General features: G+C 66.2%; 79 protein-coding genes, 2 tRNA genes and 3 pseudogenes. 53 read left to right on the top strand and 31 right to left on the bottom strand.

All coding sequences use genetic code 11. The features are described from left to right. Window positions 1-73 precede the first annotated feature (73 nt). Both ACYQ8K_RS14360 and ACYQ8K_RS14355 read right to left on the bottom strand, forming a co-directional pair. Window positions 74-412 (bottom strand): annotated as a pseudogene (locus ACYQ8K_RS14360) (FHA domain-containing protein); the annotation flags it as partial. Window positions 413-543: 131 nt separating this feature from the next. Beyond that, complete coding sequence (locus ACYQ8K_RS14355) at window positions 544-1,032, bottom strand: MarR family winged helix-turn-helix transcriptional regulator (RefSeq protein ID WP_459969965.1); 489 nt, start codon at window positions 1,030-1,032, stop codon at window positions 544-546. A gap of 109 nt (window positions 1,033-1,141) precedes the next feature. Between ACYQ8K_RS14355 and ACYQ8K_RS14350 the strand changes: the two genes are divergently transcribed. After that, window positions 1,142-3,184 carry an ABC transporter ATP-binding protein gene (locus ACYQ8K_RS14350; RefSeq protein ID WP_459969963.1) on the top strand — a complete coding sequence of 681 codons (2,043 nt, stop codon included), beginning with the start codon at window positions 1,142-1,144 and terminating at the stop codon, window positions 3,182-3,184. Further along, window positions 3,181-4,035 carry a CbiQ family ECF transporter T component gene (locus tag ACYQ8K_RS14345; RefSeq protein ID WP_459969961.1) on the top strand — a complete coding sequence of 285 codons (855 nt, stop codon included), beginning with the start codon at window positions 3,181-3,183 and terminating at the stop codon, window positions 4,033-4,035. Before ACYQ8K_RS14350 ends, ACYQ8K_RS14345 begins: the two co-directional genes overlap by 4 nt. 44 nt (window positions 4,036-4,079) lie before the next feature. On the opposite strand, the gene ACYQ8K_RS14340 is transcribed toward ACYQ8K_RS14345, so the two are convergent. Next, window positions 4,080-4,526 (bottom strand): Lrp/AsnC family transcriptional regulator, encoded by a 447-nt coding sequence (locus tag ACYQ8K_RS14340; RefSeq protein ID WP_459969959.1) that lies wholly within the window; start codon window positions 4,524-4,526, stop codon window positions 4,080-4,082. A gap of 121 nt (window positions 4,527-4,647) precedes the next feature. Between ACYQ8K_RS14340 and ddaH the strand changes: the two genes are divergently transcribed. From ddaH to ACYQ8K_RS14325, 3 genes are read left to right on the top strand one after another with little or no spacing between them, the layout of a single operon-like run. Continuing rightward, window positions 4,648-5,502, top strand: coding sequence for a dimethylargininase (ddaH, locus tag ACYQ8K_RS14335; RefSeq protein WP_459969957.1), 855 nt, complete (start codon window positions 4,648-4,650; stop codon window positions 5,500-5,502). After that, the gene (gene rocD / locus ACYQ8K_RS14330) at window positions 5,499-6,749 is read left to right on the top strand and encodes an ornithine--oxo-acid transaminase (protein WP_459969955.1); all 1,251 of its coding nucleotides are present in this window, start codon (window positions 5,499-5,501) and stop codon (window positions 6,747-6,749) included. Before ddaH ends, rocD begins: the two co-directional genes overlap by 4 nt. A 28-nt stretch (window positions 6,750-6,777) precedes the next feature. After that, window positions 6,778-8,232, top strand: coding sequence for an amino acid permease (locus ACYQ8K_RS14325; protein ID WP_459969953.1), 1,455 nt, complete (start codon window positions 6,778-6,780; stop codon window positions 8,230-8,232). Between the two features lie 7 nt (window positions 8,233-8,239). Here ACYQ8K_RS14325 and ACYQ8K_RS14320 read toward each other — a convergent pair whose 3' ends face one another. From ACYQ8K_RS14320 to ACYQ8K_RS14310, 3 genes are read right to left on the bottom strand one after another with little or no spacing between them, the layout of a single operon-like run. Next, on the bottom strand, window positions 8,240-9,580 hold the full coding sequence (locus ACYQ8K_RS14320) for an extracellular solute-binding protein (RefSeq protein ID WP_459969951.1): 1,341 nt from the start codon (window positions 9,578-9,580) through the stop codon (window positions 8,240-8,242). Continuing rightward, window positions 9,577-10,401 carry a carbohydrate ABC transporter permease gene (locus ACYQ8K_RS14315; RefSeq protein ID WP_459969949.1) on the bottom strand — a complete coding sequence of 275 codons (825 nt, stop codon included), beginning with the start codon at window positions 10,399-10,401 and terminating at the stop codon, window positions 9,577-9,579. The genes ACYQ8K_RS14320 and ACYQ8K_RS14315 overlap by 4 nt, the downstream gene beginning before the upstream one ends. Continuing rightward, window positions 10,388-11,257 carry a carbohydrate ABC transporter permease gene (locus tag ACYQ8K_RS14310; RefSeq protein WP_459969974.1) on the bottom strand — a complete coding sequence of 290 codons (870 nt, stop codon included), beginning with the start codon at window positions 11,255-11,257 and terminating at the stop codon, window positions 10,388-10,390. The genes ACYQ8K_RS14315 and ACYQ8K_RS14310 overlap by 14 nt, the downstream gene beginning before the upstream one ends. A gap of 73 nt (window positions 11,258-11,330) precedes the next feature. On the opposite strand from ACYQ8K_RS14310, the gene ACYQ8K_RS14305 reads away from it, so the two are divergent. The 6 genes from ACYQ8K_RS14305 to ACYQ8K_RS14280 all read left to right on the top strand — a co-directional run bounded on the left by ACYQ8K_RS14305 (window position 11,331) and on the right by ACYQ8K_RS14280 (window position 16,971). Then, window positions 11,331-12,848 (top strand): TldD/PmbA family protein, encoded by a 1,518-nt coding sequence (locus ACYQ8K_RS14305; RefSeq protein ID WP_459969947.1) that lies wholly within the window; start codon window positions 11,331-11,333, stop codon window positions 12,846-12,848. Between the two features lie 49 nt (window positions 12,849-12,897). Then, window positions 12,898-14,271: a metallopeptidase TldD-related protein gene (locus tag ACYQ8K_RS14300; RefSeq protein WP_459969945.1), complete on the top strand. Its 1,374-nt coding sequence runs from the start codon at window positions 12,898-12,900 to the stop codon at window positions 14,269-14,271. Window positions 14,272-14,311: 40 nt separating this feature from the next. After that, a complete protein-coding gene (locus ACYQ8K_RS14295) occupies window positions 14,312-15,169 on the top strand; it encodes a carboxymuconolactone decarboxylase family protein (RefSeq protein ID WP_459969943.1) in 858 nt (285 codons plus the stop codon). Between the two features lie 409 nt (window positions 15,170-15,578). Then, window positions 15,579-16,001: a hypothetical protein gene (locus ACYQ8K_RS14290; protein ID WP_459969941.1), complete on the top strand. Its 423-nt coding sequence runs from the start codon at window positions 15,579-15,581 to the stop codon at window positions 15,999-16,001. Between the two features lie 409 nt (window positions 16,002-16,410). Next, the gene (locus ACYQ8K_RS14285; RefSeq protein WP_459969972.1) at window positions 16,411-16,758 is read left to right on the top strand and encodes a hypothetical protein; all 348 of its coding nucleotides are present in this window, start codon (window positions 16,411-16,413) and stop codon (window positions 16,756-16,758) included. Between the two features lie 139 nt (window positions 16,759-16,897). After that, window positions 16,898-16,971 (top strand) — tRNA-Ile (locus tag ACYQ8K_RS14280). Window positions 16,972-17,014: 43 nt separating this feature from the next. Here ACYQ8K_RS14280 and ACYQ8K_RS14275 read toward each other — a convergent pair. Continuing rightward, entirely contained in the window at window positions 17,015-18,184 is a 1,170-nt protein-coding gene (locus ACYQ8K_RS14275) for a site-specific integrase (protein WP_459969939.1), read from the bottom strand. A gap of 2 nt (window positions 18,185-18,186) precedes the next feature. After that, a complete protein-coding gene (locus tag ACYQ8K_RS14270) occupies window positions 18,187-18,390 on the bottom strand; it encodes a helix-turn-helix transcriptional regulator (protein WP_459969937.1) in 204 nt (67 codons plus the stop codon). Window positions 18,391-18,605: 215 nt separating this feature from the next. On the opposite strand from ACYQ8K_RS14270, the gene ACYQ8K_RS14265 reads away from it, so the two are divergent. The 6 genes from ACYQ8K_RS14265 (at window position 18,606) to ACYQ8K_RS14240 (ending at window position 25,643) form a co-directional block, all read left to right on the top strand. Next, complete coding sequence (locus ACYQ8K_RS14265) at window positions 18,606-18,971, top strand: hypothetical protein (RefSeq protein WP_459969935.1); 366 nt, start codon at window positions 18,606-18,608, stop codon at window positions 18,969-18,971. 136 nt (window positions 18,972-19,107) lie between these two features. Beyond that, window positions 19,108-20,082, top strand: a complete 975-nt coding sequence (locus tag ACYQ8K_RS14260; protein WP_459969933.1) for an AAA family ATPase — start codon at window positions 19,108-19,110, stop codon at window positions 20,080-20,082. Window positions 20,083-20,396: 314 nt separating this feature from the next. After that, window positions 20,397-20,798, top strand: coding sequence for a DUF3846 domain-containing protein (locus ACYQ8K_RS14255; protein ID WP_459969931.1), 402 nt, complete (start codon window positions 20,397-20,399; stop codon window positions 20,796-20,798). A 2-nt stretch (window positions 20,799-20,800) separates the two neighbouring features. Further along, complete coding sequence (locus ACYQ8K_RS14250) at window positions 20,801-20,977, top strand: hypothetical protein (RefSeq protein ID WP_459969929.1); 177 nt, start codon at window positions 20,801-20,803, stop codon at window positions 20,975-20,977. A gap of 1,186 nt (window positions 20,978-22,163) precedes the next feature. Beyond that, window positions 22,164-22,832 (top strand): hypothetical protein, encoded by a 669-nt coding sequence (locus ACYQ8K_RS14245; protein WP_459969927.1) that lies wholly within the window; start codon window positions 22,164-22,166, stop codon window positions 22,830-22,832. Window positions 22,833-23,009: 177 nt separating this feature from the next. Next, a complete protein-coding gene (locus tag ACYQ8K_RS14240; RefSeq protein WP_459969970.1) occupies window positions 23,010-25,643 on the top strand; it encodes an ATP-binding protein in 2,634 nt (877 codons plus the stop codon). Between the two features lie 45 nt (window positions 25,644-25,688). Here the strand turns inward: ACYQ8K_RS14240 and ACYQ8K_RS14235 are convergent, their stop codons facing one another. Further along, window positions 25,689-26,294 carry a recombinase family protein gene (locus tag ACYQ8K_RS14235; RefSeq protein WP_459969925.1) on the bottom strand — a complete coding sequence of 202 codons (606 nt, stop codon included), beginning with the start codon at window positions 26,292-26,294 and terminating at the stop codon, window positions 25,689-25,691. 385 nt (window positions 26,295-26,679) lie between these two features. Between ACYQ8K_RS14235 and ACYQ8K_RS14230 the strand changes: the two genes are divergently transcribed. The 5 genes from ACYQ8K_RS14230 (at window position 26,680) to ACYQ8K_RS14210 (ending at window position 33,079) form a co-directional block, all read left to right on the top strand. After that, on the top strand, window positions 26,680-30,336 hold the full coding sequence (locus tag ACYQ8K_RS14230; protein WP_459969923.1) for a hypothetical protein: 3,657 nt from the start codon (window positions 26,680-26,682) through the stop codon (window positions 30,334-30,336). Window positions 30,337-30,447: 111 nt separating this feature from the next. Next, a complete protein-coding gene (locus tag ACYQ8K_RS14225; protein ID WP_459969921.1) occupies window positions 30,448-30,783 on the top strand; it encodes a hypothetical protein in 336 nt (111 codons plus the stop codon). A gap of 455 nt (window positions 30,784-31,238) precedes the next feature. Then, window positions 31,239-32,147, top strand: a complete 909-nt coding sequence (locus ACYQ8K_RS14220) for an RNA polymerase sigma-70 factor (protein WP_459969919.1) — start codon at window positions 31,239-31,241, stop codon at window positions 32,145-32,147. 3 nt (window positions 32,148-32,150) lie between these two features. Next, entirely contained in the window at window positions 32,151-32,957 is an 807-nt protein-coding gene (locus ACYQ8K_RS14215; protein WP_459969917.1) for an SDR family oxidoreductase, read from the top strand. Continuing rightward, window positions 32,954-33,079, top strand: a complete 126-nt coding sequence (locus ACYQ8K_RS14210) for a hypothetical protein (protein WP_459969915.1) — start codon at window positions 32,954-32,956, stop codon at window positions 33,077-33,079. The genes ACYQ8K_RS14215 and ACYQ8K_RS14210 overlap by 4 nt, the downstream gene beginning before the upstream one ends. A gap of 330 nt (window positions 33,080-33,409) precedes the next feature. On the opposite strand, the pseudogene ACYQ8K_RS14205 reads toward ACYQ8K_RS14210, so the two are convergent. After that, window positions 33,410-33,586, bottom strand: a pseudogene (locus ACYQ8K_RS14205) (alpha/beta fold hydrolase); the annotation flags it as partial. A 99-nt stretch (window positions 33,587-33,685) separates the two neighbouring features. Here ACYQ8K_RS14205 and ACYQ8K_RS14200 point away from each other — a divergent pair. Next, a complete protein-coding gene (locus ACYQ8K_RS14200) occupies window positions 33,686-36,220 on the top strand; it encodes an excinuclease ABC subunit UvrA (protein ID WP_459969913.1) in 2,535 nt (844 codons plus the stop codon). On the opposite strand, the gene ACYQ8K_RS14195 is transcribed toward ACYQ8K_RS14200, so the two are convergent. Further along, complete coding sequence (locus ACYQ8K_RS14195; RefSeq protein ID WP_459969911.1) at window positions 36,217-36,513, bottom strand: hypothetical protein; 297 nt, start codon at window positions 36,511-36,513, stop codon at window positions 36,217-36,219. The two genes, ACYQ8K_RS14200 and ACYQ8K_RS14195, sit on opposite strands and share 4 nt — an antisense overlap. A gap of 88 nt (window positions 36,514-36,601) precedes the next feature. On the opposite strand from ACYQ8K_RS14195, the gene ACYQ8K_RS14190 reads away from it, so the two are divergent. From ACYQ8K_RS14190 to ACYQ8K_RS14155, 8 genes are all read left to right on the top strand, one after another. Then, complete coding sequence (locus ACYQ8K_RS14190; RefSeq protein WP_459969909.1) at window positions 36,602-37,981, top strand: hypothetical protein; 1,380 nt, start codon at window positions 36,602-36,604, stop codon at window positions 37,979-37,981. Window positions 37,982-38,078: 97 nt separating this feature from the next. Next, window positions 38,079-39,080 (top strand): AAA family ATPase, encoded by a 1,002-nt coding sequence (locus ACYQ8K_RS14185; RefSeq protein WP_459969907.1) that lies wholly within the window; start codon window positions 38,079-38,081, stop codon window positions 39,078-39,080. Window positions 39,081-39,088: 8 nt separating this feature from the next. Next, window positions 39,089-39,955, top strand: coding sequence for a DUF58 domain-containing protein (locus tag ACYQ8K_RS14180; RefSeq protein WP_459969905.1), 867 nt, complete (start codon window positions 39,089-39,091; stop codon window positions 39,953-39,955). Then, window positions 39,945-40,418: a hypothetical protein gene (locus tag ACYQ8K_RS14175; protein ID WP_459969903.1), complete on the top strand. Its 474-nt coding sequence runs from the start codon at window positions 39,945-39,947 to the stop codon at window positions 40,416-40,418. The genes ACYQ8K_RS14180 and ACYQ8K_RS14175 overlap by 11 nt, the downstream gene beginning before the upstream one ends. After that, a complete protein-coding gene (locus ACYQ8K_RS14170) occupies window positions 40,409-41,383 on the top strand; it encodes a hypothetical protein (protein WP_459969901.1) in 975 nt (324 codons plus the stop codon). The genes ACYQ8K_RS14175 and ACYQ8K_RS14170 overlap by 10 nt, the downstream gene beginning before the upstream one ends. Next, the gene (locus ACYQ8K_RS14165) at window positions 41,380-42,285 is read left to right on the top strand and encodes a vWA domain-containing protein (RefSeq protein ID WP_459969899.1); all 906 of its coding nucleotides are present in this window, start codon (window positions 41,380-41,382) and stop codon (window positions 42,283-42,285) included. The genes ACYQ8K_RS14170 and ACYQ8K_RS14165 overlap by 4 nt, the downstream gene beginning before the upstream one ends. Further along, window positions 42,282-43,001, top strand: a complete 720-nt coding sequence (locus tag ACYQ8K_RS14160) for a hypothetical protein (protein ID WP_459969897.1) — start codon at window positions 42,282-42,284, stop codon at window positions 42,999-43,001. Before ACYQ8K_RS14165 ends, ACYQ8K_RS14160 begins: the two co-directional genes overlap by 4 nt. 20 nt (window positions 43,002-43,021) lie before the next feature. Further along, on the top strand, window positions 43,022-43,405 hold the full coding sequence (locus ACYQ8K_RS14155; protein WP_459969895.1) for a YchJ family protein: 384 nt from the start codon (window positions 43,022-43,024) through the stop codon (window positions 43,403-43,405). Between the two features lie 23 nt (window positions 43,406-43,428). On the opposite strand, the gene ACYQ8K_RS14150 is transcribed toward ACYQ8K_RS14155, so the two are convergent. Both ACYQ8K_RS14150 and ACYQ8K_RS14145 read right to left on the bottom strand, forming a co-directional pair. After that, window positions 43,429-43,502: transfer RNA gene (locus tag ACYQ8K_RS14150), tRNA-Cys, on the bottom strand. Between the two features lie 89 nt (window positions 43,503-43,591). Beyond that, window positions 43,592-44,998, bottom strand: a complete 1,407-nt coding sequence (locus ACYQ8K_RS14145; RefSeq protein WP_459969893.1) for an aldehyde dehydrogenase family protein — start codon at window positions 44,996-44,998, stop codon at window positions 43,592-43,594. A gap of 197 nt (window positions 44,999-45,195) precedes the next feature. Here ACYQ8K_RS14145 and ACYQ8K_RS14140 point away from each other — a divergent pair, with 197 nt between their 5' ends. Further along, window positions 45,196-46,116, top strand: coding sequence for a TPM domain-containing protein (locus ACYQ8K_RS14140; RefSeq protein WP_459969891.1), 921 nt, complete (start codon window positions 45,196-45,198; stop codon window positions 46,114-46,116). Between the two features lie 51 nt (window positions 46,117-46,167). Here ACYQ8K_RS14140 and ACYQ8K_RS14135 read toward each other — a convergent pair whose 3' ends face one another. The 3 genes from ACYQ8K_RS14135 to ACYQ8K_RS14125 are packed head-to-tail and all read right to left on the bottom strand — an operon-like array spanning window position 46,168 to window position 57,666. Beyond that, window positions 46,168-47,769, bottom strand: a complete 1,602-nt coding sequence (locus ACYQ8K_RS14135) for a bifunctional aminoglycoside phosphotransferase/ATP-binding protein (protein WP_459969889.1) — start codon at window positions 47,767-47,769, stop codon at window positions 46,168-46,170. A gap of 37 nt (window positions 47,770-47,806) precedes the next feature. Further along, the gene (locus tag ACYQ8K_RS14130) at window positions 47,807-48,520 is read right to left on the bottom strand and encodes a Type 1 glutamine amidotransferase-like domain-containing protein (RefSeq protein WP_459969887.1); all 714 of its coding nucleotides are present in this window, start codon (window positions 48,518-48,520) and stop codon (window positions 47,807-47,809) included. Continuing rightward, window positions 48,517-57,666, bottom strand: coding sequence for a BTAD domain-containing putative transcriptional regulator (locus ACYQ8K_RS14125; RefSeq protein WP_459969885.1), 9,150 nt, complete (start codon window positions 57,664-57,666; stop codon window positions 48,517-48,519). The genes ACYQ8K_RS14130 and ACYQ8K_RS14125 overlap by 4 nt, the downstream gene beginning before the upstream one ends. A gap of 221 nt (window positions 57,667-57,887) precedes the next feature. Here ACYQ8K_RS14125 and ACYQ8K_RS14120 point away from each other — a divergent pair, with 221 nt between their 5' ends. From ACYQ8K_RS14120 to ACYQ8K_RS14090, 7 genes are all read left to right on the top strand, one after another. Beyond that, complete coding sequence (locus ACYQ8K_RS14120) at window positions 57,888-60,461, top strand: SpoIIE family protein phosphatase (protein WP_459969883.1); 2,574 nt, start codon at window positions 57,888-57,890, stop codon at window positions 60,459-60,461. Next, window positions 60,461-60,781, top strand: coding sequence for an STAS domain-containing protein (locus ACYQ8K_RS14115; RefSeq protein WP_459969881.1), 321 nt, complete (start codon window positions 60,461-60,463; stop codon window positions 60,779-60,781). Before ACYQ8K_RS14120 ends, ACYQ8K_RS14115 begins: the two co-directional genes overlap by 1 nt. A gap of 170 nt (window positions 60,782-60,951) precedes the next feature. Next, window positions 60,952-61,443 carry a DUF3060 domain-containing protein gene (locus ACYQ8K_RS14110; RefSeq protein ID WP_459969880.1) on the top strand — a complete coding sequence of 164 codons (492 nt, stop codon included), beginning with the start codon at window positions 60,952-60,954 and terminating at the stop codon, window positions 61,441-61,443. A gap of 89 nt (window positions 61,444-61,532) precedes the next feature. Next, on the top strand, window positions 61,533-61,964 hold the full coding sequence (locus tag ACYQ8K_RS14105; protein WP_459969878.1) for a nitroreductase family deazaflavin-dependent oxidoreductase: 432 nt from the start codon (window positions 61,533-61,535) through the stop codon (window positions 61,962-61,964). Window positions 61,965-62,106: 142 nt separating this feature from the next. Next, a complete protein-coding gene (locus ACYQ8K_RS14100) occupies window positions 62,107-62,343 on the top strand; it encodes a hypothetical protein (protein WP_459969876.1) in 237 nt (78 codons plus the stop codon). Between the two features lie 135 nt (window positions 62,344-62,478). Continuing rightward, window positions 62,479-63,411, top strand: a complete 933-nt coding sequence (locus ACYQ8K_RS14095; RefSeq protein WP_459969874.1) for an SAM-dependent methyltransferase — start codon at window positions 62,479-62,481, stop codon at window positions 63,409-63,411. Continuing rightward, window positions 63,408-64,043 (top strand): class I SAM-dependent methyltransferase, encoded by a 636-nt coding sequence (locus ACYQ8K_RS14090; protein WP_459969872.1) that lies wholly within the window; start codon window positions 63,408-63,410, stop codon window positions 64,041-64,043. Before ACYQ8K_RS14095 ends, ACYQ8K_RS14090 begins: the two co-directional genes overlap by 4 nt. Before the next feature lie 97 nt (window positions 64,044-64,140). On the opposite strand, the gene ACYQ8K_RS14085 is transcribed toward ACYQ8K_RS14090, so the two are convergent. Continuing rightward, complete coding sequence (locus tag ACYQ8K_RS14085) at window positions 64,141-64,860, bottom strand: chitin-binding protein (RefSeq protein ID WP_459969870.1); 720 nt, start codon at window positions 64,858-64,860, stop codon at window positions 64,141-64,143. Between the two features lie 303 nt (window positions 64,861-65,163). Here ACYQ8K_RS14085 and ACYQ8K_RS14080 point away from each other — a divergent pair, with 303 nt between their 5' ends. The 3 genes from ACYQ8K_RS14080 to ACYQ8K_RS14070 all read left to right on the top strand — a co-directional run bounded on the left by ACYQ8K_RS14080 (window position 65,164) and on the right by ACYQ8K_RS14070 (window position 68,401). Beyond that, window positions 65,164-65,877, top strand: a complete 714-nt coding sequence (locus tag ACYQ8K_RS14080; RefSeq protein ID WP_459969869.1) for a VIT1/CCC1 transporter family protein — start codon at window positions 65,164-65,166, stop codon at window positions 65,875-65,877. 117 nt (window positions 65,878-65,994) lie between these two features. Then, window positions 65,995-66,837: a thioesterase family protein gene (locus tag ACYQ8K_RS14075; protein ID WP_459969968.1), complete on the top strand. Its 843-nt coding sequence runs from the start codon at window positions 65,995-65,997 to the stop codon at window positions 66,835-66,837. A gap of 19 nt (window positions 66,838-66,856) precedes the next feature. Beyond that, window positions 66,857-68,401: a class I adenylate-forming enzyme family protein gene (locus ACYQ8K_RS14070; protein ID WP_459969867.1), complete on the top strand. Its 1,545-nt coding sequence runs from the start codon at window positions 66,857-66,859 to the stop codon at window positions 68,399-68,401. Between the two features lie 60 nt (window positions 68,402-68,461). Here the strand turns inward: ACYQ8K_RS14070 and ACYQ8K_RS14065 are convergent, their stop codons facing one another. Beyond that, a complete protein-coding gene (locus tag ACYQ8K_RS14065; RefSeq protein ID WP_459969865.1) occupies window positions 68,462-69,082 on the bottom strand; it encodes a TIGR03085 family metal-binding protein in 621 nt (206 codons plus the stop codon). Window positions 69,083-69,186: 104 nt separating this feature from the next. Here ACYQ8K_RS14065 and htpG point away from each other — a divergent pair, with 104 nt between their 5' ends. From htpG to ACYQ8K_RS14050, 3 genes are all read left to right on the top strand, one after another. After that, window positions 69,187-71,124, top strand: a complete 1,938-nt coding sequence (gene htpG / locus ACYQ8K_RS14060) for a molecular chaperone HtpG (protein ID WP_459969863.1) — start codon at window positions 69,187-69,189, stop codon at window positions 71,122-71,124. 68 nt (window positions 71,125-71,192) lie between these two features. Continuing rightward, window positions 71,193-71,408: a hypothetical protein gene (locus ACYQ8K_RS14055; protein WP_459969861.1), complete on the top strand. Its 216-nt coding sequence runs from the start codon at window positions 71,193-71,195 to the stop codon at window positions 71,406-71,408. 71 nt (window positions 71,409-71,479) lie between these two features. Next, window positions 71,480-72,502: a TIGR03617 family F420-dependent LLM class oxidoreductase gene (locus tag ACYQ8K_RS14050; protein WP_459969859.1), complete on the top strand. Its 1,023-nt coding sequence runs from the start codon at window positions 71,480-71,482 to the stop codon at window positions 72,500-72,502. Here ACYQ8K_RS14050 and ACYQ8K_RS14045 read toward each other — a convergent pair. From ACYQ8K_RS14045 to ACYQ8K_RS14035, 3 genes are all read right to left on the bottom strand, one after another. Next, a complete protein-coding gene (locus tag ACYQ8K_RS14045; protein ID WP_459969857.1) occupies window positions 72,492-74,177 on the bottom strand; it encodes an NRAMP family divalent metal transporter in 1,686 nt (561 codons plus the stop codon). The two genes, ACYQ8K_RS14050 and ACYQ8K_RS14045, sit on opposite strands and share 11 nt — an antisense overlap. Beyond that, entirely contained in the window at window positions 74,174-75,508 is a 1,335-nt protein-coding gene (locus ACYQ8K_RS14040; protein ID WP_459969855.1) for a magnesium transporter MgtE N-terminal domain-containing protein, read from the bottom strand. Before ACYQ8K_RS14040 ends, ACYQ8K_RS14045 begins: the two co-directional genes overlap by 4 nt. A gap of 192 nt (window positions 75,509-75,700) precedes the next feature. Continuing rightward, window positions 75,701-76,450 carry a sensor domain-containing protein gene (locus tag ACYQ8K_RS14035; protein ID WP_459969853.1) on the bottom strand — a complete coding sequence of 250 codons (750 nt, stop codon included), beginning with the start codon at window positions 76,448-76,450 and terminating at the stop codon, window positions 75,701-75,703. Between the two features lie 48 nt (window positions 76,451-76,498). Here ACYQ8K_RS14035 and ACYQ8K_RS14030 point away from each other — a divergent pair, with 48 nt between their 5' ends. Beyond that, a complete protein-coding gene (locus tag ACYQ8K_RS14030) occupies window positions 76,499-76,867 on the top strand; it encodes a bleomycin resistance protein (RefSeq protein WP_459969851.1) in 369 nt (122 codons plus the stop codon). A gap of 2 nt (window positions 76,868-76,869) precedes the next feature. Here ACYQ8K_RS14030 and ACYQ8K_RS14025 read toward each other — a convergent pair whose 3' ends face one another. The 3 genes from ACYQ8K_RS14025 to ACYQ8K_RS14015 all read right to left on the bottom strand — a co-directional run bounded on the left by ACYQ8K_RS14025 (window position 76,870) and on the right by ACYQ8K_RS14015 (window position 79,410). After that, entirely contained in the window at window positions 76,870-77,766 is an 897-nt protein-coding gene (locus tag ACYQ8K_RS14025) for a DMT family transporter (RefSeq protein WP_459969849.1), read from the bottom strand. Between the two features lie 91 nt (window positions 77,767-77,857). Beyond that, entirely contained in the window at window positions 77,858-78,250 is a 393-nt protein-coding gene (locus tag ACYQ8K_RS14020) for a DoxX family protein (RefSeq protein WP_459969847.1), read from the bottom strand. Window positions 78,251-78,279: 29 nt separating this feature from the next. Beyond that, on the bottom strand, window positions 78,280-79,410 hold the full coding sequence (locus tag ACYQ8K_RS14015; protein ID WP_459969845.1) for an NDMA-dependent alcohol dehydrogenase: 1,131 nt from the start codon (window positions 79,408-79,410) through the stop codon (window positions 78,280-78,282). Window positions 79,411-79,558: 148 nt separating this feature from the next. Between ACYQ8K_RS14015 and ACYQ8K_RS14010 the strand changes: the two genes are divergently transcribed. Further along, window positions 79,559-80,734: a thiolase family protein gene (locus ACYQ8K_RS14010; protein ID WP_064886141.1), complete on the top strand. Its 1,176-nt coding sequence runs from the start codon at window positions 79,559-79,561 to the stop codon at window positions 80,732-80,734. Window positions 80,735-80,802: 68 nt separating this feature from the next. Here the strand turns inward: ACYQ8K_RS14010 and ACYQ8K_RS14005 are convergent, their stop codons facing one another. Next, window positions 80,803-81,369 (bottom strand): hypothetical protein, encoded by a 567-nt coding sequence (locus tag ACYQ8K_RS14005; protein ID WP_459969966.1) that lies wholly within the window; start codon window positions 81,367-81,369, stop codon window positions 80,803-80,805. Window positions 81,370-81,542: 173 nt separating this feature from the next. Here ACYQ8K_RS14005 and ACYQ8K_RS14000 point away from each other — a divergent pair, with 173 nt between their 5' ends. Further along, the gene (locus ACYQ8K_RS14000) at window positions 81,543-82,271 is read left to right on the top strand and encodes a 3'(2'),5'-bisphosphate nucleotidase CysQ (protein WP_459969843.1); all 729 of its coding nucleotides are present in this window, start codon (window positions 81,543-81,545) and stop codon (window positions 82,269-82,271) included. A 2-nt stretch (window positions 82,272-82,273) separates the two neighbouring features. Here the strand turns inward: ACYQ8K_RS14000 and dmpG are convergent, their stop codons facing one another. Genes dmpG through ACYQ8K_RS13985 form a run of 3 tightly spaced genes read right to left on the bottom strand, consistent with a single transcriptional unit; the run spans window position 82,274 to window position 84,887 of the window. Next, window positions 82,274-83,311 carry a 4-hydroxy-2-oxovalerate aldolase gene (dmpG, locus tag ACYQ8K_RS13995; RefSeq protein WP_459969841.1) on the bottom strand — a complete coding sequence of 346 codons (1,038 nt, stop codon included), beginning with the start codon at window positions 83,309-83,311 and terminating at the stop codon, window positions 82,274-82,276. Continuing rightward, on the bottom strand, window positions 83,308-84,240 hold the full coding sequence (locus tag ACYQ8K_RS13990; protein WP_459969839.1) for an acetaldehyde dehydrogenase (acetylating): 933 nt from the start codon (window positions 84,238-84,240) through the stop codon (window positions 83,308-83,310). The genes dmpG and ACYQ8K_RS13990 overlap by 4 nt, the downstream gene beginning before the upstream one ends. Before the next feature lie 20 nt (window positions 84,241-84,260). Then, complete coding sequence (locus ACYQ8K_RS13985; RefSeq protein WP_459969837.1) at window positions 84,261-84,887, bottom strand: TetR/AcrR family transcriptional regulator; 627 nt, start codon at window positions 84,885-84,887, stop codon at window positions 84,261-84,263. Window positions 84,888-84,983: 96 nt separating this feature from the next. On the opposite strand from ACYQ8K_RS13985, the gene ACYQ8K_RS13980 reads away from it, so the two are divergent. From ACYQ8K_RS13980 to ACYQ8K_RS13965, 4 genes are read left to right on the top strand one after another with little or no spacing between them, the layout of a single operon-like run. Continuing rightward, window positions 84,984-86,564, top strand: a complete 1,581-nt coding sequence (locus ACYQ8K_RS13980) for a bifunctional 3-(3-hydroxy-phenyl)propionate/3-hydroxycinnamic acid hydroxylase (RefSeq protein WP_459969834.1) — start codon at window positions 84,984-84,986, stop codon at window positions 86,562-86,564. After that, window positions 86,561-87,442, top strand: coding sequence for an alpha/beta fold hydrolase (locus ACYQ8K_RS13975; RefSeq protein ID WP_459969832.1), 882 nt, complete (start codon window positions 86,561-86,563; stop codon window positions 87,440-87,442). Before ACYQ8K_RS13980 ends, ACYQ8K_RS13975 begins: the two co-directional genes overlap by 4 nt. After that, window positions 87,439-88,443, top strand: coding sequence for a VOC family protein (locus ACYQ8K_RS13970; protein WP_459969830.1), 1,005 nt, complete (start codon window positions 87,439-87,441; stop codon window positions 88,441-88,443). The genes ACYQ8K_RS13975 and ACYQ8K_RS13970 overlap by 4 nt, the downstream gene beginning before the upstream one ends. Window positions 88,444-88,471: 28 nt before the next feature. Beyond that, window positions 88,472-89,503 (top strand): amidohydrolase family protein, encoded by a 1,032-nt coding sequence (locus ACYQ8K_RS13965; protein ID WP_459969828.1) that lies wholly within the window; start codon window positions 88,472-88,474, stop codon window positions 89,501-89,503. Between the two features lie 7 nt (window positions 89,504-89,510). Here the strand turns inward: ACYQ8K_RS13965 and ACYQ8K_RS13960 are convergent, their stop codons facing one another. Further along, on the bottom strand, window positions 89,511-90,416 hold the full coding sequence (locus ACYQ8K_RS13960) for a haloalkane dehalogenase (RefSeq protein ID WP_459969826.1): 906 nt from the start codon (window positions 90,414-90,416) through the stop codon (window positions 89,511-89,513). A gap of 111 nt (window positions 90,417-90,527) precedes the next feature. On the opposite strand from ACYQ8K_RS13960, the gene ACYQ8K_RS13955 reads away from it, so the two are divergent. Then, a complete protein-coding gene (locus ACYQ8K_RS13955) occupies window positions 90,528-91,256 on the top strand; it encodes a DUF2652 domain-containing protein (RefSeq protein ID WP_459969824.1) in 729 nt (242 codons plus the stop codon). A 30-nt stretch (window positions 91,257-91,286) separates the two neighbouring features. On the opposite strand, the gene ACYQ8K_RS13950 is transcribed toward ACYQ8K_RS13955, so the two are convergent. Continuing rightward, the gene (locus ACYQ8K_RS13950; RefSeq protein WP_459969822.1) at window positions 91,287-92,492 is read right to left on the bottom strand and encodes a MalY/PatB family protein; all 1,206 of its coding nucleotides are present in this window, start codon (window positions 92,490-92,492) and stop codon (window positions 91,287-91,289) included. Between the two features lie 23 nt (window positions 92,493-92,515). Beyond that, window positions 92,516-92,702 (bottom strand): annotated as a pseudogene (locus tag ACYQ8K_RS13945) (dihydrodipicolinate reductase); the annotation flags it as partial.

The following is a 92,702-nucleotide window of genomic DNA, read 5'->3' as shown; positions in this document are numbered from 1 at the left end:
GACACCAGGATCCGCAAGCTCTCGCCCGAGGTGCGCCGGTGCGCCGCCCTGGCGGTCGAGCTCGTCAGCCGGCCGAGGGCGCGGTTTGAAAGACCAGGCGCGGACCGTGCTGGGGATCCCCGATGCTGATCCCCAGGCCGTCGCGGATCTCGACCGTCGGCATCCGCGGTCCCCCGGCGAAGATGCCGCGGCGGCTGAGATCGATGGCCACCCAGTGAGTCCCCGTGAACCGCAGGATCACATCCACCCGGGGGGCCGGCGGCGGTTGCGGGGGATTGCCCAGGTGCGCCAGCGGAATGTCACAACCCGGGCCGTAGCCCACGAGCACGTCGCGGCCCGGCGTGAAGACATACCGCGTCGGTCCGGCCCACACGGTCAGCGAGGCCGGAACGGCCGAAGCCTCGGTCGGCATGCCCGCCACCTTTCGTCACCGGTCAGCTCGATTTGTCTCGCCTTCAGGACTGGCCCGCCCGCAGGCGTCGGTCGCCGCGCTCGTTTAAGTGTCTACCCCTGCCCGAGCTTCAACCGCCAGCGTCGCGCCGCTCACAGTGGGTTGCGGCGGCCCGCAAGGGAGGTGGCAGGCGAGGCGCTGTCGAGCAGCCCGCGCAGCACGTCGACGGCTTGCATCAGCACCTGCCGGTCCGCGTCGTCGAGCAGCGCCAATTGCGGTTCGATCGCGGCGGCGCGGTCGGCCCGGACCGCGTTGAGCGTGCGCCGGCCCTCGGCCGTGATGCGGATTCGGACCGCACGCGCGTCCCCCGGGTCGACCATCCGGGTGACCAGGCCCGCCTCCTCGAGGCGGCGCACCTGCGTCGTCATCGTCGGTTGCGAACAGTGGTCGACGGCGGCCAGGTCACCGATGCGGGCTTCGCCGTGAGCTTCGATGGTGGCCAGCAGCCTGGCCTGCGCGGCCGGCAAGGGCATCTGGATGCGCTGGGTGGCCATGCGGTTGAGCCGAGCGACCACGGCGAGCAAGTCGGCTCCCAGTCCCTGCGCTCCCTCGAGCTTTGCGGCATCGACGACGTTGTCCATGTCTCCATGGTTGCATAGCTTTGCTAAGCGAGGCCAAAAATGGCGACGCGTGCCGCGCAAAACCCATCTTCAGCGCGCGCCCCCGCTAACGGCTGGCAGAATCGCCCAAGTGACCTTGCTGCGTTTCCGGCGATCGAAGGAAGGGGCGCTGCGGCCGAATGAGTTGGCACAGGCCGCGGTCATGGGGGCCCTCTGCGCGGCGATCGAGATCCTGGCCGCGGTAATCCCATTCGCGCAGGGGCTCGGCGTGCTGGGCACCGTGCCGATGGGACTGCTGGCGTACCGCTACCGCCCGCGAGCGCTGATGGCCGCGACGGTGGCCGGTGGGGTGATCGCCTTTTTGATCGCCGGGCTGGGCAGCCTGTTCATGCTGATCGACTGCGCGTGGGTCGGCGGATTGTGCGGCATCGTCAAACGCAAAGGTCGCGGCTTGCCGACCGTCGCGCTGTTGTCGCTGGCCGCCGGCGTCCTCTGGGGCGCCGGCTGGGTCGCGGTCCTGGCGGTCCTGACCCGGCTGCGGCACTTGTTCTTCGACGTCATCACCGCCAACGCCAACGGCGTCGCGGCGTTTCTGAATTGGGTCCACCTGCAGGGCGTGGGCGTGGGGCTGAAGCGCTACGTCGCCGACGGGATACAGCACTGGCCGTTGCTGATCTTCCCCTACATGGTCCTGTTGGTCGTCATCGTTGCGTTCATCAGCTGGTCGGCGCTGTCCCGCCTGCTGGAGCGGATGCGCAAAATCCCGGACGTCCACAAGCTGGACACCGCCGATGATGAGCAGGCGCAAGGGATTCCGGTGGGGCCGGTGCCGGTGCGGTTGGACAAGGTGCGGTTCCGGTACCCCGGCGCCGAGCGGGACGCGCTGCGCGAGGTCAGTCTCGATGTGCAGGCCGGCGAACACATCGCGATCACCGGCGCTAACGGTTCGGGTAAGACGACCTTGATGCTGATCCTGGCCGGCCGGGCACCGACGGCGGGCAGCGTCGAACGCCCGGGAACGGTGGGGCTCGGCGAGATGGGCGGCACGGCAATCGTGTTGCAGCACCCCAAAAGCCAGGTCCTGGGCACCCGGGTCGCCGACGACGTGGTGTGGGGATTGCCCCCGGACGCCGAGATCGACGTCAATCAACTGCTGCACGAGGTCGGCCTCGAAGGGCTGGCCGAACGCGACACCGGAAGCTTGTCCGGCGGGGAACTGCAGCGCCTCGCGCTCGCGGCCGCGCTGGCGCGGGACCCGGCGCTGCTCATCGCCGACGAGGTCACCACCATGGTCGACCAGCAGGGGCGAGATGCCTTGCTGGGCGTGCTCTCCGGCCTCGCGAAGCGACACCAGACGGCGTTGGTGCACATCACCCATTACGACAACGAGGCCGCGTCCGCCGATCGCATCATCAAACTCAGCGATTCGCCGGACAACACGGTGACGAGCGACGCCGCGACCGCGCCGGCCCAGACCACCGCCGCCGGTCACAGCTCGCGGACGCCGGTGCTGGAACTCATCGAGGTCAGCCACGAATACGCCAGCGGCACACCGTGGTCCAAGGTCGCCCTGCGCGACATCAGCTTTGCGGTGGAGCAAGGCGACGGAGTGTTGATCCACGGCGGCAACGGCTCGGGCAAGTCGACGTTGGCGTGGATCATGGCCGGCCTGACGACCCCGACCGCCGGCACCTGCCTGATCGACGGCGAGCCCACCCACGAGCGCGTGGGCGACGTCGCGCTGTCGTTCCAGTCCGCCCGGCTGCAGTTGATGCGCGATCACGTCGACGCCGAAGTCGCATCGGCAGCGGGCTTTTCGCACCTCGACACCGATCGCGTGGCCGAGGCGCTGATGTCGGTCGGGCTGGATCCGGCGATGGGCAAGCGCCGCATCGATCAACTCAGCGGCGGCCAGATGCGCCGCGTGGTGCTGGCCGGGCTGCTGGCGCGCTCCCCGCGAGCGTTGGTTCTCGACGAGCCGCTGGCCGGATTGGACATCGGCAGCCAGCGCGGCCTGCTGCGGCTGCTGGAGAACCTGCGCAAGGAACGAGGCCTGACGGTCGTGGTGATCTCCCACGACATCGTCGGGCTCGAGGAGCTCTGTCCGCGAGCGCTGTTCCTGCGCGACGGCGTGCTGGAAACGGCGTCGACCGCGGCGGGGGGTATGTCGTGAGCGCACCCGCGGATACCAAGCCGGCACCGAGCCGCACCCGGCGCACGCATCGTCCGGTGGTGCTGTTGGTGCCGGTGCCCGGCACGTCGAAGATCCACGAGTTGTGGGCCGGCACCAAACTGCTGGTGGTGCTGGGCGTTTCGATACTGCTGACGTTCTACCCGGGCTGGGCGACCGTCGGGCTGATGTTGGCCTTGCTGATCAGCGCGGCCCGGCTCGCCCATATACCCCGCGGCGCGTTGCCCTCGCCGCGGCGCTGGATATGGATCGCCCTGGCGGTGGGCGCCATAACCGCGGCGCTCGGTGCCGGCAGTCCGGTGATCGAGATAGCCGGAGTGCATATCGGGCTGGGCGGAACGCTGCACTTCGTGCGGGTCACCGCGCTGTCGATCGTGTTGATCGGGCTCGGTGCGATGCTGTCGTGGACCACCAATGTCGCCGAAATGGGGCCGGCGCTGGCGGCTTTGGGCCGACCCCTGCGGTGGCTGCGGATCCCGAGCGACGAATGGGCCGTCGCCCTGGCGCTCGCGCTGCGCGCCTTCCCGATGTTGATCGAAGAGTTCCAGGTGCTCTACGCCGCCCGGCGGCTGCGCCCCAACCAGGAACCGCGGAACCGCAGGGCGCGGCGGCGCCAGCAGGCCCGCGACATGATCGATTTACTCACGGCGGCAATCGTTGTGACGCTGCGACGGGCCGACGAGATGGGTGACGCGATCACCGCCCGGGGCGGCATCGGCCAGTTGGCGGCCGCGCCGGCGCGACCGAAATTGGCGGACTGGGTGGCACTCGGCATCACCACCGCGGCCGGCGCCATCGGAGTCGTGATCGACTCGCTAGTGCAGTTCCATTAGGCAACCCGCCGTCCGGCTGCTCCGCCGGCGCTGACCGCCGAGCCTTACGGCCGCATCCGATCGATCAGGTTGGACAACACAACGATGCTCTCGCTGCGCTCGATGTCGGCACTGGACCGGATTCGTTCGAGGGCCGCCTCCAGATGCTGCATGTCGCGGGCCAGTACGTGCAGGATCGCATCGGGGGTACCGGTCACCGTCGCGGCGCTGAACACCTCGGGGATATCCACCCACGCCGCTCGCAGCTCGTCGGGCGCGATCCGGCCGTGGCAGAACACCTGCACGTAAGCCTCGGTGTTCCAGCCCAGTGCGTTGCGGTCGATGACCGTGGTGAAGCTCTTGATGACCCCGCTGTTCAGCATCCGGTCCACGCGCCGTTTCACCGCCGGCGCAGACAGATTCACCTTCTCGCCGATTTCGGCAAAGGTGGCGCGCGCATGCTCGGTCAGCTCGGCGAGGATGCGCTCGTCGGTCTCGTCCAAGCGGTCCATGGCCCGCTCCCGAGTGATAAACAACAAATCGGCAATTTCGTGACTATAGCGCAATAAATCAACCGTAGACACGCAATATGCGTGGTTTGATTAACAGCGGTGGCCTAAATATCGTTGATTCATGACGGAACAACACGTGCTAGCGCCCCGAACAGCCGGGCCGGGCACGTTCGGTCGCACCCCGAGCGCCCGTCGGTACGCGATGACGCCGCCGGCCTTTTTCGCGGTCGAGTACGCGATCAACCCCTGGATGGACATCGCCACACCAGTCGATGCCGGCCGCGCGCACGCGCAGTGGGAACGCTTGCATGACACCTATATACGGCTCGGGCACCGCGTAGACGTGATCGAGCCCGTGCCGGGGCTTCCGGACATGGTCTACGCCGCCAACGGCGGGTTCGTCGCGCACGATGTCGCGATCGTTGCCAGGTTCCGGTTCGCCGAGCGGGCCGGCGAATCGCGCGCCTACGCCAGGTGGATGTCGTCGCTGGGCTATCGGCCGATGCGCACCCGACACGTCAACGAAGGGCAAGGCGACCTGCTGAAGGTCGGCGACATCGTGTTGGCCGGCTGGGGATTTCGCACCGACCGGCGTGCGCATGCGGAAATCTCCGCGGCCCTGCGCGCGCCGGTGGTCTCGCTGGAGCTGGTGGACCCCCGCTTCTACCACCTCGACACCGCCCTGGCGGTTCTCGACGATAACACCATCGCGTACTACCCACCGGCGTTCAGCTCCGACGCCCAGGAGCGGCTGGGCGCGCTGTTCCCGGATGCCATCATCGCCGACACGGCCGACGCCTACGTGCTGGGCCTCAACGTCGTCTCGGATGGTCTGCACGTGGTACTGCCCAGCGCAGCAACGGGTTTCGCGGCACAGCTGCGCCGGGCCGGTTTCGAGCCGATTGGCGTCGATTTGTCCGAGCTGCTCAAGGGCGGCGGTTCCGTCAAGTGCTGCACCCTGGAAGTATTCCCGTGACGATCCTCGATGCGCAGACGTCGCAGAAGGTCACCGCCAACCGAATCGACTCCGCGATTCGTCTCGTGGAAAGGCGCGCGGCACACAATTATTCGCCGCTCCCGGTGGTCGCCGCAAGCGCCGAGGGCGCGTGGATCACCGACATCGACGGCCGGCGCTACCTCGATTGCCTGTCCGCCTATTCCGCGGTGAACTTCGGTCACCGCAACCCGGAGATCACCGCGACCGCACATGCCCAACTCGACACCGTGACGCTGGTCAGCCGAGCATTTCATTCCGACAAGCTCGGACCCTTCTGCGCCGCTCTTGCCTACCTGTGCGACAAGGACATGGTGCTGCCGATGAACTCGGGCGCCGAGGCCGTCGAAAGCGGCCTCAAGATCGCCCGCAAGTGGGGCGCCGACGTCAAGGGTGTGCCCGCGGATCAGGCCAACATCATCGTCGCCGACAACAACTTTCACGGCCGCACGATCAGCATCGTCAGCTTCTCCTCGGATCCCGCCGCGCGAAACGGGTTCGGGCCCTTCACGCCTGGATTCCGTTCCGTGCCGTTCGGTGACGCCGCCGCGTTGGCGCAGGCGATCGACGACAACACCGTCGCGGTGCTGCTGGAGCCCATCCAGGGCGAGGCCGGGATCATCGTCCCGCCCGACGACTACCTGCCGGCGGTCCGCGCGCTGTGCAGCGAGCACAACGTGCTGATGATCGCCGACGAGATCCAGTCGGGCCTGGCGCGCACCGGTTACACGTTCGCCTGCGACCGGTGGCGGGTGGTCCCCGACGTCTACCTGCTGGGCAAGGCGCTGGGCGGCGGAGTGGTCCCGCTGTCGGCGGTGGTGGCCGACCGCGACATCCTGGGCGTGTTGCATCCCGGCGAGCACGGCTCCACCTTCGGCGGCAACCCGCTGGCGGCCGCCATCGGCACCACGGTGGTGTCCATGCTGGCGCGCGGCGAGTTTCAGGCCCGGGCGACCGCGCTGGGCGCGCACCTGCATCGGCGGCTGCGACAGCTGATCGGCCACGGTGTCCAGGAGATACGGGGCCTGGGTTTGTGGGCGGGTGTCGACATCGACCCGGCGCTGGGCACCGGCAAGGAGATCAGCCTACGGCTGGCCGACCACGGCGTCCTGGTGAAAGAAACCCACGGTTCGACGCTGCGCTTCGCTCCGCCTTTGGTGGTCACCGCCCAGGAGATCGAGTGGGCGGTCGGCCGGCTTGCTGCGGTATTGCGGGAGGCTGCTTCATAATCAGCTGATCCGGCCACAGGAGGGGCGCTTGCCAGCCACGTCGATCAGCCTGAAAGAGCAGATGCTCCGGCGGCGCCCGGTGGTGGGCGCGCACGTCGCACCCGGGACCGCCGATCACCTCAAGCGCGGCATCGGCACGTTCCAGCTGACCATGTTCGGGGTCGGCTCCACGGTCGGCACCGGCATCTTCTTCGTCATGGCTGAGGCGGTGCCCGAGGCTGGGCCGGGAGTGATCGTCTCCTTCCTCCTCGCGGGCCTCGCCGCCGGGCTGGCGGCCGTCTGCTACGCCGAATTGGCCTCGGCGGTACCGGTTTCGGGGTCGTCGTATTCGTACGCCTACACGACGCTCGGCGAGGTGGTGGCCGTGGGCGTCGCGGCGTGTCTGCTTCTGGAATACGGGGTGGCCACCGCGGCGGTCGCGGTCAACTGGAGTGGCTACCTGAACAAGCTGCTGAGCAGCGTCCTGGGATTCCAGCTGCCGCAAGCCTTGTCGGCCGCGCCGTGGGATACCCAACCGGGGTACGTGAACGTGCCGGCGGTCCTGCTGATCGTGATGTGTGCGTTGCTGCTCATCCGCGGCGCCAGCGAGTCGGCCAGGGTCAACGCCATCATGGTGATGATCAAACTCGGCGTGTTGGTCGTCTTCGCCATCGTCGCATTCACGGCGTTCGACGCGAGCCATCTCCGTGACTTCGCGCCCTTCGGTGTTTCCGGCATCGGTTCGGCCGCCGGCACCATCTTCTTCTCCTACATCGGGCTGGATGCCGTGTCCACCGCGGGGGACGAGGTGAAGGATCCGCAGAAAACCATGCCGCGCGCCCTGATCGGCGCGCTGCTGACCGTCACCGGCGTCTACGTCCTCGTCGCGGTGGCCGCGCTGGGCACCCAGCCGTGGCAGAACTTCGCCGGCCAACAGGAAGCGGGGCTGGCCGTCATTCTCGACAACGTCACGCACGGCGGCTGGGCGGGCACGATTCTGGCTGCCGGAGCGGTGCTTTCGATCTTCAGCGTCACGCTCGTCACGATGTACGGCCTGACCCGCATTTTGTTCGCCATGGGCCGCGACGGGCTGTTGCCCGCGCGGTTCGCGACGGTGAACGCACGCACCATGACGCCGGTGAACAACACGGTGATTGTCGCGATCGTCGCCTCGGTTCTGGCCGCGTTCATCCCGCTGCAAAAGCTCGCCGACATGGTGTCGATCGGCACGCTCACCGCGTTCGTCGTGGTTTCGGTCGGGGTGATCGTGCTGCGGGTGCGCGAGCCCGACCTGCCACGGGGATTCAAGGTGCCGGGTTATCCCGTCACGCCGATCCTTTCGGTGGCGGCCTGCGGCTACATCCTGGCCAGCCTGCACTGGTACACCTGGATCGCGTTCAGCGGCTGGGTATCGATGGCGTTGGTCTTCTATTTTGTCTGGGGGCGCCACCACAGCGCGCTCAACGAGGAGGCGGCCGAGCGGTCAGCGGACGACGCCCGGTGACGGGTCCCTACTGGCGTGCCGCGGCGGTGTTGGCCGCCGTCTGAGCCCGCTGCAGGGTCGCCGCGACATCGCCACGGCCCAAGAACATTTCGTCGAAATACGGCTGCAGGGCATCATTGCCGGCGGCAAAGCCCGCGCCGCCGGGCGCCGCGATGCGCGGACCGTTCAGGACGGCGAAAAAGGGTGTGACGTCGACACCCCGCGCCGCCCAGTACCGGAAGTAGACCGGTTGGGCCGAGGTCACCGCGGGGATGGCCGCGCCGTAACGCCCCAGGTACTCGTTGCCCTGCTTGCTGCCCATCCAGGCCAGCACCTGGCGTACCGCGTCGGGGTGCTTCGTCGCCGCATTGCCCGCCGCGGCAATGCCGTTGGTGACGCTGACCCGGCCCGCCGGTCCGGTGGGCATCATCGCCACACCCCAGTGGAAGCGGGCATCGCGGGCCACCGGCGCCAGGTTGTAGGTGCCGGACTGAAAGAGCGCCATCCTGCCGGCCAGGAACTGGTTGCGGGAGAAGTCGCCGTTGTCGTTGGTGTCGGCGGCGGGCGGCGCGACGTGGTCGCGGTTGATCAGGTCGACCAGATACCGAAAGGCCGTCACGGCACCGGGGTTGTCGAACGCAAACGTGTCGCCCCGCTGGAAAACGCCTCCTGCCGATCCGATGTAGTTCAGGTAGATGCCCTGAGGGTCGTTGGCCGCGTTGTACGCCCACTGGCGTACCCGCCTCGCATCGAAAAGCGATGTGTCGCCGTGGTTTCCGTCGGCGTCGACGGTCAGCCGGCCCAGCAGGGGGCGCAATGTGTCGCCGGCGCCGGGGCTCCACCGCAAGGTGTTCAGCTGGGCGGGATCGACGCCGGCGGCGGCGAGGAGATCCGCGTTGTAGTACATCGCGATTCCCGCGTCGGTCAATTGCGGCACGCCCCACAGGGTTCCGTTGCGGGTGAACTGCTCGACGACCGGCCTCTCCCAGTCCGAGGCCGCCTTGGGCCCGAGCGCATCGCCGATGTCCAGCAGCCGGCCGCTGTCGGCATACGCCGCGAGGTAGGCGTTGGACAACCAGAAGATGTCGTCGGCGCTGCCGCCGGCCACGTCGGTGCGCAGCGTGTTGAAGTAGGTCGAGTACGCCACCAGGTTCAGGTGCACCTCGATGTCGGGATGGGCGCGGCTGAAGGCCTCGAAGGATTGCCGATAGGCCGCGCCGATTTGATCGCCCCAGATGCGCACGGTGACCACGGTCTTGCCGCCATGGGGCTGGCCGGAGTAATCCAGCAGCACCGCCGTCGCGGCCAGTAGCACCGCCACCAGCGCAACCGATCCCGCGACCAACGTGGAAAACCGGGGCCGGGTCACTTGAGTCCCGAGACGACGATCGACGCGACGATGTGGCGCTGGAAGGCCACGAACAGTGCGATCAGCGGGGCGATCGCGACGGTGGTCGCCGCCATCACCAGCGTCCACTGGGAATTGAACCGCGACTGCAGGTCGGCGGTCGCGACGGTGAGCACCCGCCACTTGTGCCCGCTGGTGATCACCAACGGCCACATGAAGTTGTTCCACTGCGAGACCACCGTGATCAGCGCCAGCGCGGCCAGGACCGGGCGACTCGACGGGATCACCACGTGCACGATCACGTCGAGGGTGTTCGCCCCGTCCAGGCGGGCGGCGCTGATGAGGTCGTTCGGGATGATCCGGAAGTGCTCGCGCAGCAAGAAGATCGCGTACGGCGAGCCGAACATGAACGGCAGCACCAACGCCCAGAACGTGTTGCGCAGGCCGAGCTGGGCCATCATCAGATACATCGGCACCACCGTGACCGTGCCCGGCACCATCAGCGTCGCGATGTACACCCAGAACAGCGCGTCACGCCCGGGGAAGTGCAGGCGCGCGAAGGCGTATCCGGCCAGCACCGAGAAGGTCAACTGCCCCACCAGGATCACCGCCGTCACCAAGGCTGTCACCGCCGCCGCGCGGCCGAACCCGGCCCCGGCCAGATCGGCGAAATTGCGCAGCGTGGGTGGGCGCGGGAGCTGCAACGGGGTGCCCGTAACGAATTGGTGCGACGAGGTGAATGCCGTCATCAATCCAAGTGCGAACGGCGCCAACGTGATCAACGCGCCCAGCGACAGCCCGGCGTAAATCAACACATTCGTGATGCGGCTAGGTGAGGTCATAGCTGATCCGTCGCCGGAAGTACAGATGCTGAACCAGGGTGACGCCGATCAAGATGACGAACAGCACCACCGCCATCACCGACGCCCGGCCGATGGATGCCGAGCCGAACGCCTCGGCATAGATGCGATGGGCCACCAGGTCGGTGCTGCCCGCCGGGCCGCCGCCGGTCAGCGCGTAGACCATGTCGAAAATTTGTGCCGTGCTGACGATCCCGGTCACCAGCACGAAGAAGGTCGTCGGCCGCAGCATCGGCATGGTGATGCGCCAGAACCGCTGCCACGCGGTGGCGCCGTCGGTGCGTGCGGCGGCGTGGATGTCGTCGGGAATGGCCAGCAGGCCCGCCAGAAACGACAACGAGACGTAGCCGACGTTGGTCCACACCACCACGGCCGACACGAGCGGCAGCGCGAAGCTGGGATCCGACAGCCACTCGATGCTGTGTCCGAGCACGGTGCTCACGGCGCCGTCTGTGGGAGCCAGGATCCAGCGCCACAGCACCGCGATGGCCAGCGGTGCGCAAATCCACGGCAGCACAAACAGGGTGCGAAACAGGTTGGTGCCGCGGAGTTGGCGCGCCAGCATGGTCGCGGCCAGCAGCCCCAACGCGGTCTGCGCCGGCACCACGATCGCCACAAAGATGACCGTGACGATCAGCGAGTTGCCGAACCCGGCATCGGTCAGCACCGACCGCCAGTTCGACAGGCCCACAAAGTGCAAAGGGCCGAGCAGATCCCATCGGCACAGGCTCAGCCAGAGCACCACCAGGATCGGCAGCAGCAGAAAGGCGAGCACGCCGAACAGACTGGGCGCCAGCAGCGCGTAGCCCAGCGCGGTGGATCGAGGTTGTTTCCTCAGCACCGCGCTGGCCATGGGGTAATTAAAGCGGGCGCCACCCGGGTTTGGGGGGACCGGCCGTTACGGTGGAACCGTGACACCGAACCGGGGGATCGATGCCGACTTCCTGGACCTGCCGCGCCACGACCTGGCCGAAGCCGCGCTCTCGGCGGCCAAGGCGGCCGGGGCGACGCACGCCGACCTGCGGGTTCATCGCATCATTACCGAGATCATCCAGCTGCGCGACGGCGAGCTGGAGACCGCGGTTATCAATCGTGAGGTCGGACTGGCGGTCCGAGTGATCGTCGACGGCACCTGGGGATTCGCCTCGCATGCGGAGCTGGTGCCCTCGGTGGCGGCCGAGACGGCGCGGCGCGCGGTCCACGTGGCCACCACGTTGGCGACGCTGAGCAGCGAGCGCGTCGAGCTGGCGCCCGAACCGGTCTATACGGACGCGACCTGGGTGTCGGACTATCGGATCGACCCGTTCGACATCTCGACCACCGACAAGATCGCCGTGCTGGAGGATTACTCCGGGCGGCTGCTGAGCGCCGACGGCATCAACCACGTGTCGGCGCTCCTCACCGCCGTCAAGGAGCAGACGTTCTACGCCGACACTTTCGGATCCTCGATCACCCAGCAGCGGGTGCGGGTGCTGCCCTCGCTGGAAGCGGTGACGGTCGATCCGGCGGCGGGCAGCTTCGATTCGATGCGCACGCTGGCGCCACCGATGGGGCGGGGCTGGGAGGTGTTGGCCGGCGACGAGGTGTGGAACTGGACCGACGAGCTGGCGCAGCTGCCGTCATTGCTGGCCGAGAAGATCAAGGCGCCCACCGTCGTTGCGGGTCGCCAAGACCTGGTGATAGATCCGACCAACCTGTGGCTGACAATCCATGAATCAATCGGGCACGCAACAGAATACGACCGTGCGATCGGCTATGAGGCGGCCTATGCCGGCACGTCGTTCGCGACGCCGGACAAGCTGGGCACCATGCGGTACGGGTCCCCGGTGATGACGGTGACCGCCGACCGCACCGTTGAATTCGGCTTGGCCACCATCGGTTACGACGACGAGGGCGTGGCTGCGCAAAGCTGGGATCTGGTGCGCGACGGCATCTTCACCGGCTACCAGCTCGACCGGGTATTCGCGCGACGCCTGGGGCAGCCTCGCTCCAACGGATGCTCGTATGCCGACTCGCCGCACCATGTGCCGATCCAGCGGATGGCCAATGTGTCGCTGCAGCCGGCGCCCGACGACATCAGCACCGACGACCTGATCGGCCGGGTCGAGGACGGCATCTACATCGTCGGCGACAAGTCATGGTCAATCGACATGCAGCGGTACAACTTCCAATTCACCGGCCAGCGATTCTTCCGGATCCGCGACGGCCGGCTGGACGGTCAGCTGCGTGACGTCGCCTATCAGGCCACCACGACCGAGTTCTGGAATTCGATGGAGGCCGTGGGGGGAGCGTCGACTTGGCGCCTGGGCGGCGCGTTCAACTGCGGCAAGGCCCAGCCCGGTCAGATCGCCGCGGTCAGCCACGGCAGCCCGTCGGCGTTGTTCCGTGGCGTCAACGTGCTCAACACCCGCACCGAGGGCGGCCGATGATCCGCAACAGCGACGATGCAGCGCGCAGCGATGAGGAGGAGCGGCGCTGATGATCACTGCGCAGCATGTCGTCAACATCGTGCTCGATGAGGCGGCCAAGCTCGGCCGCGCCGACGAGACCATGGTGCTGGTCACCGACAAGGTCGAGGCCACGCTGCGGTGGGCGGGCAATTCGATGACCACCAACGGGGTTTCGGTGAGCCGCAGCGTGACGGTGATCTCGGTGGTGCGCCGCGGGTCCGGCGCGCGCATCGGCACAGTGGTGTCCGCCGAGGCCGATCCGCGGGTGCTGCCCGGGCTGGTGGCCACATCGCAGGAGGCGGCCGGCGCGGCGCCGGAGGCCGGCGATGCCGCGCCGCTGCTGAGCGATGCCGGGGTGCCCGTCGATTGGGACGCGCCAGTGCCCGGCACTGGGCCGCTGATCTTCTCCGACGTCGCCGACTCGCTGACCCGCGGCTTCCGCGGCGAAGACCGGCTGTATGGCTTTGCCCACCATAGTGTTTCGACGACCTTCTTGGCATCGTCGACCGGATTGCGGCGACGTTTCACCCAGCCCGCCGGGGCGGTAGAGATCAACGCCAAACGCGGCGACGCCAGCGCCTGGGCCGGCGTCGGGACACCCGACTTCGTCGATGTGCCAACCGATTCGTTGCTAGAGCAGCTGTCGACGCGGCTGGGCTGGGCACAACGCAGCGTGGAATTACCGGCGGGACGCTACGAGACGATCATGCCGCCGTCGACGGTGGCCGACATGATGATCTACATGGCGTGGTCGATGGCCGGCCGCGGCGCACAGGAGGGCCGGACCGCATTCTCGGCCCCCGGTGGGGGAACCCGGGTGGGGGAGCGGCTCACCGAGCTGCCGCTGACGCTCTATTCCGATCCGATGGCACCCGGCCTGGCCTGCACGCCGTTCGTCGCGGTCAGCAGTTCCTCGGAAACGGTGTCGGTGTTCGACAACGGTGCGGAGATCAATCAGGTGGAGTGGATCCGCGACGGGGTGATCAACGCGCTGGCCTACCCGCGAGCCACGGCCGCCAAATACGACGTCGACGTCGCGGTGGCCGCCGACAACCTGGTGATGACCGGCGGGACGGCCAGTCAGGACGACATGATCGCGGCCACCGAGCGCGGCCTGCTGCTGACCACGCTGTGGTACATCCGCGTCGTCGACCCGACCACCTTGTTGTTCACCGGGCTGACCCGCGACGGTGTCTATCTCATCGAGGACGGCCAGGTGACCGCGGCAGTCAACAACTTCCGGTTCAACGAAAGTCCGCTGGACCTGCTACGGCGGGCTACCGAAGCCGGCGTCAGTGAAAAGACCCTGCCCCGCGAATGGGGTGACTGGGCCACCCGCGCCGCGATGCCGTCGCTGCGCATACCCGACTTCCACATGTCCTCGGTGAGCCAGGCCCAGTAACTCATTGCCGCCGGGCAGCGCGCGTTCTAGCGTGTGACGAATGGCGGCTCCGGTTTCTGTTCGAGAAGACCAGCTCACCCGGTTGGTGTCGTTGACTCCGGGCGACGGCCGGCTGGCGGCGCTGGTTCGCAAGGTATGCGCGCAGACGATGTCGCTGCCGCCGTTGCCCGCGAGCGTCGAGGTCGGCGAGCCTGAATCGGAAGCCGAGGCCGCGGTCGCCGAATTCGCCGAACAGTTCAGCGCCGACGTCTCGTCGGTCACCGCCGAGCAGCGGTCGCGGTTGTGGAAGCAGCTAGGGGACCGCAGCTTTGGCGTCGTCGTGCAGATGTTCATCGCCGACTTCGTCCCGCGGGTGCGGGCCGGACTGGAAGCGCTCGGCGTCGGCGCGCAATACCTCGGCTGGGTCGGTCAACCGATTGCCTGGGATCACACCACCGATCCGTCGGCTCCGGTGTTCAACGACTTTTTAATCGCGGTGGCGCGAATGCGTGCGCTCGACCCCGTGACCTCCGAACTGGTTCGGCTGCGCGGGGCGGCCCAGCACAACTGCCGGTTGTGCAACTCGCTCCGCGAGGGCAACGCGCTCGATGCCGGCGGTTCGGAAACGCTGTACGAGGAGATCGCGCACTTCGAATCGTCGAGTTTGCTCGACGACCGCGCCAAAGCAGCGCTGCGCTATGCCGATGCGTTAATTTGGACCCCTGCGCACCTCGTCGCCGACGATGTCGCCGAGGTGCGCTCCCGGTTCTCCGAGGCGGAGGCCGTGGAGCTCACCTTCGACATCATGCGAAATGCCAGCAATAAAGTCGCGGTGTCTTTGGACGCCGACGCGCCGCGCGTCGAGTCCGGCACCGAGCGGTACCTGCTCGACGCCGACGGTCAGACGGTATTCAGCTGACGTTTGCCCACGCGCGTTCGCTAGCGCTGGGCCGGACCGGTCTTAGCTGACGGCGCGCGAGGGGTAAGTCGTGGCTGGCCACAGGTGTTGTGGCGCCGCGTGGTTGAGGGCTCGGCCGCCGGCTCGTCCGGCGGCGAGGGCACGAAATGTTAACCATTCGTACACTGCTGCGCAAGCGTCCGTTTCCGCTGTGTGTGGGGGTCATTCGCTACTTTTAGCGCGGTCACTGAGACTTATGTGAACAAATATGTGACGGTAACGAGATGGCAGCGTGGCCCGAGCCGGATGGCCATGGATCGTGCGTCAATCGCCCGCGGTCCGGATGGCTTTCCCGGTCAGTTTGTTTGCAGGATTTCTAGCTTGGGTTGCGCCGGACGCGGCAGCGTTCCCGCGCAGAGGGAGGTTCGAAATGACAAGCACCCGTACACGCTCACGCGTGCGAGTGTCATCGGCGTGGGCCGCCGGTGTTGCGCTGGGCGCCTCGATGCTCGGCGGCGCCGTGCTGTCGGCTCCGCTCGCCTCGGCCACGTGCAGTTTGAGTCCGGCCGACGACCAGTACATCAACCTGCTCGCGCAGAACAAGATGGTGCACAACGCCGACTACAGCGATTGCCACGAGGCCGCCGAGGGCCGTTGGTTCGCCGACCAGGTTCGTTCCAACCCCAACCCGTTCGGCGAGGGCCAAGAGTTGGTCAACATGATCACGAACACCACGCCGTTGACTCAGGCGCAGGCCGAGTGGGAGGTCGAGTCGGCGATTTTCGTCTACGCGCCCGACATGATTCCCAAGATCAAAGACCAGGCCGCGAAGGCAGACTGGCCAGCGGCGTAGCGAGAACCATTGGGGTGCAGCGGGTTTAGCGCGCTCCGAACGTAACCGGCCGTGAGGGCGTTGCCATCCGGCCGTTTTCGTGTTGGTAGGGCAGCTAACTCGAATCTACGGCAACCACGCCCTTGATGGCGACGTCAGAGAGGCGACGCCGCATTGCCCGTATGGGAACCGCCGCTGTTACCGCTTTGTACCCGAATAGTTTCTCGCACAGTAATTTCAGGTAAGTGCTGTTCACGCGTTGTTTGTCGGAATCGTCGTTTGCCGCGCTTAGCGCCGGTGGTACCCGAACTCTGCTGCGAAAGGGAAGGTAGCAAATCTCTCGAAAAGGGGGTTCGGAGAAGTGGGAACGACACGATCGCGCACGCAGGTCCTGACGGCGGGAGTCGCCGGCCTTGCGCTGGGCGCCGCGATGGTCGGTGGCGCTGTGGTGTCGGCGCCGCAGGCGTCGGCGGCGTGCAATATGAGCCCAGCCGACGACCAGTACATCAATCTGCTGGCGCAAAACAAGATGGTGCACAACGCCGATTTCAACGATTGCAGCGAGGCCGCCGAGGGGCGGTGGTTCGCCGATCAGGTTCGGTCCAACCCCAATCCGTACGGAGAGGGCCAGGAGCTGATCAACATGATCACTCGCACCACGTCCATGACCCAAGCCCAGGCCGAGTGGGAGGTCGAGTCGGCGATTTTCGTCTACGCGCCAGAGATGATCCCCAAGATCAAGGGTCAAGCCGGGCAGCCGGGGCCGGCGCCTGCGTGATCTCAAGGGCATAGAGGCGGTGGGCGCTCCCGGTCTGGGGCGCCCATCGTGCATGTCGGCTCGGGTCGAGGCGGCGGCCCCCGCCCGACGTACCCTGACTGTCGTCTTCGGCTACGGTTTCCTACGGACAACCCTGTCGGGGGCGGTAGCTCAGTTGGTTAGAGCCGCGGACTCATAATCCGTTGGTCGCGGGTTCGAGCCCCGCCCGCCCCACTTCAGAGGCTATTTTTGGATCAGTCGCGCCGAGATCCATCGTTTATTCATCGTTTATGGTGCGGTTGAGCAGCTCTGCGACCTCTGTGTGGATGCTGCCACGGCTCATATACCGGTCCTGCGTCATCGAAACCTTGGCGTGGCCGAGCTGGTCGGCCCCGATCCGAGGCGAGAGTCCTTCGTCGTCGATCAAGGTCGCTACCGCCTTGCGGAAGCTGTAGGGCTTGGCATCGGGCACGCCGAGATCGCCCCGCACCTGACGCCACTGCTTACGGAAGTTATTCGGGTCGCGCCAAGTCCCGGCGGTTGATGGGAAGATCATCGCCTGCTCGCCCAGGTACGGTCGCGAGTGGCGGACGGTCAGCGTGTCGATGGCAAACGTGGGTAGCTTGATAGTCCGCGCACCCGCGGTCGTTTTGGGCGCGTCTTTCCACTGCATTCCCTCGCCCGGCACTCGGATCACAGCGCCGGCGACCGTGACCGTCCCGGCCTCCGCGTCGAAGTCAGTCCACCGCAGGCCGAACAACTCGCTCGGTCGTAAGCCCGTGGCAATGAACACCGTGATCGGGTCGACGAGGTCACGCTCCCGGCAATGCTCGGAGGCTCGTAGCTCGCCCAGCAGCTCACGTAGTTGGTCGCCGGTGAGGGCGGTAGCTCCTTTCGGCTGCGCCTTGGACCGAATTGCCTGGACATCACGGATCGGGTTTGCGTTAAGCACGCTGGCCATCACCGCGAGGTGCAGAGCGCCCTTGAGAATGGTTTTGGCTTGCCGTGCCATCGTCGGGCCGTGCGCAGTCCGCATCGACCGGATAGCAGCGTCAACGCGTGCAGGCGTCGCCTCGCTCACGCGCACGCCTCCGATGAACTTGTTGAGTTTCCCGGCCGCGAACTTGTAAGTGGATATGGTGACGGGGGAGCGACCATCCTCGGCCAACCGGTCCAGGTGTCGCTCGACAAGCGCGCTGACCGGTGTGTCGAGTGTGATCTCATCGGCAACGGTGGGCGGTCGCCGGTTCTTCAAAGATTCGATGAGGATGTCTTCGGCCAGTTTGCCGCGTTGGTCAAACTCGTCTGCGGGGCCGCGTCTCTCTACGATCCGTGTGACGCCATCTGTGTCGCGGTATCGGCATCGTGCCAGCCAAATGCCATTGCTGAGCTTCGTGCGACTTACCTTGCCGTGCTGCCCGATCCGTAGCGGAGGTCTACCTGCCACGGCTACCCTTCCCCTTGCGCGGTGGCGAATTGCTGGTTCTCCCATGCGATGACATCGCTGAGCCGATAGCGGGCGTGGCGACCGAACCGCGCATACTTTGGTCCTGTGCCCTTTGTGGCCCATTCGGCTGGCGTCTTGTACGGCACGCCAAGACGCTCAGCAAGATCCTTCCGGCTGAGCCATACCACCTCTGATGTGTTCGTCATGCGTCCTAGTCAATACCAATGACTTCGCCGTCGAACGGAAAAGTTTCGTTCCGTTCGACGCCCTAACGATCGACCTAGTCTTTCGGCGATGGTCACAAACGACAGCCACTGCAGATTTGACTGAAACGCGACAACCCGTAAGCCGTTCTTCAAGAAGGGTTCTCGCGCACTCACGTCGATTTGGGCTGATCGCGGCAAGATAGGAGGAGGGATCGATGATCCACCTGGCTCGAAACGCATACGGCGACGACGGCGAAGATTCTGGTTCGAGGAGCGAACTCGCACACATTCCAGCACCACCAGGAGCGGCTTGGATCGGTGAATGGCACTTGTTCGAGGGAAGCTGCGGCCACCAGTATTGGCTCCGGCATTTCGGATGCCAAAGGTGGACAGTTGGAACAAGCTCAATTGATCCCGTCGAGGTCGAGCTTTCCGGTTGTCAGTTCGAGGGCGGGGCAGTGGAGATGTGGGTCTGCCTCGAAAGTGCTCTCAACCTGCACGCGGATGAGGCGCTTATGCTGGCGACAACACTGTCTCGTGCCGCAGATGAACTGCAACGCATCCAAGGCGGCAGCCGATGAGCGGGCGGTGTTGCACCGGGAAGCAGATCAAGTGGCGTCGGTGGTACACGGGTCAAAGCACGGGGTCTAAGCATTGGGAATGGATGGCGGGCTGCCGCTCTCATGAGTCCGCAACGATGAGAGCTGTAGGACTGGCATGAGCGTGGTGGTTGGCGGGATCACCGCAGCAGAACTCGATGGCATCGACATTCCGGCGCTGTCCTGGACGGTGCCGGGTCTGCTTCCTGAAGGGTTCGGAATCCTCGCGGCGGCACCAAAGATCGGCAAATCCTGGCTGGTATTGAGTCTCGGCCTGGCGGTCGCCGCAGGTACGTCGTTCCTTGGCGTACCGGTGGAGCAGCGGCCTGTGCTGTACCTTGCGCTGGAGGACAGCCATCGACGGCTACGGGAGCGCCAGCGCCGCATCCTTGATGAGGAGCCTGCGCCTCAGGCGTTGGTTTTGCGGACCGATCCATTGGACGCTTCGGAGGCGGCAAAGCAGTTCGCGACGGACCACGCGGGGACGAATCCGGTAATCATGATCGACACCCTTGGCTGTATCAGACCGGCGCGTAAGCGTGGGGCCGAGCTCTACCGCGAAGACTACGAGTTCGGTCGCTCCTTGAAGTTGATCGCCGATTTAGGTGCTACTGTCCTGGGCGTTCACCACACCCGCAAGGGTGAAAGCGAAGACTTCCTAGAGTTGGCATCGGGTACCAACGGGTTGATGGGTGCCGCTGACTTTGTGATGGTGCTGACGCGTGAGCGCACTGAGAGCAACGCTGTGTTGAGGGTGACTGGTCGTGATGTGGTTGAAGCGGGCTACAACCTCCGCTTCGATGATGGCGTCTGGACTTCAAACGGCACAGATCTCAGCGACGCTGCGGAGCAGGCGCAAGGGCCACGGTTAGGCGAGAAGATGACAAGCCTTCTGGCGCTGGTCAACTCACGACAGACCACTACCCCGGCAGACGTTTCGCGGCAACTCGGCATCGACAGCGATACCGCTGGCAAGTATCTTCGTCGGTTGGCTGATGACTACGGACTGATCACACGGATCGACCGAGGGCGTTACTCGCCAAAATTGCTGTCCGACTGTCCGATTCCCGTATCAGCACAGGTCCCGGGCTAGAAGTTAACAGACATTGATGACGTAAGTGACTGTCCGGATGTCCGATTCGTAGACCTACGGACAAACGGACAAGCCCCGGACCTTCGGGCGGACAACGGAATGCGGGATTGACCTGCCAGGATGGTCGAAACGGACAAAAGGACACCTAGCTTGCTGGGACCAGCATACGCAGTTGTCGCATGAGGGCTTCGGATATCTTACGTAAACCTATAACACCAGCGAAATCTACTGCTAGACAACATTATTCGTGCATGCAATACTTATCTGGCCGGTAGGGCACCGGTCGTCGACCGACGCGTTGCAAGGGGCGAACCATGAGCCAGGTAGTAGTTTCCTCTCAAACAATGACTGCGCGTCCAACAATCAGGGCACTCATCATCCAGCCTGACAACACCTACGAGATCCGTGAGATCGACCAGAACCTGAGCGGCTTCCAAGAGCTGGTCGGCGGAGAGTACGTTGAGCCATACGTCACGGACCACTGCATCCTCTGGGTTGATGAAGAGAGCAAGCCCAAAGGTCTCCCGATGAACGAGCTGGCCACCTACCTCTGGTGGAACCTCGACCCAGACATGGAAAGCCGCGACGTGCTGCAGGGGCCGATATTCGTCACTGGCGTCTCCAACGAGGCCATGGAATCAGACCCAGTCTCCGACGCCGTTATCGACCTCTTCGAACGCATGGAGCGCATCTACCGCGAGACTCAGGAGGCATGATCATGAGTGACTGGCCGAGCTTACGCGAAGTCGAGATCGGCGACCTGCTGGCCGAGAGGGGCGACGTGACGGGGCAGCTCGTCAGCTTGACCCAGCAGTACATTAACGCCACCAGGCCACTGCACGGCCGCTTGGCCGTCATCGAGGGCAAGCTGGACAAGACCTGCGACGCTCTTTGAGCGGCGCTGTGCCAGTTGTGCCACCCTTTTCCTTGGCATGCCTGGCACAACTCGCCGAAGACCGCGCGGAGCGGCACAGCTCATACTCCTCGGCGAAGGGCTTGCGCCGAGTGTGGTGCGGCGCAGGAGAGGCCCGGACGGTGATCACCTGGCCGCCCGGGCCTTCTTCGCATCCCTGATACCGGCGGATCGAGGCGTCCAGGGGCTTCCCGGCCTGCCAATACCGGTAGTGGGGCCGTGCTTACACATGTTCGTCTAACGTTTCTCACATGGTTTCCTGCCCGAGTGGCCCACACACTCATAGCGTCAGCGAGGTGTGCGAAATGATCGGCTGCGACAGCGAAGACTGGCTCATTGACCGAGTCCGTGACGGCACATTCCCAGCCCGAAAAATCGTGCGGCAGTTGCGCTTCACCGACGCCGACATCGACGCGATACTCACGGCTTGCGCCTATGCGACGAGGCACGGCACAGAGCCAAGCATCCCGCAGTTGACGCCACGTAGCGCCGCAATCCATAGGAACAAGCAGCGGGAGAACACAGACGATCCCCATGGGCTTGCCGCCTATGGGCTGACTCCTCGCAGCAAACGCCGCTCGTGCCAATGAACCTTGTCACGTCCAGCACGTCGGCGAATTGGAATTGTAAGCGCCGTAAAGATTTTGCTGCCAGAGAGATGGCTGTATTCGCACGGGTGTACGGCCGTGGTCGCGCAAGGGGGTACCCCCCAGGCAAACTAGGCGTCGAGAAAGATGGGAGACCACGGGGTACAGGGATGCTGGCTGTTAGAGGTCAGCGCCATCGCGCGGCGGATGCACGATCCTGACTGCGACTACGCCGCCACACCGCTGCCCCATGTGCTACTTCTCATGTATGGCACAACTGGCACAACGCGAAGCGCGATAAGCCGACGTAAGGCAACGCCCCACAGTCGGTGGGTCGGTCGTCAACGCAACTGAGGGCCAGGAGCCCTGCCTGGGTGTTATCGCCCTTGGGAAAGCCGTCGTGAGTTTGAGAGAAAGTAGGGAGCCCCGGCCACGGCACCGGGGCCGCGCACCTCGAAGTCGGCGACCTCTTGGGCGACCTCTCACGCAGACCAGGAAAGGAAGGAGAAAAAACAATCTGCGGAAAGCCCTACTGTATATGTTACAGTAGTGTGATCTAGATCACAACAAGATTGGAAGATATGGTGGACAGCGCAGCAGAAAGTGAGCACCTGCGCGAACGCCTTACTGGCAAACACGGTGCGGATGTTGACCTGATCGCATTGGCGGCGATCGGAATCACCGCACTTGCATGGCGTAACGACTGGAACCTCTACGTCGAGCAAGCACACACTGTCGTTGCTTCACGTAATCGGACGAGGATTACTGACGGCGAGATGTTCGCCGCGAACGTGGCGAACACACGGCTTGCGTTGAAGCATCTTTGGTCCTATCCCAACGTGGATTGGGAGGCGCTAGCCGACGCATTCACCGACCCCAAACGCGTCGCCGGCCGACGCACACTCGTCGACTTACTGGGCAAGACGCGACACCGCAAGTGGATGAGATGGGCCTGGAGTGCCATCGCAGTCATCGAGGTGATGATCAAAAAGTACGGGCCCGAATACGTATTACTGAACTTGGCGAGTCTTCCTACGCTGCATGCCGACTGGTGGGCTGGTCCACAGTGGCCGGATCTGGTCGATGCATTCATCAACCAGCTGCGTGAGCGTCCACCAGGAATGACCATCGCTGAACTGCGAGATGGTCTGTTGAACGCACCCGACATGATGAACCCCGAGGTCTTGGACTGGTGTGTGACAGATCAATTGATTGGCTACACCCGCGTCAAACGTGACAATTGCGCCTAACTGTTCGCGCTTCTGGCTGAGTTGGGCCTCCGTCGGAACTGAGGTCGCCTCAAGCAGTTATGGCTTCGGCAGTCCGTCGAGCACCACCATGATGGCCGATGCTAGCTGGGAGCGCGTCGGTTGTGAGATTCTGCTGGGGTGTCCGCTGATCCGGCGGCCGCTGCTCCTTCGGGGGTAGTGACGTTCTTGTTCACCGACGTGGAGGGTTCAACCCGTCGGTGGGAAGCCGACGCCGATGAGATGCGAGGGGCGCTGGCGGCCCATGACCAGGTCCTGCGAGCGGCGATTGAGGCGCACGGGGGTTGGTTGTTCAAGCACACCGGTGACGGGGTGTGCGCCGCGTTCGCCTCGCCCAGGTCAGCGGTGGATGCGGCGGTGGCCGCACAGCAGGCGCTGGAGTTGCCAGTGCGGATGGGCATCGCAACCGGCGAAGCAGAACTCCGCGAGGGCGACTACTTCGGTGCGGTGCTGAACCGGGCGGCGCGGGTGATGGCCGCCGGGCACGGCGGTCAGATCCTGTTGGCCGAGTCGACCGCAGGTCTGCTCAGCGGGGCGGACCTGGTGGATCTAGGGCCGCGACGGTTGCGGGATCTGCCGACCCCGGTCGGGGTATTCCAGGTCACCGCGCCGGGCCTGCAGACGGACTTTCCTGCATTGCGGGCAGTGGATGTGAGTCCAGGCAACCTGCGACCGGCGACCACGAGCTTCATCGGGCGTGAGTCCGAGGTCGCCGAACTGCAAGCCGCGATGAAGGCGCATCGGTTGGTGACGTTGACCGGGGTGGGTGGGGTCGGCAAGACTCGCCTGGCAGTCGAGGTCGCGTCGCGGCTGGCCGATGAATACCCCGATGGCGTTTGGTTTTTCGAGCTGGCTGCGGTCGCCGATCCTGCGGCGGTGCCCGATGCGGTCGCGTCCGTGCTGGGCATCACGCAGCAGCCGGGTAAGACCGTGAGCGAGTCGGTGGCTGCTGCCTTGGAGGGCAGAATCCGGCTTTTGGTGATCGACAACTGCGAGCATGTGCTCAACGCCGCAGCCGATCTCATCGAGGCTATCCTCGCGCAGTCGGAGACGGTGAAGATTCTGGTCACCAGCCGCGAAGGATTGGGAGTAGCCGACGAGCAACTGTGGCCGGTGCCGTCGTTGGATGTCGGTGCGGGCGTCGACTCTGCCGCAGTCAATCTGTTCGTCGAACGCGCACGCAGCGTGGCCCCCCGCTTCTCGATGGCCCCAACTGATGAGGCGGAAGCAGTGGTGCAGATCTGCGCTCGCCTTGACGGGATTCCGTTGGCCATCGAACTGGCGGCTTCACGGATGGCCTCGATGACGGCGAGCGAGGTGCGGGATCGTCTCGATCAGCGGTTCCGGCTGCTGGTCGGGTCGCGGCGTGGCCTGGAGCGCCATCACACGCTGCGTCACGCGGTGGCGTGGTCCTACGACCTGCTCGACGACACGGAACAGGCGCTGCTGCACCGGTGTTCGGTGTTCGCCGGGGGATTCGATCTGCAAAGCGCCTGCGCAGTCATGGGTTCCGATGATGACTTCGCCATCCTCGATCTGCTCGATGCCCTGGTGCGCAAGTCGCTGCTGATCGCCGACCGCTCCGCAGGGCGGACTCGATTCTCAATGTTGGAGACGATCCGCCAGTTCGCCGAGGAACAACTCGTCGCCTCTGGTGCCGCAACGAAGGTACGGACCGCCCACTCGCGGTACTTCGCCGGACGCGAAGCCGACATCATGGCCCTGTGGGACAGCCCCCGCCAGCGCGACGCCTACGAATGGTTCAGGACCGAACTGGCCAATCTGCGCACCGCGTTTCGCTGGGCCGCCGAACAGGGCGACCTCGACACCGCCGCCACCATCGCCACCTATGCAGGGTTGCTCGGAGTGTGGGTCCAAGCATTTGAGCCGATCGCCTGGGCTGAAGAGCTGGTCGAGCCTGCCCGCGCGGTCGGCCACCCGCGACTGGCGTTCCTGTACGTGATTGCGTCCATGTGCCACGCGACCGGACGGATCGAGGCGGCCGTCGGCTATGCCGATGCTGGCCAGATTGTTCTCGACAAGAGGCGCGAGGCGCTGCCGGGCGACATCGAATGCTGGCTCGGGTCTGTATACGCAGCCATCGGGCAGCCCGAGCGGTCGGCCAATTGGTGCCGCGCTCAGTTTGCACGCCGCCGTGACAGCCGCGTCCACATCCGGGCATGGCTGGTTACCGCCCTTGCACTGGCAGGTGCCATTGAGGAGGCGATGGATTGCGCGGATGGCCTCATCGAGGCCGCGGAAATAGCAGGCAACCCTTCCGTGCTCGCGTGGACGCTCAGTGCCTACAGTGCCGCTTACCGTAATGAAGATCCCGTCGGCGCGCTGGAAGCCGCGCGCCGGGGTCTGGTGATCGCTCAAGACAGCGGTGAGCGGTCCGTCGCGTCAGTCCTGGCGGTGTTTGTGGCACAACTTGAGGTCGAACACGGCGACCCGGTGTCCGCGTTCGATCACCTCACTCTTGCAATTCGCAACTACCACGATTCGGGCGATAGCAACGGGATCCGCCTCGCGCCGGCAGTCCTCGCCGTTCTCTTCGACCGGCTCGGACGCTCCGAACCAGCGGCTGTCATCGCCGGGTTCGCGCTCAGTCCCATGGCCGCAACGGGAGTCCCCGAGATCACCACCGCGATCACCCACCTCCGTGATGTGCTCGGTGAGGCGACCTATGAATCGCTGGCCCGCAAGGGTGAGGCGATGACCACCACCGAGATGGTGACCTATGCCTACGACCAAATGGACCAGGCCCGAACAGAACTCGAACATTCCTGTTGAGTTGGGTGAGTCGCGTATCCAACGCGAGAGCGGCGCAGCATGTTCTCAATCGCCTTCGGCAGTCTGTTCGGCCAAGACGCGGTACACCGTCGCCCGGCTCACGCCCAAGGCGTTGGCAATCGTGCTTGCAGACTCACCGTTAGCGTGCATCCGTTGCGCCAGACCGGCTTTCTTCTCGTCGAGCGCCTTGGGTCGCCCGATGTGCTGCCCCCGTGCCCGCCGTGCTTCCCGTGCCGCAGCACGCCGTTCGCGGCCTAAGTCAAGTTCAAGTTCCGCCAGACTGGCAAGGACTCCGGCGACCATGCGGCCAGTGGCGTTACTTGTGTCGATGCCTTCCCGCAGCGAGCGCAACACGATCTCTCGGTCACGCAGTTCGCGAATCGTCGTCATGACTTCCGCAGCGTTCCTGCCGAGGCGGTCGATCCCGACAACAACGATGGCATCACCAGGACGGGCATAGTCCAGTAGTGCCGCAAGTCCGGGTCGCTGCTCACGGGTCGAAGTGCCGGACAGCTTGTCGCTGTAGACCCGCTTCGGGTTGACACCCGCTGCGGTGAGGGCGTCGAGCTGTTGGTCTAGGGACTGGTGGCCGGTGGAGACGCGGGCGTATCCGAGTTGAGCGCCTTTGGTCGGGGCAGCGGTTGCGGGCATGAGATAAGTTTGTCTCAGAAATCGCAGAAGCTCAAGATCTGAGACGGAAGTTTTGAGGCAGCTTTTGCGACAGGTCGACGTGGGCTTTCTTATGCCGCTGACTTGCTCGCACCGCTCGTCTCACAACTAAAGTTTTGCGACGTCCATTGGCGTTGGCGGCGGCGGCAGGTGTCCACTTACCGCGACCCCAATCCCTAACTACAAATCTTGCTGTCCGGCAAAGTTGATACGGGCAGGTGCCGAGCGGCCCGCTGCAGTGCTGTGTGTCATCAGCGGGGAGAATTCGCGCTTGTAGTGCGACGAGTCTTCTAAGGTGGAGGTGCCGGATGGGCGCGCCAGTCGCCTCGGCGATGGGGTCGGACACGGAGCAGAAATAGGTGGTCGCATGGAATTGCAGCTTGGCCGCTGGATACGTGAGCACACCGAGACGAGCGCGGTGGAATTGGCCCGAAGATTGTGTATGGCGGAAGCGTCCCGGCATGGGCTTCCGCTCGACACGGTGTCCATTACCGGGCGAGTGAAAGTCGGCGACCAGGGCATCGACGGCCGCACACTGTTCCCCACAACTATCGACAGCCTGTTCCCCCTTGGCCCCTGCGTCTGGCAGATCAAGAGCGGCAGCACAACCCCTTCGCACACAACTGAATTCAATCCTGAGAAGCACGCGGGCCTAATCGACGCCATCAAGAACGGCGCGGACTACGTTTTGTTCTGGACGTTCGACCCGACCGACGTCGTGCGTTCTAACGTCGAAACCGGGTTCACGACTGCGGTCCAACAGGCCCGCCGTGATGCGAACGTAAGGTTCCTTTTCGGCGATCAGATCGAGCGGTTGTGCTACCAACACTTGTCGGTGCTCGCTCAAAGTGGCCCGGCACCGCTCCGTGGTCTGGTCGGACTCAAGGTCTGGGAAAGGACGTTTGAACTCATTGATTTCGAGGCGGATGAAAAGCGTCTGACTGCGATCGACATCCTCCGTGAACACGCTACGCACGAGCGTGAACCACATGGGATTCATATCATTGGAGATACGGGCGTCGGTAAAAGTCGCCTTGTCTACCAAGCTCTCTCGCTGGACGGTCTGCGTGAACGCGTTCTCGTAGTGCCCGACACCCGTTCTTGGGACCGCGACATACTCACACACATCGCGAATACTGAGGGCAGCTCCCTCGTCTTGGTGGTAGACGATTGCGATGCCGAGAGTCGCAGCAGGATTGATGACCTCGTGGGAATGTCACAAGGACGGATTCGCCTCATCACCACGGGATCCCGAGCAACTCGCGAGCGTCACGTCGAAAATCGTCGAAAGTTGGAGCTTCTTCCTCTCACGATTGATGCCAGCACCAAGATCGCACGGTCGAAAGGGCTGGATGAACAAGAGGCGACACGTGTAGCGGACTTGACTCAGGGCTATCCCGGAATCGCGGACAGGCTCGCGAAGGCGATCGCCTACGGCAGATCCGAGACCACACTTCTGGACCGAATCCGCGGAGATGACGAAATCGGTCCCGTACTTGCCGCCTTGGTAGTTGACGCGGATGTGCCTCTCTTAGGGCTAATTTCGCTTTTCGAACGCATCGGGTTCGACGGTGAAGTTGCACCAGAGCTGGGTCTTGCCTGCAAAGCTTTCGGTATCGACGAGGCGGCCGTGCGAAGGGTGGCCGACCGAGAGCTTCAGAAGTTTGTGTCCACCGCAGGCCGCTTTCGCCGAGTGACTCCCAAGTTATTTGCTATCTGGTTGGCGACGCGCTTCCTCGAAATGCATACCAGCACAATTGTCAACGAACTCGAGGAACTACCCGAGTTTTTGCGTCAGCGAATCTTCGACCAGATGTACCAGTTCGCCGGTGACCAGGTGGTCTCTCGCACACTCGGGACCCTCTTGGAGCAAGCCCCTTTCGGTAGCGGCGCCATAGCTGACGTGGACGGTGGCGCCGCCCGAGTTATCCACGTCGGGTCCATAGTCAACCCGCAGGCGGCGATGGCAGCCATCGAACGGATCATGGACGGAGCGACCACCGAAGAGCTGGCCTCAGCCCGCGACGGACGTCGCGATCTCGTTGAAGCGATCGAGGTGCTGCTTTGGTCTGGGGATCACTTCGAGCGAGCCGCTAGCGCAGCCTTAAGACTCGCGATAGCCGAGAACGAGCGTTGGTCCAACAACGCCACCGGGACCGTCCAACGCATTTATCGCGTGTTCCTGGGGGGAACAAGCGCGAGTTACGAGCGGCGAATGGCTTGGACTCGAGACGCTCTGAGCACCTTCGGTGAGGAGGCAATACCGATCATCGTTCCCGGTCTTGCGTTGGCGTTCGACGCCCACGAATTTCGCATGTCTACGGACTTTGGTGGAGGCGTGGCGCCAGCTGAGTGGCGCCCGGCCACACCCGCAGAAGAGACGGAGGCACGAAGGTTGGCGTGGGAGCTACTGATAGAGGTAGCCCAGCGTGACGTCGCTTCTCGTGCGGCAGTTGCGAATTCTCTCGCCCAAGGCTTGCGCATCGCGTTATTGCGGGGCATGTCAACTGAAGTATTGACCTCACTTGAGACGGTCGAATGGCCAGCACGAGGGCGCGCGGAACTGATCGAGGCTCTCAACCATGCACGCTCGTATGACAAGCCCAATCCAAATCTCGACGCTGAGATCGCTGACCTCGTCGCCCAGCTCGCCGGTGACCGTTTCGAGGAGCGCGCAAGATACGTGTTCGCAGCGTCCGTGTGGGAGCTCACAGATGACCGCAACGAACTAATCGCGGGGCTTCCGGGCGTGCTCGTGGATCTCGCCGAGCGAGCAGCCAATAGTGGTGCGGCGACGTGGCGCGAGATGATCGAGCTGTCGAGGGAGGGAAATCCGGACACTACGAGCCGATTCTTCGAGGAACTCGCGAAGCGGGCACCCAGCCTCGACTTCGAAAGCGAGATGGAGGAGCTGGAGCCACCGCCTCTCCCAGCGGTGACCGGCTACCTTCGAGGACTCGCCATGGTCGGTGCGGTCGATCCGGTGACTGTCCTCGAACGTTGGAGTGGCAGGGAACAGCTGAGTGCTTCGATCATTCGGGCCGTGCACTTGTTGCCTGCGACCGATGAGCTAGCACGCCTTGCGATCGCGGCGGTGAATCAAGGCTCGTCACCCGCCGAGGATCTTGGCCAATTTCTGTATGGCGCCTGGACTCGCACCCTCAATCCCGACGTAGTAGGTAGCTTGCTGATGCTACTCGGCGAGGCCGTACGCAAGCGGCTCGACGAGGGCGACAGCCCACGAGCGCAGCATGCACTGGATCATGCCCTAGGTATCGCTGACCAATGGACTGAGGACAACCCGATGCCCCCGACGGGCACGCCGTTGAGGTCGGCTCTAAGCGACTTGCTCGCTATCTCGGAACAGATGGAAGTCGGAGCTTCGGGCGGTTCCTCCATGCTGGATCTTCACGTCGCCCACATCGTGCCACGCATGGCTCTGACCACAGCGGAACGATTGACGATGCTTTTACGACGATTTCAATCGCTGCAGTCATTCCCCTCCGAGTACACCCTCAAAGAGCTGGACGAACTCATCGGCGCTGAGCCAACCGAGGTATTGCCGGCGCTCGTGGAGTTTCTGAAGTCCGGTGCGGATGGTTCCTTCAACCCATGGTCGTTGTGGCTTGAAGATGCCAAGTTGCTGAGCCGTATTCAGGGGGAGGTGGACCGCGATCAGCTGCTAGAGCTGGTAGTCGAAACAGGTGACCCAAAGACGTGGTCGCACCTGGTTTCGCACGTCGCATTTGACACTGACAAGCCCGACCCGTTGCTCGTCGCCCTTCTCGGTCGTTCGGACGACGCCGAACTGCGGGGTAGATCAATGTCCCAGTTCATGCATCCGCGCTCAACCTACTGGGGATCGGAGTCCGACTATCTGAAACGTCGCCGCGAGGTGGCCGCTCGCTGGCGTGCCGACCCGGGGCTTCCCGCGCTGTTCGCTGAATGGGTTGATGAGTTGGTCGAAGCACTTGATGCAGATATTCGCCGGGCGGAGGAGGCTGAAGCCGAAGGACGATGGTGATCCCTTCGGTTGCATGATCGGCCTCGCGGCGATCGCTGTTTGCCTGATAAGCGGGCGTCAACGGGGTGGCCGTCGAACCGCTGGTGTCATAGAACCGCGTAATCTGTCTTGATGGCACAGCCAACGGACGAGTTGACGTCGGAGATCATGCGCGCCCTGGAGATCGATAGGCAGTGGGTTCGGGATTTTGACCCTGATGATGTCGACGGCATCTCGCGCGCAAGAACAGCTGGACGCCGCGCTGGCCGTGCGTTAAAGCTCAAGGTGGCAACGGTCCAGAGTGACCCAGCGCGCCGCAAAGACCGGCGAGTGGCGGTGTGGGTGGTCGTCAACCAGGACGAGACCGATCCCGAGGAGGAACGCCGTCTTTCGGAGCGGGCCGCTCTATTGATAAGACATGCGTTCGATGAGGATGTCAACGAACGGGGAGAGCAGAGCGCAGGGTAGCGAGCGGCTGGTCTTAGCGATGCCCAGGCCAACGATCAGAGTTGGGCGAACCCATCGTTTATTCACCGGTAATGATCGCGAAACGCCGAGAATCGACCGGATCCAATAGGGCAGCGACCGTGCGAAAGCCATTGCGCAGCAACGTATAGCACGGCGTAGCCGGAAAAGTCCGGATGGGTTGTCCCGTAATCCGTTGGTCGCGGGTTCGAGCCCCGCCCGCCCCACTCGTTTTCTGTATGACGTCGGGTGATGCTTGACATTTCTATGACCAGTGACGGTTCGTTCGTATTCAGACCTGGTTTGGCCGACGCTTCAGGCCGCTGTTGCGCTCGGCTCGTACGCCCTGCCAAAGCGAATCTCAAAGCGATGGCGCATGTGATATCAACTTTTGAGACTGCACCTGCTGCGCGGTCGCAGCCATCCGGCGAAGTTCGAGCCGTGGCAGTCTTGGCAGTGTGACCGACCTCGTGGAGGACTTCGAGGCTCAGCGGCCGCGCCTGTTCTGGTTGGCCTACCGACTGCTGGGGTCGGCGAGCGAAGCCGAAGACGCGGTGCAGGATGCATACCTGCGATTGCACGGTGCAGACGCAGCGCTTATCGAATCGCTGCCGGCGTGGCTTACCAAGGCGGTCACGAATTTGTGCCTCAACCGGCTCACGTCGGCCCGCGCTCGCCGCGAGGTCTACCCCGGGCCGTGGCTTCCGGAGCCAGTCCTCACCGACGACCGGACACTCGGCCCGCAGGAAATTGCCGAACAACGCGAGTCGGTGTCCATCGTGCTGCTGAGCCTGATGGAGGAACTCAAGCCCAACGAGCGGGCGGCGTTCGTGCTCCGAGAGGCGTTCGCCTACAGCCATTTAGAGATCGCCGAGATCCTCGAGATGTCGGAGGTCAGCGCCCGGCAGCTGTACCGGCGCGCGAGGCAACGTCTTGGTGAACCTCGGCGGCGATTCCAACCTGATCGGAAGCAGTGGCAGTCACTCGTCGATCGGTTCTTCACCGCCGCCACCGCCGGCGACGTCGCCGGACTCGTCGAAATCTTGACCGCCGATGTGACGTCCACCGCCGACGGCGGCGGCAAGGTGGCGGCGGCCCGGCGCGTGGTCTCGGGCCGCGACCGGATGGCCCAGTACGTGGCGCGCGTGTTCACCAGAAACCTGGCGCAGATACGGCTGCGTCTGGAGGTCGCCGAGGTCAACGGCGAGCCGGCGATGCTGGCATTCGACGGCGACGCGCTGGCCGGCGTCTTGTGCTTCGAGGTCACGGGCGAGCAGATAGCGGCCGTGCGGATCCTGGCCAATCCCGACAAACTGCGGTTTCTTGCGAAGCAGTTGTCACATCCGGCGGGCCTGCCCGGTTCATAGGGTATGACGAACTCTGTACTCGTAACCGGCGGCACGGGAACCGTGGGTCGCATCGTTGTCGACCATCTTGTGGCCGAGGGCAAAGATGTCCGCGTTCTCAGCCGCGGGCGGCGACCCCAACAGTCCACCGACGTCCGGCATGTCGTGGGGGACGTCCGAACCGGTGATGGGCTCGACGCGGCGCTGGCCGGCGTCGACACGATCGTGCACTGCGTCTATCCCAGCGAGTACCTGGTGGCGGCGGCCAAGCGTGCCAGCGCACCGCATCTGGTGTACGTCTCCATCGTCGGTATCGACCGCGTCCCATTCGCCCTCTACCGCCTGATGCTCGCCAACGAACGTCTGATCGCCGAGTCGGGCCTGCCGTGGACGGTGCTGCGGGCGACCCAGTTTCACGATCTGATCGCCTTCATGTTGCGCATACTCGCGAAACCGCCGGTCATGGCGCTGCCGTCGGGCCTGCGGTTCCAACCGGTCGACGTGCGCGACGTGGGCGCACGGTTGGCCCAATTGGCTCTGGGCGAGCCGATCGGGCGTGCGCCGGATTTCGGCGGCCCGCAGCCACGTGAGATCGACGATCTTGCCCGCAGCTACCTGGCGATCGCCGGCAAGCGCCGATCCATCGTCCCGGTTCGGTTGCCCGGCAAGGTGTTAGGCGGGATACGGGCCGGCGCGCTGCTGGCCCCGGAACACGCCGCCGGCACGATCACCTTCGAGGAATACCTCGGCGAACAGTTCGCCGCTGACCAACTGCCCTATCGCGGCGTCGTCCAGACTTACCTGCCGCGCCTACGAAAGGGGTCGCGGTGAATGCCCGGCTGGCCGCGGCTTGCGCCGGGGTGTGGTTTCTCACGTTCGTGGAGGTCGCGATCGGGCTCGTCGCAACACTGGCCCCGCCGGCGTTCTACGACTACGCTCGCCGTCGCCGGTGACCTCTGCGGGCTCGACGGTGCCGGCACGACGGCCTGCAAGGATTCTCAAGGCCGCGGATTCCTCATCTCGCAACAAGGGACTCTTTGGCTGGCGCACGTTTAATCTAAGTTCACCCTTCACGCGACTTTCGATCGCTGAAGCGCCGATACTCGGTGTCTGAAACTGGTTGCACCACCGAGGGATTCGGTCAGGGCCAAGTGCTATTCGCCGTGCTCCGGCCGAACTGGGGTGTTCTGCCGGATCAGCGCTCGCGCCTCATGCAGGTGCTTGGCCGCCCACCGGCGATACGTTCGTCGAGCCCACGACATCCGTTCCTGCGAACGCTCCGTACCCATCCCGGCGATCCGGCTGAGCATCTGCAGATACGCCCTGCGACTGAGCAAGAGCCCGTGCATGAACAACAACGGCACTCCGCGGCCGCCGACCGAAAGCCCAATCTGGCGCCCGTCATCGAGTTCCACGACGTGATGACTCAGACGGATGCGGCTTGGTTCTGTGTCCGTCATGGCCACGGCGGAATTCCCGGCTGGCCGGACGTTGAAACGGTGTGGAGCAGCGGGCGTCGCGCTTGTGCCGCCGCAACAGGGGGTATCCGGCTGGGCAAGATGACGCAAATGTCCAATCGAAGCACGGACGAAATCGACCCTTGCGTGCGTGTTTACGGGGCGCGGGTCCACAACCTGCGGGGTGTCGACGTCGAAGCGCCGCGGGACGCGCTGGTCGCTTTCACCGGCATCTCCGGATCCGGCAAATCGTCGCTGGCCTTCGGGACCATCTATGCCGAGGCCCAGCGCCGCTACTTCGAATCGGTCGCTCCATACGCCCGTCGGCTGCTGTTGCCCACCGGCGCGCCAAAGGTGGATGACATCACCGGCTTACCGCCTGCCGTCGCGCTGCAGCAGCGGCGGGGCTCGGCGACGTCGCGGTCGACGGTCGGCACCGCCACCACTCTGTCAAACCTGCTGCGGATGCTGTTCTCCCGCGCCGGCACCTACCCGCGCGGGGCCACGGAACGACTGGACTCCGATGCGTTCTCGCCGAACACCGCGGTGGGCGCGTGCCCCGAATGCCACGGGCTGGGGCGAATACACCGGGTGACCGAAGAGACACTGGTGCCGGACCCCTCGCTGACCATCCGCGAAGGCGCGGTGGCCGCATGGCCGGGCGCGTGGCAGGGCCAAAACCTGCGCGACATCCTCGTCACGCTGGGCTACGACATCGACAAGCCATGGCGCAAACTTTCTAAGCGGCAACGTAATTGGATCTTGTTCACCGACGAACAACCAACCGTCGAAATAGATCCGAGCCAGCACCCGGTGCAGGCCGACTATTACTACAACGGCACGTTCTCCAGCGCCGAACGCCATGTCCGCCACACGCTGGCCAATTCTCATAGCGCGATGATGCGTCGCCGGGTACTGCAATTCGTCGACAGTGTCGAGTGCCCGGTGTGCGACGGTTCCGGGTTGCGGCCGGAGGCTCTGAAGGTGACATTTGCCGGGCGCACCATCGCCGACTACACGGGGATGCCATTGGCCGACCTCGCTGAAGCGTTGCGCCCGACGGCTTCTCGGACCGATGCCGCCGCCGCGTACGAGTCCACGCAATCCGGTGAGCTGACGGAGGTGGCGACCATGATCGCCGCCGACCTCGTCGCGCGCTTGCAGGTACTCATCGATCTCGGCCTCGGCTATCTCACGCTGAGTCGCCGCACTCCGACGGTGTCGCCCGGCGAACTGCAGCGGTTGCGGCTGGCCACTCAACTGCGCGCCGGCTTGTTCGGCGTGCTCTATGTGTTGGACGAGCCGTCGGCCGGACTGCATCCCGCCGACGCCGAACCGCTGCTCGAGGTGCTCGATCGCCTGCGGCGCACGGGCAATTCGTTGTTCGTGGTCGAGCACGACATGGACGTGGTACGCCGTGCTGACTGGATCGTCGACGTGGGCCCTGGAGCCGGAGAGCTCGGCGGCGGCGTGCTCTACAGCGGGCCGGTGCCGGGTCTCGCCGACATCCAGGGGTCGGTCACTCGCAGGTACCTTTTCGACGGGGCCGGGCCGCCGTCTCGTCAGCCGCGAACGCAGTCCGGGTGGCTGCGGTTGCGCGGGATCTGCTTCCACAATTTGCGGGACCTCGATGTGGACCTGCCGCTTGGGGTGTACACCGCCGTCACCGGAGTGTCCGGGTCAGGCAAGTCGACGCTCGTCGTCAAGGTCCTCGGCGATGTCGTGCACAGCCACCTCGGCACCGGGCGCGCAGCGGAGCCGGCCGAAACCGATGACGACGAAACCGACAGTGGGATCATCGATCTCGATCACGACGCGAGTGTCGGGGTGACGGCAGAGGGGGCCGAGCAGATCAACCGGCTGGTATCGGTCGACCAGCGCCCGATCGGACGCACGCCGCGCTCGACGCTGGCGACCTACACCGGCTTGTTCGACGCCGTGCGCCGCGAATTCGCCGCGACCCCGATGGCGCGTCGCCGCGGGTGGACGGCGGGCAGGTTCTCGTTCAACGTGGCCGAAGGTCGCTGCTCCACTTGTCAGGGGGAAGGGTTCGTCTCGGTCGAATTGTTGTTCCTGCCAGGCACATACGCCACATGCCCGGCGTGTCAAGGAGCGCGATACTCCGATGAGACCCTCGAGGTGCGCTATCGGGACCACACGATCGCCGACGTGCTCGCGATGACCGTCGATGAGGCCGCGGAGTTTTTTGTCGACGTCGCCAGCGCGGCGCGGAGCCTGACCACGCTGCAAGAGGTCGGACTAGGCTATCTCCGTCTCGGACAGCCCGCGACCGAGCTCTCGGGTGGCGAGGCGCAGCGGATCAAGCTCGCCACCGAACTGCAGAGACCCCGGCGCGGGCACACCCTATACGTCCTCGACGAGCCGACCACCGGGCTTCACCCCGCCGACGTGGATCTGCTGGACCGTCAATTGCACCGCTTGGTCGACGCGGGCAACACCGTCGTGGTGGCCGAACACGACATGCGGGTGGTCGCGGGGGTCGACTGGGTGATCGACCTGGGACCGGGAGCCGGCAGCGACGGCGGACGGGTGGTTGCCGCGGGCCCGCCGACGAAGGTGGCCCGCGCGAAGCACAGCCGCACGGCGCCGTACCTGGCGAAGCGGCTACCAGGTTAACCGCCAATCGGGTCACGCAATCTGGACAACCGCTTTTGTTCGAAGTACTGGTTGTCGGCAAGGTAGATCGGTTTCTTCCCGGTGTGGTCCATCAACTCGCGGAATGCCCTGAACTCCTGTTCCTCGGCGCCCGGGTAGTTATAAAGCTCATCAAAGACGATTACGGTGCCCGACACGATGTTGTCGATCAGGTCGTCCAGACCCAGTGCGCAACGCAGGTCCCACGCTCGCCGGCGCCGCGAACTCCCGTCGCCTCCCGAGCCGCCCGGTCCCGCCACTGTATGCGGCGGCATTGCTACTTCGACACGGAAATTTGATCCACCGCAACGGCCGATAGAGCAGTACTCTTATGATCCAGCATCTCCGTGAAGGAGCGGGATCGTGGGGTCTCAGAGAGTCGTCGTCAGTCGGCCGGATCGGCTCCCGTTGGCCGCTCGTGCGTCCGCGGTGCCCGCAACGATCCTCGACCTAGGCGGCCGGTATCCGGGCGCCGCGGTGTTGCTCGCGGCACCGCTGACAGTCGCCGGTATCTGGGGAATGGTCATCCGCCCGTCCTTGGCGCTGCCGCTGGTGCTGCTGGTCGGCGTGGCTTTGGTACTGGCCGATTTCCTGGCGGGTCCATACAGAGTGGCCGAGCAAAAGGCGCGGGCCGGGGCCGGCGCCCCGATGCGGAACCGTCAGCCGCTCGTCAATCCACCCAGGCCGCCGTCCAAGCCGAAGCCGCCGCGGCCCAAGGTGCAAGCGCACGCGGGGGCGGAGGCAGAAGCCGCCGCGGCCCAGGCGCTCGCGGCGGAAGCCGAAGCGGTGGCCGCCGCAGCGCGGGCGCGGGCGGACGCGGCTGCGGCCGAAGCGCTGGCCGCGGAGGCGGAAGCTTTGGCCGCGGAAGCCGAGGCGCTGGCCGCCGAGGCGCGGGCGCAGGACGAAGCCGCCGCGGCCGAAGCGCTGGCCGCCGAACCCGAAGCGGTGGCTGCCGAGGCTCAGGCGCAGGCAGAGGTCGCCGCGGCCGAGGCGCTGGCCGCGGAGGCGCGGGCGCGGGAGCGGGCGCATGCGGAGGCCGCGGCCGCCGAAGCGATGGCCGCCGAGGCGCACAAGCGGGCAGAAGCCGCCGAAGCCCAGGCCCTGGCCGCCGAGGCCCGGAAGCAGGCCAAAGCCGCCGAAGCCCACGCCCTGGCCGCCGAGGCCCGGAAGCGGGCAATAGCCGCCGAACCCGAAGCCTTGGCTGCCGAGGCGCGGGCGCAGGCAGAAGCCACCGAAACCGAAGCCCTGATCGCTGAGGCGCGGGAACGGGAACGGGCACGCGCAAAAGCTGCCGAAGCCGAGGCGTTGGCCATCGAGGCGCGGAAGCAGGCGGAAGCCGCCGAAGCGCAAGCGCAGGCCGCTGCAGCCAGGAAGCGGGCAGAAGCGGCCGAAATCGAGGCCGTTGCGGCCGAAGCTCGCAAGCGCGCAAAGGCCGCCGAAGCAGAAGCGCTGGCGGCCGAGTCGCGGGCGCGCGCAGAAGCCGCCGAGACCCAGGCCCTGGCCGCCGAGGCTCGGGCGCGGGAGCGGGCGCGCGCGGAAGCCGCCGAAGCCGCGGCCCTGGCCGCCGAGTCGCGGGCGCGCGCGGAAGCCGCCGAAACTCGCGCTCGGGCCGCCGAGGTTTGGGCGGGAGCAGAAGCCGCCGAAGCCCAGGCTCGGGCCGCCGAGGCGCGGGCGAAGGCGATCCGGCTGCGGCTTGAGGCTGAAGCCAAGAACAAGCGTCCCCCGCAAGGCGACCAGCCGTAGCCGGTGCTGCGGCGCTCGCGAACACGCTGAACGGGCGCGAGCAGCGTCATGTGGCCGGAAGTGTGGAAAACCGGCACCTGGGTATCCCAGCGGGCGTATGTCTACAGCACGGACACAACCGGATCAGCGCGAACTCGACGGCGTACAACGGATCGTCGACGCCATCTCCCAGGCGTTCGCCGCCAAGATCGTCGGGCAGCGTGAACTTCGGGAGTCGCTGCTCATCGGTCTGCTCGCGGGTGGACACGTCCTGCTGGAAAGCGTGCCGGGCCTGGCCAAGACCACCGCCGCTAAGGTGCTCGCCGAGTCGATTCATGGCCGCTTCCAACGCATTCAGTGCACGCCCGACCTGCTGCCCAGCGACATCATCGGTACCCAGATTTACGACTCGGCGACCAACTCCTTTGTCACCCAACTGGGTCCGGTGCACGCCAACATCGTGCTGCTCGACGAGATCAACCGGTCCAGTGCCAAGACGCAGAGCGCAATGCTCGAGGCAATGGAGGAGCGGCAGACCACGATCGCCGGGCAGGTCCACCCCCTTGCGGATCCGTTTCTGGTCATCGCCACCCAGAACCCCGTCGACCAGGAAGGCACCTATCCGCTCTCCGAGGCGCAGACCGACCGTTTCCTGCTCAAGGAGATCGTGCGCTACCCCTCCCCGCAGGAGGAGGTAGAAGTCATGTCGCGGATCGACGCCGGCGTCTACGACAGGGGACGGCCGGCGGCGCCGGTGGTCAGCCTCGACGACGTGTCGCGCCTGCAGGAGGTGGTGCGTCACGTCCACATGGACCGTGCGCTGATGCTCTACGCCAGCCAACTGGTCGACGTGACCCGCCACCCCGCGCGGGCGCTGCCCAAGCAGATCGCGCGCCTGGTCGAGTACGGCGCCAGCCCACGTGCCACGATCGCGTTCTGCAAGGCGGCCCGAGCGCAGGCGGTGTTGGCCGGGCGCGCGCACGTGCTTCCCGAGGACATCGCGAAGCTCGCGCACCGGGTGCTGCGGCACCGGCTCATCCTCGGCTTCGAAGCGGCCAGCGCCGACATCACTCCCGAGGTCGTGGTCGACGCCGCGCTGCGGGCCGTGCGCGTGCCCTGAGGCCAATCGTGGGCAAGCACCTCAACCGGGCCAAGGCGCACTTCGGCACCGATACCCGCGGTCTGCTCGAAGGCGGCCGCTACGCGCTATTGCATACGCGCAGCATGGAATTCGACGACCTGCGCCCGTACGTTCCCGGCGACGACGTCCGGGACATCGACTGGAAGGCTTCCGCGCGCTCGGGCGACGTGCTCATCAAACGGTTCGTCTCCGAAAAGCACCACAAGATCCTGCTCGTCGCCGACGCCGGTCGCAATATGTCCGCGCTTGCCCCGAGCGGGGAGTGCAAACGGGACGTCGCCGCGCACATCATGGGTGCGGTGGGCTTGATCGGCCTGCGGCGGTCCGACCAGATCGGCATGGTCTACGGCGACCGCCGTGGCAGCGTGAACATCCCGCAACGGCGCGGGGAGTCGCACATCGAAGGTTTGCTGCACCGCTGGTACCAGCAGACCACTACCGGCCCCGGTCGCAGCGACATCGTCGCCCAACTCGACTACGTCGCAACGCATTACCGGCACACCATGCTGATCATCGTCGTCTCCGACGAAGCGGAGGTCGACGAACGGCTCGGCGAAGTGCTCACCAGACTCACCGGGCGCCACGACATCATGTGGGCGATGGTGTCGGACATGCCCGCGGTGGGTCCCGACAACACCGACGGCTATGACGTCGCCACCGGTCGCTTCGTCCTGAACGGCGCCGATCTCGGCCCGCGGGTCTTCACCGCGTACCGCCGCGCCGAGGCGAAGCGACGTAACCGCCTCGATGCGTTCCTGACAGCCCACGCCGTTCCGTACGCGATTATCGCCGGCAGCAAGGACATTCGGCGCGAGCTCGTTCGCCTGACCGAGGTGGCCGCCCGTGCCGGATGATCTGCTGCGCTATGTGTTCGGCCCGCAGCCATACTCGTCGGTATGGCTGTGGCTGGCCGTGCTGCTGATCCTTGCCGTATTCGGCTGGTATGCGGGTGTTTTCGTGTGGACGCTGCCGTCTGACCGGCTGCGGCGCATCCCGGTTGTGCGGCGAGTGCATGCCTGGCTGATCCGCAACCGATTCGTTCGTTGCGTGCAGGGTATCGCCGACGAGCACAGTGCCGGGCGGGTGTCGGCCCAGGAGGCGTGCGCGGCGATCAGCCGGACGCTACGCAGTTTTCTACATCAGGCGACCGGCACGCGGGCGCAGTACCTGCAGATCGCCGCCGTGGCCGACGGGGACCTGGCCGCTGCCGCGCCGCTGCTCACCCAGCTCGGTGACGGGCAGTTCAACGCGGAGACGCTTGTCGACGTCCACGATGCGAGTGCCCGGGCGCAGGAGTTGATCCGCTCGTGGAGCTGAAATGGTGGCCCGTCGCGCTCGTCGGATTGTCCTGTTTCGTCGCGGTTGTCGCGCTGGCGGCGCTGGTGCCGATGTCCGCTACCCGCCGGCAGCTGCGCCCGCTGGCCAACGTCGCACGACTGACCCGGTTGCCCGAGTACGCGAAAGTAGCGCGGCTGCGGTCGCTGTCGACGATTGTGACGTTGGTGGTGCTGACCGTCATGTTCGCCGCCGCGACATGGGCGGCGGCCCGCCCGAGCATGGCGACCAACGATTTCGACGCCGCCCATCCCGAGGACATCATGTTGTGCGTCGGGCAGCCGGTGGCCGATGCGTCGACGGCCGAACTGCTTGACTACTTCGTGCGCCGCACCACGAATTCCCCTCAGGCCCAACGCATCGGCCTGACATCGGCCAACCGCCGCCTGGTGCCGCTGACGCGCGATCATCAGTACGCCGTCGGCCGGTTCGGCGACTACGCCGGCGCCGACCACGAGGCGGCGTCGTTCGCCCCGGCGGTGCCGTATACCGACTACGCCGCAAGCGTGAATGACGTTCTTGCGCTGTGCCTCTCCGGTTTTCCAGCCGCCGAGCAGTGCACCACCCACCGGAGCTCGGTGATCTATCTCGGGCCATCGGATCTCCGTGCCGCGGGGGAGCAGCGGCCCGCATTGTTCACCGATGGCAGCGTCAGGGCGTTGGTCGAGCGGGTCGGGGCCCAAGTCAACGTGATCGACACCGCCGCCTCACCCGCGAGCGCCGAGCTGGCCACGCTCGCCAACCAGACCGGCGGCCGGTATGTCACCCCGGGTGTCAAATCGGTGACCGCGGCGCTCAACGAGATTCGCGCGCACGCCCCACCGGCGCGCCGCGCCGACGGCACCGTGGTGACCGCGGACTTCCGCGACGCACCGGTGACACCCCTGGTGATCGCCCTATTGTCGGCGGCCGTGCTGTCGGTCGCCCTCTTGGTGTTGCGCCGATGATGTTTCAACCCGTACTGCCCTGGCCGATCCTCGCGGTCGTGGCCGGCGCGCTGGTGCTGGCGCGGGTGGTGGCGCTGCGTCAGGTGCTGCTCTCGGCGGGACAGCGGCGGGGCCGTGCGGTGTTGCGCTGGGGTGGGGTGACGTTGGCGGTGCTGCTGCTCATTGCGGCGACCACCCGCCCGGCGTTGCTTGACCGCGAAAACGGCCAGGGCGCGACGGCCGCCGCCGGCGCCAATCTCAACGTGTTCCTGGTCGTCGACCGTTCGGCAGGCGCAAACGCTGGAGACGAACCGCGAAGCGTGCGCGACGACATCGCGGCGGTGATCAAGCAGTACCCGGCAGCACGGTACGCCCTCATCGGCTTCGCCTCGAAAGCGTCCCTGGATTGGCCGCTGTCCGAAGATGTTTGGAGCCTGCAGCCGATTGTCGCTGCGTTCGGCTCGCAGAAAGCGGCGTCCGACGTGAACGCGGGCGCGGCGGACAACGTGCTGCGATACCAGCTGATCCAGGCGACGCAGCAATATCCGGCCTCGCGGAACGCGGTGCTCTACTTCGGCTCCGGTGCGCCGGGTTCGCGCGCGCCCCAGGGCGAATTCAACCTCATGGGTGGTTCGGTGGCCGGGGGAGCGGTGCTGGGTTATGGCAGCGGTGACGCGATCGATGAGTCCGAATTGCACCGAGTCGCAGCACAACTCGGCGTACCGTACGTACACCGCGAGCTCGGTCAGCCCTTCCAAATTGCACTGCCCGACACGTCGGGCAGCGGACCGGATGCCGCCAACCGGACCGAGCTGTCTTGGCTGCCGGCGCTACTCGCGGCGGTACTGTTGCTCGCCGAGATCTACCTGTCGGTCCGAGAGTTCCGGCGCGGCCGCATTGCCCGACGGGACTTGGAATCATGACGCGCCGACCGGCCCGGCTGCGGCTGCGACGGCGCCTCCTCGTCTACTCGGCTCCGCTCGTCGCCGTCGCGCTGCTGGTCGCGATCAAGCTGTTGTCGGTTGTGCTGGCCGGCAATTCGGCGGCCGGCGCGTTCATGAGCCGCGACGGAGACACCGTGCGCACCGACGCGGCGATCCTCGGCGTCGTCAATGTGGTGGAACCGGCGAGGGCCCCGTTCGCGGCGGGCGCGGCCGCCGTCCTCGATGGCCGGCTCGAAGACGCCGACGCCCACTTCGCCGACGCGCTGGCCCGAACCGACGTGGCGGGTTCCTGCCCGGTGCGCGTCAACCTCGAACTCGTCCGCGAAACTCAGGGCGACCGGGCCGCGGCGGCGGGGGACCGCGCACGCGCGGACCAGCGCTACGCGAGTGCGCTGGCCATCGTCGATGCCGCGCCGCACGCATGCTTCTTCGGCAACACCGACCCGGACCCACAGCGGCGCACCATCCGTGACGACGCCGCAAACCGGTTGGCGGCCAAAAGGACTGCGCTCAGCGCCCCGTCCCCGGCGACGCCACCGCCGCCACCGCCGCCACCGACGGCGCCGCCCCCACCGCCGCCGGTCGCCACCGTCGCGCCCGACGGCCGGGAGGTCCCGCCGCGCCGGCTCGATCCCACGGGAGGCGATCCGCTCGACAAGCTGCAGCAGGTGCTGCAGGACGCCGCGTCCCCGTAACGCTCTGTCAGGCTCTTGGTATGAACCAACCGTGCCCCTGCGGCAGCGACAACACTTATCGCGCCTGTTGTGGCCCGCTCCACGAGGGCGAGTCGCAGGCCCGGACGGCCGAGGAATTGATGCGCTCGCGGTACTCGGCATTCGCCTACGGTGACGCCGACTACCTGTTCCGCACGTGGCACCCGCGCACCCGCCCGGCCGACGTGACTGTCGACCCGGGGATCACCTGGACCGGCTTACAGGTGATCGACACCGAGGCGGGCGGGCCGGGCGATGAGTCCGGGGAAGTGGAATTCACGGCCCGATACGAATCCGCGGGCCGTGCCGGCAGCCTGCATGAACGCAGCCGCTTCGAACGCCGCGCCGGTCGATGGTTCTACCTCGACGCCGTGGACGATTCGTAGCGGTGCCCCACCTTGGTCTGCCTTGGAGCGAGTGACGGGATTTGAACCCGTGTATACGGCTTTGCAGGCCGCTGCCTAGCCACTCAGCCACACCCGCACGACTCGCAACCATGCCAGCAAACACGGGCATAGCCCAGTCTTTTACTCGGCCCGATCATTTCGTCAAACGGCTGCGGGCCAACCGGTTCACAGGCCGATGTAGACGGCCTTGGTGTTGAAGTAGGCCTCGATGCCCTTGCGGCCCCGCTCGCCGCCCCATCCCGACTGCTTGTGCCCGCTGATCGGCATCGATGGGTCGGCCGCCAGCGAGGAGTTCACCCAAATCTGGCCCGCGCGAAGCTCATTCACCATGCGATGGGCGCGGCTGAGGTTCTCGGTCCAAATCGATCCGGCCAGCCCGTAGTGCGTGTCGTTCGCCTCCGCGATCACCTCGTCCTCGTCGTCGAACGGGATGACGCAGCCGACCGGTCCGAAGATCTCCTCTTTGATCAGCCGCATGTCCGGTGTGGTGTTGGTGACGATCGTCGCCTCGTAGAAGTAGCCCTTGCGGTCCATCGGCTTGCCGCCGGTAATCACCTGAGCGCCGCCGGCCACGCCGTCGTTCACGATGCCTTCCACGCGCTTGCGCTGCTTCTCGCTGATCAGCGGGCCCAGCGCCGAATCGGGGTCGTCGCTGCCGCCCATCGGCAGCATCTGCGCGAACCCGGCGAGGCCCTCGACCACCTGGTCGTAGATGCCGCGCTGAACGTACATACGCGAGGTACACGAACAGTTCTGGCCGGACCCCGCGAGCAGACCCATGCCGGCGCCCATGATCGCCTTATCGAGGTTGGCGTCGTCGAACATGATCAGCGGCGACTTACCGCCGAGCTCGAGCGTCAGTCGCTTGAGGTTGCCCGCGGCCGCCTTGACGATCAGCCGCCCGACCTCCGTCGACCCGGTGAACGAGATCTTGTCGACGTCCGGATGCGCGGTGAGCGCGGCACCCGTGGTCTCGCCGTAGCCGGTGATGACGTTCAGGACGCCGTCGGGCAGACCCGCCTCGCGGAAGATCTCTTCCAATTTCAGCGCGGTGAGCGGCGTCTCCTCGGCGGGTTTGAGGACGGCGCTGCACCCCGCCGCGAGCGCGGGCGCGACCTTGAGCATCGCGACGAAAAACGGCCCGTTCCAAGGAATGATGAGACCGACGACACCGACCGGCTCGAGCTGGGTGAAGGTGTGGTAGGTCTCCCACGTGCCGAGCAGGCCGTCGGATACAAGGTTGGCCGACTCGCCGTGAATCTTGCCGACCCAACCGGCGTAGTACTTCAGCATGTCCACCGACACCGGGATGATGTGGCCGGCGGCCGTGAGGTTCATGCCGTTGTCTTGGGCCTCGAGCGCGGCCAGCTCGTCTTTGCGTTCCTCGATGATGCGCGCGGCGCGGAAGAGGACGTTCGCGCGGTGTGATGCGGGGGCCTTGCGCCACACGCCCGACTCGAAGGTCTCGCGTGCCCGGGCCACCGCCGCGTCGACGGCCGCCTGGTCCGAATCGGGGACCTCCGCGATCTGCTCCTCGGTGGACGGGTTGAAGACGGGGATGGTGGTACTCAATGTTCCTCATGGCCCTTCGTGTGGCGGGAAACCTGTCGTCGCGGGACAGAGGTTACGCGCTTAACCATAGGGTGTCCAGTACCGGTGTCAGCCGCGCGGAACGAGAATTCTGCTGGTCACCGGCGTGCCCAAAACGGATGCTCGATCCGCGGGCGGCGGGTCGAGCCCCGCCACAAAACGGCGGCTAGATTACCCCTATGCGGGTTTTTCGCCTGTTCGGCGTGGTCCTGGCAATTCTCACGGCGGGTCTGCTGTGGGCATCTCCGGCCGGGGCGCAACCGCCGTCCAAACTGACCGATCACATCACCGACAGCACCGGGGCGTTGACGGCGTCTGACCGCGCAGCGGTCAGCGCTGCCATCGACCGGCTCAACCGCGACCGCCACATCCAACTGTGGGTCGTCTACGTCGACAACTTCAACAGGTTCAAACCCGACAACTGGGCCGACCGGACCCGCAGTCTCAGCGGGTTGGGTGATCATGACGCGCTGCTGGCCGTGGCCACGAACACCAAGCTGTACGTGTTCAACGTTCCACCACAGGTTCAGGGCCTGACGCCGGCCGAGCTGAACAGCTTGCAAACCAATCAGATTGAGCCGGTACTGGGCGCGAGGAATTGGGGCGGCGCCGCGGTCGCCGCGGCCGACGGGTTGGACAAATCGACAAGCTCAGCAAAGCCGGCAGGCTCGTCGAAGCCGATCTGGCCGCTGATCGCGGTCGGCGTCGCCGTGGTCGTGCTCGTCGTCGCGTTGCTTTTGGTGCTGTTGCGTGCGCGCCGCCGCCGGCGCGCCGCCCGCAGTGGGGGACAGCCGGGCATCGGCGGGGGCGGTCATCCGGTGCAGCAGGCGTTGTCCACCGCCGACGCCCGGGTGCGCCAAATCTCCGACTATGTGGCCAGATATCGCTCCAACATCGGCTCCGAGGCTCAAGCGCGGCTCGACGACGCGCAACGGCACTTGGCAGCCGCGCACGGCGTGGAAACCAGCAACGACAACGATGCCATTGCCTACGCCAACAGGGCATCGACGCTGGCCGCTCAGGCGCAGAGCCTGGCCAACGGCGACGTTCTGGAAGCCCACCGCACGCCGCGGCGACGAGGCAGCGCGTCCACCCGCTAGACCGACCAAACAAAAAGGCTTACAGATTATTTCGGTGGGAGACGACAGCCGTCAGCGGTAGGTGGCGCGCAGCGAAGTCAGCGCCTGCTCGACGGTCTCCTCCATGTCCCGCGTCGCGTCGACCCGCAAAAGGGACGGCTGCTCATCGGGAGGCGTGAACGCAGCCCGCAACTCGGGCCACAGTTCGATCCGCGCGTCCGAGACGACACCTTGCTCGGTGGCGCGCCGCTCGAGTCGTGCGATCAGGGTGGCGTCGTCGGCCTCGCACAGCACGACGTGCAGGTCGGCCCCGAGCCGGCGCGCCAGCTGCTGCATCTGCGACCGCTCGCGCGGATTGCCGAATGTCGCATCGACGACCACGCCGCGGCCGCGGCGTAACCAGCGCGACGCGTCGCGACGCAGCGCGGCATATGTGCTGCGCGTCATGGCCGGATCGTAGAGCCCCGAACCGAATTCATCGTTACCGCGCCGGGTGGGTTCAACGCCCGCCATTCTCTTGCGCGCCACGTCCGACGAGAGGTGCACCAGCCCCAACCGGCCGGCGAGCGCGCGCGCCAGGGTGGTCTTGCCGCTTGCCGGCAGGCCCATGGTGACCACCATCGGCGGGCTGGGCAGGCCACCCGCGTGCGCCCACGCCAAGTCGAAATACGCCCGCGATTCGGCGATGAGCTCACGCGCTTCACCACCGGATGCCTGCTCGGCCTGCGCTAGACGCAGGCTGCGGACCTTGCCGCGCACGTACGCCCGATAGCAGACATAGAAGTCCAGCAGGCTGACCAGTCCGTCGTCACCACTGGTGCGCACATAGGAATCGACGAACCCCCAGGCCAGGTCCGCTCGGCCGTGATACTCGAAATCCATTGCCAGAAAAGCTACTTCCGAGGCCAGGTCGGCGCACCGATAGCGCGGTGCGAACTGCAAACTGTCGAACAGCAGGATTTGGCCGTCGTCGATGCAGATGCTGGCGGCGTGCAGGTCACCGTGGCCGTCGCGCACATGCCCCTCGGCCACACGCCGCTCGAGCAAGGACGCCTGCTCCTGAACGAAGTGGTCGACGTAGGTGCGGATGTCCTCGTTGACGTCGCTCGAAATCGTTCGACCGACGAAGGGGCATATCTGGTCGAAGTTCTCCCGCCAGTTCGCGATCACACTGGACGGGCGCCCGTAAGCCTCGATGTCGGGACCGGTTTCGGCCCGGCTGTGCAGCTTGGCCACCGTGCGGCCGATTCGTCGCGCCAGACGCATGTCGACGTCTCCGCGCGCGAGCTTGGCCGGCAGCATGCCCTCTTCAGGCAGACGCCGCATCCACACGGCCGGCTCGCCCGACCCGGATTCGCCGCCGATCCGGTAACGGCCGTCGCGCTCGGTGACCTCGACGACTCCCAGATACATCTGGGGACTGAACCGCCGATTGAGGCGCACCTCCTCGTCACAGTCCGCGCGACGCCGTTCGATGCTGGTGAAGTCGAGGAAACCCAGATTCACAGGCTTCTTGAGCTTGTAGGCGTAGGCGCCGGCGACCACGACCCACGAGCTGTGCGTCTCGTGGAGAATGACGTCGTCGGCCGGCGGGTCGTAGGCATCGGGTCGCAGTAAATCGGCGACGATTCGTGGATGGCCGTCGGGTCCGGCTGGGTCGAAGGCATGCATCATGGTCTCGCCGAACGATTGCAGGCGGTTTGGCTAGCCGTCAAGGGCTTTCGTATCCTGGCCCAACGTCGGCGGGCAAGAGCGAGCGCGTGACACCCTCGCCCTCGAAGGTCAATTTGTGCGCGGGATGGCGCAATGGCTCAACGGTGCCATCCGGGTGCGCGATGACGCCTCCGCCGGTGGGAATTCCCAGACCGGCGACGGATCGGTCAAGCGTCTGAATCGCCCGCGACAGCCGGCCCCACTCGGCTCGCTCATCGTGTGCGTCGATAACCAGCGGGACGAGATTGAACATGTCGAGCAATTCCGTCCCGTCCGCACCCAATGTCTCGACGATTCCGTGGCGCCCGAGCTGGACCGCGCCGGCCGAAATGCCCACCAAAACAGCCCCTTTGGCGTGCCGGTCCAGAATCACCTCCTTCATGCCGGTTTTCTCGAACGTGTTCCAGCCGAGGCGCACGTCGCCACCCGCCAGGAGGATCAATTGAGCACCCTCCAGGAAAGCGCGGTCGTCCGGGCCGAACGCCGAACCGATCATCCGACGATCGGTGATGCCCACACCGTCCATGGCCGCTTCGAAGATCTCGTAGAACTCCGGGCGATCCCCGTTGGAAGCGCCGATGTAGGCCGCGCTCAGTGACTCCCGAGCTGATTCATCGAAGGCGGTGTCGAGAAGCAATTTGTCGTCGCGTTTCCAGAACAGCAGCTGGCTGTCCGCCAGCAGAAAGAGGGGTTTCTGTTGTGGCGCGGTCACTGTGACTGAACTTCGCCGGCGAGCTCTTCGAACCGGGCCAGGGCGAGGTCGCGCTGGTCGGGGTCGAAGTCCTCGATGTGCGTGATGCGATCACCCTCCACGAGAACCAGCTGAATGAGCGGAATTTCGATCGCGGCGCCATCGACCGTCGTTCCTTTGATGACGGCGTGACCCACAGCGCCGCGAGCCGACAGTGCTAGGGATTCGGTTGGTTCGACGCGGTAGTCGTGTGCGAGTGACACCAGCGCTCGCAACGATGCCATGTGATCGGCCATCGTTTGGCTGTCCCACTTACCAAGCTGCCGGTGATTGACGTGCGTGGCACCGTTGGTGAGCCTGGTGAAAGCGTCCCAGTCGTGATCGTTGCCGGCCTCTACCAGCCGCTGGATGAACTCCACGACTTCCGGGTGGGCGACATCGCCGGACGCGATCCAGCGTTCCGTCAGGGCCGCGAGCGCCCCGTTGATGTCCTCGGGGTCGCAGCTCACGGTGTGGTGGATGAGGCCGTCGTCATCGACTTCCGCCACCGCCAGGAGTTCGACCGTGACCGGCTGCTCGGGGTCATCGATGTCGCGCCAACGCAGGCGCGCCAGCGCGAAGCGAGAATTCCTGATCGCGATGGGTTCTAGCTCCACCCGCCAGCTAGCTTGTGGCGTGTCGAACATCGCCCGGGCATTTTCTCGCCGAGCCGGTCCGTCGTGGAAGGCGCGCAACCCCTTTCGCCGATCCTCCATGCGCCCATCCGCATCGAGCGTCGCAAGGAAGCCGTTCAGGTCTCGACGATTGAAGGCTTCGAATGCCCGTGCCAAAGCCGCGGTTGCGGCGTTGCCGAGTTGGGGCGCGGGCTGATCGAGCGCGTTGAACCTCGCGACTGCGGCATCGCGATCGGCCTCGTCGAAGACTTCGACGCGGTTGATCAGGTCGCCCACGACGGCGAGCAGCATGATCATTCGCATCTCCGTGTCGAAGCCGCCTTGCGAGGTCATTTTCAGCACCTCGGTGAAGACGGCTCCGCGCTCGCTCAGTTGATGTACGGCCTCGATGTAGACGCGGGAATTCGACGTGATGTCCCATACGGCACGAATAGATGCGGCTAGATCAGCGCCCTCGCGTGATGCGCGCGGGCGATGATCGATGTAAACCGGATTCGACGCCGTCGTGGGAAGTTCGTGACGATTGAATCGAGCGGGCACGCCCGAGACCACCGACCACGTGTGCGCGTGGGCGGCCGCTTCGCCGCCGAGGTAACGGGTTTCGAGTTCCTCATATGCGGCATCGACGTCATCGACGTCGAAAAAGACGTGGGCCGAAATCCGCCCGTCGGAGTCGGTCTCGACGATTCCCAGCATTTCGACGACGAATTCGCCGCGCCGTGTTTCGGGGTTAAAGGAGCGGATACGAATGAGGGCAAGGCGGTTTCCACGCGTAGCGATGACCGTCAACGAAACGTGCGTGAGGCCCTCTTCCAGGGCGCGCATGTTCGCTATCACCACCTCGCGGCCGTCCCAGAAACCGACATTTACCACTCGGCGGCGATCATCGACGTAGCTTTTGTCGGCCAGGATCTCGGCCACCGTTGCCCAGTCGCGGGCCGCCGAGCGCGCGAAGAGTTGGTGTTCTGCCCGGCTTGCCGCATTCTCCAGGCGCCGTATTGGGCGGTGTAGCTCGTCAAATCGCGTCAGCGCGGCGTCGAGGTCTGTCTCGTCGAAGAGTTCACCGCGGCTGACCGCGTCGCCTTCGACGGTGATGATAAGGACCATGCGCCACTCGGCGTCGAAACCCTCGCGTGAGGTCCCCTTTGCCACATGGGTGACAACCGCGCCGAGGGACGTCAATCGATGAACGATCTCAACATACAAGCCGTCGAAGACCGTGTCGTCGAACGCCGCACGGAGGTAATCGATCAATTCACCGGGGGCCAACGCTGCCCCGCTCCGGCGGTCCACGTCGACCAAGCCGGGAGTCACGGGTATTTCGGCCCTGTTGAGGGCCGCGTAGCCCTGCGTGATTACCGACCACGTGTGTGCGTATGGGGCTGCTTCTCCTGCGAGGTAGCGTTCTTCGAGTTCCTCGAAGGCAGCGTCGATGTCGTCGGGGTCGAAAACGACCACGGCCGCGCATCGGTTTTCGTCGTTGACCTGCACGACGGAAAGTGCCGCGGCTTGGAACGACGCGGGCAGCGATTCTTGGCTTGCGAAGGTGAAGCGGAAGAGCGCGAGGCCTTGGCCGCGGGTCGCAACGATCGCCGCCCGCACATCGGACCTCCAAACTTCGGCGGTGGCTCGCCAATTCGCCATCTCGACGTCGCGACCGTGCCGGATTCCGGCGTTGAGGCCTCGACGGCGGTCGTCCGAGCGAAACCCCTCGTCGATCAAGTTCGCCATGGCGTCCCAGTCGCGGGCCGCAAAGTTCGCCAGGAATTGCTCAACCGCTCGGCTCGCCCTGTTCTCTGACCGCGGCGCCTGCGGACGGAGCTCCTCGAATCGCATGAGTGCGGTGTCTAAGTCGTTCTCGTCGAATACTTCGCAACGCGCGAGTCGGTCTCCATCGACAATGAGAAGCATCACCATGCGCCATTCGACGCCCAGGCCATCGGGCGAGGACCCATGCGCCTTATTAGTGACCAGCGCTCCGAAATTGCTTAGTCGATGCACCGTATCGATATGAACGTGGAAGTTTGGCGTGAGGTCGAAGAGGGTGTGGATGGCGGGCGTCATCTCGCCCGCGCTGAAGGGCGTGCCTCGCCGACGATCGACGGTCACCCAGCCCTCTACGGGAAGTTCGTGCCGGTTGAACATTGCGTGCACGCCCGCCACCACCGCCCACGCATCTGCGTACGCGGCCGCTTCGCCTGCCAGATAACGAGCGTCGAGTTCCTCGATGGCGGCGTCGAAGTCGTCAACGTCGAGCACGACGCGTGCCACGACCCGCTCATCCGCGTCGATTTCGACAATCTCAAGCGCATCGGTGTGAAAGGCCTCGGGACCCTTGTCGCGGCCCCACGTACGGACCCGGCCGAAGGCGAGGCGCTCACCGCGGGTCGCGATGACGTCTGAGGCTGCGTTCGTGACGCCGATCGCGACAAGCGCCCGTACCTCAGCGAGCATCGCATCGCGGCCCTGCCGCGGTCCCGCCCCGATCACTCGTCGTCGGTCGTCGTGGGAGACGTTGTCGGCCAGACCTTGAGCCAGCCCCTCCCAGTCACGGGCCTGGAAGCAGGCGTGGAACCGTTTGTTCGCACGACTTGCCGCGTTCTCCAGTTTCGGCGCCGGACCGGTCAGCTGTTGGAACCGCGCGATCGCAGCGTCGAGGTCGGCCTCGTCATATAGCTCGGCGCGGGTGAACAGATCACCTTCCACCATCAACAGGTGGGTATCCCGCCACTCGGCGTCGAAGCCCTCCTGCGAGATCCCGCGCGCCGCGTGGGTGACGACCGCTCCAGCGCTCGCGAGTCGATGCACCGCCGCGATGAAGATTTTGGTGTCAGGGGAGTCGCCCCACGCCGCTTGGATGTACGGGAAGATGTCACCCGTGGCGAAACCTGCTCCGCGGCGATGGTCGATGTTCACCCATTCCGGCGCCGACGGGGCGAGCTCGCGCCGGTTGAAAGCGGCATAGGCGTCCGCGATTGCCGACCACGTCCGTGCATGATCGGCCGCTTCGCCGGCGAGGTAGCGGGCTTCGAGTTCGGCTACGGCGGCGTCGAAGTCGTCGGCGTCGAAAACTATCCGCGTCAAAAGCCGCTCGTTGGAATCGATTTCAATAACGTCTAGAACATCGGTGCGGAAGGCGCTGGGCGCTTGATCCCAGCCCGCGTAACTCAGACGGGTGAGGATGAGGCGTGCGCCACGCGTTGCCACGACGGTCGACGTCATATTGGTGCCTCCGAGGTCGGCAACGACCCGCATGCTCTCGATCTCGGCGTCACGACCATGTCGCGCTTCCACGCCCACCACTCGACGTCGATCCTCGGTAGAGAAGTCTTCGGCCAGCATGTCCGCCAATGCATCCCAGTCGTGGGCTATAAAGCGTGCCAGAAAGCGCTCGGCCACTTGACTAGCCGCGTTCTCCAGCTCGAGCGTCGGGCGGTTGAGCTGTTCGAATCTTGCGATCGCGGCGTTGATGCCGGCCTCGTCGAAGACCTCGGTCCGGTTTATCCTGTGGCCCTGGACCGTGAATAGCGCGATCCCGCGCCACTCGGCCCTCATGCCCTCTCGCGAGACCTCGTGCGCCGCGTAAGTAATCGCCGTTCCGATGTCGCTAAGCCGATGCACTTGCTCGACATAGACGTTGATGTCTTGCTCGGAGTCCCATCCGGCGTGAATGTATGCCGTCACGTCGCCCGGCCCGAACGCTGTCTCTCGGCGGTGGTCGACGTTGACGCAGTCCGGACTGGTCAATGGTGTTTCGTGGCGGTTGAGCGCGGCATAACTCCGCGCAACCGTCGACCACGTTTCCGCATACAGCGCCGCTTCACCAGCGAGGTACCGGGCATCGAGCTCGGCGATGGCGGCGTCGAAGTCGTCGAGGTCGAACGCGGCCATCGCCGCGATCCGGTCGTCGGTGTCGAGTTCGACGATTTGGATGAAGTCGACGCGGAATGTCTCCGTCTCCAAGGTGCTTCGCGCGTAGCGGGCACGCATGAGGGCCAGGCGCGTCCCACGGGTTGCAACCGTCTCCGAACTCGCGTCCGTCACGTCGACGTCTGCGGCCGACCGGTAGTCTTCGATCGCAGCATCCGGGCCACGGCGGATCCCGGAACCTACCACCGAACGGCGATCGTCGCCGCAGTAGTCGTCGGTGAGGAGCTCGGTTATCGCGTCCCAGTCGCGGGCTTTGAACTGCGCGTGCAGGCGCTCGTATGCCCGCGTCGCGGCATTTCCCAGTTGACGTGCGGGCTGCTCGGCCTCGAGTCGAGCGTGGGCCGCGTCGAGTTCGGCCATCGCGGCGTCCATGTCGTCGGCATCGAACCACACCTGTCGCACGACTTGACCGTTCTCGTCGATGGCGTATAGCTGGAGAAGCTCGTCGTGCGGTGCTCCGGGACTCTCGTCGAAAGCGCTCGTGACTAATCGCGACAGAGCCAGCCGCTCGCCTCGCGCGGCGATCATCACGTGGTCGACACGCGCGACGCCCGCCTCGAGATCATGCCTCATCTGACGCCGCACCGCGTCCGATGGTAGGGCCACGCCGTCGATCTTCCGCCGATTCTCGATCGAGACATTCGGTGCGAACAGCCGCTCGAACTCATCCCAGTCCTTTCGATGAACGGCGGCCATCACGCGTTCACCCACTCGCACGCATTCGCTGTCCAGCTCGACAACGGGCACCTCGGGAGGAGCAGGGGTGGGCGGCTGAGGAGGCGCGCCGAGAACTTGCCGCGCCATCTCCGCAAGCGCCGCAGCGCCTTTCCGCTCATACAGCTCGACCGCTTGCTCGGCGGCAGCCCGGGCCCCTGCCACGTCGCCCGCGGCGCCCAACACCGTTGCCAGCGTGAAACAGGCGTCGCCGTGATCGACCAGAGCGTCTGTGCGCTCGGCCAAGGCGACTGCCTCTGAGGCAATCCTTCGCGCCCCGTCGTGGTCGTTGCCCCGCGCCAGCAGATGCGCCCGAAGCGTCCGCCACGCGATCGACGCCTTCAACGCGTGTCCGGCGAGACGTTCACTCTCCGAGCACAATTCACGAGCCTCGTCATCTCGATCGAGCGCAAGGCATCCCCGGCCCAGCAGCGCGGCGGTCTCGGCGGTATCGGCGTCCAGACCCATCCGGCGAAAGCCGTTGTAGGCCTTACGCAGATGCGGCTCGGCGGCGCCCGGGTCGTCGACGATGAGTTCGACGATCCCGGCGAATTGCTCGACCTCGAGCAGCGCATGGCGCAGCCCGAGCTCGGTGACCGTACGCCGGGCCGAGTCGATCATCCGCCGCGCCGCGGCAGCGCGCCCGCGAAAGGCCTCCAGCACGGCCTGGCACCGCGTCGAAGTTGCCTCGACCGCGGGGGAGTCGGTCGTGATCCGCAGCAGCCGCACCACATCGAGACACCGCCCGCCGGCGCGTGGAACGGGGTTGGGGCCCCACAGCGCCGCGAGCGGCGCACCCGCCAAAACCGCATTCACCCGGCGGTGTTCGCGCGCGCGGCGCGCTGCGGTGAGGGCATCGTCCAAGGCCACCTCGCAGTCGCCGATTCGCCCGAGGCGCGCCAAGCAGGCCGCTCGGACGGTGTGCGCCTTGGCTTCTCCAGCGGCGTCGTCCAGTTCGGCGAGTGTGGCCGCGGCCGCGGCCAACGCGGCTCCGACCTCGTCCAGCCGCTCGGGATGCACCAACATCGAAAGTTGGCCGTCGAAGCATGTCGCCCAGGCCGCTAGCCGCGCCGAATCAACTGTCGCTACCTGCAATTGGGACACCGCACCCGCGGCCGACACCACGTCGCCCGCGGCCAACAATGCCTCGCAGCGCGCGAGCAACAGCTCCTCGGTCTGCTCGTCGCGATCGGGCAGTTCGTCGTCGATCTCCTCGAGCGCGTGCAGGGCCTGGTGGTAGAGGTCGGCGGCACCCTCGTAGGCGAGCCGCGCCATCGCCTGATCTGCGGCGCGCCGACAATAGAAGACCGCCTTGGCCGCGTTTCCGGCCCAAGCACATTCGAAATAATGATGGGCCAGCTCGGCCAGCAGCTCGTCCTCCGCGCCGGGCAGATTCTCGAGGGTCGCGGCGATGCGCTGGTGCAATCGCATGCGCCGCACGGACGCCAGCTCGGCCAGCAGTGATTGACGCACGATGGCGTGGTTGAAGCGGTAATACCCGCCCGGCTCCTCGATCACGATACCGGCTTGGCGCGCTTCGTCGAACGCGTCGATGAGGTCGCTTCCGACAACCTGCTCGACCAGCTCCAGGGCAAACCGGCTACCGACAACCGCGGCCGCGGCAAGGGCTTTGTTGGTCTCCGTAGGAAGCCGAGAAAGACTGCGGCTCACCGCTTCCCGTACGCCCTGTGGCAGGGTGCTCTGATCCCACACGCCGCCGCTCTCATCGACATGGCGCAGGGCCTCGATGAGGAAGAAGGGGTTCCCACCCGTAACGGATGCCAATGCGTGCGCGAGTTCCTCGTCGTCGTAGCCGGCCTCCGCGACGTAAGCCGTCACGTCGTCCTCGTCGAGGCCGGCCAGGGTGAGCCGGTTGGCTGTCCCGTCGCGGTGAAGGTCGACGAGCATCGCCGCGAGGGGATGGGAGCGGTCGAGGTCGGTGCTGCGGTAGGTGCCGACGATTTGCACGCGGGCGTGGTCGCCGAAGCGCAGCAGATGCCGCAACAGGAGCAGCGTCGGTTTGGCCGCCCAGTGCAGGTCATCGAGGATCAAGACGACGGGCGCGCTCTTGGAGGCGATTTCCAGCAGCGCCACAACGGCATCGAATAGTGCGTAGCGCTCGGTGTCGGGGTCGGCATGAGCCGGAGAAGTGAGATCGGGCAGGACATCGGCGAGTCCGGGCACAAGTGCCAGCAACGCTTCGACGCCGCGCAGCCCTCGCAGCCGGTCCGCGCCCACGCAGGGTGCCAGCGAACGTAGCGCTTCGGCGAACGGCTGATACGGCGCTCCGAGATCCTCGTCGCAACGCCCGTACAACACGACCGCTCCTTGCGCGTAGGCCTGTTGCGACCATTCACCGGCCAGACGCGTCTTGCCGACTCCGGGTTCGCCGGCGATCAGCACGGTGCGCACGCCGCCCGCGAGGGCGGTCTGCCACGCCGCGAGCAGCCCTTCGAGTTCGCGACCACGTCCGACGAACGGCCCGGGGCCTACCAGCACCCCGGGAAAGTTGGGGCGCTCCATCGGTGTTTCGGGTGCCGGCATGTCCGGTTGTTCGGCAGCGGTTTCCAGTCGCAGCTCGAAAACATGCTCGGGCCGCGCGAGGTTTTTGAGCTGACGCATGCCGAGATCGGTCAGGATGACGTCGTCGGCCAGCGAGTCGATGACGAGCTCGGCGGTCGCACCGGAACACAAAATTTGGCCACCTTCGGCCAGGGACCGCAGGCGCGCAACGCGGTTGACCGCCCGGCCGAAGTAGTCACCGTCGCGAAGCTCGACCTCGCCGGTATGCAGCGCCATGCGGACACGGATGGGGTCCCGCGACGCCCACGGTTCGTGAGTGATCGCGTCCTGCAACTCAATTGCCGCCGCGGCGCCCGCCGAAGGGCGATCGAAGACCGAAAACGTCGCGTCGCCCTCACCGCGCGTCTTGACCAGCCGACCGCCCCGTGACGTGACGACCTGTTCGACCAGCTCGTCGTGGCGCGCGAGCGCGACCGCCATGGCGTCGGCGTCGGCCTCCCACGCGGCCGTCGACCCCTCGATGTCGGTGAGCAGAAAAGTCACGGCGCGTGTCACCGACGGAGCCTGTTGTGCGACAACGATATCCAGCGAGGCGTCTTGCGCGACGATCGCCGCCTCGAGCCGGCGAAGCTCCGGCCCCGGATCGACCCCCAGGTCGTCGGCAAGGAGAGACCGGGCCCGTTGATAGGCGCCGAGGGCCTCACCTTGCCGGCCGGCCCGGTACAGGGCGAGCATCAGCTGGCCCCACCGCCTCTCCCGCAGCGGCGCTTCGGCCACCGCGGCCTCGAGATCACCGATGACCTCGGCGGCCCGACCCGTAGCCAGCAGCGCGTCCGCCCGGTCCTCGACCAGCGCGGCGTGGCCCTCGATCCATCGCGTCTTTTCGGAGGTTCCGCGCCGGCCGTCGGGCAGTTCGGGGATCCCGCGCCACAGGGCAAGGGCCTCCTCGAAGCGGGCCAGCGCTTGGCTGGTCTCGCCCGTGGCGGCGGCATCGCGTCCGAGTCGAGCCGCCGACTTGTAACGCGACGCGTCAACCTCGCTCTCGGCGAGGACCCAGCCTGCTCCCTGGGTCAAGACAAAGCCGTCGCCAAGGGTACGACGCAGCGACGAGATATGAGTCTGCAGGGCTTTTGCGGCGGTGCGCGGCGGGTCCTGCCCCCAGAGCAGCTCGACGAGAGTCTCGGCCGGTACGACAGACCCGCAGTGCAGTCCGAGCATCGTGAGGATGGCGCGCGGTTTCGCGCCCGGTATGACAACGGACGCTCCGCCTTGCCGGACCTGGAGAGGCCCCAAAACCCCCAGTTCCACCGATGAAAGCGTACTCATGTCAGCAATCTTCGGCGGGACAATTCAATACTCGGTCAAGATCGAGTAAAGCCGCGCTGCCTGCAGTTGGTCGACCGCGCGCAACGGCCCGTGACCTCGATGGACGTCAACCAGCTACTGTGCCGGTCCGCACCGATCGGTGCGCCATGCACGCCGGCGCCGTGCCAAGCCCATCCGGATACCGAACATAGGTGTTCACAGGACCGTTTACGTTGGTACCTATGGACGGCGACCGGAGTGACTCCGCCTTCACCTGGCAGGGCCGGCGCGAACTGGTCAGCCGGATGCACGACCAGCTCGACGAGCTGGTCGCGGCGCGCGACCAGATGGAACAACTGGTGCGGGTCATCGTCGAGATCGGCTCCGATCTGGACCTGGACGTCACGCTGCAGCGCGTCATCAAAGCCGCGATGGAACTGACGGGCGCCCGCTACGCCGCCCTCGGCATCCGCGCCTCCGACGGCACGCTCGTTTCTTTCGTACACGCCGGCATCGACGCCGACACCGCGCGGCTGCTCGGCGACCTTCCGGTTGGCGACGGCCTGCGTGTCGACGATCTGAGTTCCCACCCCGCGACCCTCGCGCTGGCCGGACACGAGCCGCCCATGCATGCGCTTCTCGGCATCCCGATCACCGTGCGGGCGGCCAACTTCGGCAGCCTGTACCTGGCCGACGACCGGCCCGGCCGGGTCTTTTCCAACACGCAGGAAGGCGCCGTGCGCGCGATGGCCACGGCCGCGGCCGCAGCCATCGACAACGCCCGACTCTTCGAGCGTGAGCGTGAGTCGGCGAAATGGACGAAAGCCAGCCGCGAGATCACCACCGCGCTGCTCTCCGGCGACCCGCAGACGGGGCCGTTGCAGCTCATCGTGAACCGGGCGCTGGAGCTGGCCGGCGCCGAGCAAGCCATTCTGCTGGTTCCCAAGGAGGCCGAACTGCCCGTCGACCAGGTCGACACCCTGGTCGTGGCCGCGACCGCGGGCCGGTACTCCTCTGAGGTGATCGGCCGACAGGTGCCGATGGACGGCTCGACCACCGGCGGCGTGGCCCGCCGCGGCCTGCCGCTGATCACCGATTCCTTCGAATATCCGATCGAGGGCTTCACCGATGTCGGTGAACGCTCGGCGATCGTCATGCCACTGATCGCGGACGACGCCGTGCTGGGCGTCATCGCCGTCGCTCGCGACCCGCATCAGCCCGCATTCGGCAGCGACTACCTCGACCTGGTCAGCGACTTCGCCCGGCACGCGGCGATCGCCCTGGCGTTGGCGGCGGGCCGCGAACACGCGCTCAACCAGGAACTCGCCCAAGCCGACACCGTCGATGACGCCGTGAAGGCCGCCGCGGAGGAACTGCGCCGCCTCTGGCGGGCGCGCCGCGTTCTGGCCGTCACCTTTCCGACGCAAACGTCGTCCACCCTGGAAAACACCTTCGGTGCGCCGCACGTGGTGTCGGTCGGCGAACCCGCGCAGTGGGCCGACCTGCCATCGGACATTCAGCATGCGCTCAGCTCATTGCGCGACGGCGACCTGCTGACCCCCGGTACGACGCAGCCCGGAACGGCCGGCATCGCGTTGCAGCACCCCGATGGCGTGCTCGTGGTCTGGATGGATCTGACCGCGCAGCGCCCATTCACCCTCGAGGATCAGACCTTGCTCACCGTGCTCGCCGGCCGGCTCGGCCAGGGTTTGCAGCGGGTGCACCAGGTCGATCAGCAGCGCGAGACCGCGCTCGCCCTGCAGCACGCGATCCTGGGGCCCGCCGACCTGCCCAACGGGTTCGCGGTGCGCTATCAGGCCGCGACACGGCCGCTCCAGGTGGGCGGTGACTGGTACGACATCTTCGAGCTGGATGACGGGCGCATCGCGCTGATCGTCGGCGACTGCGTCGGCCATGGACTCGCCGCCGCCACCGTGATGGGCCAGGTGCGCAGCGCCTGCCGCGCGCTCCTGTTCGAAAACCCAAGTCCTGGTGCAGCTCTCGCCGGGATGGACCGCTTCGCCGCGCGGTTGCCCGGTGCTCAGTGCACCACTGCCGTCTGCGCGGTGCTCACCCCCGAGACCGGTGAACTGGTCTACTCGAGCGCCGGTCACCCGCCGCCCATCCTGGTGCACGGTGACGGCAGCACCCAGATACTCGACCAGGGTCACACCATTGCATTGGGGATACGGGGCAACTGGATTCGACCGGAGGCCCGCGTGACCATCCCGGCGCGTTCGACGCTGCTGCTGTACACCGACGGTTTGGTCGAACGCCGTCGAGTTCCACTGGACCACGGCATCTCCCGCGTCGCGGGCGTCGCCCAGGATTCGCGGGCGTTGAAGTTGGAGGATCTGGCGAACCAGGTCATGTCCCGCGTCGCGCCCCGCGGCGGGTATCAGGACGACGTCGTCCTGCTGCTCTATCGCCACCCGGCGCCGTTGGAGCTGAAGTTCCCCGCCGAAGTCGGTCAACTCGCGCCCACCCGTACGGCCCTGCGTAACTGGCTGACCCGGGCCCGGCTGGACCCCGACCAAACCCTGAACGTGCTTGTTGCCGCTGGGGAAGCCGTCGCCAATGCCATCGAGCACGGTCACCGCCATAGACCGCAGGGCACGATCCGCCTGGGCGCGGTCGCACTCGGTGACGAGGTCCGGTTGACCATCACCGACACGGGCTCGTGGAAGGCCCCGCAAGCGGCTTCCCGCCCGCATCGGGGCCGCGGTATTCCGCTGATGCGAAGCCTGATGCAGGATGTCGACATCCGGCCCGACACCAACGGGACCACCGTCCACCTATCCACGAGGATCACCTGATGACGACCCCGCTCACGCTCGCCACCGCGCGCAGCAGCGACGGGAAATTGGTGCTGGCGGCCGAGGGGGAAATCGACATGAGCAATATCGATGAGTTCAATCTGGCGTTGGCCGGGGCCGCGACCGAAGCCGGCGACGGGGCGTTGCTCGTCGACCTCAGCGCGGTGCAGTACCTGGACAGCGCCGCCATCAATACCTTGGCCGCCCACGCCGATCGGATCGAGCTCGTCGCACACCCCATCCTGATGCCCGTCCTGCGGGTCAGCGGCCTCACCGAACTGACCACCGTCGAAGCGGCACCGCCGACAGCGGGGCAGTGACAAACCATGATCGTCGGGTTCGCATCGAACTGATTCTTGCTCGCGCGTTGACGTCTTGTCAGGATGTCGCGCCCTAAGCCCGCGCCGAGGCCGTTGCGGTCGGCTGTCTGATCGGCACGGCGGGTTAACGTGGAGGCCCTGAACGTGTCGCTTCGAAGGGCTGAATTTGTATGTCCGGGATCGTCTTCCGGGCCCCCGTCACCATGACGACTGCGGTCCTCGTCGTGGCGGCCGGCGCTGTGCTGGGCGGCCATCCGCTGACAGGAGCGGGCGCGTCGGGCGTCGTGCTGACGGGTGGTGCCACGTCCTCGCCGCGGGGAGTGGTCTCCTCGTTGGGACGTTGGCCCATGCCCCTTGACGTCGCACCCGCGAAAATCGACAAGAGCGTCTCGACGGTCACCTATGACTGCGGGAACCAGTCTCCCATCAATGTCGTGAGCATCGACTCCAACGTCACGTTGAACGGCTCCTGTGGTGAGGTCGACGTCAGCGGTTCGGCCAACACGGTGAATCTGCAGGCGGTCGCCGTCATCAAAGCCACGGGCTCGGGTAACCACATCACCTGGCAGCAGGGGCCGGGCGGCGGCCAGCCTCACATCAGTAACCCCGGTGGCAGCAACAGCATCGTCGGCCCCGCCGGCATCCAGGCACCGCCCGGGTAGAGGTTATTAGCGAGTCGAATGCTCTTGCGGCACAGCGTAAACCGCGGTGGCCCTTGGCCGGGGTCCGCGCCGCATGCCACGATGGCGTAATGGCTGACGACACGCTGAGTTCGGAGCGGGAATTCAACGAGCAGAACATCGACGAGTTTCGCCGCAATGGCGGCAAGGTGGGCGGGCAATTCGAGGGTTTCCCGCTGCTGCTCCTGACGTCGACCGGTGCGCGAAGCGGCGCCCAGCGGGTCAACCCGGTCGCGTATTTCGATATCGACGACAAAACCTATGTGGTCGGCTCAGCGGCGGGCCGGGACAACAATCCGGCTTGGGTGCACAACATTCGCGCCAACCCGCGGGTGTCGATCGAGATCGGCTCGGAGCCCGCCAAGCCCGCGACCGCACGCGAATTGCCGCGCGACGAAAGGGATTCGATCTATCCGGTGGTGGTCGAGCGCGCCCCCGGGTTCGGCGAATACCAGCAACGCACCGATCGGCTCATCCCGGTTTTCGAATTGGTGACCGACTGAACACAGGGGCTGCCAGCGGCATTCAAGCTCGCGAATTCGGCACGTTAACGGGTCGATTGCCGCACAATGATGGGCGCGGGTTTGGTCGGATGCGACCGGTCATCACCCCCCGCCTTGCCTGAACGACGAAGTGAGGTCGGCGATGAGAAATTCCTTGCGGCGCTGCGTGTTCGGTGCGGTCGCTTTCGTGTTGGTCGGGTTGCCGGTGACGGTGATCGCCACGCCGGCGATCGGGCGTGCCGACGGTGAATGCGCCCCGGGTTGGGGCTGGAGCGTCGATCTGAATCAGTGCGTGTTCTTGCTCCCGGCCGCCAATGGGCCGGGCGGACCCGGCGGACCGGGGGGACCCGGCGGCCCCGGGCGTCCCGGACCGCACTAAAAATCTCGTCTAGCTGCGGCGACTCGACGTTCGCACCGGCGAACCGGCCGGGCGGCGGTGACGTGGGAACTTCACGTCACCGCCAGTCGTTATACCGGCTAAGTAACCTGTGATTCCGAGGGGGACGACAGCCGCATGCCACGCACAGACAATGACACCTGGGATTTGGCGACCAGTGTGGGCGCGACCGCGACGATGGTCGCAGCCGCGCGAGCCATCGCGACCAACGCCGACAACCCGCTGATCGACGACCGCTTCGCCGAACCGCTGGTTCGTGCCGTCGGGGTGGACTTCTTCACTCGCTGGGTCTCCGGCGACCTGGTGGCCGCCGACGTCGACGACCACGAATCGGGCTGGAAGCTCGAACACATGCCCACCGCGATGGCCGCCCGGACACGGTTCTTCGATTCGTTTTTCCAGGCTGCGACGCAGGTCGGGATCCGGCAGGCCGTGATTCTGGCGTCGGGCCTCGACGCGCGCGCCTACCGGTTGGCGTGGCCGGCCGGCATGATCGTGTTCGAGATCGACCAGCCGCAGGTGATCGAATTCAAGGCCGCGACGCTGGCCCAGCTGGGCGCCGCCCCGCAGGCCGAGCTGCGCACGGTCGCCGTCGACCTGCGCAACGACTGGCCAAAGGCGTTGATAGAAGCCGGCTTTGACAAGAGCCAGCCCACCGCATGGATCGCGGAGGGGCTCTTTGGATACCTGCCGCCGGAGGCGCAAGATCGCCTGCTGGACAACATCACCGCACTCAGCGCTGACGGCAGTCGGCTGGCGTGCGAAGCTATTCCGGACATGTCAGAGGTAGACACGGAGAAAGCCCAGGAGATGATGCAACGGGCCACCGCGAAATGGCGGGAGCATGGCTTCGACCTGGAATTCGGTGAGCTCGGCTACCAGGGCGAGCGCAATGACGTCGCCGCCTACCTGGACAACCTGGGATGGGAGTCGGACGGCACCCGGATGGCTGAGCTGTTGGCCGACTCCGGTCTCGAGGCGATCCCGCAGACCAATGACTCGGTGTCGGTGGCCGACACCATCTACTACAGCTCGGTGCTGAGCAAATGACGGCACCGCAGCGACGAGGGCTCAACGAGGCCGTCACGCGGATATGGAGCTTCCTGGCGCCGGCATACGATCTGCCCTTCCTGCAACGGTGGGTGTACCGACCTCCGCACAACGAGGTGATCGCCCAGCTGCGCAACCACGGCGCGCGCAAGATCGCTGATATCGCCTGCGGCACCGGCATTTTGAGCGACCGGATCCAGCGTGAACTGCAGCCCGACGAGATCTATGGCGTCGACATGTCCGACGGCATGCTCGGTCAGGCGCGGGCCAGGTCGGATCGCGTGCAGTGGATGCGCGGCCCGGCCGAGCAGCTTCCCTTCGATGACGGCGCCCTCGATGCCGTCGTGACAACCTCGGCCTTTCACTTCTTCGACCAGCCCGCGGCGTTGCGTGAATTCCATCGTGTGTTGGCGCCCGGCGGCCTGGTGGCCGTTTCGGCGCTGAGTACGCGGCAACCGCGGCTGCAGTCCTCCGCGGACTCACGGTGGAAGCCGCAACACAACGCGTCCGCGCCCGAGATGCGGACGTTGTTCGAAAACGCCGGGTTCGTGATCACCGATCAGCACCGAATCCCGCGACCGGTGTGGACGGCGCTCGTGCCCGACCTGTTGACCGTCGGCACAAAAAGGTGAATGCAGAGCCGGAGCGAAAATCGCTCGGCGCCAAACGCATACAACCGACGACGCCCCCTTCGCCAATCGGCGAAGGGGGCGTCTTGTCAGCTATCGATCACAGCGGGATCCACACTCCGAAGAGCCAGAAGCCCCACTGGTTGAAACCGGGATCCCAGATCGGGGTTTCCTGGTAGCCCCAGTAGTTGATCGGGCCGTAGTCCCAACGCCCACCGGGCGGGGGAAGCGGTCGATCCCATGCCGGCCGCGGCGGCGCGCCCGCGCCCCACGGTCCGGGTCCGTCGCCCCACGGTGCGCCATGGAAGTAGCCGCGCTGGGCGTCCCCGTGCCAGGGGCCACCGGGGTGAGGATCCGGTCCGCCGAATCCGCCGGGAGCACCGGGGTGATCGCCGGGTCCGCCCGGACCGCCAGGGCCGCCGGGGTGATCGCCGGGTCCGCCCGGACCGCCGGGTCCGCCGGGTCCGCCGGGGTGATCGCCGGGTCCGCCCGGACCGCCGGGTCCGCCGGGGTGATCGCCGGGTCCGCCCGGACCGCCAGGGCCGCCGGGGTGATCGCCAGGGCCGCCAGGGCCGCCCGGGCCGCCGGGTCCGCCGGGGTGATCGCCGGGTCCACCCGGACCGCCGGGCCCACCAGGACCGCCCGGATCGTTGGGACCGGTGGGTGCGTGGCCACCGCCAGGCGCCGCCGGCCCGCCATGATTACCCGGAGGCTGTGGCGCTCCGGGAGCAGCGTTGGCAAACCCGGCACCCATGCCCAGGGCCGCAGCGCTGAGCGCTCCGGCGACGGTCACCCCTCCGACCAGTTGCTTCAACTTCATGATGCTTCACCTATCCACTAGGGATTTTTGCAAGGAAGTTCCTTGGAACACCCCCCGTTACACCCCCGACGCTAAATAGCGTTCCTATGGACTAGCTGTGACTCGCCCATGCAGAACTTTTGGCCGGGCGCCGCGCCGAACGGTGGTTTGCCCCACAGTCGCCGCCGTTGGCGCAGCGGCCCCCGTGTCCCCGGCACCAGGCTTTTTGAGCGCGGATCGAGGCGTTTCTCAACCCCACGGGCGTCGGTTTGGGAAGGCTATGTTGCCTAGTCGGCCAGAGGTTTCCTCTATATGGTTGCGGCCGTGTCGAGTGCGTCACATCCGCATGAACCCCACGTCGGTTCGGTGTCGTCGAAGCTGAATTGGCTGCGTGCGGGCGTCCTGGGCGCCAATGACGGGATCGTCTCCACCGCGGGAATCGTGGTGGGTGTCGCGGCGGCCACCGCCGAACGCGCCCCCATATTGACCGCCGGCAGCGCCGGACTGGTCGCGGGCGCGGTGTCGATGGCGCTGGGCGAATATGTCTCCGTGAGCACCCAGCGCGACACCGAGAAGGCGCTGTTGAGGCAAGAGCGTCGCGAACTGCGCGACGATCCCGTCGCCGAATTGGATGAGCTGGCCACGCTGTACGAGGCGAAAGGCCTGACGGCGGCGACCGCGCGCACCGTGGCCGAGGAACTCACCGACCACAATCCGCTGCTCGCCCACGCCGAGGTCGAACTCGGCATCAACCCCGACGAGCTGACGAACCCCTGGCAGGCGGCGTCCTCGTCGGCGCTGTCGTTCGCGATTGGTGCCCTGTTGCCGTTGGTCGCGATTCTGGTTCCGCCCACGACATGGCGGGTCCCGGTGACCGTCGCCGCGGTGCTGATCGCGCTGGTGATCACCGGTGCGGTGTCGGCCGGTCTGGGCGGAGCGCCGAAAGGCCGCGCGGTGCTGCGCAACGCCATTGGCGGCAGCCTTGCGTTGGCGGTCACGTACGTGATCGGTCATCTGGTGGGCGCCGCACTCGGCTGACCACCGGAACTTCCGGGCATCCCGGTGCGGCGCGGCGGCGACTGGAAGCGCAACTGTAAGATCGACAGTTGCGGTCCTCAGCAGAGCCCGCAATCCCATCACGCGGAGGGTCATGCGGTGGCCGAGCCCAATATCGCGCCGAATGGAGCCCAGTGGGCAGAAGCGGTGCCGTACTTTGAGCGCGACGAAAATTACTTCGTTCCAACCAAAATCGCGCGCGGCGGATGGGGCCCATCGCTCAGCGGTCATGTTGTCGGCGGACTTTTGGCGTGGGCGGTCGAGGATACGGCTGAGGATCCGGAACTGCAACCGGCGCGATTGACCGTCGATCTGCCCCGGCCAACGGCATTGGCGCCGCTCGAGGTGCACACGGAGGTGCGACAGGACCGGCGCCGGTTGCGGCTGGTCGAGACCGTGATCATCCAGGACGGCGCCCCGGTGGCGCAGGCGAGCGCACTGTTTCTGCGGCGCGGAGCACAGCCCGAAGGGCACGTCTGGTCACCGCCGTTGCAGATGCCCCCGATCCCGCTGGACGAGGCCTACTCGACGCTGTTCATGCGGACCTACGGCTGGGGCGCCGATGTGCAGAACCCCGATCCCGACTGGCCCCGGACCGACGGCCCGAAATACACGTGGATACACGAGACGCGCCCGTTGATCGACGACGAACCGCTCACCCCCTTCATCCGCGCGGCGATGGCCGGTGACATCACGGCCTCGATTGCCAACTGGGGCACCAACTCCCTGCAGTTCATCAATGTCGACTACACGCTCACGCTCAGCCGGTTGCCCGATGGCGACCACATCGGGCTCGCCTCGCTGACGCATCACAGCCACGACGGCGTAGCCAGCGGGTCGGCGGTCCTGGTGGACGCGAAGGGGCCGATCGGCACCGGCGTCTCCGTCGCGGTCGCGCACTCGGGATTTCGTCCGCCCTCCACCGATCCGTCAGCCAGGTGAGGTCGGAAGGGTAGGCGCGGTGACGTTCTGGGCATTGATCGCCGATGCGGCGCAGCGGGGATCGAGCCGGCCAATTCTCGCCGATGAGTACGGCCGCAGCCTGACCGCGCGTCAGCTGTACGACGCCGCATGCGTGACCGCCGCCGCCCTGGCCGAACGTGGCGTTCGCCCGGGCGCCGTCGTGTCCTGGCAGCTGCCCACCACGCTCGAAACCATGGTGGTGATGGCCGCGCTCGCGCGACTCGGTGCGGTGCAGAACCCGATCATCCCGATACTGCGGGAAAGCGAGGTCGGCTTCATCACCGGCCAGCTGGACACGGAATTCTTTGTGGCACCCGAGTTTTGGCGAGGATTCGATCACGGTGGGCTGGCTCGGGATTTATCGGCGGTCAGGGGATTCGAGGTCATCACCGTCGACCTGGCGACGCCCCCGTCCGCCGGCGAGCTGCGGCTGCCCGGCGCCGGCGCCGAGACCCTCCCGGCGCCACCGACATCCGCCGACGACGCTCGCTGGGTCTACTACTCCTCGGGAACCACCGCGGCCCCCAAAGGGATCCGTCATACCGACACGTCGGTCATCGCCGGCTCGGCCGGAGTGGTGGGCATGGTGGGGGCCAACAGCAGCGACGTGGATCCGATCGTCTTTCCGATCGCGCATATCGGCGGGGCCGCGATGCTGGCCACCGCGTTGTTGACCGGCATGCGGTTGGCCCTGTTCGAGGCGTTCGATCCGGCCACCACGCCGTGGGCCATCGCCGCGCACAATCCGACGTTCCTCGGCACCGCGACGCCGTTCTTCGTCGCCTTCCTGGAAGCCCAACGCGCCCAGGGCGATCGGCCGCTGTTTCCCTCGGTCCGGGGCTGCCTGGCCGGAGGCGCGCCCGTCACCGCCGAACTGGGGCGCCAGGTCCGCGAGACCTTCGGCCTGGCCGGGATCGCCAATGCCTGGGGCATGACCGAGTTTCCCTGCGCGACTTCGCCCCCGCTGAACGCCGCGCCCGAGGTGCTCGACCATACCGTCGGACCGCCGGTGCCGGGAGTCCAGGTTCGCGCCGTCGACGGCCACGGCGTCGAGCTGGGCGCCGGACAGGAAGGGGAGCTGCGGCTCAAGGGACCCCAATGCTTCCTCGGCTACGCCGACCCGACGCTCGACGCCGACGCGTTCGACGGCGCAGGCTGGTTGCGAACCGGCGATCTGGGCCTGATCGATGTCGACGGCAATGTCCGCGTCACCGGCCGCACCAAGGACGCGATCATCCGCAATGCGGAGAACATCTCGGCCCTCGAAATCGAGAATGCGCTCGCCACCCATCCCGCGGTAGCCGATGTCGCCGTCATCGGGATTCCCGACACGCGCACCGGTGAACGCGTCTGTGCCGTCGTGGTACCCGCGACGGCCGGCGGCGTGTCATTGGAATCCCTTGTGCGACATTGCCAATCACAGGGCCTCAGCCGCTACAAGCACCCCGAGCACCTGGTGGTCGTCGATACGCTGCCGCGCAATCAATTCGGCAAGGTGATCAAGAAGGAGCTGCGCGAGGCCTTCGGAGGAAGCGAGCGATGAACCCGATAGCGCATGCGAGCACGCTTCACGACGTCAGCATGGTGCCGGCGGCCCGGCCGCCTACAGCCCCTTGGGCGCATCGCGCACGGCCTGCACCGCCGCGGCATCGCCGTCGAAGTCGACCTGGGCCTGTCGCCCCACGACGAACAGCAGTAGCTCCTCGGGCGCCCCGGTCACCGTCACCGCCGGGCCCTGACCTGCGGTGAGCACCGTCTTGCCCTCCGTGGTACGCAACGCCACCCGGCCGGGCACCTTCGCGAGGGTGAACCGGGCCATCAGCGGCAGGGTGCGCCGCAACATCTTGCCCAGGGCGGGCTCCAGGGAGCGCGGCTCCCAGCCGGGCTGCGCGCGGCGCACATCCTCGTGGTGGATGAACATCTCGGCAACGTTGGCCACCGGATCGAGCAATTTCAGCGGCGAGTAGACCGGCGGGCCGGCGGCGAGCTTGCCGACCAGCTCGTCCCAGTCAGACTGCTCGGCCACCTGGTTCTGCACCTTCTCCGTGTGGGACGCGAAGTACGGGATCAGGATCCCGGGCGCCGCATCGGGGCGGTACTCGCGGATCACCAGGTGGGCGGCCAGGTCCCGCGTCTTCCATCCCTCGCACAGGGTGGGCGCGTCCGGCCCGACGCCGCGCATGGTTTCCACTAGGGCGGCACGTTCGCGTTGAGCAACAGACATGCGTTCAGCCTAGAGCCGGGTCGCCCGCGAAGGGACGGGTCCACCGGACACCAGTGGTCGGCGGCTCGGTAAATTTGAAACGTCATGCTGTCGAAGGGAATCTCATGAGCGCGCACGTCGAGCAGTTGGAGTTTCAGGCAGAGGCTCGGCAACTGCTGGATCTGATGGTCCACTCCGTCTACTCCAACAAGGATTCGTTCCTACGGGAGCTGATCTCCAATGCCTCCGACGCCTTGGACAAGTTGCGGCTGGAGGCGTTCCGGAACAAGGATCTCGACGTCGACACTTCCGACCTGCATATCGAGATCGACGTGGACAAGGATGCGCGCATCCTGACCATCCGCGACAACGGCATCGGGATGACGAGGGCCGAAGTGGTGGATCTGATCGGCACGCTGGCCAAGTCCGGCACCGCCGAGCTGCGCAAGCAGCTGCGCGAGGCCAAGAACGCCGCGGCCTCCGAGGAACTCATCGGTCAGTTCGGTATCGGCTTCTATTCCAGCTTCATGGTCGCCGACAAGGTCGAACTGCTCACCCGCAAGGCGGGCGAGAGCGACGCCACCAAGTGGGAATCGAGCGGCCAGGGGACCTACACCATCGAGTCGGTCGACGACGCTCCGCAGGGGACGTCGGTCGTCCTGCACCTCAAGCCCGAGGACGCCGAGGACGAGCTGCACGACTACACCGCGGAGTTCAAGATCAGGAGCCTGGTCAAGAAGTACTCCGACTTCATCGCCTGGCCCATCCGGATGGAGGTCGAGCGACGTGAACCGCGCGCCTCCGACGAAGAAGGTACGAGCGGCGAGGAGACCGTCACCGTCGAGACCGAGACACTCAACTCGATGAAGGCGCTGTGGGCCAGGCCCAAAGAAGAGGTCTCCGAGGAGGAGTACAAGGAGTTCTACAAGCACATCGGGCACGCCTGGGACGACCCGCTCGAGGTCATCGCGATGCGGGCCGAGGGCACCTTCGAGTACCAGGCGCTGCTGTTCATCCCGTCGCGCGCCCCGTTCGACCTGTTCAATCGGGACGGCCAGACCGGGATCCAGCTGTACGTCAAGCGCGTGTTCATCATGGGCGACTGCGATGAGCTCATGCCCGAATACCTGCGCTTCGTCAAGGGTGTCGTTGACGCGCAGGACATGTCGCTCAACGTGTCACGCGAGATCCTGCAACAGGATCGCCAGATCAAGGCCATCCGGCGCCGGCTGACCAAGAAGGTGCTCTCCACGATCAAGGATTTGCAGTCCGAGCGCCCAGAGGATTACCGCACCTTCTGGACCCAATTCGGCCGGGTCGTCAAGGAGGGCCTGCTGTCGGACTTCGACAACCAGGAGACGCTGCTGCAGATCTCCTCATTCGCCTCGACGCACAGCGAAGAGGAGGCCACCACCCTCGCCCAATACGTCGAGCGCATGAAGGAGGGCCAGACGCAGATCTTCTACGCCACGGGGGAGTCGCGTCAGCAGATCCTGAAGTCGCCGCACCTTGAGGCCTTCAACGCCAAGGGCTACGAAGTGCTGCTGCTCACCGACCCGGTCGACGAGGTCTGGGTGGGGACCGTGACGGAGTTCGACGGCAAGCCGCTGCAGTCCATCGCCAAGGGCGAGGTGGACCTCAGCGCGGATGACGACGAGAGCGAGGCCGAGCGCGAGGAGCAGCAGAAGGAATTCGCCGACCTGCTCACCTGGCTGAAGGACACGTTGACCGATCACGTCAAGGAGGTCCGCCTGTCCACCCGCCTGACGGACTCGCCGGCCTGCCTGATCACCGACGCCTTCGGGATCACGCCGGCGCTCGCGCGCATGTACCGCGCTTCCGGGCAGGACATTCCGGTGGGCAAGCGGATCCTTGAACTCAATCCCAACCACCCGCTCGTCACCGGCCTGCGCCAGGCCCACCAGGACCGCCGCGACGACCCCTCTGTCGCGGAGACCGCGGAATTGCTCTACGGCACAGCGCTTCTTGCCGAGGGCGGCGCGCTCGACGATCCGGCGCGGTTTGCCGAGATACTCGCCGCCCGGTTGGCCCGCACGGTGTAACCCGGGGTTTACCGGCAAATAGGCCATTTCCGGGATTGAAAACTCGCTGGCAGGGATACTTATATCCCATGCCTGAGTTTCGCGTTATCGACCCACGTGGCCGGGTCGTCGCGACGAAGAATTTTGCCAACGCAGAGGCCGCGTACGCCTGGTTCGTCAACTCCGTCGGCGGCAACACCGAGCTGGGTTGGCGCATGGAGGTCAACGACGACGGGCAATGGGCATTCTTCGATGACACGGAAGGCTTCACCGCGCCGGTGAGCCATCGGCCGACGAAACGCTGATCCGCCGCATCCGGCCGCCGACCACGCGACGACGCGCCCGGGCTCGCTCTCGCTCGACGTACGCTCCCACCATGCATGTCGACGCGATGACGATTCCCCAGCCGCTCGGCCAAATCGGTGATCTTGCCCGGCGGACCCGGTCCGCCGGGTTCTCCGGTTTGTTGTTCACCGAGACGGGCCGCACCGCATATTTGAACGCCGCCGTGGCGTCGCAGGCCGCGCCGGATCTCGAATTGTCGACGGGTGTCGCTGTCGCATTTCCGCGCAGTCCGTTCGTGACCGCCGCCGCGGCGTGGGAACTGCAGGAGGCCACCAAGGGGAAGTTCCGGCTGGGCCTGGGGACCCAGGTCCGCACGCACGTGGTGCGCCGCTACGGCACGGCCTTCGAGCGGCCCGGCCCCCGGCTGCGTGACTACTTGCTCGCCGTGAAGGCGTGCTTCGCGGCGTTTCGTTCCGGGACGCTCGACCACCACGGCGACTTCTACGATCTCGACTTCATCACCCCGCAGTGGAGCCCAGGACCGATCGACGCTCCGGACCCCAAAGTCGATATCGCAGCGGTCAATCCGTGGATGCTGCGGATGGCGGGCGAAGTGGCCGACGGTATCCATGTCCATCCGATCGGTGAGCCGGGATACCTGGCCCGGCACGTGCTGCCGACGGTCGCCGAAGGCGCGGCCAAAGCGGGCCGTTCACCGTCGGACATCGCGATCATCGTGCCCGTCATGACGATCGTCGGCGACACCGACGAAGAGCGCGACCAGCAGCGTGAGGTTGTGCGCGCCAGCATGGCCTTCTACGGCAGCACACCCAACTACGCATTCATCTGGGACGAGGCGGGTTTCGAGGGCACCACCGCCCGGATCCGGGAGAAGCAGAAGGCCGGAGACTACGCCGGGATGGCGGCCCAGGTCAGCGACGATCACATCGCGGTCTTCGCCACCGAGTCGACCTGGGACGGGCTCGCCGACGCGTTGACCGCGAAGTACGCGGGAACGGCAACGCGGTTGGTGATGTACAACTCCGTCGCCGATCAGGACCGCTTCGAGCGGTACGGCGAGGTGGCCCGCCGAATACAAGCGGTCAGCGGCTGAGCTGAATGGCCTTGACCACCAACAGCAATGCGCCGACCACCAAATAGCCGCGCAGCGCGATCATCGCGAGCCTCGTTCCCGCTGACCACGTGACCGGCTCGAGCAGAGCCAGTGGCGGCATGCGCCAGGTGTTGCGGTCGACGCCGCGCGCCGGAAGTTGAGGTCGGGGCCGCGACGGCTGCCGGCGAGCGACCCAGCGCAGCACCGGCGCCGCGGCCGCCGCGAGAATGACCAGCGCCAGCGTCAGGTAGCCCGCGACCGTGACGACGTTGAGGTCGGGAAACAGCGTGGTAGCCATCAGGATTCCGGACAGCAGCAGCAGGACTCCCACGATCAGCCCGGCGACCCAATTGAGCCAGGACCGATTCACCCACGGCCCCAACACCTCTCGGTCGTTGCACAGCAGCAGCAGAAACACGCTGGCGCTGGGCAGCAAGAGGCCGGCCAGTGCCTGCACGGCAGTGGTGATCAACCCCAGCGGGGCACCCGGGATCAGCACGATGACCGCGGCCAGCACCACCATCGCGGTGTAGGACAGGTAGAACTGTTTGGCGTCGGAGAAGCCACGGTGCAGCGAGTGCTTGAGGCCGAACACGTCTCCGAACGCGTAACTGGTGGCCAGGGTCACCGCCGCGGCCCCGATGATCGAGGCGTCCATCAGCACGATGGCAAAGATCGAGCCGAGTATCGGGCGGTGCGCGCCCAGTAGATGCGCCGTGGCGCCGGCATCGGTGAAGCCGCCAATGGTGTTGGTGGAGCGCGCCGCCCACTCACCGGTCATCATCAGCGCGGCGGCACCGACCACCACCACGAACGCGCCCAGCACGGTGTCCGCGCGTTCGTAGCCCATGAACCGGGGGGTGATGCGCTTGTCGACGACGTTGGACTGCTGGAAAAACAGCTGCCACGGCGCCACGGTGGTGCCGACGATGGCGATGATCAGCAGCACCGCGTCCGAGCTGACGCCCCCCGAAATACTGGGCACCACAAACGACTTCGCTGCGTGCCCCCACTGCGGATGCGACATCAGCAGCATCGGGATCTGCAGCAGCGTGACGGCGATGAAAATGAACATAGCCCGCTCCCACCGACGGAAGCTGCCGCTAGCCATGATCGCCACCAACGCGACCGCCGAGATCGGTACCACAACGTATTTGGAGACGCCGATGTATTCGGCGGCCAGGCTGATGCCGATGAACTCGGTGACGATGGTCAAGAAGTTGAGCAGGAACAGGTCGCCGACCGAAAACCAGCCCCAGCCGCGACCGAAGCGTTCGTTGATCAGCCGGGCGTGCCCGACCCCCGTGACCGCGCCGAGCCGCACCACCATTTCCTGGTTGACGATGAGCACCGGGATCAGCAGCAGCAACACCCACAGCAGCGAGTAGCCGTAGTTCTGGCCGGCCTGGGCGTAAGTCGCCACCCCGCCCGCGTCGTTGTCGCCGACCATCACGATGATGCCGGGCCCGACGATCGCGAGCAGGGTAAGCAGCCGCGTCCGCCAGGTCCGGGCATGCTCGGTTTCCCCGACGCTGATGCGCCCGAACGCGCCCTCGATATCACCCAGGTGCGCGCTGTCCAGCACCGCGGTGCGCCGCGTTGGTGCCGGCTCGGGGCGTGGCACGTCGACGCCCTGGGCGTCGGCCTCGGTGGTGTTCTCGCCGCCGGAGCTCACTGCGGGGAACCTGCCTCGGGCGGTGTGTCACGGTCGTCGGCGGCGATTTCGCGGATGGGGCGCGGCGCGGGCTCGCGTCGACGCCAGTCTTCGGGAATGGTCGCCTCCAGCACGTCGTCGACCGTCACCACCCCGAGTAGGCGGTCCTGCTCGTCGACGACGGGGATGGAGTACAGATTGAAATCGGCCATCAACAGCGCGATATCGGTGAGGTCCGCAAGGGCGTTCACCCGCACCGGGTCGGAATCCATTAGGGCCTTCAGCTTTTCGGCCGGATCGACCTGCAACAGGGTGATCACTGAGACGACACCGTCGAGACGCTTGTCCTCGTCGAGCACGTGCACCTTGATCAGCGCTTCGGGCTGGATGCTGCGCGAGGCGGCGATCAACGCCAACGCCTCACCCGCGGTCGCGGTGGCCGCGCACGTCACGGAGTCGACATTCATCAGCCCGCCGGCACTTTCGGGGTTGAACCCCATCAAGGTGATGACCTTGGTGCGTTGCGGCGCGGGCATCAGCTCGAGCACCCGGCGGCGCCGCGACTGGCGCAGGTCGGCGATCGCGTCAGCGGCATCGTCGGCGCGCATCCGGCCCAGCAGCGCGGCGACCTCGTTGTCCGGCATGTTGTCGAGCAGCCGGCTGGCTTTCTCCGGATCCAGCTCTTCGAAGACGTCGGCTTCCAACTCGGGGTCGCTGTGCACCCGGTCGAGGATCTCGCCGCCCTCGGCCTTGTCCGCTTCCTCGAGAAGGTCGGCGATCTCGGCCGCCTTGAGGTCACCGAACCGATCCGACAGGCGGCGAACGGCATCCGAGCGCGCGTGGCCGATCAGCGGTTCGAACGCCTTCCAATCGCGAGACGCGTGCCCGCCCGAATGCTTGATCAGCCCGAACAGTCGTGGTGGACGGCGGGTATCGAGGCGGGCGACCATCCAGCCCTCGCCGGTCTGTTCCAGCTCGACGTCGTAGGCGCGCACCAGCTCGACGGTCGCCACGTCAATCAATCGGTGGCCCAGCACGTCAGTGCGCAGCAACACCTCACCGTCGCGGCGTTCGAACCCGCGAAGGTCAACCTTGTTCTTGGTCAACAGAACTCGCTCCGCGGAATATTCGTCGATGGTTTTGTCGCCGATGAAAACCCGGCGTCCGCCGACCCCGGCCACGATCCCGGTCACCAGCGGATACTCCTCGGCACCGCGCAGCCGCACGATCACGTCCTCGACGCGACCCACGGTCTCGCCGGCGCGGGCCAACACCGGGGCGCGCAACAACTGCGAGAGATGGATGACCTGCTGCCCGGCGCGCTGCTTGGACGCCTTCTCCGATAGGGCCATTTTCCCTCCTCAAGGCGGTACGACCGAACCCGCGGCCAAAGTACCCGACTTCAGCGTCGCGGCGCCATGTATGGCGCGAAATCGATCGGTGGACCGTCTCGGCCGCCAGAGCATACGCTGCCGTTGTGCCGGGCGACTACCGCCAATAGGTAAACGGCAGAAGGCTATTGGGTTCGCCGGGGCCCGATGACACTATTGCTTGTCGACTTTCCCGGCGATCTGGTTGGCGATCGTGGCGCCGAGGTCCCCGACGTCCTTGCGGCACACGTCGACATCGATGACGACGTTATTGCGGACGGTCAGCGCCCGCTGGCAGGGTACGGTCACGCTCGCGCCGTTTCCGACGACGGTCATTGTCACCGGAACGCTCAGAATCCCATCGGCGTTGGAAACCTGGCCCACCTTCCACTGAAGTTCCGGTTTGCCGTCGGCGGCGGGTACGGTGTCCTGACGGTTGGCGCAGGCGGGCCAGCGCTGCGCCGACGTCGTGAAGAACGCGCTCGCCTGCTCGGGGGTGGGGAACAGCACCACAACCTGATATACCTCAGGGCTTTCCAGTTGATCCGCGCCCACGGGCGCCGGCGCCTCGTCGTGATAGCCGTAAACCGCGGTACTTCCGCTGTCGGCGTACACGGACGCCAACGCCGCGTGCACGGTGTAGCGGCATTCAGCGGGGAACGTGTAGTCCTCGCGCTTGAACGGATCTTCCAACAACTTGGTGATCGGTGGATCGCTGGACGTTCCGGTGGCACCCAGCACGGTGTCGACGTCGCTCGGCGAGAGCATCAGGTCGGGCAACGCGCCCTGCGCCACAGGAGTCTTCGACGACGCCGTCGTGGTGGCCGCCGACGAAGCGCTGTCGCCCTTGTTGGCACCGCCGCACCCGGCGACCAGTATGGCGGCAGTGGCAACGACAACTGCCGCGGTCAGCTGGCTCCTCATGCGCCGGAGCATACGACAGCAGCACCGTGCCGGGGTTATGTTCGCTGTGTGTCCGCAGTTGACTTCACCTCGGTGTCCCCGATCGTCCCCGTCCGGGACTTGGACGTTGCGCTCGGTCGGTATCGCCGGCTCGGTTTCGACGCCCGCGCCTACGAAGGCCCGGACCGGTACGGATTCGCCGATCGCGGGCCGGTGTCGATCCACCTCACCGAATGGGCCGAGCACGATCCGTTGCGCACGGCCGCCAGCGTGTATTTGTACGTCAGCGATGCCGATGCGCTCTATGCGGAGTGGGCGGCGCTGGAAAACCTCGAGGGCCGCCTCGTCGCCCCGCAGGACACACCGTACGGCTTGCGCGAATTCGCCTACGTCGATCCCGACGGCACCGCGCACCGGGTCGGCTCGCGGCTGAGTTGATCTCAGGCCTTCTCCGTTGCGGGAGAGGGCTTTTCGTCAGAGGTGGGTGTATAGCTGGCCTGGCTGTGGGCCAGCGCCACCGTCGCCGCCGCCATCAGACCCACCGACAAGCCCAAGGCCACCCAGCCGATGTCGTTGGTGTGCAGCGTCTCGCCCAGCACGGTGATGCCGAGCACCGAGCCGACAATGGGCTCGGCGACGGTGACCGCCGGCAGCGATGCGGTGAGCGGGCCCGCCCGAAACGCCGACTGCTCCCAGGCGGTGGCCGCGATCGCCAGCACCACCCAGACGTACAACTCGGGTGCCCGCAACAGCGCCGGGATGCCGCGGTCGAGTTGGTCCACCACGCCCTTGGTCAGCACCGAAAACAGTCCCCACAGCGAGCCGGACATCAGGCCCAGCAGCAGCGCGCCGACCGAACCGGGAAACATCCGCGCGCCGATCACGCACAGGACCAGCGCGGGACCCATGACCAACGCCACGATGGTCCACGTCTGCACCGACCCGCGCGGGGCCCCCTGCTGGGGATCGCCGACCGTCACCACCACCGCGACCGCGACGGCAAGCAGGATGGCCCAAATGCCTTGCCGGCGTGTAATTCTGCGGTGGTTCACCCTGGCGCTGATGAGCAGGGCGAACAGCAACGACGTCACCAGCAACGCCTGCACCAGCACCACCGAGCCCAGGCCCAAGGCCGCGGCCTGGAACCCGAACCCGGCGCCGGCCACCAGGCTGCCGGTCCACCAGTGCCGGTCACGCAGCAGCCGGCGGAAGAGCGCGAAGGTGCCGACGGGCTTATCGGTGACCTGTTGAGCGGATCGTTGCTGGACGACGTCGCCGGCGCCGACCATCAACGCGGCCGCGATCGCGAGCACTGCAGCGATGGCCGTGCTGCTCACGAAGTCCTCCTCTGCGCTTGGTACGACGAATTCCGCTTGTGGCGCAACCGGTTTGCATCATGTTCGCGTTCCGGATGGCGCCCGGTGAACGTCAGCTGTTGCGCCGAATCTTGAGCGCGGTGGTGATCATGGGAACCTGCAGCGGCAGCCGGGCCAGGGCGACGATCCGCATCGGCCACGGCTTGTCCCACCACAACCGGCACATGTTGACGTTGCCCGGGAAGACGCCGATGAACAGCGCGACGGCGGCCAGCGCGGCGGCCCGTCGGGTGCGCTGCGGTATTAGCAGGGCCCCGATCGCCAGCTCGGCGACGCCCGACCCGTAGGTGTAGAGCCGCGGGCTTCCCGGCAGCTCGACCGGGATGATGGAGTCGAACGGTTTGGGTGCCACGAAGTGCAGGGTGCCGATGCCGAGCAGCATCGCCGCGACACGGTAGGCGAGCTGCTGGGTGGTGTCACGGACGGCGACGGGTCTGATGGTCATGAAGTCATTGTGCCCATTGCGGCGACTGCTTACGCGCGGTCGGCGTCGGTATAGCGGATGATGCCGCGAATGTTGCGGCCCTCGAGCATGTCGCGATAGCCGTCGTTGATCTGCTCGAGGGTGTATTCGCGCGTGACCATGTCGTCGAGGTTGAGCTGCCCCAGCTTGTACAACTCCAGGATCGCCGGGATGTCGTACTGCGGGTTGCCGCCACCAAAAATGCTGCCCTGCAAGCTCTTCTGCAACAGCGAGAGTCCAGCGAGGTTCAGGGTGACCTCGTTGGACAGCACGCTGGCCATGCCGGTGAGGCAACAGACCCCGCCCTTGGCCGTCAGCCCCATCCACGACTCGACGTCCTTGCCCTCCACGTGGCCCACGGTGACGATCACCTTGTGGCACATGAAGCCTCGCGTCGCCTCGGCGATGCCGGCCGCGGCGCTGCCCACGTCGGCGAACGTCGCTGTGGCGCCGAACTTCAGCGCCTGTTCGCGCTTCCACTCGTAGGGATCGACGGCGAAGATGCGCCGTGCCCCCGCGATGCCGGCGCCCTGCAGCGCGGCGACGCCGACACCGCCGATGCCGACGACCGCGACGTCCTCACCCGGTGAGACCGCCGCGCTGCGCACCGCCGAGCCGTAGCCGGTGGTCACCCCGCAGCCCACCAGGCAGGCGACGTCGAAGGGAATCGACGGGTCGATCTTGACCACCGAGGTGTGATGCACCACCACGTACGGCGCGAAGGTGCCCAGCAGCGACATCGGGATGACGTCGCGGCCCCGCGCGGAGACGCGAAACGATCCGTCGGAGACGGATTGACCCGAGAGCAGGCCCATGCCGAGGTCGCACAGGTTGCGCAGGCCCGTCTGGCACGGTGTGCACTTCCCGCAGGACGGGATGAACGACATGACGACGTGGTCGCCGACGGCCAGGTGTTCGACACCCTCGCCGATCTCGGTGATGATGCCGGCGCCTTCGTGCCCGCCCAGCACCGGATAGCTCGGAATGGGGAAGTCGCCCGTCATCAGATGGTGGTCGGAGTGGCACAACCCGGCCGTTTCCAACTGCACGGTCAGCTCGCCGCGGCGGGGGTCGCCGATTTCGATCTCGTCGACCGACCACGGCTGGTTCAGTTCCCAGACCAGCGCACCTTTGGTCTTCAACGGCTTGGCCTCCGTCTTTACCCGAACCGCTTAATTGTTAGCGCCGTCACAGGAGCCCGGCCTACTGAATTTAGACCATTACTATTGCCTATACAGTATTTGATACGATTCGCGGCGTCTGACCGTCCACAACAACGAGGTTGAGAACATGGGAACACCCGTCATCGTCGGAGCCGCCCGGACCGCGATCGGCCGTTCGTTCAAGGGCACGCTGGTCAACACGCCGCCCGAGACCCTGATCACCGCCGTGCTGCCCGAGGTGGTCCGCAGGTCGGGCGTCGACCCCGCCGACATCGATGACATCATCTTCGCCGAATCCCATTACGGCGGTGGGGATCTCGCGCGTTACGCGGCGACCGCGACGGGCCTCGAGCACGTTCCCGGGCAGTCGGTCAACCGGCACTGCGCGGGCAGCCTCACGGCCATCGGCAACGCTGCGGCGCAGATCGGGTCCGGCATGGAGCGCGTGCTCATCGCCGGCGGTGTGCAGTCGCTGTCGATGACACCACTGACCAACTGGCGGATTCCCGGCCCCGAGCTGAAGTTCGAGGAGCGCTGGATGCCGCCGACGCACGTGGAGACACCGGACGCCCCCGCCAAGGACATGTCCATCACGGTGGGCTGGAACACCGCGCAGGCGGTCGGTATCACCCGCGAGGAGATGGACGCCTGGGCGGCCCGCTCGCATCAGCGCGCCGTTGCCGCCCAGGATGCCGGCAAGTTCGTCGACGAGATCCTGCCGCTGAAGATCACCCAGTTCGACGGCTCGGTCACCGAGTTCGCGGTGGACGAGCATCCGCGTCGCGACACCACCGTCGAGAAGCTCGCCGGCCTGAAGGTGCTGCACCCCGAAATCGAGGGCTTCTCGATCACGGCCGGTAACAGCAGCGGCACCAACGACGCCGCCGCCGGCGTGGCCCTGGTCGATCGCGACTACGCCGCGGCCAACAAGCTCAACGTCATGGGCACCGTCAAGGCGTGGGCCGCCGCGGGTGTCCCGGCCCGCGATTGCGGCCTCGGCGCCGTCAAGGTCATCGGGAAGGTGCTGCAGCGGGCCGGCCTGTCGCCCAGCGACGTGGCGCTGTGGGAGATCAACGAGGCGTTCGCGTCCGTCCCGATCGCGGCGTGCCGCGAATACGGCATCGACGAGGAGAAGGTGAATTTCTCCGGCAGCGGCTGCAGCCTTGGTCACCCGATCGCGGCCTCGGGCGCGCGCATGGTGACCACCTTGGTCTACGAGCTCGCCCGCCGCGGTGGCGGCATCGGCGTCGCCGCGATGTGCGCCGGCGGCGGCCAGGGTGGCGCTGTCGTCATCGAGGTCTAGCGGCGATCGCGAAGCCGACGCGGGTCACCGCCACCAAATGTGAGCCACCGCAAGGTAATTCGCACCGGCTAGTTGCAGAACGTGTAGCCGATGAATTGTGTGCCGCGGGTGTCGCCGCTCGAGTAATTGGCGAAGTGCACCGCAGGCGCTCCGTTGTACTGCGTGTTCATCTTCTGCACGTTCGGGGGTGGAGCGCCTTTGGGGAAGGCCAGAATCATGTCGGCGAAAATTTCCAGGCCGACCTGGCAGATGGCCTCGCGCCGCGGCTGCTGCGGATTCCACGCGTGCACGACCACCGGTAGGGTCAGCTGAGATCCCGCCGCACAATTCGGATCGCAGAGCTTGAACACCGCCGTGCCGGTCCCGTCGGCGCCCTGGGGTCCCCAGGAACTCCACGACATGTCCTGCAGCGCAACGGCCACACTGGCGCAGCCCAACACGTTGAGCCGCTTCGGCCGCGCGACCGGGGGGACGGACGGGTTGTAGCAGCCCGGGATGGCGAAGCTCTCCGGCGCCGACGGTGCCGGCTGGGCGCTGGGCGCCGTCGCGCTCTGCTGGCTACGGGTCAACTGCACGCCCACCACGGTGAGGACCCCGACCAGCAGCACCGCCACGACAATGCCGGCCCCGATCAATCGCCCCCGCGAGGTGTGCCGCAGCCGCCTCAATAATGGGACGTTGGCGTTGCCGCTCACGCTCACCAGATTACGGGTGAGGCTTTACCCCTGGGGGTGGTGCCCGCCGACGGGCATGACAGGGTAAAGTTGGTCATCGCTACCAACATATTGAGGATTCCCGGGAGCTGCCGATGAATGACCATGATCTGGCCGCGCGGCTGGCCACCGAGGCCGGTCGGCTACTGCTCGGGGTTCGCGAAGAGTTCGCCGACGCGGCAGCGGGCGACCGGAAAGCTGCGGGGGACAAGCGATCCCACGATTTCTTGATGGAGGCGCTCGCCGCCGAGCGGCCCGATGACGCTGTCCTGTCCGAAGAGGGCGCCGACGACCCGGTGCGATTGCGCTCGGACCGGGTCTGGATCGTCGATCCGCTGGACGGCACGCGGGAATTCTCCGAGCTGGGACGCGATGACTGGGCGGTGCACGTCGCGCTCTGGGAGTCCGGCGAGCTGGTCGCCGGCGCCGTGGCGCTGCCGGCCCAGGGCATCACCTTCGCGACTCCGGACATGGATTCACCTCCCGCCGTGCCGGGCAAGCCGCGCATCGTGGTGTCGCGCACCCGTCCGCCGGCCATCGCGTTGAACGTCCGTGATGCGCTGGACGGAGTTCTGGTGGAAATGGGCTCGGCCGGAGCCAAGGTCGCCTCGATCGTCCAGGGATTGTCAGACGTGTACGTGCACGCCGGCGGCCAGTTCGAATGGGACTCCGCCGCGCCGGTGGCGGTGGCGCGGGCCGCCGGGCTGCATACCTCTCGCATCGACGGGTCCGCGCTGGCGTACAACCAACCCGACCCCAAGCTGCCCGATCTCGTGGTCTGCCGGCCCGAACTGGCGGAAGCCGTACTCGCGGTGACGCGCTGACGTCAGGGCTCAATCGGGCGGTGCGCAGTGCAGTCCGACCCGGTGAGGTCGAGTGCGATGTCGACGAGCATGTCTTCCTGGCCGCCCACCATGCCGCGCCGACCGGCCTCTTCGAGCAGCGTTCGGGCGTCGACGTCGAATCGCGCTGCCGCAGCTTCCGCGTGACGGAGAAAGCTGGAGTAGACGCCCGCATAGCCAAGGGTCAAGGTTTCCCGGTCGACTCGGACGGGCCGGTCTTGCAGAGGTCGGACGAGATCGTCGGCGGCGTCCTGCAGTCGATGGAGGTCGCAGCCGTGATCCCAGCCGAGTCGGGTGGCCGCGGCGATGAACACCTCCAGCGGCGCGTTGCCGGCACCGGCACCCATGCCGGCCAGTGAGGCGTCGATCCGGGATGCGCCATGCTCGACCGCGGCGATGGAATTAGCCACCCCCAGCGACAGATTGTGATGCGCGTGAATACCGATTTCCGTTGATGGGCACAGTGTTTGGCGCAGCGCGTCGACCCGTTCGGCTACGCCGTGCATCGTCATGGCCCCGCCGGAGTCGACAACGTAGACGCACGTCGCTCCGTAACTCTCCATGAGCATGGCCTGGGCGGCCAACTGGGCGGGTTCGATCAAGTGGCTCATCATGAGGAATCCGACCGCGTCCATCCCGAGGTCGCGGGCCGTGGACAGGTAGCGCGCCGAGATGTCGGCTTCGGTGCAATGCGTGCCGACGCGCACGACGGCCGCGCCCGCACGGTGCGCATCGCTGAGATCGCGGAGGCTGCCAACGCCGGGCAACAGAAGCGTTGCGATGCAAGCATTCTGGACCACCCCGGCCACGGCCTCGATCCATTCGAGGTCGGTATGCGCCCCGAATCCGTATACGCAACTCGAACCGGACAGACCATCACCGTGGGCGACCTCGATCGAGTCGACTCCGGCGGCGTCGAGGGCGCGCGCGATCGCGGTCAACTGCTCGATGCTGTACCGGTGGCTCACCGCGTGCATGCCGTCACGCAGGGTCACGTCGCTCACGTAGAGGCATCGGCTCATGTTGTGGCCCCGGTGGTTTCGGCCGCATGAAGCGCGATCCGTTCCGCGGTGGCCTTCGCGGCAGCGGTCATGATGTCGAGGTTTCCTGCGTAGCTGGGCAGGTAGTGAGCCGAACCGGTAACTTCGAGCATGACCGTGACGCGGGTGCCGGTGAACTTGCCGGTCTTGGGGATGCAGAGCGGGTGGTCGTTGTCGAAGGTTTCGAACTGGACATCCCGCTTCAAGCGGTAGCCCGGTACGTAGGCGGCGACTCGATCAACCATGCCGAGGATTTCCTGGTCGATCTCGTCGTGGTCGCACTCCCCGTCGACGAGGCAGTACACGGTGTTGCGCATGAGCACCGGGGGATCGGCGGGATTGAGGATGATCACGGCCTTGCCGCGCTGTGCGCCGCCGACGGCTCGCAGGGCCGTGGCGGTGGTTTCGACGAATTCGTCGATGTTGGCCCGGGTGCTGGGGCCCGCGGATTTCGCCGAGATGGATGAGACGATCTCGGCGTAGGAAACGATTCCCGCCTTGCCGACCGCGGCGACGATCGGAACCGTGGCTTGCCCCCCGCAGGTGACCATGTTGAGGTTAGGAGTGTCCAGGTGGTCGTCGAGGTTTACTGCCGGCACGCAGAACGGTCCGATCGCCGCGGGTGTGAGGTCGAGCATTCGTATCCCGCTGTCGCGCAACGATTCCCAATTGGTTCGATGCGCGGCGGCCGAGCTGGCGTCGAAGACCAGCTTGATATCGGCGCAGTCCGGCATGTGCAGCAGGCCCTCGATGCCCTCCGTGGTGGTGGGCACACCGATTTGCCGTGCGCAGGCCAGCCCGTCCGAGTCTGAGTCGATGCCGACCACGGCGCCCACGGTGAGGGGTCCGTCGCTCTGTGAGATCTTGAGCATCAGGTCGGTGGCGATGTTGCCCGATCCGATGATGGCCACCGGCCATGTCTGGACAGCGGTCACTTCGACTCGGCGGCCATGCGCAAGGCGCTGTCGAAGAGGGCGGCCGCGTGCATCTCGAAGAGGGCCGGCAGGTCCATGGAGTCGCCGCCGACCTCCTTGGCGATGAAAAGGCCGTCGGCGCCTGCCATTGCGTAGGTGGCCAACTGATGGACCTGCGCGTCGGTCAGGCCGGGCGCGAGGTCGCGAATCGCCGGGGTCAGCGCCTCGACCGCGCGGTCGCGCACGGCGAGGAACATGGCACGTGCTCGCGGTTCGACGGGTCGCCGTTCCAGGGCGAGCATCAAGCCGAGCCGCAGGAAGTCGGGGGAGTCCAGCAGCGCCTTGGCGATTTGCATCGCCACCGTGGCCAGGCGCTCCCGCGCGTTGCCCTCGCTCGGCATTTCCCACGCCGAAAGCCAGTGCGCGAAGCTGCGTTCGATCACCGCGGCAATCAGGTCGTCCTTGTCTTTGAAGTGCCAGTAGATGGAGCTGGCCGGCAGGCCGCACTTGGCGCTGACCAGGGCGATGCTGGTGCCCTCGTAGCCGCGTTCACTGGCGATCTCGGTGGCCGCATCGAGGATGCGGGCCCGCGACGCCTCGCCGTCGAGGCGTCGGCGCCGCTGTGGTTTGTCGCTGCTTGCCACCGGAACTCCTTGCGGTCAGACCTTGACTCCGTAGTGATCACTACATTACCGTAGTGATCGTTACATATTCAAGGTGGACGTGAAGGCGAGACGGCAATGGACGAGCATCCGACCTATGACGTGGCGGTGATCGGCTATGGCCCCACGGGCGCCACCGCAGCGAATCTGCTTGGCCGCTTGGGACTTAGCGTCGTCGTGATCGAGCGCGACCCCGACGTCTACGGGCGGGCGAGGGCCATCTCCACCGATGAGGAGGTGATGCGCATTTGGCAATCCATCGGCCTGGCCGATCGACTACAACAGGACATGCTGCCTGACCGGCCGCTGGCCTGGGTTGACGCCAACGGCGTGCCGTTCGTGGAAACCACCATGACGCCCCGCGGCTGCGGGCATCCGCCGCAACAGTTCCTGTACCAGCCCGCGGTCGACCACGTGCTCCGCGCGGGCGTCGACCGTTTCGGCAACGTCGAGGTGCTGCTCGAGCACGAGTGCCTGCGCGCGGCCAACGGCGAATCGTGGGCCGAACTCATGCTGGCCGATCTTCGCACCGACACCTTCAAGCGCCTTCGGGCTTCCTACGTGATCGCCGCCGATGGCGGTTCCTCGCCCACCCGCGGCCTGCTCGGGGTCGGATACGCCGGCCGCACCTACACCGAACGCTGGGTGGTCATCGACACCAAGGTGATTCGTGAGTGGGACGGTCACGACCGGTTGCGGTTTCACTGCAATCCGGCCCGTCCGACCGTGGACTGCCCGACGCCCTTGGGGCATCATCGCTGGGAATACCCGGCCCGCACCGATGAGGACGAACGACGACTCGTCACCGACGAGGCGGTGTGGCGGGTCCTGCGCGAACAAGGCATCACCGAAGCTGACGTGGAAATCCTGCGTGCCGTCATCTACAGCCACCACGTGCGCGTCGCCGACCGGTGGCGTGTGGGTCGCATCTTCCTCGCCGGCGATGCCGCCCACGCGATGCCGCCCTGGATCGGTCAAGGCATGTCAGCCGGTGTGCGGGATGCGGCCAACCTGTGCTGGAAGTTGGCGGCCGTGGTGCAAGGGCATGCGCCCGATTCGCTCCTCGACAGCTACCAGGTCGAGCGAAAACCTCACGTCGTCAAGGTCACCCGCCGGGCGGTGCGCAACGGACGGATCATCACCGAACGTCGAAAGTCACTGGCCTTCTTGCGAAATCATCTCGTGCGTACATTGACGCGGGTGCCTGGTGTCCTCGCGGTTGCGCAGAAGCTGATCTGGATTCCCAATGCGCACTATCGTGCCGGCCTGTTAGCCGCCCAGTCGCATGCGGCCGTGGGCTGGCAGCTGCCGCAGCCATGGGTCACCGACCCTGCCGGGACCAGGCTGCGGCTCGACGATCTCATCGGGGGGCGTTGGGCGATACTGCATTTCGGTGCCGCACCGGCCGGGGCGGACCGGTGGCGACGGCTGGGAGCCGAATCGCTGACCGTCGCCAGACGCGGGGGTGCGATCGGCGATTGCGACGGGGTGCTGACGCGCTGGATGAGGGACAAGAAGGCCACGGCGGTCGTGGTGCGCCCGGACGGATTCGTTTACGCCGCGGCGGGACCGCGACGGCCTCTGCCGCCACCGCCTGCGGGCTTCACCGCGCTGGGTCTGACCGGCCAGGCCTCGCCCCGGATCGGGGCGACCGCATGACGCTCACGAACGCGATCGAGCACACGGTCACCATCGCGGGGAAACCGGTCTTCGTCTGCGAAGCCGGCACCGGACCGGCCGTCGTGATGCTGCACGGAGGCGGACCCGGCGCATCGGGCATGTCGAACTACACACGCAACATCGGCGCTCTCGCAGAGCATTTCCGCGTCATCGTTCCTGACATGCCGGGATACGGCAGGTCCGCCAAGGGCATCGACCACAGCGATCCATTCGGCTACCTCGCCGACATGATGCGCGGGCTGCTCGACGAACTCGGCATCGAGACCGCCCATCTCGTGGGCAACTCGTACGGCGGTGCCGCGGCCCTGCGCCTGGCGCTGGACACCCCACAGCGGGTCGGCAAGCTTGTGTTGATGGGGCCGGGTGGAATCGGTACGACGAGAGGCCTTCCCACGAACGGGTTGAAGGCCCTGCTGTCTTACTACGGCGGCGATGGTCCGAGCCGGGACAAACTCGCCGCGTTCATCCGCACGTACCTGGTGTACGACGGCGCCGCGGTACCCGAGGACCTCATCGACCTGCGCTACCAGGCCTCGATCGACCCGGAAGTCGTCGCCGACCCTCCACTGCGCCGTCCGTCCGGACCGAAGGTCCTGCGCACCTTGTGGCGGATGGACCTGACCCGGGACAGCAGGCTGAAAGACCTGAGGACGCCGACGCTGATCTTGTGGGGCCGTGACGACAAGGTCAACCGTCCTAGCGGCGGTCCGATGCTGCTCAACATGATGCCGAATGCGGAGTTGGTCATGACCTCGCACACCGGACACTGGATGCAGTGGGAACGCGCCGACCTGTTCAACGAGCTGGTCATCGAATTCCTCAGCCCCTACTCGGCGCTCGCTGTGAGCACGCGATGAGCCCGTCGGTGTTCGGCAAAGTCCAGTTGGGCTACATCGTGATCGAGACCGAAAAGTTCAGTGATTGGCGACGATTCGGCCGTGACGCGATCGGCATGCACCTCAATGAAGGGCCGTCGGAGGCGTTACGATTTCGCCTCGACGACAACGAATGTCGGTTCCTGCTGCAACGCGGGCCCGCCGAGGACGTCACAGCGCTGGGTTGGCATGTGGATGACCACTCGACGTTCGACACCGTCGTCGACCGCGTCAGGGGCCATGGGGTGCCGGTGACCGTCGGGACCGACGAGCAGGCGGCCTTGCGCGGGGTCGAACGGCTAATCCGATTTCCTGGACCCAACGGCCTCGTCCAGGAGGTCTACACCCGCCCGCGCATCGCTGCGGCATCGTTGCGGACGGCAGCGCGTGGCGGATTCGTCACCGGCGCAGCGGGTATGGGCCATATCGCCGTCACCAGCAAGCGGCCGCATCAGGTGCGCGGGTATTACCAGACGGTGTTCGACGCGCGGCTGTCCGACTACATCGACGAGACGATCAGCGGACTGAAGTTCAAGATCCGTTTCCTGCGGGTCAATCAGCGCCATCACACCGTGGCCATCGCCGCCGTCGACCGCATGCGGTTGAACCCGATTCGCACGCGCGTGCAGCACCTCAACATTCAGGTCGCCGACCTCGACGACCTGACCGACGCCTACCAGCGCGTCAAACAACTCGGCTTTCGGATGGCGCTGGGCGTAGGCCAGCACACCAACGACAAGGAACTGTCCTTCTACGCCGTCACGCCGTCGGGATTCGAGTGGGAGGTTGGCTGGAACCCGATCGTGGTCGACGAGGCCACCTGGGAACCCGCCACCTATCGCGGCATCAGCATCTGGGGCCACACTCGAGAGGGACAAACGATCATCGACAAACTGGGCCAGTTCAAGATCGGGGCCGCGTCACTGATGCACGACGAGGACGTCATTCCCGCGCTCGCCGGAGCGGGCATCCCAGACCGCTGATCACCGACCTGCAGAGGAGCAGTCACCAATGTCGCGGATCGACACTCACCACCACGCCATCCCGTCTTTCTATCGAGACATGCTGCGAAAAGCCAGGATTGATGAAGCGGGCGGCCGGGCGCTGCCGGATTGGAGCCCGGACGCGTCGTTGCAGACCATGGCGGAACTGAACGTCGCCACCGCGATACTCTCGGTGTCGACGCCGGGGACCACGTTCCTGCCCAGCGCGGCCGACGCGGCCTCGGTGGCCCGCGACCTGAACGACTACCTCGCCGGGCTCGCCGCCGACCAACCCGACCGGTTCGGATTCTTCGCGACCCTCCCCATGCCGCACCTGCGCGAGTCCGCCGGCGAGGCCGCCAGGTCGCTCGACGAATTGCACGCCGACGGGGTGGTGCTGCTCGCCAACAGCGCCGGGACCTACCTCGGGCAGGACGGCCAGGACGACCTGTTCGCCGCGCTGGACGCGCGCTCGGCGGTGGCGTTCATCCATCCCGGCGAGCTGCCCGGGCCGGTGATCGAGGGGGTCGCGCCGTTTGCTGTCGACTTCCTGCTCGACACCACCCGCGCCGCGTATTTGCTTGTGCACAATGGGATTTGCCGCCGATACCCGAACATCAAGTTCATCCTCAGTCACGCGGGCGGGTTCGTCCCCTACGCCTCGTACCGGATGGCGGTCAGCATCATGGGCGACACCGGACGCAGCCCGGGTGACAGCCTGGATGACTTCGCCGGCTTCTACTTCGACACCGCGCTGTCGTCGAGCGCCGCGGCGCTGCCCAGCCTGCTGGCGTTCGCCAAGCCCGGCCACGTGACTTTCGGCTCGGACTGGCCCTTCGCGCCGGTGGCGGCCGGCAAGCTGTTCGCCGCCGGCCTGGAGACCTACCCGGGTCTGCGCCCAGAGGCCCGCGCGGCGATCGAGCGCGATAACGCGCTCGCGCTGTTCCCCCGGCTCGGCGCGGCCGCGCCACCCAAGCGCGGCTCCACGCTCGACCAGTTGCGCCGCGGCGCCAGCCGGGCGGTCATGCGCGGGGTCGTGCGGCTGGTCAACACCCGCTGACGGGTGCTCAGAGCCAGGCCTGCTGCCACGACTGGATGCGGTCGGCCAGTTCGGGTCCGCGGTCCTCTTGAATGAAGTGGCTGGCGTTGATCCGGGCGTGCGGCTGTCCCGCGGCGCCGGGAATGTGCTTGATCAGGGCCCTGTCCGCCTGCCCGAGGATGGGATCGCGGGCGCCGAAGATGGCGAGGAACGGCTTTTCCCAGCGGCCGAGCGCATCCCACGCTTTCCTGTTGGCGGGAATCGCCGGATCGGTGGGCGAGGTGGGCACCAGCTGAGGAAACGCGCGGGCCCCGGCCTGATAGGTCTTGTCGGGGAAGGGCGCGTCGTAGCCTGCCCGGACTTTTGACGGCACCCGGCGAACGGTCCCGGCGCTGACGATGCGACCGGCGGGCAGCACGGGGGAGTAGTGCGCGAAGGCGCGCCAGGCGTAGAAGGCCGGCGGGGTGCGCCGTTGCGCCGTGGGGAGGAAACCGTTGGCCACCACCAGCCGCCCGACGCGGTCGGGCTGCTCGACGGCGATGCGCAGCCCGATCAGCGATCCCCAGTCCTGCACGAACAGCGTGACGTCCCTGAGGTTGAGATGCTCGAACCACGAGATCACCCACTCCACGTGGCGCTGGTAGGTGTAATCCTCGACCCGGCTGGGCTTGTCCGAACGCCCGAAACCGATCAGATCCGGCGCGAGCACGCGGTTCCCGGCGTCGGTGAGGGGCGGGATCATCGTGCGGTACAGGTAGCTCCACGTGGGCTCGCCGTGCAGCAGAACGATGGGCGGCCCTTCGATCGTGCCCTCATCGAGGTAGTGCATGCGAAGCGGCCGGGTGTCGCTCGCGGTTACATCAAGGTAATGCGCAACGAACGGGTAGTCCTCCAGGTTTTCGAATCGGGAGTCCGGGGTTCGCAGCACATGCATATCAGCTCCTCCGGTGAACCGGCACCTCTGTTAGCCTCTCGCGCCGGCGCGAATTCGTCTAGTAGGAGATTCATTGAGGTGCGCCCGACGGGCGATTAAACTGGCTTGTTCATGGCAATTCGGCGCGCGGTTCTGCTCATAGCCGACATCGGCGGGTACACGCATTACATGCAGTGGAACCGGACGCACCTTGCCCATGCCCAGCTGACGGTTGCCGGCCTACTGGAGTCGGTCATCAACGCGGGCAAGGGATTGAAGCTGGCCAAGCTCGAGGGTGATGCCGCGTTCTTCTGGGCGCCGGACAGCCACGCCAAAGAGGTGGTGTGCGACCGCCTGTCGCGGATGCGTGCGTCGTTCCTGGAGCGGCGCGAGCGGATGAAGAATGACATCGCCTGCGAGTGCGCGAGTTGTGCACAGCTGGAGAAGCTGTCGCTCAAATTCGTCGTGCACATGGGTGAGGTGGCCGATCAGAAGGTGAAGCGCCACGTCGAGCTGGCCGGCTTCGATGTCATTCTGGTGCACAGAATGCTGAAAAACATGGTGCCGGTTGCCGAATACGTGCTGATGACCGATCCCGTCGCGGCCTGCCTCGACAAGCCTATGCGCGAACTTTGCATGCCGTTGGTGCACGTCTTCGACGGCATCGGGGAAACGTCGACGCACTACATCGACCTTGCGGCGGTGCAGGTTCCTGTCGCGGCACCGCGGCGCAGCTTTTTCCGCCGGCTCGGCGCGACGACGAGGTTCGAACTCGACAGCCTGCCGTTTACGCTCGGCATGAAGGAGCCCGCCCAGGGGTTCCGCAACCTGGGCCGCGGCGCCGAGGAAGTGTCCGCGTAGCCGAAAACCCCTGCGCCCCGGCGCCGTCCGCTACCGGGTGTCGGCCAGGGCCCGTCCCATCCGCGAGACCGCCTCGGTGAGGATGGCTCGCGAGGTGGCGAAGTTCAATCGCACGTGCCCGGTTCCGCCGGTGCCGAACACGTGGCCGGAGCTCAGCGCCACCCGCGCGTGATCCAAAAACCAGCGGGCCGGCCCGGACAGATCAGCAACCACCGCAAGACCATCGGCGCGTTCTTCGTCGAAGCCGAGCGCGCGGCAATCCAGCCATCCCAGGTAAGTGCCTTGCGGCCATTGGTATTTCACGCCGGGAAGGTGCTCGGCGACCAATTCGCCCAGCAATGTCCGGTTCTCGTCCAGGCCTTGCAGCGTCGCGTCGAGCCAGTCCCCGCCGCTCCGAAACGCCTCGGCATGCGCGATGACACCGAGGTGACTCGGCCCGTGACTGACCTCCTCCGGCATGCGGTCCAGGTCGGCGGCGGCCTCTGGTCCGGCGATGGCCAGCGCGGCTTTCAGGCCGGACAGGTTCCAGGCCTTCGATGCGGAGATCAGCGCGAAGGCGTTCTCGGCGCCCGGGACGGTGAGGAAGGGGGTGAACCGCGAGCCCGGCAGAATGACGGGAGCGTGAATCTCGTCGGACACCACCCGCACGCCGAACCGCCGGGCGAGCTCGGCGACCGCGCGAAGCTCGTCGGCGGTGTGCACCGATCCGGTCGGGTTGTGCGGATTGCACAGCAGATAGGCGACCTTCGCGTCCCTGGTGGCGCCCGTGCGAGCGCCAACGAAGGCATTCTCCAAGGCGTCCAGGTCAATTCGCCCGTCGGTGAGGGGTGCCTCGATGACGCGGCGGCCGTCGTGGGCGACGAATGCGTAGAACGGCGCATAGACCGGCGGGTTAACAATGACGGCGTCACCGCGATCGGTGAGCAGGCGCAACACCTCGACGACACCGAGCATGACGTCGGGAACCAGCGCGGTGCGGCCCACTTCCAGGTCGCGCCACCCCCAGCGCCGCGCCGCGAATCGGCTGACCGCTTCCGCCAGCGCGGTTCCGCAGGGATACCCGGTGTCGCCGTTGTCGATGGCCCTCCGCAGCGCTTCGGCCACCGTCGGTGCCAGGTTGACGTCCATCTCGGCGACCCACAGCGGCAGGACGTCGGCGGGGTGCGCGCCCCACTTCATGCTGGTGCGAACCCGCAGTTGCTGCAGCGTCAATTCCTCGAGCGGATTAACCGTCACGCCCGCAGAGTAACCGGCGCGGCCTACCCTCCGACAAACGCTTTTTGCGGGATGGTCAACGGAAGGTCCACCGAACTCAGCAATCCCGGCTGGGCGGCAACGACATACGGCACGGCGTTCACGACACGCATCGCGGTGGCGACCATCGCGCCCGCCCCGGAGGTCATGCCGCCGATGCCGGCCTTCGCGGGATCTTTCAGCGTCGCGGCC

The sequence above is a fragment of the Mycobacterium sp. MUNTM1 genome, from assembly GCF_054660795.1.
Note: the sequence above shows the minus strand (reverse complement) of the source record. Positions and strands in the feature narration are given on the sequence as shown.

What these genes read in the sequence shown, in the direction of transcription:
- ACYQ8K_RS14135 (WP_459969889.1), bottom strand. Translation starts at nt 47,769, where the DNA reads ATGATGCATGCCTTCGACCCAGCCGGACCCGACGGCCATCCACGAATC.
- ACYQ8K_RS14020 (WP_459969847.1), bottom strand. Translation starts at nt 78,250, where the DNA reads ATGACCATCAGACCCGTCGCCGTCCGTGACACCACCCAGCAGCTCGCC.
- ACYQ8K_RS14165 (WP_459969899.1), top strand. Translation starts at nt 41,380, where the DNA reads ATGATGTTTCAACCCGTACTGCCCTGGCCGATCCTCGCGGTCGTGGCC.
- ACYQ8K_RS14085 (WP_459969870.1), bottom strand. Translation starts at nt 64,860, where the DNA reads ATGAAGTTGAAGCAACTGGTCGGAGGGGTGACCGTCGCCGGAGCGCTC.
- ACYQ8K_RS14185 (WP_459969907.1), top strand. Translation starts at nt 38,079, where the DNA reads ATGTCTACAGCACGGACACAACCGGATCAGCGCGAACTCGACGGCGTA.
- ACYQ8K_RS14235 (WP_459969925.1), bottom strand. Translation starts at nt 26,294, where the DNA reads ATGCCCGCAACCGCTGCCCCGACCAAAGGCGCTCAACTCGGATACGCC.
- ACYQ8K_RS14040 (WP_459969855.1), bottom strand. Translation starts at nt 75,508, where the DNA reads ATGGCCCTATCGGAGAAGGCGTCCAAGCAGCGCGCCGGGCAGCAGGTC.
- ACYQ8K_RS14160 (WP_459969897.1), top strand. Translation starts at nt 42,282, where the DNA reads ATGACGCGCCGACCGGCCCGGCTGCGGCTGCGACGGCGCCTCCTCGTC.
- ACYQ8K_RS13965 (WP_459969828.1), top strand. Translation starts at nt 88,472, where the DNA reads ATGTCGCGGATCGACACTCACCACCACGCCATCCCGTCTTTCTATCGA.
- ACYQ8K_RS14155 (WP_459969895.1), top strand. Translation starts at nt 43,022, where the DNA reads ATGAACCAACCGTGCCCCTGCGGCAGCGACAACACTTATCGCGCCTGT.
- ACYQ8K_RS14270 (WP_459969937.1), bottom strand. Translation starts at nt 18,390, where the DNA reads ATGACGAACACATCAGAGGTGGTATGGCTCAGCCGGAAGGATCTTGCT.
- ACYQ8K_RS14050 (WP_459969859.1), top strand. Translation starts at nt 71,480, where the DNA reads ATGCATGTCGACGCGATGACGATTCCCCAGCCGCTCGGCCAAATCGGT.
- ACYQ8K_RS14115 (WP_459969881.1), top strand. Translation starts at nt 60,461, where the DNA reads ATGACGACCCCGCTCACGCTCGCCACCGCGCGCAGCAGCGACGGGAAA.
- ddaH (WP_459969957.1), top strand. Translation starts at nt 4,648, where the DNA reads ATGACGGAACAACACGTGCTAGCGCCCCGAACAGCCGGGCCGGGCACG.
- ACYQ8K_RS14110 (WP_459969880.1), top strand. Translation starts at nt 60,952, where the DNA reads ATGTCCGGGATCGTCTTCCGGGCCCCCGTCACCATGACGACTGCGGTC.
- ACYQ8K_RS14095 (WP_459969874.1), top strand. Translation starts at nt 62,479, where the DNA reads ATGCCACGCACAGACAATGACACCTGGGATTTGGCGACCAGTGTGGGC.
- ACYQ8K_RS14300 (WP_459969945.1), top strand. Translation starts at nt 12,898, where the DNA reads ATGATCACTGCGCAGCATGTCGTCAACATCGTGCTCGATGAGGCGGCC.
- ACYQ8K_RS14285 (WP_459969972.1), top strand. Translation starts at nt 16,411, where the DNA reads ATGGTCGGTGGCGCTGTGGTGTCGGCGCCGCAGGCGTCGGCGGCGTGC.
- ACYQ8K_RS14355 (WP_459969965.1), bottom strand. Translation starts at nt 1,032, where the DNA reads ATGGACAACGTCGTCGATGCCGCAAAGCTCGAGGGAGCGCAGGGACTG.
- ACYQ8K_RS14290 (WP_459969941.1), top strand. Translation starts at nt 15,579, where the DNA reads ATGACAAGCACCCGTACACGCTCACGCGTGCGAGTGTCATCGGCGTGG.
- ACYQ8K_RS13960 (WP_459969826.1), bottom strand. Translation starts at nt 90,416, where the DNA reads ATGCATGTGCTGCGAACCCCGGACTCCCGATTCGAAAACCTGGAGGAC.
- ACYQ8K_RS14200 (WP_459969913.1), top strand. Translation starts at nt 33,686, where the DNA reads ATGACGCAAATGTCCAATCGAAGCACGGACGAAATCGACCCTTGCGTG.
- htpG (WP_459969863.1), top strand. Translation starts at nt 69,187, where the DNA reads ATGAGCGCGCACGTCGAGCAGTTGGAGTTTCAGGCAGAGGCTCGGCAA.
- ACYQ8K_RS14260 (WP_459969933.1), top strand. Translation starts at nt 19,108, where the DNA reads ATGAGCGTGGTGGTTGGCGGGATCACCGCAGCAGAACTCGATGGCATC.
- ACYQ8K_RS14315 (WP_459969949.1), bottom strand. Translation starts at nt 10,401, where the DNA reads ATGACCTCACCTAGCCGCATCACGAATGTGTTGATTTACGCCGGGCTG.
- ACYQ8K_RS14065 (WP_459969865.1), bottom strand. Translation starts at nt 69,082, where the DNA reads ATGTCTGTTGCTCAACGCGAACGTGCCGCCCTAGTGGAAACCATGCGC.
- ACYQ8K_RS14255 (WP_459969931.1), top strand. Translation starts at nt 20,397, where the DNA reads ATGAGCCAGGTAGTAGTTTCCTCTCAAACAATGACTGCGCGTCCAACA.
- ACYQ8K_RS14225 (WP_459969921.1), top strand. Translation starts at nt 30,448, where the DNA reads ATGGCACAGCCAACGGACGAGTTGACGTCGGAGATCATGCGCGCCCTG.
- dmpG (WP_459969841.1), bottom strand. Translation starts at nt 83,311, where the DNA reads ATGAGCCGATGCCTCTACGTGAGCGACGTGACCCTGCGTGACGGCATG.
- ACYQ8K_RS14035 (WP_459969853.1), bottom strand. Translation starts at nt 76,450, where the DNA reads ATGAGGAGCCAGCTGACCGCGGCAGTTGTCGTTGCCACTGCCGCCATA.
- ACYQ8K_RS14120 (WP_459969883.1), top strand. Translation starts at nt 57,888, where the DNA reads ATGGACGGCGACCGGAGTGACTCCGCCTTCACCTGGCAGGGCCGGCGC.
- ACYQ8K_RS14265 (WP_459969935.1), top strand. Translation starts at nt 18,606, where the DNA reads ATGATCCACCTGGCTCGAAACGCATACGGCGACGACGGCGAAGATTCT.
- ACYQ8K_RS14195 (WP_459969911.1), bottom strand. Translation starts at nt 36,513, where the DNA reads ATGCCGCCGCATACAGTGGCGGGACCGGGCGGCTCGGGAGGCGACGGG.
- ACYQ8K_RS14010 (WP_064886141.1), top strand. Translation starts at nt 79,559, where the DNA reads ATGGGAACACCCGTCATCGTCGGAGCCGCCCGGACCGCGATCGGCCGT.
- ACYQ8K_RS14230 (WP_459969923.1), top strand. Translation starts at nt 26,680, where the DNA reads ATGGAATTGCAGCTTGGCCGCTGGATACGTGAGCACACCGAGACGAGC.
- ACYQ8K_RS14215 (WP_459969917.1), top strand. Translation starts at nt 32,151, where the DNA reads ATGACGAACTCTGTACTCGTAACCGGCGGCACGGGAACCGTGGGTCGC.
- ACYQ8K_RS13975 (WP_459969832.1), top strand. Translation starts at nt 86,561, where the DNA reads ATGACGCTCACGAACGCGATCGAGCACACGGTCACCATCGCGGGGAAA.
- ACYQ8K_RS13980 (WP_459969834.1), top strand. Translation starts at nt 84,984, where the DNA reads ATGGACGAGCATCCGACCTATGACGTGGCGGTGATCGGCTATGGCCCC.
- ACYQ8K_RS14090 (WP_459969872.1), top strand. Translation starts at nt 63,408, where the DNA reads ATGACGGCACCGCAGCGACGAGGGCTCAACGAGGCCGTCACGCGGATA.
- ACYQ8K_RS14140 (WP_459969891.1), top strand. Translation starts at nt 45,196, where the DNA reads ATGCGGGTTTTTCGCCTGTTCGGCGTGGTCCTGGCAATTCTCACGGCG.
- ACYQ8K_RS14250 (WP_459969929.1), top strand. Translation starts at nt 20,801, where the DNA reads ATGAGTGACTGGCCGAGCTTACGCGAAGTCGAGATCGGCGACCTGCTG.
- ACYQ8K_RS14340 (WP_459969959.1), bottom strand. Translation starts at nt 4,526, where the DNA reads ATGGACCGCTTGGACGAGACCGACGAGCGCATCCTCGCCGAGCTGACC.
- ACYQ8K_RS14245 (WP_459969927.1), top strand. Translation starts at nt 22,164, where the DNA reads ATGGTGGACAGCGCAGCAGAAAGTGAGCACCTGCGCGAACGCCTTACT.
- ACYQ8K_RS14100 (WP_459969876.1), top strand. Translation starts at nt 62,107, where the DNA reads ATGAGAAATTCCTTGCGGCGCTGCGTGTTCGGTGCGGTCGCTTTCGTG.
- ACYQ8K_RS13955 (WP_459969824.1), top strand. Translation starts at nt 90,528, where the DNA reads ATGGCAATTCGGCGCGCGGTTCTGCTCATAGCCGACATCGGCGGGTAC.
- ACYQ8K_RS14000 (WP_459969843.1), top strand. Translation starts at nt 81,543, where the DNA reads ATGAATGACCATGATCTGGCCGCGCGGCTGGCCACCGAGGCCGGTCGG.
- ACYQ8K_RS14125 (WP_459969885.1), bottom strand. Translation starts at nt 57,666, where the DNA reads ATGAGTACGCTTTCATCGGTGGAACTGGGGGTTTTGGGGCCTCTCCAG.
- ACYQ8K_RS14105 (WP_459969878.1), top strand. Translation starts at nt 61,533, where the DNA reads ATGGCTGACGACACGCTGAGTTCGGAGCGGGAATTCAACGAGCAGAAC.
- ACYQ8K_RS14295 (WP_459969943.1), top strand. Translation starts at nt 14,312, where the DNA reads ATGGCGGCTCCGGTTTCTGTTCGAGAAGACCAGCTCACCCGGTTGGTG.
- ACYQ8K_RS13970 (WP_459969830.1), top strand. Translation starts at nt 87,439, where the DNA reads ATGAGCCCGTCGGTGTTCGGCAAAGTCCAGTTGGGCTACATCGTGATC.
- ACYQ8K_RS14055 (WP_459969861.1), top strand. Translation starts at nt 71,193, where the DNA reads ATGCCTGAGTTTCGCGTTATCGACCCACGTGGCCGGGTCGTCGCGACG.